The organism is Synechococcus sp. PROS-7-1 (genome assembly GCF_014279795.1).
Lineage (GTDB): Bacteria > Cyanobacteriota > Cyanobacteriia > PCC-6307 > Cyanobiaceae > Synechococcus_C.
This window is the reverse complement of sequence record NZ_CP047945.1, coordinates 2,190,347-2,300,255: the sequence shown is the minus strand read 5'-3', so window position 1 is coordinate 2,300,255 and position 109,909 is coordinate 2,190,347. Positions and strand designations below refer to the sequence as shown.

At 59.3% G+C, this 109,909-nt stretch carries 113 protein-coding genes and 1 tRNA gene (2 of these 114 cut by a window edge); 59 read left to right on the top strand and 55 right to left on the bottom strand.

Features of this window, described 5'->3' with window-relative positions:
• From SynPROS71_RS12545 to SynPROS71_RS12530, 4 genes are all read right to left on the bottom strand, one after another.
• Positions 1–332, bottom strand: the 5' portion of a protein-coding gene (locus SynPROS71_RS12545) for a transporter substrate-binding domain-containing protein (protein ID WP_186595470.1). It extends 781 nt beyond the left edge of the window; only the first 332 of its 1,113 coding nucleotides appear in the window; it begins with the start codon at positions 330–332; its stop codon lies beyond the left edge, outside the window.
• 63 nt (positions 333–395) lie between these two features.
• Positions 396–1,979, bottom strand: coding sequence for a cellulose binding domain-containing protein (locus tag SynPROS71_RS12540; protein WP_186595468.1), 1,584 nt, complete (start codon positions 1,977–1,979; stop codon positions 396–398).
• Between the two features lie 190 nt (positions 1,980–2,169).
• Entirely contained in the window at positions 2,170–2,862 is a 693-nt protein-coding gene (locus tag SynPROS71_RS12535; RefSeq protein WP_186595466.1) for a response regulator transcription factor, read from the bottom strand.
• A gap of 4 nt (positions 2,863–2,866) precedes the next feature.
• Complete coding sequence (locus SynPROS71_RS12530) at positions 2,867–4,471, bottom strand: ABC transporter ATP-binding protein (protein ID WP_186595464.1); 1,605 nt, start codon at positions 4,469–4,471, stop codon at positions 2,867–2,869.
• Between the two features lie 58 nt (positions 4,472–4,529).
• On the opposite strand from SynPROS71_RS12530, the gene SynPROS71_RS12525 reads away from it, so the two are divergent.
• Complete coding sequence (locus tag SynPROS71_RS12525; protein WP_186598086.1) at positions 4,530–6,863, top strand: bifunctional (p)ppGpp synthetase/guanosine-3',5'-bis(diphosphate) 3'-pyrophosphohydrolase; 2,334 nt, start codon at positions 4,530–4,532, stop codon at positions 6,861–6,863.
• A gap of 8 nt (positions 6,864–6,871) precedes the next feature.
• Here SynPROS71_RS12525 and SynPROS71_RS12520 read toward each other — a convergent pair whose 3' ends face one another.
• Positions 6,872–7,369, bottom strand: a complete 498-nt coding sequence (locus SynPROS71_RS12520) for a hypothetical protein (protein ID WP_186595462.1) — start codon at positions 7,367–7,369, stop codon at positions 6,872–6,874.
• The gene (locus tag SynPROS71_RS12515) at positions 7,330–7,779 is read right to left on the bottom strand and encodes a DUF2062 domain-containing protein (protein ID WP_186598085.1); all 450 of its coding nucleotides are present in this window, start codon (positions 7,777–7,779) and stop codon (positions 7,330–7,332) included. Before SynPROS71_RS12515 ends, SynPROS71_RS12520 begins: the two co-directional genes overlap by 40 nt.
• 77 nt (positions 7,780–7,856) lie before the next feature.
• Here SynPROS71_RS12515 and mnmE point away from each other — a divergent pair, with 77 nt between their 5' ends.
• Entirely contained in the window at positions 7,857–9,239 is a 1,383-nt protein-coding gene (gene mnmE, locus SynPROS71_RS12510; RefSeq protein WP_186595460.1) for a tRNA uridine-5-carboxymethylaminomethyl(34) synthesis GTPase MnmE, read from the top strand.
• 4 nt (positions 9,240–9,243) lie between these two features.
• On the opposite strand, the gene def is transcribed toward mnmE, so the two are convergent.
• Positions 9,244–9,777 carry a peptide deformylase gene (def, locus tag SynPROS71_RS12505; protein ID WP_186595459.1) on the bottom strand — a complete coding sequence of 178 codons (534 nt, stop codon included), beginning with the start codon at positions 9,775–9,777 and terminating at the stop codon, positions 9,244–9,246.
• 87 nt (positions 9,778–9,864) lie between these two features.
• Here def and SynPROS71_RS12500 point away from each other — a divergent pair, with 87 nt between their 5' ends.
• The 5 genes from SynPROS71_RS12500 to SynPROS71_RS12480 are packed head-to-tail and all read left to right on the top strand — an operon-like array spanning position 9,865 to position 15,577.
• A complete protein-coding gene (locus SynPROS71_RS12500) occupies positions 9,865–10,371 on the top strand; it encodes a TerB family tellurite resistance protein (RefSeq protein ID WP_186595457.1) in 507 nt (168 codons plus the stop codon).
• Positions 10,371–11,246: a carboxylating nicotinate-nucleotide diphosphorylase gene (gene nadC, locus SynPROS71_RS12495; protein WP_186595455.1), complete on the top strand. Its 876-nt coding sequence runs from the start codon at positions 10,371–10,373 to the stop codon at positions 11,244–11,246. Before SynPROS71_RS12500 ends, nadC begins: the two co-directional genes overlap by 1 nt.
• A 30-nt stretch (positions 11,247–11,276) precedes the next feature.
• Positions 11,277–13,070, top strand: a complete 1,794-nt coding sequence (gene argS / locus SynPROS71_RS12490) for an arginine--tRNA ligase (RefSeq protein ID WP_186595453.1) — start codon at positions 11,277–11,279, stop codon at positions 13,068–13,070.
• Positions 13,070–14,578, top strand: a complete 1,509-nt coding sequence (locus tag SynPROS71_RS12485; protein WP_186595451.1) for a hypothetical protein — start codon at positions 13,070–13,072, stop codon at positions 14,576–14,578. Before argS ends, SynPROS71_RS12485 begins: the two co-directional genes overlap by 1 nt.
• A 6-nt stretch (positions 14,579–14,584) precedes the next feature.
• On the top strand, positions 14,585–15,577 hold the full coding sequence (locus SynPROS71_RS12480; protein WP_186595436.1) for an asparaginase: 993 nt from the start codon (positions 14,585–14,587) through the stop codon (positions 15,575–15,577).
• On the opposite strand, the gene SynPROS71_RS12475 is transcribed toward SynPROS71_RS12480, so the two are convergent.
• The gene (locus SynPROS71_RS12475) at positions 15,569–17,278 is read right to left on the bottom strand and encodes a protein adenylyltransferase SelO family protein (RefSeq protein WP_186595434.1); all 1,710 of its coding nucleotides are present in this window, start codon (positions 17,276–17,278) and stop codon (positions 15,569–15,571) included. The genes SynPROS71_RS12480 and SynPROS71_RS12475 overlap by 9 nt on opposite strands.
• Positions 17,279–17,353: 75 nt before the next feature.
• Between SynPROS71_RS12475 and SynPROS71_RS12470 the strand changes: the two genes are divergently transcribed.
• The gene (locus SynPROS71_RS12470; RefSeq protein ID WP_186595432.1) at positions 17,354–18,826 is read left to right on the top strand and encodes a peptide ligase PGM1-related protein; all 1,473 of its coding nucleotides are present in this window, start codon (positions 17,354–17,356) and stop codon (positions 18,824–18,826) included.
• Positions 18,827–18,841: 15 nt separating this feature from the next.
• On the top strand, positions 18,842–19,954 hold the full coding sequence (locus SynPROS71_RS12465; protein WP_186595430.1) for a histidinol-phosphate transaminase: 1,113 nt from the start codon (positions 18,842–18,844) through the stop codon (positions 19,952–19,954).
• 7 nt (positions 19,955–19,961) lie between these two features.
• On the opposite strand, the gene SynPROS71_RS12460 is transcribed toward SynPROS71_RS12465, so the two are convergent.
• From SynPROS71_RS12460 to SynPROS71_RS12425, 8 genes are all read right to left on the bottom strand, one after another.
• On the bottom strand, positions 19,962–20,705 hold the full coding sequence (locus tag SynPROS71_RS12460; protein ID WP_186595428.1) for an MBL fold metallo-hydrolase: 744 nt from the start codon (positions 20,703–20,705) through the stop codon (positions 19,962–19,964).
• A gap of 26 nt (positions 20,706–20,731) precedes the next feature.
• The gene (locus SynPROS71_RS12455) at positions 20,732–21,340 is read right to left on the bottom strand and encodes an aminodeoxychorismate/anthranilate synthase component II (RefSeq protein WP_186595426.1); all 609 of its coding nucleotides are present in this window, start codon (positions 21,338–21,340) and stop codon (positions 20,732–20,734) included.
• A gap of 3 nt (positions 21,341–21,343) precedes the next feature.
• The gene (locus SynPROS71_RS12450) at positions 21,344–21,817 is read right to left on the bottom strand and encodes a diacylglycerol kinase family protein (protein ID WP_186595424.1); all 474 of its coding nucleotides are present in this window, start codon (positions 21,815–21,817) and stop codon (positions 21,344–21,346) included.
• Positions 21,795–22,397, bottom strand: a complete 603-nt coding sequence (gene ybeY / locus SynPROS71_RS12445) for an rRNA maturation RNase YbeY (RefSeq protein WP_186595422.1) — start codon at positions 22,395–22,397, stop codon at positions 21,795–21,797. Before ybeY ends, SynPROS71_RS12450 begins: the two co-directional genes overlap by 23 nt.
• A complete protein-coding gene (locus tag SynPROS71_RS12440) occupies positions 22,394–22,567 on the bottom strand; it encodes a DUF3285 domain-containing protein (protein WP_186583561.1) in 174 nt (57 codons plus the stop codon). The genes ybeY and SynPROS71_RS12440 overlap by 4 nt, the downstream gene beginning before the upstream one ends.
• Before the next feature lie 2 nt (positions 22,568–22,569).
• Positions 22,570–23,698 (bottom strand): peptide chain release factor 2 gene (prfB, locus tag SynPROS71_RS12435; protein WP_186595421.1). Its coding sequence is split into 2 segments (ribosomal slippage): positions 22,570–23,622 and positions 23,624–23,698, totalling 1,128 coding nucleotides; the frame shifts between segments, so codons are not numbered across the junction.
• Positions 23,699–23,731: 33 nt separating this feature from the next.
• Positions 23,732–24,763 carry an FUSC family protein gene (locus tag SynPROS71_RS12430; protein ID WP_186595420.1) on the bottom strand — a complete coding sequence of 344 codons (1,032 nt, stop codon included), beginning with the start codon at positions 24,761–24,763 and terminating at the stop codon, positions 23,732–23,734.
• Positions 24,760–25,554 carry an FUSC family protein gene (locus SynPROS71_RS12425; RefSeq protein WP_186595419.1) on the bottom strand — a complete coding sequence of 265 codons (795 nt, stop codon included), beginning with the start codon at positions 25,552–25,554 and terminating at the stop codon, positions 24,760–24,762. Before SynPROS71_RS12425 ends, SynPROS71_RS12430 begins: the two co-directional genes overlap by 4 nt.
• 52 nt (positions 25,555–25,606) lie before the next feature.
• Between SynPROS71_RS12425 and grxC the strand changes: the two genes are divergently transcribed.
• From grxC to SynPROS71_RS12410, 3 genes are read left to right on the top strand one after another with little or no spacing between them, the layout of a single operon-like run.
• Complete coding sequence (gene grxC / locus SynPROS71_RS12420; protein ID WP_186472084.1) at positions 25,607–25,861, top strand: glutaredoxin 3; 255 nt, start codon at positions 25,607–25,609, stop codon at positions 25,859–25,861.
• A 23-nt stretch (positions 25,862–25,884) separates the two neighbouring features.
• Positions 25,885–26,808 carry a glutathione synthase gene (gene gshB, locus SynPROS71_RS12415; protein ID WP_186595418.1) on the top strand — a complete coding sequence of 308 codons (924 nt, stop codon included), beginning with the start codon at positions 25,885–25,887 and terminating at the stop codon, positions 26,806–26,808.
• A 2-nt stretch (positions 26,809–26,810) separates the two neighbouring features.
• The gene (locus SynPROS71_RS12410; protein WP_255442185.1) at positions 26,811–28,865 is read left to right on the top strand and encodes a S9 family peptidase; all 2,055 of its coding nucleotides are present in this window, start codon (positions 26,811–26,813) and stop codon (positions 28,863–28,865) included.
• On the opposite strand, the gene SynPROS71_RS12405 is transcribed toward SynPROS71_RS12410, so the two are convergent.
• Positions 28,818–30,257, bottom strand: a complete 1,440-nt coding sequence (locus SynPROS71_RS12405; protein WP_186595417.1) for an isochorismate synthase MenF — start codon at positions 30,255–30,257, stop codon at positions 28,818–28,820. The two genes, SynPROS71_RS12410 and SynPROS71_RS12405, sit on opposite strands and share 48 nt — an antisense overlap.
• A gap of 70 nt (positions 30,258–30,327) precedes the next feature.
• On the opposite strand from SynPROS71_RS12405, the gene menA reads away from it, so the two are divergent.
• From menA to SynPROS71_RS12390, 3 genes are read left to right on the top strand one after another with little or no spacing between them, the layout of a single operon-like run.
• Entirely contained in the window at positions 30,328–31,308 is a 981-nt protein-coding gene (gene menA, locus SynPROS71_RS12400; RefSeq protein ID WP_186595416.1) for a 2-carboxy-1,4-naphthoquinone phytyltransferase, read from the top strand.
• A 4-nt stretch (positions 31,309–31,312) separates the two neighbouring features.
• Positions 31,313–32,323, top strand: a complete 1,011-nt coding sequence (gene menC, locus SynPROS71_RS12395) for an o-succinylbenzoate synthase (RefSeq protein WP_186595414.1) — start codon at positions 31,313–31,315, stop codon at positions 32,321–32,323.
• A complete protein-coding gene (locus tag SynPROS71_RS12390; protein WP_186595412.1) occupies positions 32,320–33,576 on the top strand; it encodes an AMP-binding protein in 1,257 nt (418 codons plus the stop codon). Before menC ends, SynPROS71_RS12390 begins: the two co-directional genes overlap by 4 nt.
• 23 nt (positions 33,577–33,599) lie before the next feature.
• Here SynPROS71_RS12390 and SynPROS71_RS12385 read toward each other — a convergent pair whose 3' ends face one another.
• Positions 33,600–34,061 carry a thioesterase family protein gene (locus SynPROS71_RS12385; protein ID WP_186595411.1) on the bottom strand — a complete coding sequence of 154 codons (462 nt, stop codon included), beginning with the start codon at positions 34,059–34,061 and terminating at the stop codon, positions 33,600–33,602.
• Positions 34,051–35,235, bottom strand: coding sequence for an NAD(P)H-quinone oxidoreductase subunit H (locus SynPROS71_RS12380; protein WP_011934201.1), 1,185 nt, complete (start codon positions 35,233–35,235; stop codon positions 34,051–34,053). Before SynPROS71_RS12380 ends, SynPROS71_RS12385 begins: the two co-directional genes overlap by 11 nt.
• Before the next feature lie 44 nt (positions 35,236–35,279).
• On the opposite strand from SynPROS71_RS12380, the gene rsmH reads away from it, so the two are divergent.
• Both rsmH and SynPROS71_RS12370 read left to right on the top strand, forming a co-directional pair.
• Positions 35,280–36,197: a 16S rRNA (cytosine(1402)-N(4))-methyltransferase RsmH gene (rsmH, locus tag SynPROS71_RS12375; protein WP_186595410.1), complete on the top strand. Its 918-nt coding sequence runs from the start codon at positions 35,280–35,282 to the stop codon at positions 36,195–36,197.
• 97 nt (positions 36,198–36,294) lie between these two features.
• The gene (locus tag SynPROS71_RS12370; protein WP_186595409.1) at positions 36,295–36,468 is read left to right on the top strand and encodes a hypothetical protein; all 174 of its coding nucleotides are present in this window, start codon (positions 36,295–36,297) and stop codon (positions 36,466–36,468) included.
• Here SynPROS71_RS12370 and SynPROS71_RS12365 read toward each other — a convergent pair.
• Both SynPROS71_RS12365 and SynPROS71_RS12360 read right to left on the bottom strand, forming a co-directional pair.
• On the bottom strand, positions 36,455–37,225 hold the full coding sequence (locus tag SynPROS71_RS12365) for a hypothetical protein (RefSeq protein WP_186595408.1): 771 nt from the start codon (positions 37,223–37,225) through the stop codon (positions 36,455–36,457). The genes SynPROS71_RS12370 and SynPROS71_RS12365 overlap by 14 nt on opposite strands.
• Before the next feature lie 88 nt (positions 37,226–37,313).
• Complete coding sequence (locus SynPROS71_RS12360; protein WP_186595407.1) at positions 37,314–38,492, bottom strand: cysteine desulfurase family protein; 1,179 nt, start codon at positions 38,490–38,492, stop codon at positions 37,314–37,316.
• A 23-nt stretch (positions 38,493–38,515) separates the two neighbouring features.
• On the opposite strand from SynPROS71_RS12360, the gene SynPROS71_RS12355 reads away from it, so the two are divergent.
• From SynPROS71_RS12355 to SynPROS71_RS12340, 4 genes are all read left to right on the top strand, one after another.
• Positions 38,516–39,031, top strand: coding sequence for a hypothetical protein (locus tag SynPROS71_RS12355; RefSeq protein ID WP_186595406.1), 516 nt, complete (start codon positions 38,516–38,518; stop codon positions 39,029–39,031).
• A gap of 33 nt (positions 39,032–39,064) precedes the next feature.
• On the top strand, positions 39,065–39,778 hold the full coding sequence (locus SynPROS71_RS12350; protein ID WP_186595405.1) for a response regulator transcription factor: 714 nt from the start codon (positions 39,065–39,067) through the stop codon (positions 39,776–39,778).
• Between the two features lie 50 nt (positions 39,779–39,828).
• Positions 39,829–40,719: an RNA pseudouridine synthase gene (locus SynPROS71_RS12345; protein WP_186595403.1), complete on the top strand. Its 891-nt coding sequence runs from the start codon at positions 39,829–39,831 to the stop codon at positions 40,717–40,719.
• Positions 40,720–40,787: 68 nt separating this feature from the next.
• A complete protein-coding gene (locus SynPROS71_RS12340; RefSeq protein ID WP_186595401.1) occupies positions 40,788–41,333 on the top strand; it encodes a hypothetical protein in 546 nt (181 codons plus the stop codon).
• Here the strand turns inward: SynPROS71_RS12340 and bchM are convergent, their stop codons facing one another.
• Positions 41,334–42,050, bottom strand: a complete 717-nt coding sequence (gene bchM / locus SynPROS71_RS12335; RefSeq protein WP_186595399.1) for a magnesium protoporphyrin IX methyltransferase — start codon at positions 42,048–42,050, stop codon at positions 41,334–41,336.
• Between the two features lie 26 nt (positions 42,051–42,076).
• Complete coding sequence (locus SynPROS71_RS12330; RefSeq protein ID WP_186598083.1) at positions 42,077–43,231, bottom strand: N-acetylglucosamine-6-phosphate deacetylase; 1,155 nt, start codon at positions 43,229–43,231, stop codon at positions 42,077–42,079.
• Between the two features lie 61 nt (positions 43,232–43,292).
• Here SynPROS71_RS12330 and purE point away from each other — a divergent pair, with 61 nt between their 5' ends.
• Both purE and SynPROS71_RS12320 read left to right on the top strand, forming a co-directional pair.
• Positions 43,293–43,868, top strand: a complete 576-nt coding sequence (gene purE / locus SynPROS71_RS12325) for a 5-(carboxyamino)imidazole ribonucleotide mutase (RefSeq protein ID WP_255442182.1) — start codon at positions 43,293–43,295, stop codon at positions 43,866–43,868.
• Complete coding sequence (locus tag SynPROS71_RS12320) at positions 43,865–44,944, top strand: AI-2E family transporter (RefSeq protein WP_186595398.1); 1,080 nt, start codon at positions 43,865–43,867, stop codon at positions 44,942–44,944. The genes purE and SynPROS71_RS12320 overlap by 4 nt, the downstream gene beginning before the upstream one ends.
• Here SynPROS71_RS12320 and cysC read toward each other — a convergent pair.
• Together cysC and SynPROS71_RS12310 are read right to left on the bottom strand one after the other, a co-directional pair.
• Complete coding sequence (gene cysC, locus SynPROS71_RS12315) at positions 44,925–45,548, bottom strand: adenylyl-sulfate kinase (protein ID WP_186595397.1); 624 nt, start codon at positions 45,546–45,548, stop codon at positions 44,925–44,927. The two genes, SynPROS71_RS12320 and cysC, sit on opposite strands and share 20 nt — an antisense overlap.
• A gap of 38 nt (positions 45,549–45,586) precedes the next feature.
• On the bottom strand, positions 45,587–45,913 hold the full coding sequence (locus tag SynPROS71_RS12310) for a translation initiation factor (RefSeq protein WP_186595396.1): 327 nt from the start codon (positions 45,911–45,913) through the stop codon (positions 45,587–45,589).
• A 38-nt stretch (positions 45,914–45,951) separates the two neighbouring features.
• Between SynPROS71_RS12310 and SynPROS71_RS12305 the strand changes: the two genes are divergently transcribed.
• Together SynPROS71_RS12305 and trpB are read left to right on the top strand one after the other, a co-directional pair.
• Positions 45,952–46,911, top strand: coding sequence for a class I SAM-dependent methyltransferase (locus SynPROS71_RS12305; RefSeq protein ID WP_186595395.1), 960 nt, complete (start codon positions 45,952–45,954; stop codon positions 46,909–46,911).
• Positions 46,912–46,949: 38 nt separating this feature from the next.
• A complete protein-coding gene (gene trpB, locus SynPROS71_RS12300) occupies positions 46,950–48,200 on the top strand; it encodes a tryptophan synthase subunit beta (protein WP_186595394.1) in 1,251 nt (416 codons plus the stop codon).
• Between the two features lie 21 nt (positions 48,201–48,221).
• Here the strand turns inward: trpB and hrcA are convergent, their stop codons facing one another.
• Complete coding sequence (gene hrcA, locus SynPROS71_RS12295; protein ID WP_186595393.1) at positions 48,222–49,214, bottom strand: heat-inducible transcriptional repressor HrcA; 993 nt, start codon at positions 49,212–49,214, stop codon at positions 48,222–48,224.
• Between the two features lie 93 nt (positions 49,215–49,307).
• Complete coding sequence (locus tag SynPROS71_RS12290) at positions 49,308–49,658, bottom strand: rhodanese-like domain-containing protein (protein ID WP_186595392.1); 351 nt, start codon at positions 49,656–49,658, stop codon at positions 49,308–49,310.
• Positions 49,659–49,695: 37 nt separating this feature from the next.
• Between SynPROS71_RS12290 and SynPROS71_RS12285 the strand changes: the two genes are divergently transcribed.
• The 10 genes from SynPROS71_RS12285 (at position 49,696) to SynPROS71_RS12240 (ending at position 57,654) form a co-directional block, all read left to right on the top strand.
• A complete protein-coding gene (locus SynPROS71_RS12285) occupies positions 49,696–51,366 on the top strand; it encodes a DUF3352 domain-containing protein (protein WP_186598081.1) in 1,671 nt (556 codons plus the stop codon).
• Positions 51,344–51,844: a histidine phosphatase family protein gene (locus tag SynPROS71_RS12280; RefSeq protein ID WP_186595391.1), complete on the top strand. Its 501-nt coding sequence runs from the start codon at positions 51,344–51,346 to the stop codon at positions 51,842–51,844. Before SynPROS71_RS12285 ends, SynPROS71_RS12280 begins: the two co-directional genes overlap by 23 nt.
• 25 nt (positions 51,845–51,869) lie before the next feature.
• On the top strand, positions 51,870–53,060 hold the full coding sequence (locus tag SynPROS71_RS12275; protein WP_186595389.1) for a citrate synthase: 1,191 nt from the start codon (positions 51,870–51,872) through the stop codon (positions 53,058–53,060).
• Positions 53,061–53,120: 60 nt separating this feature from the next.
• The gene (gene nuoH, locus SynPROS71_RS12270; protein WP_186598080.1) at positions 53,121–54,239 is read left to right on the top strand and encodes an NADH-quinone oxidoreductase subunit NuoH; all 1,119 of its coding nucleotides are present in this window, start codon (positions 53,121–53,123) and stop codon (positions 54,237–54,239) included.
• An 81-nt stretch (positions 54,240–54,320) separates the two neighbouring features.
• A complete protein-coding gene (gene ndhI / locus SynPROS71_RS12265; RefSeq protein ID WP_186595387.1) occupies positions 54,321–54,977 on the top strand; it encodes an NAD(P)H-quinone oxidoreductase subunit I in 657 nt (218 codons plus the stop codon).
• The gene (locus SynPROS71_RS12260; RefSeq protein ID WP_186595386.1) at positions 54,974–55,573 is read left to right on the top strand and encodes an NADH-quinone oxidoreductase subunit J; all 600 of its coding nucleotides are present in this window, start codon (positions 54,974–54,976) and stop codon (positions 55,571–55,573) included. Before ndhI ends, SynPROS71_RS12260 begins: the two co-directional genes overlap by 4 nt.
• A gap of 21 nt (positions 55,574–55,594) precedes the next feature.
• A complete protein-coding gene (gene nuoK, locus SynPROS71_RS12255) occupies positions 55,595–55,927 on the top strand; it encodes an NADH-quinone oxidoreductase subunit NuoK (RefSeq protein ID WP_011934175.1) in 333 nt (110 codons plus the stop codon).
• A 15-nt stretch (positions 55,928–55,942) separates the two neighbouring features.
• Positions 55,943–56,884 (top strand): NAD(+) kinase, encoded by a 942-nt coding sequence (locus SynPROS71_RS12250; protein WP_186595385.1) that lies wholly within the window; start codon positions 55,943–55,945, stop codon positions 56,882–56,884.
• Between the two features lie 8 nt (positions 56,885–56,892).
• Entirely contained in the window at positions 56,893–57,402 is a 510-nt protein-coding gene (locus SynPROS71_RS12245; RefSeq protein WP_186595384.1) for a CYTH domain-containing protein, read from the top strand.
• A gap of 66 nt (positions 57,403–57,468) precedes the next feature.
• Positions 57,469–57,654 (top strand): hypothetical protein, encoded by a 186-nt coding sequence (locus SynPROS71_RS12240; protein ID WP_186595383.1) that lies wholly within the window; start codon positions 57,469–57,471, stop codon positions 57,652–57,654.
• Here SynPROS71_RS12240 and SynPROS71_RS12235 read toward each other — a convergent pair.
• Positions 57,611–57,889: a helix-turn-helix transcriptional regulator gene (locus SynPROS71_RS12235; protein WP_186595382.1), complete on the bottom strand. Its 279-nt coding sequence runs from the start codon at positions 57,887–57,889 to the stop codon at positions 57,611–57,613. The genes SynPROS71_RS12240 and SynPROS71_RS12235 overlap by 44 nt on opposite strands.
• Before the next feature lie 88 nt (positions 57,890–57,977).
• On the opposite strand from SynPROS71_RS12235, the gene SynPROS71_RS12230 reads away from it, so the two are divergent.
• Positions 57,978–58,871: a methylenetetrahydrofolate reductase gene (locus SynPROS71_RS12230; protein ID WP_186595381.1), complete on the top strand. Its 894-nt coding sequence runs from the start codon at positions 57,978–57,980 to the stop codon at positions 58,869–58,871.
• Here SynPROS71_RS12230 and SynPROS71_RS12225 read toward each other — a convergent pair.
• The 5 genes from SynPROS71_RS12225 to SynPROS71_RS12205 form a co-directional block, all read right to left on the bottom strand.
• A complete protein-coding gene (locus SynPROS71_RS12225) occupies positions 58,852–60,030 on the bottom strand; it encodes an NDP-sugar synthase (protein ID WP_186595379.1) in 1,179 nt (392 codons plus the stop codon). The two genes, SynPROS71_RS12230 and SynPROS71_RS12225, sit on opposite strands and share 20 nt — an antisense overlap.
• 45 nt (positions 60,031–60,075) lie before the next feature.
• Positions 60,076–60,978, bottom strand: coding sequence for a segregation/condensation protein A (locus SynPROS71_RS12220; RefSeq protein WP_186595377.1), 903 nt, complete (start codon positions 60,976–60,978; stop codon positions 60,076–60,078).
• Between the two features lie 53 nt (positions 60,979–61,031).
• Positions 61,032–62,687: an NAD(P)H-quinone oxidoreductase subunit 4 gene (locus SynPROS71_RS12215; protein WP_186595375.1), complete on the bottom strand. Its 1,656-nt coding sequence runs from the start codon at positions 62,685–62,687 to the stop codon at positions 61,032–61,034.
• A gap of 103 nt (positions 62,688–62,790) precedes the next feature.
• Positions 62,791–64,803 carry an NAD(P)H-quinone oxidoreductase subunit 5 gene (locus SynPROS71_RS12210; protein ID WP_186595373.1) on the bottom strand — a complete coding sequence of 671 codons (2,013 nt, stop codon included), beginning with the start codon at positions 64,801–64,803 and terminating at the stop codon, positions 62,791–62,793.
• A gap of 34 nt (positions 64,804–64,837) precedes the next feature.
• On the bottom strand, positions 64,838–65,539 hold the full coding sequence (locus SynPROS71_RS12205; RefSeq protein ID WP_186598079.1) for an NnrU family protein: 702 nt from the start codon (positions 65,537–65,539) through the stop codon (positions 64,838–64,840).
• A 131-nt stretch (positions 65,540–65,670) separates the two neighbouring features.
• On the opposite strand from SynPROS71_RS12205, the gene SynPROS71_RS12200 reads away from it, so the two are divergent.
• A complete protein-coding gene (locus SynPROS71_RS12200) occupies positions 65,671–66,675 on the top strand; it encodes a LysR family transcriptional regulator (protein ID WP_186595372.1) in 1,005 nt (334 codons plus the stop codon).
• On the opposite strand, the gene SynPROS71_RS12195 is transcribed toward SynPROS71_RS12200, so the two are convergent.
• Together SynPROS71_RS12195 and SynPROS71_RS12190 are read right to left on the bottom strand one after the other, a co-directional pair.
• On the bottom strand, positions 66,666–67,298 hold the full coding sequence (locus tag SynPROS71_RS12195; protein ID WP_186595371.1) for a DUF3172 domain-containing protein: 633 nt from the start codon (positions 67,296–67,298) through the stop codon (positions 66,666–66,668). The genes SynPROS71_RS12200 and SynPROS71_RS12195 overlap by 10 nt on opposite strands.
• Positions 67,295–67,642 carry an NAD(P)H-quinone oxidoreductase subunit M gene (locus SynPROS71_RS12190; RefSeq protein ID WP_186595370.1) on the bottom strand — a complete coding sequence of 116 codons (348 nt, stop codon included), beginning with the start codon at positions 67,640–67,642 and terminating at the stop codon, positions 67,295–67,297. The genes SynPROS71_RS12195 and SynPROS71_RS12190 overlap by 4 nt, the downstream gene beginning before the upstream one ends.
• A 108-nt stretch (positions 67,643–67,750) precedes the next feature.
• Between SynPROS71_RS12190 and pds the strand changes: the two genes are divergently transcribed.
• The 9 genes from pds (at position 67,751) to SynPROS71_RS12145 (ending at position 78,483) form a co-directional block, all read left to right on the top strand.
• The gene (gene pds / locus SynPROS71_RS12185) at positions 67,751–69,172 is read left to right on the top strand and encodes a 15-cis-phytoene desaturase (RefSeq protein WP_186595369.1); all 1,422 of its coding nucleotides are present in this window, start codon (positions 67,751–67,753) and stop codon (positions 69,170–69,172) included.
• Between the two features lie 71 nt (positions 69,173–69,243).
• Positions 69,244–71,856, top strand: coding sequence for a Cache 3/Cache 2 fusion domain-containing protein (locus SynPROS71_RS12180; protein ID WP_186595368.1), 2,613 nt, complete (start codon positions 69,244–69,246; stop codon positions 71,854–71,856).
• A complete protein-coding gene (locus SynPROS71_RS12175) occupies positions 71,853–72,227 on the top strand; it encodes a response regulator (RefSeq protein ID WP_186595367.1) in 375 nt (124 codons plus the stop codon). Before SynPROS71_RS12180 ends, SynPROS71_RS12175 begins: the two co-directional genes overlap by 4 nt.
• Positions 72,227–73,261 carry a PleD family two-component system response regulator gene (locus SynPROS71_RS12170; protein WP_186595365.1) on the top strand — a complete coding sequence of 345 codons (1,035 nt, stop codon included), beginning with the start codon at positions 72,227–72,229 and terminating at the stop codon, positions 73,259–73,261. Before SynPROS71_RS12175 ends, SynPROS71_RS12170 begins: the two co-directional genes overlap by 1 nt.
• 2 nt (positions 73,262–73,263) lie before the next feature.
• Positions 73,264–74,205, top strand: coding sequence for a phytoene synthase (locus tag SynPROS71_RS12165; protein ID WP_186595363.1), 942 nt, complete (start codon positions 73,264–73,266; stop codon positions 74,203–74,205).
• A gap of 158 nt (positions 74,206–74,363) precedes the next feature.
• Positions 74,364–75,836 carry a TolC family protein gene (locus tag SynPROS71_RS12160; protein WP_186595362.1) on the top strand — a complete coding sequence of 491 codons (1,473 nt, stop codon included), beginning with the start codon at positions 74,364–74,366 and terminating at the stop codon, positions 75,834–75,836.
• A 76-nt stretch (positions 75,837–75,912) separates the two neighbouring features.
• Positions 75,913–76,683, top strand: a complete 771-nt coding sequence (locus SynPROS71_RS12155; protein ID WP_186595361.1) for a MinD/ParA family protein — start codon at positions 75,913–75,915, stop codon at positions 76,681–76,683.
• A 287-nt stretch (positions 76,684–76,970) separates the two neighbouring features.
• The gene (locus tag SynPROS71_RS12150) at positions 76,971–78,020 is read left to right on the top strand and encodes an aromatic ring-hydroxylating dioxygenase subunit alpha (RefSeq protein WP_186595360.1); all 1,050 of its coding nucleotides are present in this window, start codon (positions 76,971–76,973) and stop codon (positions 78,018–78,020) included.
• Between the two features lie 46 nt (positions 78,021–78,066).
• Positions 78,067–78,483 (top strand): VOC family protein, encoded by a 417-nt coding sequence (locus SynPROS71_RS12145; protein WP_186595359.1) that lies wholly within the window; start codon positions 78,067–78,069, stop codon positions 78,481–78,483.
• On the opposite strand, the gene SynPROS71_RS12140 is transcribed toward SynPROS71_RS12145, so the two are convergent.
• The 5 genes from SynPROS71_RS12140 to SynPROS71_RS12120 are packed head-to-tail and all read right to left on the bottom strand — an operon-like array spanning position 78,456 to position 83,462.
• Positions 78,456–79,649, bottom strand: a complete 1,194-nt coding sequence (locus SynPROS71_RS12140; protein ID WP_186595358.1) for an MFS transporter — start codon at positions 79,647–79,649, stop codon at positions 78,456–78,458. The genes SynPROS71_RS12145 and SynPROS71_RS12140 overlap by 28 nt on opposite strands.
• Positions 79,646–80,611 (bottom strand): alpha/beta fold hydrolase, encoded by a 966-nt coding sequence (locus SynPROS71_RS12135; RefSeq protein ID WP_186595357.1) that lies wholly within the window; start codon positions 80,609–80,611, stop codon positions 79,646–79,648. Before SynPROS71_RS12135 ends, SynPROS71_RS12140 begins: the two co-directional genes overlap by 4 nt.
• Before the next feature lie 20 nt (positions 80,612–80,631).
• Positions 80,632–81,357 carry an ATP-binding cassette domain-containing protein gene (locus tag SynPROS71_RS12130; RefSeq protein ID WP_186595356.1) on the bottom strand — a complete coding sequence of 242 codons (726 nt, stop codon included), beginning with the start codon at positions 81,355–81,357 and terminating at the stop codon, positions 80,632–80,634.
• A 6-nt stretch (positions 81,358–81,363) separates the two neighbouring features.
• Positions 81,364–82,563 (bottom strand): ABC transporter permease DevC, encoded by a 1,200-nt coding sequence (gene devC, locus SynPROS71_RS12125; RefSeq protein ID WP_186595354.1) that lies wholly within the window; start codon positions 82,561–82,563, stop codon positions 81,364–81,366.
• Positions 82,560–83,462: an HlyD family efflux transporter periplasmic adaptor subunit gene (locus tag SynPROS71_RS12120; RefSeq protein ID WP_186595353.1), complete on the bottom strand. Its 903-nt coding sequence runs from the start codon at positions 83,460–83,462 to the stop codon at positions 82,560–82,562. The genes devC and SynPROS71_RS12120 overlap by 4 nt, the downstream gene beginning before the upstream one ends.
• 78 nt (positions 83,463–83,540) lie before the next feature.
• On the opposite strand from SynPROS71_RS12120, the gene SynPROS71_RS12115 reads away from it, so the two are divergent.
• Both SynPROS71_RS12115 and SynPROS71_RS12110 read left to right on the top strand, forming a co-directional pair.
• Entirely contained in the window at positions 83,541–84,059 is a 519-nt protein-coding gene (locus SynPROS71_RS12115) for a cyclic nucleotide-binding domain-containing protein (protein ID WP_186595352.1), read from the top strand.
• Positions 84,060–84,123: 64 nt separating this feature from the next.
• Positions 84,124–84,300, top strand: coding sequence for a hypothetical protein (locus SynPROS71_RS12110; protein WP_186595351.1), 177 nt, complete (start codon positions 84,124–84,126; stop codon positions 84,298–84,300).
• Positions 84,301–84,381: 81 nt separating this feature from the next.
• On the opposite strand, the gene SynPROS71_RS12105 is transcribed toward SynPROS71_RS12110, so the two are convergent.
• Entirely contained in the window at positions 84,382–84,816 is a 435-nt protein-coding gene (locus SynPROS71_RS12105) for an RNA-binding protein (RefSeq protein ID WP_186583502.1), read from the bottom strand.
• 65 nt (positions 84,817–84,881) lie between these two features.
• Positions 84,882–86,147, bottom strand: a complete 1,266-nt coding sequence (locus SynPROS71_RS12100) for a CCA tRNA nucleotidyltransferase (RefSeq protein WP_186595350.1) — start codon at positions 86,145–86,147, stop codon at positions 84,882–84,884.
• Between SynPROS71_RS12100 and SynPROS71_RS12095 the strand changes: the two genes are divergently transcribed.
• The 3 genes from SynPROS71_RS12095 to SynPROS71_RS12085 are packed head-to-tail and all read left to right on the top strand — an operon-like array spanning position 86,146 to position 87,631.
• Entirely contained in the window at positions 86,146–86,397 is a 252-nt protein-coding gene (locus tag SynPROS71_RS12095) for a Ycf34 family protein (protein ID WP_186598078.1), read from the top strand. The genes SynPROS71_RS12100 and SynPROS71_RS12095 overlap by 2 nt on opposite strands.
• Positions 86,394–87,044 carry a tRNA (adenosine(37)-N6)-threonylcarbamoyltransferase complex dimerization subunit type 1 TsaB gene (tsaB, locus tag SynPROS71_RS12090; protein ID WP_186595349.1) on the top strand — a complete coding sequence of 217 codons (651 nt, stop codon included), beginning with the start codon at positions 86,394–86,396 and terminating at the stop codon, positions 87,042–87,044. The genes SynPROS71_RS12095 and tsaB overlap by 4 nt, the downstream gene beginning before the upstream one ends.
• Positions 87,044–87,631: a YdcF family protein gene (locus tag SynPROS71_RS12085; protein WP_186595348.1), complete on the top strand. Its 588-nt coding sequence runs from the start codon at positions 87,044–87,046 to the stop codon at positions 87,629–87,631. The genes tsaB and SynPROS71_RS12085 overlap by 1 nt, the downstream gene beginning before the upstream one ends.
• Here the strand turns inward: SynPROS71_RS12085 and SynPROS71_RS12080 are convergent.
• Genes SynPROS71_RS12080 through rpaB form a run of 5 tightly spaced genes read right to left on the bottom strand, consistent with a single transcriptional unit; the run spans position 87,622 to position 92,314 of the window.
• Entirely contained in the window at positions 87,622–88,248 is a 627-nt protein-coding gene (locus SynPROS71_RS12080) for a 1-acyl-sn-glycerol-3-phosphate acyltransferase (protein ID WP_255442524.1), read from the bottom strand. The genes SynPROS71_RS12085 and SynPROS71_RS12080 overlap by 10 nt on opposite strands.
• Before the next feature lie 41 nt (positions 88,249–88,289).
• Positions 88,290–89,186, bottom strand: coding sequence for an ACP S-malonyltransferase (fabD, locus tag SynPROS71_RS12075; RefSeq protein ID WP_186595346.1), 897 nt, complete (start codon positions 89,184–89,186; stop codon positions 88,290–88,292).
• Between the two features lie 27 nt (positions 89,187–89,213).
• The gene (locus SynPROS71_RS12070) at positions 89,214–90,257 is read right to left on the bottom strand and encodes a beta-ketoacyl-ACP synthase III (protein WP_370586827.1); all 1,044 of its coding nucleotides are present in this window, start codon (positions 90,255–90,257) and stop codon (positions 89,214–89,216) included.
• A 22-nt stretch (positions 90,258–90,279) separates the two neighbouring features.
• Entirely contained in the window at positions 90,280–91,587 is a 1,308-nt protein-coding gene (plsX, locus tag SynPROS71_RS12065) for a phosphate acyltransferase PlsX (RefSeq protein WP_186595345.1), read from the bottom strand.
• The gene (gene rpaB / locus SynPROS71_RS12060; protein ID WP_186595344.1) at positions 91,568–92,314 is read right to left on the bottom strand and encodes a response regulator transcription factor RpaB; all 747 of its coding nucleotides are present in this window, start codon (positions 92,312–92,314) and stop codon (positions 91,568–91,570) included. The genes plsX and rpaB overlap by 20 nt, the downstream gene beginning before the upstream one ends.
• A 90-nt stretch (positions 92,315–92,404) precedes the next feature.
• On the opposite strand from rpaB, the gene radA reads away from it, so the two are divergent.
• Positions 92,405–93,799 (top strand): DNA repair protein RadA, encoded by a 1,395-nt coding sequence (gene radA, locus SynPROS71_RS12055; RefSeq protein WP_186595342.1) that lies wholly within the window; start codon positions 92,405–92,407, stop codon positions 93,797–93,799.
• Between the two features lie 12 nt (positions 93,800–93,811).
• Here radA and SynPROS71_RS12050 read toward each other — a convergent pair whose 3' ends face one another.
• Positions 93,812–94,357 carry a photosystem I assembly protein Ycf3 gene (locus SynPROS71_RS12050; RefSeq protein WP_370586826.1) on the bottom strand — a complete coding sequence of 182 codons (546 nt, stop codon included), beginning with the start codon at positions 94,355–94,357 and terminating at the stop codon, positions 93,812–93,814.
• Positions 94,358–94,391: 34 nt separating this feature from the next.
• On the opposite strand from SynPROS71_RS12050, the gene SynPROS71_RS12045 reads away from it, so the two are divergent.
• The 3 genes from SynPROS71_RS12045 to SynPROS71_RS12035 are packed head-to-tail and all read left to right on the top strand — an operon-like array spanning position 94,392 to position 98,380.
• Positions 94,392–96,758, top strand: coding sequence for a cation-translocating P-type ATPase (locus SynPROS71_RS12045; protein WP_186595340.1), 2,367 nt, complete (start codon positions 94,392–94,394; stop codon positions 96,756–96,758).
• Between the two features lie 2 nt (positions 96,759–96,760).
• Positions 96,761–97,402: a dTMP kinase gene (gene tmk, locus SynPROS71_RS12040; protein WP_186595339.1), complete on the top strand. Its 642-nt coding sequence runs from the start codon at positions 96,761–96,763 to the stop codon at positions 97,400–97,402.
• 3 nt (positions 97,403–97,405) lie between these two features.
• The gene (locus SynPROS71_RS12035) at positions 97,406–98,380 is read left to right on the top strand and encodes a DNA polymerase III subunit delta' (protein ID WP_186595338.1); all 975 of its coding nucleotides are present in this window, start codon (positions 97,406–97,408) and stop codon (positions 98,378–98,380) included.
• Position 98,381: 1 nt separating this feature from the next.
• Here SynPROS71_RS12035 and SynPROS71_RS12030 read toward each other — a convergent pair whose 3' ends face one another.
• The 4 genes from SynPROS71_RS12030 to SynPROS71_RS12015 form a co-directional block, all read right to left on the bottom strand.
• On the bottom strand, positions 98,382–99,179 hold the full coding sequence (locus SynPROS71_RS12030; protein ID WP_186595337.1) for a response regulator transcription factor: 798 nt from the start codon (positions 99,177–99,179) through the stop codon (positions 98,382–98,384).
• A gap of 317 nt (positions 99,180–99,496) precedes the next feature.
• Positions 99,497–99,568: transfer RNA gene (locus tag SynPROS71_RS12025), tRNA-Asn, on the bottom strand.
• Positions 99,569–99,591: 23 nt separating this feature from the next.
• Positions 99,592–100,296: an ABC transporter ATP-binding protein gene (locus SynPROS71_RS12020; protein WP_186595336.1), complete on the bottom strand. Its 705-nt coding sequence runs from the start codon at positions 100,294–100,296 to the stop codon at positions 99,592–99,594.
• Between the two features lie 5 nt (positions 100,297–100,301).
• Positions 100,302–100,565 (bottom strand): hypothetical protein, encoded by a 264-nt coding sequence (locus SynPROS71_RS12015; RefSeq protein WP_186598076.1) that lies wholly within the window; start codon positions 100,563–100,565, stop codon positions 100,302–100,304.
• A gap of 155 nt (positions 100,566–100,720) precedes the next feature.
• Here SynPROS71_RS12015 and psbD point away from each other — a divergent pair, with 155 nt between their 5' ends.
• Complete coding sequence (gene psbD, locus SynPROS71_RS12010) at positions 100,721–101,776, top strand: photosystem II D2 protein (photosystem q(a) protein) (protein WP_006041823.1); 1,056 nt, start codon at positions 100,721–100,723, stop codon at positions 101,774–101,776.
• Between the two features lie 113 nt (positions 101,777–101,889).
• Here psbD and SynPROS71_RS12005 read toward each other — a convergent pair whose 3' ends face one another.
• From SynPROS71_RS12005 to SynPROS71_RS11995, 3 genes are all read right to left on the bottom strand, one after another.
• A complete protein-coding gene (locus SynPROS71_RS12005) occupies positions 101,890–103,362 on the bottom strand; it encodes a glycosyltransferase family 39 protein (RefSeq protein WP_255442172.1) in 1,473 nt (490 codons plus the stop codon).
• Positions 103,363–103,492: 130 nt separating this feature from the next.
• Complete coding sequence (locus SynPROS71_RS12000) at positions 103,493–103,729, bottom strand: hypothetical protein (protein WP_186595334.1); 237 nt, start codon at positions 103,727–103,729, stop codon at positions 103,493–103,495.
• A gap of 5 nt (positions 103,730–103,734) precedes the next feature.
• Positions 103,735–105,339 carry a DUF2079 domain-containing protein gene (locus tag SynPROS71_RS11995; RefSeq protein ID WP_186598075.1) on the bottom strand — a complete coding sequence of 535 codons (1,605 nt, stop codon included), beginning with the start codon at positions 105,337–105,339 and terminating at the stop codon, positions 103,735–103,737.
• 279 nt (positions 105,340–105,618) lie between these two features.
• Between SynPROS71_RS11995 and SynPROS71_RS11990 the strand changes: the two genes are divergently transcribed.
• From SynPROS71_RS11990 to cysK, 3 genes are all read left to right on the top strand, one after another.
• A complete protein-coding gene (locus tag SynPROS71_RS11990) occupies positions 105,619–107,436 on the top strand; it encodes an iron uptake porin (RefSeq protein WP_186595333.1) in 1,818 nt (605 codons plus the stop codon).
• A gap of 190 nt (positions 107,437–107,626) precedes the next feature.
• Complete coding sequence (locus SynPROS71_RS11985; RefSeq protein ID WP_186595332.1) at positions 107,627–109,495, top strand: iron uptake porin; 1,869 nt, start codon at positions 107,627–107,629, stop codon at positions 109,493–109,495.
• Positions 109,496–109,699: 204 nt separating this feature from the next.
• Positions 109,700–109,909: the beginning of a cysteine synthase A gene (gene cysK / locus SynPROS71_RS11980; protein ID WP_186595331.1), read on the top strand. It continues 759 nt past the right edge of the window; the window shows 210 of its 969 coding nt (coding positions 1–210); its start codon is at positions 109,700–109,702; its stop codon lies off the right edge, out of view.

Sequence of the window (109,909 nt, the reverse complement as noted above, 5' to 3'; positions counted from 1 at the left end):
TTTTCATTAATCAGCACGCCTGAGATCGCCAAGTCGGCCTGGTTGCTGCTGATCGCGGCGAGGAGATCTTCAAAACTGTCGGCTTTGCGGATGCGGTAGGGGATCTGCCGACTTTCCGCAATCATCCGCCACAGATCGATTTCAAAGCCTGCGGGGATCCCCTTCTCGTTCATTGCGTAGGGAGGGTTCGGGAACCAGATCACATCCACCGGATCGGTGTCCTCGACAGTGAGGTCTTGGGCCTGACTGATCTGGATGCACTCAGCTGTCAGCAGGACGCTGCAAAGTGCCCCAATCGTCAGACGGACACTCCGGCTGAGCATGGGATGCATGACGCTCTCGCACAGGGGACACCAGTCAAGTCCATAACCGTGTCCCCATGTCCGCTCCTGGGCTCAGACCACCACCAGCTCGCTGTTGAGTGCCAGCAGGATTTCAGTGGTCAGTGCACCCTCGCTCTCGCCGCTGTCAGCCGATCGCGCATTGAACCCCACACGGATGGTTTCTCCAGCATCGATGGACTGTCCCCAGTCGGCACCCGTGAGCTGGTAGCGGTACAGACCATCGGCCAGTGTCTCGGTTTCGATCGTTGTGCCCCAGCTGTCTCCGGTGAATTGATGGGCACTGATGAAGTTCAGCCCCCAGTTGTCTGTTTTTTGGTCGCCAGTGTTGGTCACCGCCAGTGAGGCCGTCAGGCCACCCCACCAGAGATCTCCGCTGATCTCCACAGCCAGCGATTCACCAGTGATTGGATCGTTGTTTGTGGACTCCGTCTCAGGGGAGGGAGATGGAGTGCTCGCAAGAGGTGGCGTCTCGTTTGGCCCAATCCCACTCGGTGCTCCCAGGGTCTCCAGCTGACTGCTGAGCGGGTCTCCCAGCGTCACGATCGACTGAAAGTAGTTGATGACTGTGTCATCACTCACCTCCAACGCAGGCCACTGCGGGTAGTCGAAGGTGTCATTCATGAAGGGCTGCTGCTGATCCCAGCCCAGCACCGTCAGGTGGTTGATGTCGTGGTTGATGGCCACGCCTTCGATGCTGAGGAATCCATGGGTGCGGCCGTGCATCCAGCCGCCGTAGTGGGGCTCCATCTTCAGGGTGTTGGTGAAGGTGTCCACCAGCGCATTGCTGCGCAGATAGCTGGCGAAGCCTTCATGGCCGAAGGTCTCCACCATCGCCATCACCGCATCGGTCTCGCCTTGGCGGGCGGTGCGTTGGATGTCAGCCAGGATCTGGGGGTTGTAGGTCTCATCCGAGATCCACCCCACCTTGGCTGCTTGCATCGCATACCAGAGGCCCACGCCTTTGGTGTCATCGCCCCAGGCCTGCGCGTTGTTGGTCAAACCCTGGGCATAAGCCCAGGCACCAACATCCTCCAGCGCAACCGACTCAAGGCCAGCAAAGGCGCGTAAGCCGTTGTAGGCCTCCATCGCTTCGGTGGTGATCGCCGTGCGGCCCCCCACCAGTTCGTTGTGCTCGGAGTTGTGGTTCGAGCCGTGGAAGCTACCCCAGGTGGTGATGTCGGTGTAGGGACCAGTCATGGTGTTGTGGCCATGGGACATCGCGGCGTGTTCAGCAGGGTGTTCAGCGGTGTGTTCAGCCGTGTGTGCGCCTCCGTCGGCCATCACCGATTCGCCCATGGACCTCTCAGCCATCAGCATGGCTTCGGTCAAGGCGCCATTCCTGCCGAGGTCGACGCTCTGACTGCCATTGAATCCCACGCGGAGTTCCCCTCCTGCGGGAATGCTCTGTCCCCATGAGGTTCCTGTGAGTGTGTAGAGGCTGAGGCCTTCCCCCAGGAGTTCTCGGTTGATTTCCACCCCCCAGGCCTCAGGGTCTAGATCATGGGCACTGATGAAACTCGTACTCCAGCTGTCCAGTGGCTGGTCCGAGGCATTGCGCACGGTGATTTCGGCTGTGAAACCACCCCACCAGAGGTCTCCATTGACGGAGATCTGGAGCGTGTTGGAGGGAGCCATGGGTTGAAGGGCAGGCAACCGTTTCAGTCCAGCGAGAAGGGATGCAGCAAATGCAACGGGCTGCAAATTCTGTGTGACCAGAAGCAACTTTGATGCGGACTGAATGCGGTCTTTTGGCTCACCTATTCAGATCTGCAAGGCCGTGATTCACCATCCTCCAAATGGGGGGTTTGCACTCCGTGCTTTTGGTTCAGGGCATCAGCCCTCGCCGCAGGGCCGATGACACCGCGCTGGCGCGGTTGTTCACCTCCAGTCGCAGCATGATCTCGCTCAGGTGATCTCTCACGGTGTTGCTCGAAATCAGCAGCTGTTGGGCGATGTCCCGATTGCTGAGACCTTCCGCTACCAGAGCGAGAATCTCGAGTTGCCGGCCTGAAAGCGTCTTGGTGCTGGTGTACGGCGCTTCATTGTCGGCTTGCAGCCTTGGATCTTCGTAGCGCGAACCCTCCTTGAGGGCAGTCAGCGCCTGAATCAGTGCACCCGACCGCTTCTCCACGCTGCGCTCATCCAACAGAGCATCAACGGCAAGCTGGCGGGCGATCTTCAGGGTGTCAGCGCTGGGGCGGTTGAGCAGCAGCAGATTGCGATGGCTGGGGAGGAGCCGTCGACAGTCGCTGAGCAGCGTCAGTCCCGAGCCATCGCTTAAGCGCTCGGACACCAGGATCCAAGGAACCGTGGTCATGGTTCCGAGGTGGCTGAGCGCGTCGGCTCTGCTCTCAACAAACACCCGTTGCCGTCGGCTGTGCATGCCGGCTAGTCGAGCCATCTGTTTCACAGCGAACAGATGGGGATACAGGCAGATCAACAGATCCTGATCGGCGATCAGTGCCCGGATCGACCGCGCTCGCTCCAGATCACTCGTCAAGGACGTGCCAGCGACCATGGCGTTAGACCGGCAGCCGCGGACAGGCATCCACCAGGGTTCGCGTGATCTCTGCCTGAGGGTTGCTCAGCAGCTGATCACCTGGACCGCTCTCCACGATGTGGCCGCGATCCAGCACGATCAGGCGGTGACAGAAGCCGCTGGCCACCGAGAGATCGTGGGTAACAAAGATCATCGCCAGTCCCAGCTCCTGCTGCAGTTGGCGTAGCAGAGCCAGCACGTCGGCTTGGATTTCCGCATCCAGCATGCTGACGCTCTCATCGCAGATCAGCACCTTGGGGTCCAGGGCCAGCGCCCTGGCAATGGCCACCCGTTGCTGTTGGCCCCCAGACAGCTGGCGAGGCAGGCGGTTCTGAAAACGTTCCGCTGGTCCCAGCCCCACCCGTTCCAGTAGCTCTCGGGCTCGTTCCCTCGCCGAGGCACGGGAGGCCAAGCCATGAATCAGCAGAGGATCGGCGATGGCATCTGCCACCGTCATCGCGGGATTGAGGCATGCCAGGGGGTCCTGAAACACCATCTGGATCGAGCGCCGCATCGTTTTGGCGTCCCGTCCGCGGGACAGCAGCAGGTTCCGTTCGAACAGCTGCACCCGTCCACCACGAATGGGTGTCAACCCCATCAGAGCGCGGCAGAGCGTGCTTTTGCCGCAACCTGATCCGCCCACCACTCCCAGGGTTTCGCCTGCTTTCAGCTGAAAGCTGACCCCATCAACCGCCTTTAACCAGTTGGGGGCCCAGGGCGGTCCCCCCAGGTTGTGCCAACAGCGCAGTTCCTGCACATCCAGCACGGTGGTGGCTGCAGGGGCTGCCGGGGTTGCGCCCCCCTCCCGGGCACGGGCCGCCGCCAGCAGTCGCTGCCCCACCCGCGAACTCGGATAGGTGAGCACCACGTCGCTGCGATTGATTTCCGCCACCTTTCCACCGTCCAGCACTGCCATGCGTTCACACCAGCGGTGGGCCATGGCCAGGTCGTGGGTGATCAGCAGCAGGGCGCTGCCGAGGTCATCACAGAGGTCGCGCAGGGCCGCCATCACCTGACCGGCCACAGCCACATCCAGGCTGGTGGTGGGTTCATCAGCGATCACCAGGGGAGGGCGCAGAACAATGGCCAAGGCGATGGCCAGGCGCTGGCGCATGCCACCGCTGAATTCGTGGGGGTAGGCCTTGAAGCGCTCAGCACCGATGCCCACCTGTTCCAGCAGCTCTTCGGCCCGTTGCCGCCTCGATAAAGCATCCATGTCCGGCCGGTGGGCCCTAAGGGTGTCCAGAAGATGCCCCCCCACAGTCATCAGGGGATTGAGTCGGGTCATCGGGTCCTGGAACACCAGGCCGACCGAGTCTCCCCGGAGTGCGCGCAGATCGGGGATCGCCAGGCGGCGCGGATCATGGCCATTAAGAGACAGGCTTCCTTCGCAGCGGCTTCCCTGGGGCAGCAGTTGTATGGCTGCACGGGCAACGGTGCTTTTGCCGCAGCCGGAAGGCCCCACCAGCGCCAGCCGCTCCCCGGCTTCTAGGCGTAGATCAAGGCCGTCGAGGGTCCAGGCGGGGCTGCCCGGGTAACGCAGGCGCAGCTGTTGGAGTTCCAGAACGGCCCCAGGTGCGGCGGTCATGGCAGAAGGAGGCGCTGGGGCTGACGGCTACATACCATGGATTGAACTGCCAGGACGGATGCTCAACGCCACCTCCGCACCGGATGTTCAGCCGATCGACCAACGATCAGCTCACCCCGCTTGCGGTTTGGTGGCGTTACGCGACCGTCAGATCCGCTCTCCAGACGATTACGGCATCGAGCTGCCGTACTGGCTGCGCGAATGCATCAACCATGTCCCCCCCGGGATTGGCCATAGCTGCCCGACCGATTCCGAAGCCTTGCTGGCTGCGGCTTTCGATTTCGCTTTCCAGCTTCACGAAGGGCAGTTCCGCGCCAGCGGTGACCCTTACATCGTGCACCCTGTGGCGGTGGCTGATCTGCTGCGCGATATCGGTGCAAGTGCCAGCGTGATTGCTGCTGGCTTCCTCCACGATGTGGTGGAAGACACCGATGTGACCCCAGAGCAACTGGAAAGTCATTTCGGACCGGAAGTGAGGGAGCTGGTGGAGGGCGTCACCAAGCTCGGAGGCCTGCATTTCACCAACCGCACTGAGGCTCAGGCTGAAAATCTGCGCAAGATGTTTCTGGCCATGGCCAGCGACATCCGCGTTGTGCTGGTGAAACTGGCTGATCGACTCCACAACATGCGCACCCTCGGGGCCTTACGTGAGGAGAAGCGGCAGCGCATCGCCCGAGAAACCCGCGAGATCTATGCCCCATTGGCCAATCGCCTCGGGATCGGCCGCTTCAAGTGGGAACTGGAGGACCTTTCGTTCAAGCTGCTCGAGCCGGAGGCCTTCCGGGAGATGCAGCAGGAGGTGGCCACCAAACGCAGCGAGCGGGAGGAGCGCCTAGGGGTGACCGTGCAGCTGCTCCGTGACCGCTTGGCGGCGGCGGGCCTTGAGAACTGCGAGGTGAATGGACGACCCAAACACCTCTACGGCATCTGGACCAAGATGCAACGGCAGCAGAAAGCCTTCCACGAGATCTACGACGTGGCGGCCCTGCGCATCCTCACCCCAAGTGTGGAAGCTTGCTATCGGGCACTGGCTGTGGTGCATGACACCTTCCGGCCGATCCCCGGCCGATTCAAGGACTACATCGGTTTGCCCAAGCCCAACGGCTACCAGTCGCTGCACACGGCAGTGATTGGCCGGCATCGGCCGATCGAGGTGCAGATCCGCACCCTGGAGATGCACCAGGTGTCGGAGTTCGGGATTGCCGCCCACTGGAAATACAAGGAAGGAGGCTCACCCGCCGCAGGGGGCGACACCGAACGCTTCAACTGGCTCAGGCAGCTGGTCGACTGGCAGCAGGAGGGTGGTTCCGATGATCACAACGATTACCTCGCTTCCATCAAGGAAGATCTCTTCGATGAGGAGGTGTTTGTGTTCACCCCCAAGGGTGATGTTCTCGGTTTGCGCAAGGGGTCAACGGCCGTGGACTTTGCTTATCGCATCCACTCCGAGGTTGGTAATCACTGTCATGGCGTGAGGATCAATGATCGTCTCTGTCCGCTCTCCACACCGCTGCAAAACGGCGACTTCGTCAACATCCTCACGAGCAAAACCGCCCATCCCAGCCTCGATTGGCTCAACTTCGTGGCCACACCAACGGCACGAAATCGTATCCGTCAGTGGTACAAGCGCAGCCATCGCGATGAAACGATTCAACGCGGCAAGGAGCTGCTCGAGCGCGAGTTGGGGCGGAGTGGTTTTGATGCTCTGCTGAACAGCGAAGCGATGACCCGCGTGTCTGAACGCTGCAACCTGCACTGCACCGATGATCTGCTGGCGGCCCTTGGATTTGGTGCCGTCACTCTCCATCAGGTGCTCAACCGACTGCGGGAGGAAATCCGTTTGCAAGCCGATGCGGAGACCCAGCCCCTCAGCAATGAGGACGTGGCCCGCAAGCTTGTGGAGCAGGCGGAATCAGCGCCGGTTCGGCAAGACCATGTCGGCGCCGTGCCGATTCTCGGAGTGGAGGGACTTGACTATCGCCTGGGCGGTTGCTGCAGCCCTCTGCCTGGTGAGGCGATTGTGGGCACGGTGGCACTCGGCAACCATGGCATCACCATTCACAGGCAAGAGTGCGCCAATGTGGAGGTGATCCCGAGCGAACGGCGCCTGCCGGTGCGTTGGAATCCAGCCAATGCTCGCAATGGACAGCGCTTCCCGGTGCAGTTGCGCATCGAGGTGATCGACCGGGTGGGCATCCTTAAAGACATCCTGATGCGCCTTTCAGATGGAGCGATCAACGTCAGCGATGCTCGTGTGAAAACGACGTATGGCAAACCAGCCCGGATCGATTTGCGCGTGGAGCTGGCTGGGGCCGATTTGTTGCAGCGCACCATGGATCAGATCCGTTCGATGGCGGATGTGCTCGATATCGCCCGCACGGGGCAGGGTTGAGTTGCTGTTCAGCTGCAGCGCTGCTGGATGGCTTTCACAAGTTTTGGAACCGCATCCCGCTGGCCTTGCAGCATGAAGGCCTCCCGTTCCAGCACGCGGTCGCCGTGGTGGTAGCTGCGTAGGAGGATGGCGCTGATTTCTCGTTCCACCACAGGATTCAACTGGGCTGACCAGCCGAGGGGCGTGAGCCTGCCGCTGGGGCAACTCTGAACCGCATGAACGGCTTCATGCAGAACGGTCTGCCGCGCGATGCCCAAAGGAATGGTGAGTGGAGAAATCCACAGTGTTTTGCTTTGGGCCTGGAACAGTCCATAGCTGCCGCGCACCGGCGGCAGAGCGATGCGCACGCTGAACCCTTTGCTCTGCAAAGCCTGAATCAGAGGATTCAGATCAGCCGGGAGTCGATCGAGTGGTTGGGGAGCCAGTGTTGAGGCGACCAGGGCCGCCGGCAGCATGGCGTCCAAGATCATGGCTTTGCACGCTGCAGCCAGCGCAGGCTCAACCACCACCCCAGTGCGGCGCAGACCGCACCGGTGATGGCCGAGCCCAGCAGCAGTCGGGTGAGAACGCTCCAGCCCACATCGCTGAAGCCCTCCTGGCGCACCGCGTCGAACCCTGGCCAGGGGCGCCCCGGACCCAGCACCAGCGATCCCACTCTGAAGTTGAACCAGTAGAGGGGCACGTAGGTGAAAGGATTGCTGATCCAGGTGCCGGCGGCGGCCAGAAGGTGATTGCCGCGCACCACGCTGGCCAGGGCGATGCCCAGAAGGGTCTGGAAGCCAAAGATCGGAAAGCAGCCGCAGAAGATCCCCGCAGCCAGTCCGCGGGCGCGCTGGCCAGGTGTGCCCTCCTGTTGCCACAGCCACTGCAGGGCATCTTGCACGCGTTGGCGTGCCTCCATCAGCATCCGGCCCATGGGAGTCGACTGCGGTCCCTGCACCGCGAAGGAGAGTGTGATCGTAGGAAGGAGCGCAGGCCCTGGTGAGCTGCTCGATGCAGGAGATCATTCGAGACGCGCAGACGATTGCCGCGGTTGCCACCGCCGTGGCCCCGGGGCAGGGCGGGATCGCCGTGATCCGTCTCTCCGGTCCCCAGGCCAAGGCCGCTGTGCAGGCCGTGACGCGCATTCCTGGCTACCAGCCCTGGGAGAGCCATCGGGTGCTTTACGGCCACGTGCTCGCCGCTGACGGCGAGGAGCGGATTGATGAGGTGCTGCTGCTGTTGATGCTGGCGCCTCGCAGTTTCACGGGGGAAGACGTGGTGGAGATCCATTGCCATGGGGGTGTGATCGCCGTGCAACGGGTGCTGGCCAGAGTGTTGGAACAGCCTGGGGTGCGTCGCGCGCTTCCGGGGGAGTTCAGCCAGCGGGCTGTGCTCAACGGTCGTCTTGATCTCACCCGTGCGGAGGCCATCAGTGATCTGGTGGCGGCGCGCAGTCAGCGTGCTGCGCAGTTGGCGATGGCCGGCGTGGATGGGGGAATTCAGAAACGGATCACCGCACTGCGTGAACGCCTGTTGGATCAGCTCAGCGAGCTGGAGGCCCGGGTGGATTTCGAGGAGGACCTACCACCGCTGGATGGAGCGGCTCTGCTCGAGGAGTTGCAAAGGGTGCGTGGTGAGTTGCAGCAGCTGGTGAAGGACGGACAGGTTGGTGTCGCTCTGCGCCAGGGGCTGCGGGTGGCCCTGGTGGGACGCCCGAATGTGGGCAAGAGCTCGTTGCTTAATCGGCTCAGCCGTCGGGAGCGGGCGATTGTGACCGATCTGCCCGGGACCACCCGTGATCTGTTGGAGAGCGAGATCGTGCTGGAGGGAGTGCCGATCACCCTTCTCGATACGGCTGGTATCCGAGCGACGAGCGATGCGGTGGAGCAGCTCGGCATCGCCCGCAGTCATGACGCCCTGGCCAGTGCGGATTTGGTGCTGCTTCTCTTTGATCTGAGTGTGGGCTGGACGCCAGACGATGAGGCCCTTCGGCAACGCATCCCCGCTGCGGTGCCCTACCTGCTGGTGGGCAACAAAGTGGATCTTGCTGGCACAGATGCGCGCGCGGGGTCCAGCGGCTCTGCTGCCGACATTCGTCTCAGTGCTTGTACGGGAGCTGGGGAGGCTGAGCTTGTGCAAGCCGTATTGGAGCGTTGTGGAGCCCTCACAGATGGCTCCCTGCTGCTCTCCCTCAACCAGCGCCAGGGCGATTTGGCGCAGCAGGCAGCCGATGCCCTGGCCCGCAGTGCGCAGGTGGCGGCCGACGGCTTGCCCTGGGACTTCTGGACGATCGATCTGCGTCAGGCGATCCACGGCCTTGGTGAGATCACCGGGGAGGAGCTCACCGAATCGGTGCTCGATCGGATCTTCTCCCGTTTCTGCATCGGTAAGTGACGGCTCAGGGGATCCGTCCATCCGACTGCAGTTCGGCTTCAAAGCCAAAGGCCGTGGGATCGCGCAACCGATCCGGGAACAGCACGCCATCGAGGTGGTCGCATTCGTGTTGCACCACACGGGCATGGAAGCCTTCCAGCTCTTCGAGGTGAGAGCCACCGTTTGGATCGCGCCAGGTCAGGCGGATCCGCTGCCAGCGCACCACCTCGCCCCGCAGCCCGGGCACACTGAGGCAGCCTTCCCAGCCGGCGGTGGTTGCGTCGCTCAGGGGTGTGATCTCTGGGTTGATCAGCACCCGCTCCGGCACTGGTGGTGCTTGGGGGTAACGGGGGTTGGCCCCCATGCCCACCACCACCACCCGCCAGGGCTCATCGATCTGCGGTGCCGCCAGCCCGGCGCCGGAACGGGCTGCTTTCGTTTCGAGGAGGTCGTCGATCAGTGTTTGCAGCTGCTGGGTTCCGAACACCTCGTCCTGGATTTCACGGGCTCGTTGGCGCAGGGCCGGGTGGCCAAGCCGGAGCACGGCGCGGATGGTCATGGCAGCGTTTGGGAACAAGGCTGACTCCATCGTCGGTCTTGTTGAGCCGCAGCTCCCTCAGAATGAAGGCCTCGATCGGAACCTCCTGTGATTGATCCACTGGCTGCTCTCAAGCCCTCGCAGTGGGCCCAGTTGAAAGTGCTGTGCTGGGTGGCGAGTGTGGATGGTGATGTGGCTTCGGAGGAGCGGGCGCTGCTCAGCAAGCTCTCGGCACGCCTGCTGCCGCTTGAGGATCCTGAGGATGCGCTGGCCGCGTTGCAGGCTGAGCAGGAGACGGAAGTGGAAGCTTGGGTGGCTCAGCTCCAAGGCAGTGACGAGCGCATGGCCATGGTGTCCTTGGCCTTTCAGATGGTCTGCAGCAGCCAGGGTGAGGAGGATGACAGTGCCATCAATCCTGCTGAGCGTGTGGCCTACCGGCGCCTTCTCGATGCTCTCGACCTGCCTGACGCCCAGGTTCAGGAGGCTGAATGGGCTGCTCGCCAGGCCCTGAAGGAGACTCCCGCTCTCATCGACCGCCTCAATCAGCTTCTGTTTGGCTGGGGCGCCTGGCCTTCCGTGGCCGCGCTGGAAGCATCCGGGACCAGTTGGCTCTGATGGTGGTTTCCTTGCCGATCACTCCCCAGCTCCAACGGCAGCTGGAGGCCTGGTTGCTCGAGGATCTCGGCCGCGGCGATCTCACAGCTCCAGCCCTTCAGGGGTGCCATGGCGCCGCTCACTGGATCGCCAAAGCTGAGGGGCGTTTCTGTGGCGGGGTGTTCCTCGAACCGTTGGTGCATGCGCTCGATCCGTTGGCTCAGGTCCGGCTGCTGGTGGCTGAAGGAGAGCGGGTCGCATCAGGGCAGCGTGTGCTGGAGGTGGAGGGTGCGGCCACGGCGCTGGTCGCTGTTGAGCGCACGGCCTTGAACCTGGCCATGCGGTTGTCGGGCATCGCCACGGCCACGGCAGTCCTGGTGGCAGAACTTGATGGAACCGGTGTTCGGCTCGCGGATACCCGTAAAACAACGCCTGGCCTGCGGCAGCTCGAGAAGTACGCCGTCCGCTGCGGAGGCGGGATCAATCACCGGCTCGGCTTGGATGATGCCGCCATGCTCAAGGAAAACCACCTGGCCTGGGCCGGTGGCGTGGAGGCGGCCATCACTGCGGTGAGGGCCTCTGCGCCTTGGCCGGCCCGGGTGATCGTTGAAGCGGAAACAGAGGCGGAGGCGATGGCCGCGGTGCAGGCAGGAGCCGATGGTGTGCTGCTCGATGAGTTCAGCCCGGAGGAGCTGGCGATGCTGGTGCCGAGGCTGCGGGATCAGGCGCGCGGCCGTGACGATGCTGCACCTGTGGTGCTGGAGGCTTCGGGGATTCATCCGGATGCCCTGGCTGCCTATGCCGCCACCGGCATTGATCTGGTCTCCACCAGTGCTCCGGTCACGCGCAGCAGCTGGCTCGATCTGAGCATGCGCTTTGCCGGCGCCGCGGGATGATCAGGGCCCGCCAAGCCCAACGCTTCTTCCATGCTGCGCATTGCCCATCGTTTGGATCTTCAGCTGCGTGCGGCCATGGACCGGGCGTTTCCGGAGCAGGCAGCGGCCGCCCGACAGGCTTCGCAACCGCTCGACCCCCAGTTGGCCCCGGCCAGCAAGCCGGAATTCGGTGACTTCCAGGCCAATGGAGCCTTGCCTCTGGCCAAACCGCTGAAGCAGGCGCCGCGCCAGATCGCCACGGCGATCGTTGAGCAACTGCAGGCTGATCCTGCTTTCACAGACCTGTGCCTCGATCCCCAGATCGCCGGGCCTGGGTTCATCAACCTCACGATTCGGCCCGAGCGTTTGGCGGCCGAGGTGTCAGCACGGCTGGGAGATGAGCGACTCGGTGTGCCTGCAGTGGAGCAGGCGGCTCCGGTGGTGGTGGATTTCTCCAGCCCCAACATCGCCAAGGAGATGCATGTGGGGCATCTGCGTTCCACGATCATCGGCGACTCCCTGGCCCGGGTGCTGGAGTTCCGCGGCCACCCTGTGCTGCGCCTCAACCATGTGGGCGACTGGGGCACCCAGTTCGGCATGCTGATTACTCATCTCAAGCAGGTGGCGCCGGACGCCCTGGACACCGCCGATGCAGTGGATCTGGGCGATCTGGTGGCCTTCTACCGCGAGGCCAAGAAACGCTTCGACGACGACGATGCCTTCCAGACCACCTCCCGGGAAGAGGTGGTGAAACTGCAGGGCGGCGATCCTGTGTCGCTCAAGGCCTGGGGACTGCTCTGCGATCAGTCGCGGCGTGAGTTCCAGAAGATCTACGACCGGCTCGACATTCGCCTCAATGAGCGAGGTGAGTCGTTCTACAACCCCTTCCTGCCGGCGGTGATTGATGGGCTGAAGGTTGCCGAGTTGCTGGTCACCGACGACGGTGCCCAGTGCGTGTTCCTTGAAGGCGTTCAGGGCAAGGACGGCAAGCCCCTGCCGGTGATCGTGCAGAAGAGCGATGGTGGCTTCAACTACGCCACCACCGACCTGGCCGCGATCCGCTACCGCTTTGGTGCCGCACCGGAAGGGGATGACGCTCGCCGGGTGATCTATGTGACCGATGCTGGACAGGCCAATCATTTCGCCGGCGTGTTCCAGGTGGCGCAGCGGGCCGGTTGGATCCCGGAAGGCGCTCGCCTCGAGCATGTGCCCTTCGGGCTGGTGCAGGGGGAGGACGGCAAGAAGCTCAAGACCCGCTCCGGTGACACGGTGCGGTTGCGGGATCTGCTCGATGAAGCGGTGGAGCGGGCCGAAGCTGACCTGCGCTCGCGTCTGAAGGAGGAGGAGCGTCGTGAGTCCGAGGAGTTCATTCACCACGTCGCCGCCACCGTCGGCCTGGCGGCAGTGAAATATGCCGACCTCAGCCAGAACCGGATCACCAACTACCAGTTCTCCTTCGACCGGATGTTGGCGTTGCAGGGCAACACGGCCCCTTATCTGCTGTATGCGGTGGTGCGCATCGCCGGCATCGCCCGCAAAGGTGGTGACCTGGAGGTGTCGACGGACCAGCTGCAGTTCAGCGAACCCCAGGAATGGGCCCTCGTGCGCGAGCTGCTCAAGTTCGATGCCGTGATTGCCGAGGTGGAGGAAGAGCTCTTGCCCAACCGCCTCTGCAGCTACCTGTTCGAGCTCAGCCAGGTGTTCAACCGCTTCTACGACCAGGTACCTGTGCTCAAGGCTGACGCGGAGGCCCTCCCCTCCCGGCTGGCGCTTTGCCGGCTGACCGCCGACACGCTCAAATCGGGCCTCGGCCTTCTGGGCATCCCCACCCTGGACCGCATGTGATGCATCGACGGCTGCAAGGTCTGCGAACCCTGCACTGGCCAATCGGCATCGCCATGGTGCTCGCGGCCGTGCTCTTTCTGTCAGAGCCAGCGATCGTTGATTTCTTTCAGAAAGGGCATTTCAACTGGGTGTCGCTTCACTCCCTGGCCATCGCCCGTCACAGCAGCCTGGCCAACGGCGGCGTTGGTTATTCCTGTGAGTGGCTGACTTCAGATGGTTCCACGCACCTCGAGTACTTCAATCGCTACCCGATCGTCTTCGCGGTTTTGAGTCGATGGCTGCTTTCGCCCTGGGCCGCTGATGGGGCGGCTTGGCTGTATGCCGCTCGGCAGTGGATGAATGTGATTTTTATCGCCACAGCTCTGGTGCTGTGGTGGTGGCTTCGGGCCCTGCGTTTCTCCCGGCCGGTGGCGATGGCCTCCCTGCTGTTCACGCTCTCAGCCCCGGTGGTGCTGCAGTACCGCAACATGTTCCACTTCGACCAGCCTGCGTTGCTGGCCTACGTGCTGCTGCTGCTCGTGGTGGTGCGCAAGGTTCTTCCTGATCAGCCTGATCTGCGCTGGTACTGGGCGGCAGTGTGCCTGGCCGCCCTGAGCGGTCGGTCTGCGGTCGTGCTGATCGCCTCCCTGGTGTTGCCGTTGCAGCGGGGTCTGGCCGGCCGGCGCAGGGGTTTGTGGCTGGGCGTGCCGATCGCCTTCGCAACCGTTGGCGTCGCAACCGCTTACAACATCGTTTGGGAAGCCCGCCTCAATGCTGTGAGCTGGACCAGCACCACGGTGGTGCAGTCAGCTCTGCGCAGACTTGGCCTTAGCGGGAATGGGTTTTCCGAGCGAGCTCTTGAGCGCACCCGCTGGTTGGGGGGGGCACTGCCCAAACTGATCGCTTACAGCACGGAGTTCATGTTGCCGCTTTTGCTGGTCGCGGCGGTGCTCGTGCTGACGCGCCTCGTCACTAGGCGCAGACGGCTCTCATCGGCTGCTGGCTCAATCCCCCCTGCCCTGCCTGAGCAGGCGCTGACCTTCCGTCGCCAGATGCTCTGGAGTACCGGGGGGACTGCTGTGCTCTGGCTGGTGGTGATGAAAAATCTGTTTGTGTTCCATGTGTACGCCGGCATGGTGCTGCTGCCGTTCCTGCTGCTGTGCATGGCGCACACCCTCGAACGCCTCATCCCAGAGCTCTCGGCAGCCCTGAAGCGCAGCGAGCGGCGCGTCACCCAGTGCACCGTTGTCTTGGCGGGATCGGTCTTGGTGATGGTGCTGCTGCTGGGTCCGTCCGCGCAGCTCAGACCCGTGGCCGCCAGACGGTTGGTGCTGGAGTCATTCTTTTCAGACCTAGCTGCATACCGCAGTGGTGCGGATGACGGTGTGCCGGTGCAGCGTGACGATCAGTGGTTCCCGCGCTCTCCCTACGCCCAATGCGCGTTGCTGGATGCCCCACTCTTCAACGGTGAGCCTCCCCCGGATGCCCCACTCAGCCGGCCTCCAGCCTTCCCATCCCGTCCTGATTGATCGGCCATGCAACATCCTCGGCTCCTCCTGCTCGGCACCGGTGGCACCATCGCCGGAACAGCGCCTGAGTCGACTCAGCTGCATCGCTATGCCGCGGGGGTGATCGATGCCGAGGGTCTGCTGGATGCCTTGCCGGAGTTGGCCTCACTGGCCGAGATCCAGGTGGAACAGATCGCCAATGTGGACAGCGCCGACCTCCGTTTCAGCCATTGGCGCTCTCTGGTGGAACGGATTCGGCAGTCCCTGGCGGATGATCCTGGCCTGGCGGGGGTGGTGATCACCCATGGCACCAACACCCTGGAGGAAACGGCCTGGCTGCTGCAACTTCTGATCGACGACCCCCGGCCTGTGGTGTTGGTGGGGGCCATGCGGCCTGCGTCCGCTCTCAGTGCCGATGGCCCCCTCAACCTCTACCAGGCTGTTCAGGTGGCCGTCAGTGCAGAGGCGCGCGGCCGCGGCGTGCTGGTGGTGATGGACGGACAGATTCACAGTGCCCGTCAGGTCAGCAAACGCGCCACCCAGGGGGTGGGGGCCTTTCACAGTTCAGGTCGAGGTCCCCTGGGCTGGGTGGATGATCTCGGTGTCCATCTGCCGGGACTGGAACGCCATGGCCCGGTGCCTTTCGCTGGACTGTCGTTGCCTCCGTGCTGGCCACAGGTGGTGATCTTGCATGGATGTGTTGAGCCTCCCCAGGCCTTGATTCCAGCGTTGCTATCCGCTGGGGTGCAGGGCCTGGTGTTCACAGGCACTGGAGCTGGGCAGCTGTCGGTTGTGGAGCGGGATGCCCTTGCGCAGTGGGATGGTCAACCGCCCCTGATGCTGCGCGCGAACCGCTGCGGTTCGGGGCCCGTGCACCGTTGCGAGGACCACGCCAAGCTTGGGTTGCTTCCTGCCGGTGATCTCAGTCCTCAGAAGGCACGAGTGCTGTTGCTGTTGGCCTTGATGGCAGGAGACGATCGCGATGCTTTGGCGGCACGGCTCAAAACACTCTCAGGATGAGCAGCTGTAGTGCGACAGCCCACCGGCGTTGAAGAGTTCCCGGGGTCGCAGCTGGTCGTAGCGGCTTGCCAGGTCAGCTGGTAGTGGGGTGTAGGGATCTTTGAACACCGACTGCAGCTCATGGATGAGGCGCATGTCTCCGAGTTCTGCTTGCTGGTAAGCCGGAGCGATCAACCATTCGCGCCAGGTGATGGCGGGATTGCTGCGCTGCATCAGCGCGGCCGCCTGGTGGAGGTCAGCTTGGGTTTCCAGGCTGCTGCGCCAGCGCTGCAGCCAGCTTTGCCATTGGCCTGTGAGTTCATCAGAACAGGGCAGGTAGAAACTGGGATCTAGCTCGGAGACGTCCCTGGGAAGCGTCGACAGGATGCGGAAGGCCTTGCAGTAGTCAGCTCGGGTTGATGCCAGCAGCTGCAACAGTTCCATCACCAGGGTTTCGTCGTAGGCGCTCAGGCCCAGCTTGCTGCTCCACATCGCCTCCATCTCCTCTTGCATCGCCCTGGAAAAACCGTCGTGCAGCGCGTCAAGCTCCTCTTGGGCCTGGGTGTCGCCATCCAGCAGCGTGCGCAGGGACGACCAGAACATCTTGAAGTTCGTTTCTGCGGCCACGGGCTGGTTGAAGAAACAGAAGTGGGTCCCGCCACCGGTCCAGGGTTGGAAGCGGGGATCGAACAGTTCGCAGAATCCAAAGGGGCCGTAATCGAGGGTGTAGCCGCCGGAAGCGCAGTTATCGCTGTTGAAGTTGCCCTGGCAGTAGCCGACGCGCATCCAGTTGGCGACAAGCGACGTGAGCCGTCCGCGAAAGAGGCGTGCCAACGCAATGACCTGCCGGTGGAAGGGCAGGCCCGGATCAATCTCCGGCCGGTAATTTCTTTCGATCAGGTGCTCCACGATCAGCTGCAGCTCCTGACGTGCTTCAGGGTGGGCCTCGCTGCGGACACGGCGCGCGAACAGTTCGATCTGCCCAACCCGCAGGAAGGAGGGGGCCACGCGGGTGCTGATCGCGGCGGCATTGCTCACCATCACGTCCGGATCGAAGGAGCGTGAGTTCTCCGAGTACCAGGGCCTGGCCACCGTCTCAGATTGGGAGGCGTAGAGCGTCAGCGAACGGGAGGTGGGCACACCGAGGGCGTGCATGAACTCCTGGGCCAGGAATTCGCGCACGCTCGAGCGCAGAACGGCGCGGCCGTCGGCACCGCGGCAGTAGGGCGTCGGTCCGCCGCCCTTGAGTTGCATCTCCCAGCGTTGGCCGTTGAACACTCCCTCAAACACGGAGATGGCCCGGCCGTCGCCGTAGCCGTTGCCGGTTCCGAACGGACACTGCTGGTTGTACTCAGTGCCGTAGATCGACAGGGCATAACCAGTGGCCCAGCCCCAGGGACGCATGGGATCGGCGGCCGCAGTGTGGTCTCCGGAAAACAGCCTGCGAAACGCATTGTCATCAACCAGCGCTTCACTCAGCCCAAGCTCATCGAACAGGGCAGCACTGTGGGCGACGTAGGCGGGATCGGGGAGCGGGGTCGGCTGCACCGGCACGTAGTGGCCCGACTGCACCTGGCGGGGGCGGTGATCGCGTCCGTCCGCCGTGGACTGAGGATCCGCCTTCAGCTGGTTCAGCAACGAGTAGTCCGCTTTCTCTGCGAACGCACTGAACGTTGCTGTGGTGGGTGCGTCTGACAATTTGGAGCTGGCTCCCATGGGCATGGCCCCGATACCGCTCCATCATGAAATGCGGAACCTGAAGGATCAGAGTGATCCGGTGTCTCTGGAGGTGTGGGGTTGACGTTGTCGTTCCAGGATCTGCAGCGCCAGTTGCAACCCGATATCGCCCAGGTGAGACCAGGGAGTGACCCCTGGGATGTGCTGGTGATGCCATCTCTGAATATGAGCCAGGAGCAGATGGCGCTTGTTGAGGGGGCGCATCATTACGAGGAACGCCAGTTGTTTGAGCTGATCCGCTTGCGGCAGCCACGGGCACGCATGGTGTTTGTCACCAGCAAGCTGCTGCCTGATCTGGTGGTGGATTCCGTCCTGGAGTTGCTGCAAGGGGTGCCGATCTCCCATGCCCGTCAACGCCTGCAGCTGTTCGATACCGATGACGCCAGTCCCCGCCCTTTGGCTGCCAAGTTGCTGGAGCGACCGCGGCTGCTGAAGCGCATCCGCGACAGCTTGCGGCCGGGGCGCAGTTACTTGAGCTGTTACAACGTCGGTGATCTCGAATGCCGCTTGTCCGAGGCCTTGCAGCTTCCCCTGATGGGGTGCGATCCGCAGCTGTCCAACTGGGGTCATAAGGCTGGTGGTCGCACCCTGTTCCGTCGCTGCGGGCTCCCCCATCCGGATGGATCAGAGTTGGTGTTTAGCTTCGACGGCTTGCTTGATGCCTGCCTGGATCTGCTGGAGCGCAAGCCGGGATTGCGCCGGGCGGTGGTGAAGCTCAATCAGGGGTTCAGTGGCGAGGGCAATGCCCGGCTCGAGCTGGAGTCGCTGCAACTTCTGGACTGTTCAGCGCAGGAGCGCCGTGACCGCCTGAGGCTGGCGCTGGACACCTTGCCCATGCCTGCGGCCGGATGGCACACCCAGCTTCAGGATCAGGGGGCGCTGGTGGAGGAATGGCTGGAGGGTGGTGAGGCGATCTCCTCACCCAGCGTGCAGGGTGTGATCCATCCCGGAGGTCGCGTGGAGGTGCTCTCCACCCATGAGCAGCATCTGGGCGGGGAGTCCGGCCAGGTGTATCTCGGTTGTCAGTTCCCGGCCGATCCGGCCTACCGGCTTGAGCTGCAGCGCTGGGGACGGGCGGTTGGCGAGGCTCTGGCTGCGCTGGGGGCGTTGGATCATTTCTCGGTGGATGGGCTGGCCAGGCGTTTCGGCGATCGTTGGGATCTTCAGGCCATTGAGGTCAATCTCCGCAAAGGTGGCACCACCCATCCCCATCAGGTGCTGCGCTTTCTCAGCAATGGCCAGATGGATGCCGCCACCGGTGCCTTCCTGTCTCCCCAGGGCAGTGAGCTGCACTACCTGGCGACGGACAACTTCGTGCATCCCCGTCTGCGTGGCCTGCTGCCCATGGATCTGATCGATGCGGTGGCTGAGGCTGGTTTGCATTACGACGCCCTCAAGGAGAGCGGAAGCGTGTTTCATCTTCTGGGTTGTCTTTCAGAACACGGCAAGCTGGGAATGACCTGCATCGGCACCACCCTGGCGGAGGCTCGGGAGGTGGATGCCCGCACGCGGGCCCGGCTGCTGGAGATGTGACGCGTTGCTGAGGCCATGACTGAATCAACTCCACCCTCCCCTCCCCCTCCCGCTCGGGCCGAGGTGGAACGCCTCAAGGGTTACAGCGCTCCCCTGGAAGGGCGTCGCGGTCAGCTGCGCCTGGATTTCAACGAAAACACCCTGGGCCCCAGTCCGAAGGTGGTGGCTGCGATTCGATCATTCCCTGAGGAACTCATCGCCGTTTATCCGGAATACGACGGACTACGCGAGGCGTTGATCGCCAATCTCGAGGCGTCGAAGGAGGGCATGCTGCATCCCCTGGTACCGGAACAGGTGGGGGTGTTCAACGGCGTGGATGCGGCGATCCATGCCGTGATTCACGCCTATGGGGCTCCAGGGGACATCCTGCTCACCACGAGTCCCACCTTCGGCTACTACGCCCCCTGCGCTGCGATGCAGGGAATGGAGCTTGAAGCGATTCCCCATGGCATGCCGGGGTTCGTGGTTCCTCTCGATGCGCTTCGCGCGGCCCTGGAGCGCAAGCCGCGGATTCTGATGCTCTGCAACCCCAACAATCCCACCGGCGCCCGCCTGGCGGCGGATCAGGTGCTGGCCCTCGCTGCGTCTGCCCCGGACACACTGGTGGTGGTGGATGAGCTCTATGAAGCGTTCACCGGAGACAGCGTGCTGCCAGTTGTCGATTTCCGGGCGCAGGCCAATGTGCTGGTGCTGCGCTCTCTCGCCAAGACAGCGGGTCTGGCCGGGCTGCGACTGGGCTTTGCCATTGGACACCCCGGAGTGGTGGACAGGGTTGGCCGCGTCACCGGTCCCTATGACGTGAACAGCCTGGCGGTGGCGGCGGCGTTTGCGGCCCTGGAGGACCAGGCCTACACCAACCAGTATGTGCAGGAAGTGTTACGCGCGCGTGATTGGATCGTGTCAGAAATGACGCGTTCGCGTGTTGTTTTTCACTGTGACGGGGGCAATTACCTGTTGGTGTGGCCAGAGCGGCCTGCTGATGCGGTGGAGCAGGCTTTGCGCTCTCAAGGAGTCCTCGTGCGCTCGATGACCGGCAAGCCCCAGCTCGAGGGTGCCTTGCGGGTGAGCATCGGCACCCTCGAGCAGATGCAGCGGTTCTGGCGGGCTTACAGCAGCATCTGCGCCTGATCCAGGCTCAGCGCATCACATCAATCACGGTGTTGTCACCCAAGGTTCCGGGCAGGGACAGCGTTGTGCCCACGCGTCGAACTTTCGTTCCACCCATGGCATCGAGGAAAGGCTGCACGCCTCCTTGGTCGCAACCCTGGGGCGCATCGCCGCTGACGTATTGCACGGGAATCACGCGCCGTGGGTTCAGCTGCCTCACCACCTCAGCTGCTTCCTTGCCGTCGTACACCTTGCCGCCGCCGCCCACGCCGATGATCAGCACATCAGGGCGGCCGAGAAGCACCTTGTCTTCCCCGCTGAGGGGAGCGGCGCTACCACCAAGATGGGCGAAGCTCAAGCCACCCTGCTGCCACCGCCAGATGGTGGCGTTGCCGAACCGTCGGCCCCCGACACGGTCATGGGGCGCCGCAAATCCCTCAAGGTTGAGCCCACCAACCCGATAGGAGCCGGGCTTCACCAGATACGTCCCTCCCCCGATCCGTGCCCCTTCATCAGGCAGCTCAGAGCTGGCGAGCGTCACGGTGGCGTTCACGCGCGGTTCGCGCAGTCCTTTGGCACAGCCAACGGCCTTGAAGGGATTGACCAGCACCGAGCGTCCCCCTCCGTTGATCAGCAGAGCACTGTGGCCGTAGCTGGTGATGGTCACCCCTGCGGCTCGGACCGCAGGGATGGAGAGTGTGCTGAGCAGGGCCGTCGCCGCCAGTGCCGAGGCCATGCGGCCGGCACTCCGTTTGTGCAGGAGATCGGTCATGGGGGCGTACCGGAGGGCTTTGGAAGCTAGCAGTGCTGCACGCGACTTTCCGCTTGCTGCAGGAAGTTGGCTAACAGGTTATGGCCGGCTTCGGTGAGCACACTTTCGGGGTGGAACTGAACCCCTTGCAGGTGGTGGTGGTCGCGGTGGCGCAGGCCCATCACGGTGCCATCCTCCAGTTCGGCGGTGACCTCAAGGCAGGCAGGCAGGCTGCTGCGTTCGGCGATCAGGCTGTGGTACCGCGTGGCCGTAAGTGGTTGCGGCAAGCCTGCGAACACCCCTTCCCCACGGTGCTGCACCGGGGATGTCTTGCCATGCATCAGTTCAGGCGCGCGGACGATGCGGCCGCCGTAGGCCTGAGCCAGGGCCTGATGCCCTAGGCACACCCCCAGGGTTGGGATCTGCGGAGACAGTTGCCTGAGCACATCGAGGCAAACGCCGGCCTGATCGGGATCACCAGGCCCAGGGGAGAGAAGGATGGCATCGGGCTTAAGTGCACTGATCTCTGCGACGGTGAGGGCATCGTTGCGCTCCACCCGCAGCTCGGCGGCCAGAGGATGCTGGGCCGCCAACTCGCCGAAATACTGCACCAGGTTGTAGGTGAAGCTGTCGTAGTTATCGATGACGAGGAGCATCGTTCAAAGACTGAGGCGAAGGGTCAGAGGAGGAAGCAGCAGCAAGAGGGCGATCAGCAGCGAGCTGATGGCCGCCACCAAGACCGCCGCCGCAGCGCAGTCCTTGGCGATCCGTGCCAGGGGGTGGAAGCGGCGGCCGATGGCCAGATCCACCACCGATTCGATGGCCGTGTTGAGCAGTTCGAGCACCAAGACAGCGGCCACGGTGAGCACCAGAACGGCCAGCTGAATGGGGGGCAGTTGAAGCCAGAGTCCCAGGCCAAAGACCACCGAACCAATGCACACATGGATGCGGAAGTTCCTCTGACTGACAAACCCGTAAACCAGTCCCTGGGTGGCATAGCGGAAACTGGCCGGCAGATCGCCAGCAATGCGCCAGGCGCCCCGTTGGGCAGCTCGATGGGCCTGGTGGGTGCTGCGCTGGCTGATCTCCTCGGACAACGGCGCTCCGTCTTCAGGGTTCAGCAGTGATTTCATCTGCTGTTTCACAGTTGATCTCACCGTGGGATTGAACATTACCGGCCATGGCAAGCAGGCGCTCCTGACAAGCAATCATTGCGTTCAACGTTGTCTCATCGGGGTGATCCCAGCCGAGGAGATGCAACAGCCCGTGACTGACGAGCCATTGCAGCTCCCTCTCCAGGCTGTGTCCCTGCTCGATCGCCTGGCGTGCTGCCGTCGGAACGGAGACAACAATGTCCCCGAGTTCCAGGGTTGTCGCCTGCTGGAGCGGCATCTCCGACTCAAGTGCGGCAAACGACAACACATCCGTTGCCTGTGGCAGGCCACGCCAACGGTCATTGAGCTCAGCGATCTCTCGATCGCCGGTCAATTGCAGGCCCAGGCTCACGTCCACACAGTCCTTCAGTTGGGGGGCTGTTGGTCGCTCCCAGCTCTGCTTCAGTGCCTCAAGCCAACAACAGAGGTCGCTTTGCCAGGGCTCCGGGCTCTGCAGCCGTCTGGTTGAGGCCAACGTTCCCAGAGTGTTGATCTGGGCGTCGTCAGCACCTGTAAAGGCCAGGTCAAGAACGACCGGATCGCGCCGTCTTGCGCTCATTGCGGAAGGGTTGGGCGTCCCAGCCAGGCCACCACAAGGATGAATCCAATGAAGCCAGCGGCAGTGAGTCCGAAGTGGAACAGGCTTTTGCTCCCTTTGCGCACCATGTTGCGCATCGCCTGTTTGACGAAACTTGGCGGTGGGGTGGTGGGTCCTTCCTGCTCGGGCATGGTCAGCTGTCCTCCTCCTGGCCGGGGCTGTCGACACCCTGGCGCAGCAAGGCCTGGATGAAGGGGTCCAGGTCGCCATCCATCACGCCCTGAACATCATTGGTTTCCTCCTGGGTCCGCAGATCCTTCACCATCTGATAGGGGTGAAACACATAATTTCTGATCTGGTTGCCCCAGGCCGCTTCCACGATGTCGCCCCGGATATCGGCGATCTCAGCAGCACGCTGCTCCTGAGCAATCACCAGCAGCTTCGCCTTGAGAAGGGCCATGGCTTTCTCTTTGTTCTGGAGTTGCGACCGCTCCTGGGTGCAACGCACCGCCAGGCCCGTGGGGATGTGCAGGATGCGAACTGCGGTTTCCACCTTGTTCACGTTCTGGCCGCCAGCACCTCCGGATCGTGAGGTTGTGACTTCCAGATCCTTGTCGGGAATGTCGATGTCGACATCTTCCTCCAGCTTGGGCATCACCTCCACGCCGGCGAAGCTGGTCTGACGCTTGTCGTTCGCGTTGAACGGCGAGATGCGCACCAGGCGATGTGTGCCCTTTTCATTGCGCAAATAGCCGTAGGCGTAACGGCCCTCGATTTCGATCGTGGCGCTCTTGATGCCCGCTTCCTCTCCTTCACTGAGTTCGTCCACCGTCACTTTCATGCCGCGGTCTTCAGCCCAGCGGGTGTACATGCGCAGAAGCATCTGGGCCCAGTCCTGGGCGTCGGTTCCTCCAGCGCCGGCATTGATGGAGAGCACGGCTCCCTCTTTGTCGTACTCACCACTGAGCAGGCGTTCCAGTTCCCAGCGATCCAGGTCACGGCGCAACTGGTTCAGGCCACCTTGGGCCTCGCCCAACAGGTCGTCGTCGGGTTCAAGGTCGTAAAGCTCAAGCGTGGCCTGCGCGTCGGCGACCGCGCCCTGCCAGGTCTCAAGCTGTTGCAGCATCGCTTTCACCTCGTCGAGGCGCCGCATCTGCTTTTGTGCGTTCTGTTGGTCGTCCCAGAAGTCAGGCTGAGCAGCCAGTTGTTCGAGGTCCTGCTGCCGTGCGTTCAGAGCAGGAACGTCAAAGACAGTCCTGGGCATGGCCCAGGCGGTCAGTGAGCTCGGAGAGGTCGCGCTTGAAGTCTGTGAGATCGAGCAAAGGTGCGCTGAGGCAAGATTTTCAGACCCTATCTCAGGGAGCTACACCCTTGCCCGAGGGCGAACAGGGCATCTGCTCGAGGGCATCGCTGAGCAGCAGCAGACGGCTGGCCAGCAAGCGCCTTTGCTGGAGCTCAGGGTCTTCGGAACGGAGATCCGTTCCAGTCGGATGGAGCAACGACGCTTCCACCGCCTGTTTCAGCTCAAGGCGAAGGCGAGACCATTCGTTGTTCTGTGCGGCGTTTTGCATGGAGAGGTCCTGTCCAATGGCTTTCAGGCGCTCGCTACCTAGGCGCTGCAACCCATGCACGGATTCGTTTAGGGCTGGAGTGAGCTCGGTTTGGCACTGAAGCAGGGTGCTGAGGTCCCTGCAGCTGCTCATTACGGTGCTGCAGTGCTGCAGGACTTCCTGGGCCCAGCGCACGCTGTCCTGCCTGCTGCGGGTGATGGATTGCTCGGCGATCAGCTGGGGGAGACTGCGACGCAACGCATTGCGGCGCTCGCGAAGATTCAGAAAAAAGAGCTCCCGCTCGGGGATGTTGTTGAGGTGGAGGAGGGCATGCGCCAGATCCCCGGTCCAGCTCCGGCATTGTTCTCGCCAACGGCTCACCGACCGTTGGCTGTACAAATGACGCGAGATGTAGACGCCGATCAAAACGCCGAGGATCGTCATCACCGTGCGCCAGAAGGCGTAATACCACCAGTTGTCGGGATGGTGGAGCAGGCTGCCGGCCACCACATGGCCGCCCACGATGAATCCACTGCTCAAGCCAGCCGCGAAGCCAAACAGGCGCACCAAGAGCAGGCCGCTGAACACCCTTGCCGGTAGCGGCAGCACCAGGGTGATCCCCGCGGTGATCACCACGGCCAGCAAGCCCATCAGTGTTCCGATGACCCGCTCTCGGCCTGCAATCACCCCCCCACCGAGATCCGCCTCGAGAACAACGAGGATGGCGAGGGCTAGAAACAGGCCTTCGGGCAGGCCGATCCTGTCCACGGCTGCCAGGGACAGCATCAGCAACACTCCGTTGCGCAGCACCAGGGCCAGTTGTGGCGTCGCCGTCATGCAACCCCACCAATGGATTCGAGCTGACGCAGCGCATCCCGGCATCCGTCCGCATCAATTGATGCCAACGGCAGCGGGACCCGCTGCCGGGCCACGCCATGGCGCACGGCCCGTTCCAGCCATTCCTGCCGCTGCTGGGATTCAGGGGTGCCGAGTATGGCGGCCTGATCACTCTTCAGCACGATGCTGCGCAGGCTGCAGTGGGATGCATAAGCACTGATCAACTCCGTAGCCCGTTGCGCCGGATCCTGATTCAGCAAATCGTGCAGCTGGCCGACTAGCTCTGATTCGCTGCGCTGCAGCCGCGTCAGCAAGGGAGTGAACCAGAACAGCCGTTCAACCGCCATTCCAAGCATCAACCCAAGCAGATGCCACCCGGTCCGATACAGCACATACAGGCCGCCCAGGTCCCGATAACCAGGGATCGCCACCAGTAGCACCGCCATCAGCACTGCGTTCATCAACGTGGCTTGATCCAGCCCCAGTCGCCGACCCAGCAGTTTCACCAGCACGTAGCCGATGCCCACGGCGAGCCAGTTGCTCACCGCTTTGATCAGCATCATCACCACGAGGCCACCGAACAGGGTGCCCACGACCCTCGCCCGTGCTGCCTTCAGCGAGGCTTCCGGGGTGGGCAGAAGGCTGCGGGCTACGCCATACACCACATAGAAAGCATCGACCCGGGTGGCTTCTGCCCCTGCAATCACGAAAAAACCCGTGGCGAGGAAGCCTGCGAACCCCACCTGAATTGCGTTGCGGATCTGCCGCGCGGATGGTGGGTGGATCGCCATCGCTCCGAAGCGGTCAGCCCTGCATAAGATTCGGGTCCATGATGAGTGCTCCATGCCGAGCGTCGAGATCTACACCTGGCGCACCTGCCCGTTTTGTATCCGCGCCAAGCAGCTGTTGGATCGCAAGGGCGTCACCTATACCGAGTACTCCGTAGACGGTGATGAGCCGGCCCGCGATGCCATGGCTGCACGGGGGAATGGCCGCCGCAGTGTTCCCCAGATCTTCATCGCGGATCAGCACATCGGGGGATGCGACGAACTCCATGCTCTTGAAAGAGCCGGGAAACTTGACGCCCTGCTCTCCTAAGCCACGGATTGACTGGTCTGGTTATGCGCCATCTGTTCGTGCTCGATCCGCTGGAGCGGATCAACCCCGCCAAGGATTCCACGGCGGCGCTGATGCAGGCGGCCTCGCGTGCCTCCTTGGAGGTCTGGGCCTGTACGCCTGCTGATCTCATCGCCCTCGGTGATGAGCCTCTGGCGATGGCGGCCCCGGTCCAGCCCGATCCTTGGGTGAGGATCGGGGAGCGCGAGCGGTTGCCGCTCAACACCTTCAAGGTGATCTGGATGCGAAAGGATCCGCCGGTGGATGAGGCCTACCTCTATGCCACCCATCTGCTGGATGTGGCGGAGCGAGCGGGTGTGTGTGTGCTGAACAGGCCGTCCTCCTTGCGCAGCTGGAATGAAAAGCTGGGCGCCCTGCGATTCAGCCGCTGGATGGCCCCGACCCTGGTTTCTGGCCGGGTTGGAGAACTGCAGGCCTTTGCCAAGGACCAAGGCGAAATCGTGCTCAAGCCTCTGGGCGGCAGGGCGGGTCTTGGGGTGATTCGGGTGTCATCGCAAGCTCCGGGGTTGGGAGCCCTGCTGGAATTGGTCACCGAGCAGGAACGGCTTCCCGTCATGGCGCAGCGTTTTCTTGCCTCGGTGTCCGAAGGCGATAAACGCATTCTTCTGGTGGATGGGGAGCCGTTGGGGGCCATCAATCGCCGCCCCGCGGCTGGGGAGTTCCGCAGCAATCTGGCCGTGGGAGGTCAGCCGGAGGTCACCGAACTCAGCGAACGGGAACGCCAGATCTGTGCGGCGCTGGCGCCTGCCCTGCGCGCCGAGGGGTTGTTCTTCGTCGGCATCGATGTGATCGGCGGAATGCTCAGTGAAATCAATGTCACCAGCCCCACCGGGATTCGAGAAGTGGAACGGCTGATGCAGCAACCCCTCGCTGATCAGGTGATCGAGCGGCTGCAACAACTGGGCTGAACGTGCACAATCCACTTAAAGGTGGATCGGCTGTGTTGAAGAAAGGATTTCTGCTCGGCACAGTTCTGTTGGTTGGAGCAATCGGGACCCTCTCTTCCCCGGTGCGTCCGGTGCTGGCAGGGTCCCCCCCGCCTCTCATCCCCCGGGAGGTGTTGTTCGGTAATCCTGAGATCGCTGGCGTCTCGCTCAGCCCGGATGGCCAGCGCATTGCCTACCTGGCGCCCTCCGGTGGTGTGCTGAATCTCTGGGTTCGAGATCTCGATGGCGACGCTCCGGCCCGCGTTCTCACCCAGAAACGGGATCGACCACAGCGCGCTGCCAGTTGGACTGCGGATGGCCGCTATCTGATCTCATCCAGGGATGCTGATGGCGATGAGAACACCGTGCTGGTTCGCATCGATCCCAGGAGTGGCGAAGCCACCGACCTCACGCCTGCCAAAGGTGTGAAGGCGATTCTGGTGGCTGGTGATCAGGACGCTCCCTCCGAGCTTGTGGTGGGTCTCAATGATCGTGACCCCCGGTTTCACGATCTGTATGTCATCGATGTGAACACCGGCCAGCGCCGCCTGCTGTATCGCTCCACCGACGACGGACGCAATGTGTCGGTGGATTGGATCGACGGGGCTTGGCAGCCGGTGTTGCGCTCTCAGGTGCTCCCAGACGGCGGCAGTGCCTGGGAACTGCGGCTGCCGGGTGAGGCCGACTGGAGGCCCTTCCTCACGTTCAGTTTTGAGGACACGATCAGTGCGTCGGGACCGAGTGCGTTCACCCGGGATGGCCAGTGGCTTTACGGGATCCTAAGCACGGACGAGGAGATTCCCCGTCTCGTGCGTTGGAGTCGGGATCACCTCAAGACCTGTGGTGACGACTGCACCCCAGAGTTGGTCTATCGCTCCTCAGCCGGTGCCCTTGGGGGTGCCTTGAGTGATCCAGAAACTGGTCTGCCCGTTGCCCTGAATGAGGTGGATCTGCGCCGCCGTCTTGTGGTGCTGGATCCTTCCATTCAGCAGGATGTCGATCAGCTGAAGCGGCTGGCAGGGACCAAGGACTTCAGCGTGGTGGATCAGGATCTGAACGATCGCCGCTGGCTTGTGGTGGTTGGCTCTGATGACCAGGGTCCGCAATATCTCCTTTGGGATCGGGACCGCCAACAGAGCCGGCGCTTGTTTTCAGTGCAGCCGCGGTTGGATGATTACGAGCTTCGTCCGATGGAGAGTCTGAATCTGCAGGCTCGGGATGGCAGGCGTTTGCCCAGCTATCTCACTCGCACGGCCCTGGGCGCTAATGACAGCCCTGGTCCTTTGGTGTTGCTTGTGCATGGAGGTCCCCAGGCCAGGGATTACTGGGGACTGAATCCGACGCATCAATTGCTGGCCAATCGTGGGTACCACGTGCTCAGCGTGAACTACCGAGGATCCACCGGTTTCGGCAAGGCTCATCTCCTCGCGGGTGAGGGCGAGTGGTACGCCCGCATGCAGGATGATTTGGTCGATGCCGTCCGCTGGGCTGTTGAGGAAGGCATCGCTGACCCTGATCGCATTGCCATCATGGGCGCCTCTTATGGCGGTTATGCGTCATTAGCAGGATTGACGCGGGACCCGGAACTCTTCGCGGCTGCGATTGCGGAGGTGGGGCCCTCCAATGTGCGCACCCTTCTGGAGTCAATTCCTCCCTACTGGGAGTCGGCCCGCGTCATCTTCGAACGCATGATTGGGGTGGGATCCGTTGATCTCGACGCCATTTCACCGATTCGCCATGTGGATCGGATTCAGCGCCCACTCCTGCTTGTTCATGGCGCCAACGACCCCAGGGTCAAGCTCAGCGAAAGCGAAACCATCGCTGAGGCGATGGTCGCTCGGCAATTGCCCGTTGATTTCGTGGTGTTCCCCGATGAAGGCCACGGCCTGTCCAACCCGCGCAATGCGCTGGCGCTGACCGCTCTGGTGGAAGCTTTTCTCAGTGAGCATCTTGGCGGTCGAGCACAGCCGTTCGGAGACGTGCTCGATCAGTCATCCATGCAATGGCGGCAACGTGCTCTCCAGCGCTCCGGATCCTGATTGCAGGTCCAACTGATCGGCCAACACGGTCAGTTTGAGTGCAACTTCCTGCAGCTCCCGCTCCGCCACCGAACCCCTGACCAGTCCGGCTCCAGCGGTGAGGTCGAGTTGAGAGCCATGGGCATGGCCGCAGCGGATGGCAACCCGTAGTTCGGCGTCGCCGGCACTGTCGATCCAGCCGATGGGAGCGGCATACCCTCCGCGCTCGAAGGGTTCAAGGCTGCGCAGCCAACCCATGGCCTGACGTCTGGGCAGCCCGGCTACTGCCGGTGTGGGGTGCAGGGCACCAGCCAGGAACAGCGGCAACTGTTCCTCGGCCGCGGCAGTGATCGGGGTATGGAGATGCATCAAGCGGCCGTGCCGGGCGAGTTGGGGGCGCCTGGGTCTGCGGGGTGTTAGCCCGAGGCTCTTCAGATGATCAGTGATCGCCTGCACCACCAATTCATGTTCCCTGCGGTCCTTTTCGGAATTCAGAAGCGACTCTCCGGTTTCAAGCCGACCGGCTGTTCCGGCCAGCGCATCGCTGCGGAGCTGTCCGTTACGCAGGCTCAGCAACCGTTCGGGAGACGCTCCAAAGAAGGAGTCTTGCGCGTCCCGCTGCCAGAGGAAGCGGCAGCTGCCGGCCTGCTGGTGCCGCAAGCGATCAAGCAGCGGCAGGGGATTGAGGGGCGCGCTGAGCTGGATTGATTGCCGAACGGCCAGCACGAGCTTGTGGAGTTCACCCTCATTCACCAGCTCCAGCCCCCGTTCAAGGGCCGACGCATAGCGCGATTCCCAATCGCCAGGGCTGATACTGCCCTGCACCGTTTCCGCCCATGGTTCTGACAGCTGGGGCTGGGCTTGAAGCCGCTCGGCCATCAACCAAAGCGTTTCGATCAGCAGGCGAACATCTTCTGTTTCGTGGGCGACCCCGTGGATCCGAAGCCAGCCCTGGCGACCTTGTCGACTCAGTTGCCATCGGGGCAGTACGGCCTGCACGGAGGGCATGCCTCCCATGGGCTGTTGTTCGCTCGGCTGCTCGAAAAACGAGAAGGCCAGCAGGATGCGCGATCGGGCCTGTGCCGGTGCGTCTGGAGAGCCTTCCACGACCCTGCCGAGGGTGGCATCGCAGAAACGCTGTGCCAGTTCGAATCGTTTCGGACCCGCGAGATCCAGATGGTGGCAGCGACCGGATGCGGCCAGGCACAGACCCGGTGCCCCGTCCCAAAGGAAGCGGAAAGGGTCTGAGGACTGCAGGCCTGGCAGGTGCCGCAGGGGGTCGAGGCCGCCGATGGGCACGGCCAGACTCATCACACAGTCCTCACCCTGGCGCTGCTCCCAGGCCTGCAGGGCCTGCTGGAGCCGATCGCCGAAGCGCATCGCCATCGAGCTGGGGAAGGACTCGGCCGACATCCGGGCGGCAGTGTTGAAAGGGTGCTGCTCAAATGTATGAGTCTTGATGAGGACTTCAGGGGTCCAGTCCATGTCAGATCGCCAGGCTGTTGCAACCCTTCACTCCCCGGAGGCGGAACGGCGGCGTCTTTGGAAGGCGGCCATCAAGTGGCCGATGTACTCCGTGGCGGTGATGCCGATGCTTCTGGCCCTGGGCTGGAGGATCGGCGCCGGTCTTCCGGTGCGTTGGGGACAGGCCATGGCATTTCTTGTGGCAGCGGTCTTGCTGCTGCTCTGGGAAAATCTCAGCAACGATCTGTTCGATGCCGACACCGGGGTGGATGTTGAGGGGAAACCCCATTCCGTGGTGGCGTTGTTGGGACGACGACGGCCGGTCCGCCGGCTGGCGCATGGCGCCCTGGTGGCGGGGCTGCTGCTGATGGCGGTGATCGCCTTGCGCAGCAGCGTTTGGGTGCTGGGCCTTGTGCTGCTGTGCTGCCTTCTGGGTTACCTCTATCAGGGGCCTCCCTTTCGTTTGGGATACCTCGGACTGGGGGAGCCCCTGTGCTGGATGGCCTTTGGTCCATTGGCTACTGCAGCAGCGCTGATGGTGCTCACCCCTGTTCAGCCTGTCGCCGCGACGGCAACGGTGCCCTGGGCCTCAGCCCTGGCACTCGGATCGGGTCCTGCGATCGCCACCACCCTGGTGCTGTTCTGCTCCCATTTCCATCAGGTGGAGACGGATGCTCGGCACGGCAAGCGCTCGCCCGTGGTGCGGATGGGAACGGCCCGCGCTGCGGCGCTCGTGCCCTGGTTCATCGCCGGCACCCTTGCTCTGGAATGGGTGCCGGTTCTCGATGGACACTGGCCGCTGACCGCTTTGCTGGGAGGCCTGGGCTTGCCTGCAGCTTCAGCGCTCATTCGACTGCTGCGCGACCACCACCGGAATGCTGAGAGGGTCGCCGGCAGCAAATTCCTGGCCCTGCGCTTCCAGGCGCTCAATGGGCTGGGGCTGAGTATCGGCCTGGCGATCGGACCCCGGTTCGAGGCCGTTGTTCACCGGTTGCTCTAAGGGCATGACCCTGCAGCTGGTGTTCCGTCCCTATGCCTTCCAGCTCACGCGGCCGCTGGTGACCTCGCGCGGGAGCTGGCAGCAGCGCCGAGGCTGGCTACTCAGGATCGTTGCCCCTGGTTCCGGTGCGTCGGGATGGGGGGAGGTGTCCCCGCTCGATCCTGGCGAGCAACGCTGCTGTGAGCGCATGCTCAACGCTTGGACCCTGCACCTGTGCCGCTCCCGTGAGGAGTTGGAGGCGCTGCTGCCGACCCTTCCCGCTGCCCTGGCCTTCGCGATCGGAGCCGCCCTGGCAGAGCTCGACGGTGTGGTGGGTGATGCCCATGGTCAGCGTTGGTGTTCCCCGCCGCAATCGGCCCAACTGCTCCCGGCGGGTCATGCCATGCCCGCAGCGCTTGAGGCCCTGCTCGCGCAGCTCGGAGAGGCTTCGGGCGAATCGTGCGGGGTGGCGCCGCTCACGTTGAAGTGGAAAGTGGCTGCTGCTGAGCCGGCTTTGGAGTGGGGGCTTTTGGGCCTGCTCCTCGAGCGTCTCCCCGACGAGGCTCGGCTGCGTCTGGATGCCAATGGCGGCTGGGACCGGGTCACTGCCGATCGCTGGGCCGATGCCGTCGAGGGCGATCCGCGTCTGGACTGGCTGGAGCAACCGCTGGCGGCCGATGATTTGGAGGGGTTGTCGCGATTAGGGGAAAGGGTCCCCGTGGCGTTGGATGAATCTCTGGCCCTGAACCCTGAGCTTCGTGAGTACTGGCCGGGTTGGCAGGTCCGGCGTCCGGCGTTGGAGGGTGATCCCAGACCCTTGCTTCAGGATCTGCAGAGAGGACGTCCAAAGCTGATGCTGAGCACGGCGTTTGAAACCGGCATCGGTGCGCGCTGGCTTGCTCTGCTGGCCCAGGTGCAACAGCAGGGCCCCACACCTGTCGCCCCCGGCCTCGCGCCTGGGTGGACCCCTTCAGGACCGTTGTTCGCCTCTGAACCTGAGCAGGTCTGGGCCCAGGCTGCGGAGGGAATGCCATGACCTCTGCTGTCGCCCTTTTGTGCGATCCCCTGAACCCTGAGGACACCATCACCCGCCTGCAGGAGGCCATGGGTCAGGGACAGTGGGTGCGGCTGCTCGTCCGTGATCCTTCGGCGGACCCGGCTTCACTGCATCCAAAGGCTGTTGGGTGGCCAGAGGCTGTTGGGTGGCCAGAAGGCCCTGGTTTGGTGTTGTCCACTGGAGGCAGCACTGGCGGACGATCCCTCTGCCTGCATTCCGTTGGCAATCTCGAGCGCTCAGCTCAGGCCACTGCCCAGTGGCTTCGCGGCATCAGCATCGACCCCACCACGGCCTTGGTCTGGAATCCGCTCCCGTTTCAGCATGTGAGTGGCTTCATGCCCTGGTGGCGGGCACGCCAGTGGGACGCTGCCCACGGCTGGCTGGCTCCCGAGCTGATGAAAGACCCGGCTCGACTGCTGGAGTGGAGTGTGCAACACCCTGCCTGGCGGCAGCGGCCGATGCTGCTGTCGCTTGTTCCTACCCAGCTGCGGCGTTTGCTGGCCCACCCCGGCGGTTGCCGTTGGTTGCAGGCCATGGATGTAATCTGGGTTGGCGGGGCAGGCTTGCCCGAGGATCTGGCTGCCGCTTCGCGCGAGATCGGTTTGAAGCTGGCTCCCTGTTACGGCGCAACCGAAACCGCTGCGATGGTCACGGCCCAACAGCCCTGGGATTTTCTCAAGGGCGGCGATGGCTGTGGTCAGCCTCTTGAGGGCGTTGATCTCAAGGTGAATGGGGATGGAGCCCTGGCTGTGCGTTGTGATCGCTTGGCCCTGGCCAGGGTCGATCCTGCCGGCGCGTTGCATCCGCTGTCCGATCCTGCGGGCTGGTGGTGGAGCGGTGATCGGGCCCGGCTTTCAGAGACTGCTGCTCAGCCACACCTGCATGTTCTGGGGCGCCGGGATGGCGCGATCCTCTCTGGAGGGGTCACGGTGTATCCATCCCAGCTTGAGGAGCGGTTGATGGCTGCGGCTCGGCATGGAGGCCTGCCGCTCGATGCTGTTTTGATGCTCGGGGAACCGCAGCTGGAGTGGGGCGAGCAGTTGGTTGCCTTGTTTCGTTGGTCGATCAGCTTTGGCTCCGAGCCTCCGTTGGAGTCTTTGATGGCTTTGGTGTCCGACTGGCCTGCCGCGGAACGTCCAAGGCGTTGGCTGCACTGTCCGGATCTGGAACCCACAGCGGCCGGCAAGTGGGAGCGTCAGCGTTGGCGCCAATGGCTGGCGTTGCAGCACTAGCAAGCTGTTGTTCTGAAGAGCCCTCAGAGCTCGCTGATCCGGCCGATCAGAGAGGCTTCCAGCCAACGTTCAATGGCATCCGGCAAGGCAGAGCGTCGTCGTGTTTCCGTGCTGATGGCCACGTGCCGGATCCAGCCATGGGCGACATCCTGTTGCTCCAGCAGAAAGCGGTGGTGCACCTCAAAGCTGCTGGGATCCAGGCGTTGTGGGGTGAGATGCAGGCTCAGTTGATCGCCGCCATGCACCGGCCTAAGAAAGTCGGCACGGCAGTGCACCACCGGTAGGGCAATCGCCGGCCATCGCTCCTGGCCGCGGCAGCCTGGAAAGACAGCATGGGCTGCGACGCCGTAACGCTCAAGGCTCTCCTCCCAGGCTTCGTGGCACCAACGCAACAGCTGATGGAAATGCATCACACCGGCAGCATCGGTGTCGCCGAAGCGCACCTTTTTTGACAACTTCAGCCAGCTGGAGGAATCAGCGATCAACGGATCCCATGATCACGTCGATCGATCCCAGGATCGCCATGATGTCGGCCACCTTGTGTCCCTTGAGGATGTGGGGAAGGATCTGAAGATTGTTGCTGTCAGCGGCCCGGATTTTGAAACGCCAGGGAGTGACGTCGTTGTTTCCCTGAATGAAAATTCCGATCTCCCCTTTGCCTGATTCCAGGCGGGTGTAAAGCTCACCGTTCGGGATCTTGAACGTGGGGGCAACTTTCTTGGCCACGTATTGGTAATCGAAGCCTGCGAATTCGCTGTCTTTGCCCTCGGCCATGCGACGGGCTTCCACGTTTTCCGTGGGTCCACCGGGGATCATGTCGCAAGCCTGACGAAGAATCTTCAGGGACTGGCGCATCTCTTCAATGCGCACCCGATAACGCGCGAAGCAGTCACCTTCTTTCTCCCAGGCCACATCCCAGTCGAAGTCGTCGTAGCACTCGTAGTGATCCACCTTGCGCAGATCCCAGGGCACACCTGAGGCGCGCAGCATCGGCCCAGACAAGCTCCAGTTGATGGCTTCCTCTTTGCCGATCACACCCAGGCCTTCGATGCGACGGCGAAAGATCGGGTTGTTGGTGATGAGTTTCTCGTATTCATCGATCTTCGGGCCAAACCAGTCGCAGAAATCACGGCATTTCTCCAGCCAGCCCCAAGGAAGATCAGCGGCGACTCCGCCGATGCGGAAATAGTTGTTGTTGATCAGCCGCTGGCCGGTGGCGGCTTCCCAGAGGTCGTAGATCATCTCCCTTTCCCGGAAGATGTAGAAGAACGGAGTCTGAGCGCCCACATCAGCGAGGAAGGGACCAAGCCAGAGCAGGTGGTTGGCGATCCGGTTCAGTTCCAGCATCAGCACCCGGATGTAGCTGGCGCGCTTGGGCACGGGGATGTCGGCCAGTTTCTCCGGGGCGTTGACCACAACGGCCTCGTAGAACATGCCTGCCGCATAGTCCATGCGGCTCACATAGGGCACGAACATCACGTTCGTGCGGTTCTCGGCAATTTTCTCCATGCCGCGGTGGAGGTAACCGATCACCGGTTCACAATCCACCACGTCTTCACCGTCGAGGGTCACCACCAGCCGCAACACCCCGTGCATGGAGGGGTGATGGGGGCCGAAGTTGACCACCATCGGCTCCGTGCGCGTTTCCAGCTGCGTCATGGGGCCGGTACAAAACAATCGTGTTGGGATCTTAGGAAGGACCCATGCCCGATCAGCTCCCTGCGACCGATTCGACGTTTCGGCATGTGCCGGTCTTGGCCGATGTTTTGTTGAATGCGTTGGACCAGGAGCCCAGTGATCACTGGCAGTCTGGCCTGGTTGTGGATGCCACGCTCGGCGGTGGGGGGCACAGCAGTCTGTTGCTGGACCGTTATCCCGACTTGCGCATGATCGGGCTCGACCAGGACGCCACCGCGAGAGCGGCGGCCGCCGTGCGTCTGCGCCCTTGGGAGGAGCGGGTCAGCATCGTGGCCACCAATTTCGCCGATTACAGCCCCCCTCAGTCGGCATCACTGGTTCTGGCGGATCTTGGTGTCAGCAGTCCCCAGCTTGATGTGGCAGCGCGGGGGTTCAGCTTTCGCCTCGATGGTCCCCTCGACATGCGCATGAATCCGGAGGGTGGGGGTGAGACGGCAGCGGAGCTGATCGAACGGTTAGAGGAGTCCGACCTGGCCGATCTGATCTATGCCTACGGCGAGGAACGTCTATCCCGCCGGATTGCCCGCCGGATCAAGGCGGATTTGGCAGCGCAGGGGGCCTACGCAGGCACCGCCGCCCTCGCTTACGCGATCGCCGGTTGCTATCCACCCAAGGCCCGACGTGGGCGCATTCATCCTGCGACCCGCACGTTTCAGGCCCTGCGCATCGCCGTTAATGACGAACTGGGCGTGTTGGAGAAGCTCCTGAGCTCCGCCCCTGATTGGCTGCAGCCGGGAGGTCTGCTGGCGATCATCAGCTTTCACTCCCTTGAGGACCGGCGTGTGAAAACGGCATTTCTCCAGGATGAGCGGCTGGAACGGATCACGCGTCGCCCGCTGGTGGCCTCTGAAGAGGAACAGGAGCAGAACCCGCGTAGCCGAAGTGCCAAGCTGCGAATCGCTAGGAAGCGTTCAGAGTCTTGATGACAGGCTCATCCCTTCCTGCGTGCTTATGTTGGCTCGATGGCGTTTGCGGTCTGCGGGCGGAGAGCGACAGCCTGGGAGCTGTTACTGCCGATCCGTGGCTGGATTGATCACGCCGGCGGCAGTGATGCCCAGGTGCGGGTTCTCCATCAAACCGTTCGCAGCCTGGAACCATCCATTGATCGAAGGTTCGGTGGCTAGTTTGCTGGTGAGCCTGGTAGCCCAGGAGCTGCTGGTTCTTCTCGGAATTGCTGCGCTTAATTTCCGCTGAGAAGACCGGTCTGATCTTCTTTGCCAAACAATTGACGGTAAGCTGCAGTCGAAATGCAAGTCAATATGGGAAAGACGACAAATAATCCGCCGTATTGAAAGAGTCCTGCGATTGCATACAAGACGGCTTCTACAATGAAGAACCAGGCAACCATCCACCAGGAAGGATCAACCACTTTGCGCCCCCGAGCTATTGCCTCAAAGGGCGTTTTCTTTTCAAAGAGTGCAATAAAGGGTAGGAACTTTTGATTTATAATCAAGTAAACATAAATAATAACAAAAACTGCTGCAGGGGCTACTGCTAAAACTCCGTTAATCTGGGCTAGTCCAAGGCCTGCGACTGAAGTGATAATGGCTATGATTAGAATTACAGCTGTTAATGAGATGCCTTTGATGAATAAGCGGCGTGTCGCGTTGCCATCCCAGCGCGTAAAAGTTCGAAAGGTTGGTTTTTGTCCTTCAAGGCTGATCCAAGCTCCGCGTATAATCCCTATTGCTCCCCACAGCATAGTAATTACATAACCAATGAGGCCAATTATTAGGCCAAGGGTTGCTCCTGCTGGGTGAATCTCGGAAAGCCCTTCAAATGATGCTAAGCGTAGGCCGCTAATGGTTGCCAAAAATGCAAAGCATAAGGCGATCACTACTACAAGAGCCTGATAAAGAAGGAAGGTCCACGGAGCCTTCGCAAATGCATTCCAGCCATCTTCAACAGCCTTCAGAACGTGGAGGCGACCGTTTTCAGGTGCTGCTGTCATGGACTGACTAATTAATTCCCCAAAAGGTAGCCGTTTTGACGGATTTTTCCAGGTTTTGTGAATGGCGGCAATCGCTTGGTTCTGTGGCTCAGCTTCCTTGAAGCTGGTTGATGCATGTAGAGATCACGTCCACAGCGCGATCGATCTCCGCCGTTGTTGTCGTTCGCCCCAGGCTCAGGCGTAAGGAGGCTTCCGCTTCGCGGCGGCTTCGGCCGATGGCCTGCAGTACATGGGAGGGTTCTCCCCTGCTGCATGCGGAGCCGCTGCTGCAGGCCAATGAGCGCTTCAGGCAGCGATGCAAACGGGCGCCCGAGACATCGGCAATCGTGATGTTGAGGTTGTGAGCCAGCCGCGGCTCATGGGCTCCATTCATCTCCAATTGGGGATGGCGTGACTTCAGGCCCTGCCAAAGTCGCTCCCTCAGGAGGGTGAGCTGCTGCTGCCAAGTTTCCAGGTTGGCGTGTGCCAGGTCTGCCGCCGCAGCGAAGCCCACAATCAGGGGCACGGGCAAGGTCCCCGGCCGCAGTTCCTGCTCTTGGCCTCCTCCCCATAACAGTGGCTGGATGGAGACTCCGCGACGTTTCACCAGTGCGCCGATTCCTTTGGGGCCATTCAGCTTGTGGGCGCTGAGGCTGATGAGATCGCAGCCCAGCTCGTCCCGATTCAGGCGGAGGTGACCGAAAGCCTGGGCCGCATCCGTGTGCACGGTGATGCCCCTGCTCCTGCAGAGCTCCGCCAGTTCGTGCATTGGCTGAATCACGCCGATCTCGTTGTTGGCCGTCATCACGCTCACCAGCTGCGTGTCGTCGCGAAGCACGTTGTTCAGGATGTCCGCATCGATCAGGCCGTTCTCCTGAGGACGCAGCGCGGTCAGCGCAAAGCCTTCCCGTTGCAGTTGGTGCATGGGATCCAGCACCGCATGGTGTTCCGTGGCCACGGTGATGACGTGGCCGCAACGCCCTTCAGCCTTGGCGCGGGCGCGGGCATGGCCCAGCAGGGCGAGGTTGTTGGCTTCCGTTGCCCCGCTGGTGAAGATCAGGTCGTTGGCCTCAACCCCTAGATGGGAGGCCAACCTGTCGCGTGCTGAAGCCACGGCTGCCGCTGCGGTGAGTCCCAGGCGGTGTTGCCGGCTTGAGGCATTGCCCCATTCCTGCTGCCACCAGGGCTCCATCGCCTGCACAACCTGGGGATGGCAAGGGGTCGTGGCTTGATGGTCGAGCTGAATTAAGTCGCCTGGGATCAGATCGGCGCTGGTTGTTGGCAGCATGGTGTGACGTTGTGATCGATGCGATGCGTGCCTTGTGCTTGATCTCCAGTCTGGGCCTGATGGCAGCCTCTGCAGTTCAACCTGTGATGGCGGAGGGGATCACTCGCGACGAAATCCTCGAACAAATGAAATCCATGCGTCCCCCTGATCTGGTCGTGCTCGAGAAGCGGGATGTGGGCGGTGAGTACACCTTGGGGATTTTTGCGATCAAGCGCGACCCGGCCAATCCTGAGCTGCGCAAGTTCAAGTTGTGGCAGGAATATCCCGACAATCTTTTGATTCCCAGCGAGTCGGTGGATTGCAGTGCTGAGGAGCCGGTGCGGGTCACCCGGGATAAGGAAGCGCTCTACATCCGCAAACTCAACCCAGGTGGCCCGGTGCGCGCCACTGCTAGGGAAGACCATCTGGTGTGGTGGGCGGCTTGCCATCCCGAACTGGCTGGTAAGGATCCTGACTCGTTAACGGACAAGGCGAGAGAACTCGGATATTCCACCCTGCTGATCGAATCTCAAGAAGTGCTGCGGTTACCAGGGGGCTGACCCACTTAGATTCCGCCCAGATTCGATCAGGTCATGACTGCCTCAGTGCCCGAGCAGCCACCCGTTCGTCTGTTGCTGGTCGACGACGAACCCGGCCTGCGTTCCGCCGTTCAGGCCTACCTCGAGGATGAAGGTTTCGAGGTGACCACGGCTGTGGATGGTGAGGAGGGTTTCGGCAAAGCTCAGCAGATGCTGCCCGACGTGGTGATCACCGATGTGATGATGCCTCGCCTCGATGGTTATGGGCTGCTCACGCGCCTGCGGGCCGACGAACGGCTGGGGGGCACACCGGTGATTTTCCTGACGGCCAAGGGAATGACCGCTGATCGCACGCAGGGGTATCTCGCAGGAGTTGACGATTACATTCCGAAGCCCTTTGACCCCGATGAATTGGTTGCGCGGGTTCGCAACGTGGCCCAGCGTCAACAGCGCCTGCTTCAGGAAGCCGCTCGCTTTGCAGATGCGGACATGGGGCAGATCGCGAAGCAAATCACTGAAATCCGTTCGCTGCTGGCCCAAGCGGAGGCCCTTCCCGTTCAGGACTCCGTGCAGCACAGCTTCACACCACGCGAGAGCAGTGTTCTTCAGTTGGTCGCCGAAGGGTTGATGAACAAGGAAATCGCCCGGCAGCTAGAAACCTCGATCCGCAATGTTGAGAAATACGTGAGTCGTCTGTTCATCAAGACCGGGACTTCGAGTCGCACAGAGTTGGTGCGCTACGCCCTGCAGCATCGCTTGGTGGAGTGAAGGGCTGGCGGCCAGCCGCATTGAATCAGGGCTGGATCTATACGGATCGAATGAAAGGGTCCGAGTCGGGCCAGATGTTGAGTGCAGTAATGGCCAGCCGGTATGCCCACTCGCCTCGGGACGTTTGGGACAGCCGGATCCGTACCGGTGAATTGCTCCTGAATGGACAGTCTCTTCAGAACGATGTGCCTGTGGGTTTCAGGGATGTCGTGCAGTGGCGACGACCTCCGTGGCTTGAGCCTGCGATCCCGGATCAGTGGTCCGTCGTTTACGACGATGGTGACGTACTGGTTATTAACAAGCCGTCGGGTTTACCGGTGATGCCTGGCGGTGGATTTCTGCAGCACACCCTCTCTTCCTTGTTGGTGGAGACCAGTCGATCGGCCGGCGCCAGCCAGGCTCCCAAGCCGGTGCATCGTCTTGGACGGTTCACGTCAGGGCTTCAGGTGTGCGCGCGTCGACCGCAAACACGGGCCAGGCTTTCACGAGAGTTCCGACCAGAAGGCGGTTGCCGGAAGACCTATCTGGCCTGGACCCAGCCTGTGGCGGGGTTGCGAGCGGATCACCCGTTGGTGGTGACCACCGATGTGGTGGAGCGTTGCCATCCGCTCCTGGGATGGGTCTGGGGGCCTGATCCTCGCGACGCAGAGACTCCGCGCAGGCGCCTTCCTGCCCGCAGTGAGCTTTGCCTTCTGAAGCGCTGCGATCAAGGCGATCTTGTGGAGGTGGCCATCAGCACCGGTCGCCCGCATCAAATCCGCATTCACCTGGCGCAATTGGGGGCACCCTTGCTCGGGGATCCGCTGTATCTGCCGCAGCAGCGGATCAACACTGCTGCGGTGCCTGGGGATGGCGGCTATCTGTTGCATGCCCACACGCTGGTGTTTGAGAACGGCCTGCATCTCAGTTGTGAGGCCGGGTCTCGGTTTACCCCGGGTTAACCGCTGCTTGCCAGAATTCAAGAGTTGTAAGGCTATTGGTCGTGCGTCGCTCACTGTCTCTTGTTGCTTTGAGTTCACTCCTGTTGGCCGCCGGCTGCTCAACGGGTGAAAAAGAGGCTTCGAAGCCTGAGACCAAAACCTTGGAAGTGGCCTTTTGTGGAATCGAAAACGGAACCTTCATTGATTCAAATAACGACGGTCAATTTGACGTTGGCGATACCGTGTCATATAAACTCGTTGTTGCTAAAGCTTCAGATAAAGACGGTTGCGACAAGATTGATGGCTCGTTTTTTGGTATCGAGCAGGTTGTTGAGCGGCGGGATGTTGATGGTGAAGATGTTTTTCTGACAAGCGCTCAGGGAACCTTTGTTTTCAAAGACGGCAATCTGCAGGTTCGCTCGATGGGACATCTCCAGGCTGATGCTGCCCAGATGCAGGCGATGGCAAAATCCGGGGCAATGGATTTGGCAATCAGCGACATCATTCCTGTGAAGCACCAAGCCACTGTTGTTGGACAGGGAGGCATCTATAACGGTTTCATCGGAACGGCAATGTTCGTCCCCGGTAATCCCCCTGTCGCTGAATTCAAGCTTTTCAATCAGTTTGGCTCCTGATCAATCTTTCTTGCGAAATTCGATCAGCCTTGAGAAATAAAACGGTGCTTTGTTCAAGCTGCGTCGGACAGGTTCGTAGCCACAGGCCATCGCAGCCTTGACAATGCCTTCCTCCTTCAGGGTGTAAGCACGGGTTGTCTTGCTGGGGCCTGGGAACAACTGGCCGATGCTCTTCAGGAGCGCCAACAGTGGGGTGTAAGGGGCGAAGCTCACGATCAGCCGTTGCTCGCTGAGGCTGCAGAGGTGTTTCACCATCTCTTCAGCGGCAGCCTGGGGGTAATGGATGAAGACATCCAGGCAGCACACCGTGTGGAAGGAGCCGCTCAGGCTTTCCAGGTCACTGGCGAAGAAGTGGAGTTTGGTCATGTCGAGGCCGGCCTCGCGGGCCCGGCGTTCTGCTTCCTGGGCCATCGCTTCGGAGATGTCGCTGGCGCTGATCGAGCCTGCGCCCATCGCCGCCAAGGGCAGGCTGAGACTCCCCACACCGCAGCCGGCATCACAGAAACTCACCTCGCTGAGCTCGCCGCTGTTGTTGATCCAGGCCAGGACTTCATCCACGGTTTTCTGATGGCCGATGCGGATGTTGCGCTGCACCTTGTTCACGTCGTCGGATTCGCTGTAGATGCGATTCCAGCGATCGAAGCCAGTGGTTTCGAAATACCCCTTCACCTCCTGCTTCTCGGCCAGCTTGTCCTTCAGCTGCTGTTCAGGGGTCATTGGCTTGGTGGTGCGTCGGCGGGATCTTAAGCAGCTTCACGCCAGGCAAGGGATGCTCCCTCGTCGCTCAGGTCCCAGCGCAGCAGATGGTCAATGGGTTGTCCCACCAGCCCCTCAACGCTGTGATCCATACCGATGACCCGTCTCGGTGCCATCGTCGCGGCCCAGATCGCCCCATCTGCATCGCCGCTCCAGAGGGCGAGCCGGCAACAGCCTTCGAGCAGGGGCAGGGTTACTCCCGCGAGGGTTCCGTCCTCCAGCCGGCAAGTTCCGTCTTGCACGTGCAGGACGCGTTCGTCCCAGCGGTGCTCCCCATCCGCCAACCCATAGGGCGCTAGCGCATCACTCACCAGCACGATCTGATCGCCGGCCATGCGTTGCAGCAACACCGCCATGGTGGGGTGCACGTGTACGCCATCGGCGATCAGGCCAAGGGCAATGCCGCCGCGACGGCAGGCCTCTCCTACGGGGCCAGGCGCCCGGTGATGCAGGCCAGGCATAGCGTTGAACGCATGGGTCAGCATGCCGACCCCCTGATCGAAAGCTGTCGCGGCCTGCTCACCGGTGGCTGTGCTGTGGCCCAGGGCCACGGTGATGCCGAGGCTGGTCAGCTGACTGATCACGTGCTCCGCCCCGGGTTGTTCCGGGGCGAGCGTCACCAGGCTGATCTCGGTTTCAAATCCTGCGATCCGCCTCTCCAGCGCAGCAAGGCTGGGTGGGGCAACGTGCGTGATCGGGTGAGCGCCCCGGCGCTCTGTTGCCAGGAACGGACCTTCCAGGTGCGCCCCCAGTAAGCGGCAGCGGCCCTTTTGGTGCAGGCTTCTGGCCTGGCGAAGCACGGAGAGTGCACGGCGCAGGGGTTCGACGCCACAGGTGACCATGGTCGGGGCGATGGCCTCGACACCATCACGCCACAACTGGTCGAGAAGCTGCAGCAGCCGGGGAAGATCGTCGTCACAGAGTTCAGGGAAGGCAAGACCGAGCCCACCGTTGATCTGCAGGTCAATTCCCCGTGGACTGAGCCAGTCTCCGTTCCAGCTTTCTCCTGCCATCGCAGCCATCGCCGGCATGGGACCGATCTCGGTGATCACACCTTGATCACTCAAGATCAGCCAGTGCAGACCCTGGCTTGGTGTTGCGCCAGGGCATTGAGGCAGTCGCACGTGGGTGATCCGGCGCATGCGGGCGGTCTGGTGCGGGACGATGGAAGTCTCGCCCTCTCTGCGCGTTTTGCCTGTTGCCATGACGCCTTCCGATCCAGTCCAGTCATCGATGTCACCGCGGGTGGCCGTGATCATGGGCAGTGATTCCGACCTTCCTACCCTTCAACCAGCGATTGAGGTTCTGGAGAGGCTCAACGTTGCTGTGGAGGTGCGCGTGTTGTCGGCCCATCGCACACCGCTTGAGATGGTGGACTTTGCCCGTGAGGCCCATAACCGCGGTTTGCAGGTGATCGTGGCCGGTGCCGGCGGCGCGGCTCACCTGCCGGGAATGGTGGCGTCTCTCACCACCCTGCCGGTGATCGGCGTGCCGGTGCGCAGCACCATGCTCTCCGGTGTGGACTCTCTGCATTCGATTGTGCAGATGCCGGGTGGCATTCCCGTGGCCACGGTTGCCATCGGGGGCGGGCTGAATGCGGGATTGCTGGCGGCGCAGATCCTGTCGCTCCAAGACCACGCCCTGTTGGAGCGTCTCGGGGCCTATCGACGTCAGCTTCACGATGCGGTGACCGCGAAGGATCAACGTCTGGTCGAGCTCGGGTCTGCGGCCTATCTGGATGCCATGGCCACAATGCGTGCAAAAGACAATGCCCCATGAATGGTCCTGCCTGGATGCGCTGGAGCCTTGCGTTGCCTCTGCTCACTCTCAACCTTTTTGTGCTGAGGCAGCTCACGGTTCCTCTGGCTCCGTTTCCCGGCCTTTTTCTCACGGCGGCACTAATCGCTTTCCTCCTCGATATTCCCTGCGTCTGGCTCACCGGCCGCGGCCTGCCGAGGTGGTTGGCGATCGTGCTGGTGACTCTGCTCACCATCAGCGTGCTGGTGTTCGCGGGGATCACCCTGGTGCCTCTGCTGATCGACCAGCTTGGACAGCTCATCAACGCCCTTCCAAGCTTGCTCAACAAGGCCGAGGGCTGGATCACAAGCCTTCAATCCTTGGCTGATGCGAAGGGATTGCCGAGTGAATTCGGAGATCTGAGCAGTGATCTCCTCACCCGAGCCGGTCGGGTGGCCAGCCAGATCAGCCAGAGGCTGCTCGGCATCCTTGGGGCAACCCTGGGAACCACCATCAACACCGTGATTGTGTTGGTGCTGGCGGTGTTCTTCCTGCTTGGCGGGCGTTCGATTGCGGCTGGCCTGGCCCGATGGCTTCCCGCGGACTGGCGTGCGCTGGTGATCAGCACACTCTCACGCACATTCCGGGGATACTTTGCCGGTCAGGTCTTACTGGCTCTGATCCTGGCGGTGGGGCAGATCGTGGTCTTCACTGTTCTCCAGATTCCTTACGGCGTTCTGTTCGCCGTTTTGATCGGATTCACTACCTTGATCCCCTACGCGAGCGCCCTGACGATCATTGCGGTCAGCGGACTTCTGGCCTTTCAGGATCCCAAGACTGGTCTGGAGATCCTGGTGGCGGCGATCCTGGTCGGTCAGCTGGTGGATCAGGTGATCCAACCACGGTTGATGGGCAGCATCGTGGGACTCCAACCGGCCTGGTTGCTGATTGCTCTACCCCTCGGTGCCAAAGCAGGAGAGCTTTATGGCTTTGGAGAGCTGCTGGGTTTGCTTCTCGCCGTTCCGGTGGCCAGTTGCTTCAAAACGCTGGTGGATGCCTGGGCAGAGCGTCAGGGCATCCCTGCCAGCAGTGAGTTGATCAAATCTGAGCAGGGATGATCCCCCGACTCACCAGTGCGGCCACCACCTCGTTGACACAGGTTTCGAGCCCGCCAGCTCCCGTGTCCACAGAGAGTTCCGGATGCTCCGGGGCCTCATAGGGGCTCGAAATCCCTGTGAACTCTTTGATTTCGCCCGCCCTGGCTTTGGCGTAGAGGCCCTTGGTGTCGCGTTCTTCGCAGACACTTAGGTCTGCTGAGCAGAAGATTTCAAGAAAGTCACCCTCTCCCACCAGGGCACGGGCCTTGTCGCGATCAGCACGAAACGGGGACACGAACGCCGTGAGCACGATCACACCGGAGTCAAGGAAGAGCTTGGCCACTTCGCCGATGCGGCGAATGTTCTCCTCCCTGTCAGCGTCCGAGAAGCCAAGATCGCGGCAAAGACCATGGCGAACGTTGTCGCCATCCAACACATAGGTGGCCAGGCCGCGTTCAAACAGGGCTTGATTCACGGCATTGGCCAGGGTGCTTTTGCCTGCTCCACTGAGGCCTGTGAACCAGAGGATGGCGCTGCGATGGCCGCGCTGCTCAGCCCTGGCATCGCGGTTCACCGAGGCCTGATGCCACACGATGTTGGTGGCCTTCGGAGACGCTGAGCTCATGGCAGAGGTGAGGGGAACAATCGAGGGCGCATTGTCGCTCAACCGCCGGCCCGCTTCGGTCGGTATCCCTCCTTCGATAAGAGCTCCAAGGCCAGATCCACCTGGTCACCCTGCAGTTCGATCAATTCTTCTTTCACCGTGCCGCCACTGCCGATCCTGGTTTTCAGCTTTTTGAGCAGTGATTTAAAGCCGGCAGGGTCGAGATCCAGTCCGCTGATCACGGTGACGGTCTTGCCTCCCTTGCCCCCCCGGGTGGGCTGCACTCGCACCCTTTGTTCTGCCTTGGGTGTCGGGTCTGACGACGCTGTTATCGGTCGCTGCAGACTGTCGATGTTGCTGAATTCCTGCCAGCCTCCCTTCGGCATCGTTCTCCCTAATCCCACACCATCCTGCCGTCTCTGAGATGAATGATTCAGCATCCACCCCGCAATGGGCTGATTCGAGTCAGGGTGTTGGGCTCTGGATCGAGCGGCTGATCAACATTGGCTGGCTGCGACGACCGTTGTTCTTTCAGGCCCGCCAGCTGATCATCCGCACAGCTGAACGCAACGGCATCCCCTGGAGGGAGCGGCGAAAGAGGCTGCGTGATCAAGCGAGCCCGCTTCTCCCGGCCGTGAGCTCGCCTGGCGTGGTTCCGCCCGACTACTACTGCGTTCGCTTCCATGCCTACGAGCAGGGCAATCTCTGCTGGCAGGCCGCAACGGAGGCTGAGCAAGCCACCGATGCCATGGCTCTACGCATCTGGCCGGAGGAGACCCTGACCCCCCTGATCGCCCAGACCCGTCTGCGGGATGCGATTCATCAGGTGGTGGAGCCATTGCTGACCACTCCGGTGCAGCAGGCCTTGGATCTGGGCTGTTCTGTGGGCGTGAGCACCCAGCACCTCAGCCGCTGGCTGCATCGGCGTGCCGAACGTCGACAGGATTCACCAGTTCGCACGCGCGGTCTGGATCTTTCCCCTGAGATGCTCGCTGTCGCCAGCGTGCGAGATCAAGAGGGGGTGGTCGATGGTTGGGTGCATGCCGCTGCGGAAAACACAGGCCTGGAGGCGTCGTCGTTCGACCTGATCAGCCTGCAATTTGTGTGCCATGAGCTGCCTCAGAGCGCCACGCATGCCGTGCTCGCGGAAGCGTTCAGGTTGCTTCGGCCTGGTGGTGCCCTGGTGATGGTGGATCAAGACCCCGCGTCGTCGGTTCTGCAGCGTTTGCCTGCTGCGATCGCCACGTTGTTAAAAAGCACGGAGCCTTACATCGAGCAGTACTTCAGCCTTGATATGGCAGCAGCCCTGCAATCCGCAGGCTTCAGAGATCTGCGGATCAAGACCTGCGATCCACGGCATCGCGTGATCGCCTGCTTACGCTGAGTCAACGCTCAAGGGTCGCGCGCGCGGTCCGTTGCTTCGTGACCAGCACCCTGCCTTCGAACCCCTCTGCCTCTGATCTCGCCGTTAGCTCGCGTCCGGCGGCAGCCGGACGTTTTGGGCGTTACGGCGGTCAGTACGTACCTGAAACACTGATGCCGGCTCTGGCCGAGCTGGAAGTTGCGGCTGCTGAGGCCTGGAAAGATCCCGCGTTTACCGCGGAACTCAATCGGCTCTTAAAGAACTACGTCGGTCGGGCCACACCGCTCTACGAAGCGGAACGGCTCACAGAGCATTACCGCCGTGCCGACGGTGGCCCCCGCATCTGGCTGAAGCGGGAAGATCTCAATCACACCGGCGCTCACAAGATCAACAATGCGTTAGGGCAGGCCCTTCTGGCTCTGCGCATGGGCAAGAAGCGGGTGATCGCTGAAACCGGTGCCGGCCAGCACGGTGTGGCCACGGCCACTGTTTGTGCCCGCTTCGGTTTGGAGTGTGTGGTGTACATGGGCGCTGAAGACATGCGCCGTCAGGCCTTGAATGTGTTCCGGATGCGCCTGCTGGGTGCCACCGTTCGTCCCGTGACTGCAGGGACGGCCACTCTCAAAGACGCCACCAGTGAAGCGATCCGTGACTGGGTCACCAATGTGGAGACCACGCACTACATCCTCGGGTCCGTGGCGGGTCCCCACCCCTATCCAATGTTGGTGCGTGACTTTCATGCGGTCATCGGCCAGGAAACCCGTCAGCAGTGCCGGGAGGCGTTCGGACGCTTGCCTGATGTTCTGATGGCCTGCGTCGGCGGCGGATCGAATGCGATGGGTCTGTTCCACCCCTTCGTTGAATGCACCGATGTGCGTTTGATTGGTGTGGAAGCCGCTGGTGACGGCGTGGCGACAGGACGCCATGCCGCCACCATCACCGAAGGACGGGTGGGCGTGCTGCACGGGGCGATGAGTCTCCTTTTGCAAGACCAGGACGGTCAGGTGCAGGAAGCCCACTCCATCAGTGCCGGGCTGGACTACCCAGGTGTCGGCCCTGAACACAGCTACCTGCGTGAAATCGGGCGAGCTGAATACGGTGCCGTTACTGATGCCGAGGCACTGGATGCCTTGCAGCTTGTGAGTCGTCTGGAAGGGATCATTCCTGCACTGGAAACGGCCCATGCCTTCGCCTGGCTCGAGACCCTGTGTCCCACACTCCCGGCGGGAACCGAGGTGGTTCTCAATTGCTCAGGTCGCGGCGACAAGGACGTCAACACAGTGGCGGAACGCCTCGGAGACGCCCTCTGATTCAGCTCTGAGATTGCCCACTCAGCTCAGAAGATTGTTGAGGTGTTTCGCGACAGATTGAACGGCTGCACGTGCTGTGGCGTAAGCCATGCGCATCGGGCCCACTAGAGCCACTTGTCCGACACCGCCTTGCCCGCTGCGATAGCTCGATTGGATCACGGAACAGTCGCTCAGGGCCGAGTGGGGATGTTCCCCGCCGATCCAAACCCAGTCATCACGACAGGGATCGCTGGGGATGAAGGCGGTTGGGTTGCAATCCATCAGATCCAGGAGAGGGCGCACCTTGGCGCTGTCGCTGAACTCCGGCTGCGCTACCAACCTGGAAACGCCATGAACGTGGGCGCTCTGCTCGCTTGGGCTGATGAAGGGATCCTTGTGCTCGAGTGCTTCCCTCAGCGCTTGCCCGCAGGTTTGCAGCTGCTGGGGTAGGCACTCCCAGCCAAGCTGTCCGGATTGACGCAGTTGGTCATCGGTCCAACGTTCGAGGGCTGCTACCTGATCGGCACAGCCATAGGGCAACCGCAGATTGAGGTGATGGGTGTGGCTGGAATCAGCCACCAGCATCACTAAAAGCCTTTCATCTGTGCGAACCAAGCGGATCGCGTGCAGTCGCTGCTCTGTCGGTTGCGGCAGGGTGATCAGGCTCATCAGCCCTGTGAAGTCAGTGAGACGCCGTGCTAGCTGCTGCAGTAGATCGTCGAGTGCAGCCCAGCGCAAGCTCAGTTGGGTGAGCTCCTGCTCGAGATGATGCACGGCGGCTCCAGGCTTCGGCAGCAAGCAGTCCACGTAGTGGCGATATCCCATTGGGCTGGGAATCCGCCCGGCGGATGGATGGGGCTGAACCAGCAGTCCTTTTTGCTCAAGAGCTCCCATCGCTGAACGCACCGTGGCGGAGCTTGCCTGGAGCCCAAAACGCTGAACAAGGGTTTTGCTTCCCACCGGCTCAATCGTGTCCACGTAGTGATGGACCGTGGCCTGCAGCACTTCCTGTTGGCGTCGGGGCAGGAGCTCCACAGCAACGAATGAGATGGTTTGATCGTACGGACGATTTGATGGATTCGAGCACGGCCGTCATGAAGCTGACTGCTGTTCGGGCAGAGATTGCGCTCAATAGCGGGGCACGGAGGAATCCACAGCAAGGCTCCAGGCATCAATGCCACCCTCCAGATTCCAGACCTCTTGCGAGGGATGGCGCTCCAGCAGCCAACATCCGAAGTTCCAGCTGCGCACCCCTGCATGGCAAAGCACAACCACGGTCCGAGACGCCGGCAGCCGCTGGTCGATCGCATCGATCCACTGCTCCGCTTCGCTTAACGGCAAATGCTCCACTGGGTAAGGAAATGCAGCGATCGTCAGCTCTCTGTGCTCACGAACGTCGACCAGGGTCAACGCAGGCTCCCTCTCCAGCCAGGCCGCCAGCTCGGCGGCTTTCAGGGGTTGAGGCATGCGTTGGTTCATCGAATCAGTCTGGCTCTGGGCTGGCCATGCATCCTGGATGCATGAAGATGACGCTGATGTCCTTCACCGCTTGTCCATGAAGGGGCGTTCGTTCCTGCTCGCTCTGGTCGCATCGGCCATGGTGCTCCTCACCCTGGCCCTTGGCGTGTGGTGGGCGATGGCCAAACAGAGTCCGCTGCGGATCGTTGATCGCCCGCTGGAGCTCAGTCGGGCAGCACGGTTCATGCCCCGCGATGCAGAACTCACTTTGAATTGGCTGGTGGATCCATCGCGCATCCCGGCCTATGCCCGAGCTGTCGCTCCGGTGCGTCAGAGGCAGGCCGTGAATGAAAGCACCCGTCAGCTCCGTGATGGCGCGTTCGCCCTGGCAGGGCTGAATTTCAACGACGAACTGGCCGATTGGATTGGCCCGCAGGTCAGTTTTGCTGTGCTGAATGACAGCAGCTCTCAAGCTGGCGATCAGGGCGGTCTGGGGTGGGTTCTGGCCCTATCCAGTCAGGATCACGACGGAGCTAGACGTTTTCTGCAGCGTTTTTGGCAAACTCGCAGCCTGGCAGGGACTGACTTGCAGATCACCCGGTACCGGGGCATGGGCTTGATCAGTGGTCGGGGTGCCCTGTTGGGTCGTGATCCCCAGCCGATTGCTACGGCACTGATCGACGATGACCTGCTGCTTTTGGCGTCAGGTCGCGGGGTGTTGGAGCAGGCCCTGGATGTATCGCAGCTCGAAAGTTTGCACCTTCAAGGTGACGCAGATCTGGCCAACGATTTGAAATCACTCGGTTCGGGTGTGGCATTTCTCACGGCAAGTCCGGCCGCAATGAAGCGCTGGCTGGGTGTTCCGGCTGCGATCGCAGACCGTAGTGATCTCTCCGGTTTGGTGGCTGGCATGGTCACCCATGGGATGGATCTTGACCTGAAGGCTTTGGTTCACTTCCGCGATGAGGTGATTCCTGAGGCGGATGGACGATCTGATGCTGAGGCACTTCTTGCTGGTGCAGGCGGGGATGCTCAGGCGCTAGCTCTGCTGTCAGCGCCCCAGGCATTGATCAATCCCGACAGCCGCAATCCCTTGGCGCAGTGGATTGCTCCAGTTCTGCAACGGACCTTGGACTCCGCCTCTGCGCAAGGAGCAGCGGCCGTTGTTGCTCTCGACTCCGGCCCATTGCTTCTCCAACAGGGTGAGGCGGGTTGGCTTCTCGGGACCATCGCGGATTCACCACCATCGGAGGCCGTGAGCAGCAAGCTTGAGCAGGACGGCCTTGTGGGATCCACCCTGGATGCCGATGGGCAATCGCTTGAGGTTTGGACCAGGCTTGTGCGTCAACGACGCCATGGAGAGGAGTCGCTGACGGCGGATCTTGCCGTGGCTTTGGAACACGATGCTCGCTTGAACTGGTGGGGACAGACCCTTGAGGGACTGCGTCAGCGCCGAAGTGGCGGCGATCCGAGCGGTCTCAAGCAGCAACTTCAGGAGCTGCGCAGTCAGGCCAAGGCCCCAAGTACGCAACAGCTCGCGCTTGCCGCCAATCCGAGTCGAGATGGTCTCGCCCAGTGGCGTCCATGGATTCTTCTCCAGGGCCTTGGAGGACGTTCACTGAGTCCTGCTGTGCAGAGCCTCACTCTGGTTGCAGCGCCAGATCAGACGTCGAGTCAGAGTGGGGAGGCGAGCAGCCTGCGCCTGCATGCCCGACTCCGTTTCGGTTGATCTCTTCTTGTTCCGTCATGGCATCGCTATTGAACGGGAGCATGGGCAGGACCATCCGGATCGCCCCCTGACGACGCTCGGGGTGGAGCGCACGCTCGCAGTGGCTAATCGCCTTCAGGCTCTTGGTTATCAAGCCGACCAGATGCTCTGTAGTCCTTACAGGCGGGCCGTGGAGACCGCCGATCTGGCCGTTCAGGCGGGTCTGGCTTCGGCGAAGAGGATCGAGGCCACCCTCGCGCCTGGGGGTGATCCCAGACCTCTGGTGAGATCACTTCGTGGTCGATGTCTCCTGGTCGGCCATGAGCCCGATCTGAGCGTGGTCGCCGCTGCACTCATCGGCGCCGCACCCGGGGGGCTGCGATTGCGGAAGGCAGGCTTCTGCCATCTCTCCTGGGATGCCCTTCATAACGATCCCTTCGGACATGCTGAGCTCCAGGCTTTGCTCAAACCGCGACTTCTCCTCCCAAGCTCCGATTAAGTTGCCATGGAGCTGAAGGCAGTCGGTGAGTCGAACCGAGGGGGGCGAAATCCGTCATGAGCGCACCGGTCTGGTGTTCCGTCCTGGGTTGGAAGGGGTTCCGGCGACGCAGTCGTCAATCTGTGATATCGACGGGCAAAAGGGGCTGCTTTCCTATCGCGGCTATCCCGTTGACGATCTCGCTTCTCACTGCAGTTTCTTGGAAACTACGTATTTGCTGATCTGGGGTGAACTGCCCAGTCGTCAGCAGTTGAGGGATTTCGAGCAAGAGGTGCAGATGCACCGAAGGGTGAGCTTCCGCGTGCGCGACATGATGAAGTGTTTTCCATCGGATGGGCATCCGATGGATGCTCTGCAGTCGAGTGCGGCTTCGCTTGGCTTGTTTTATTCCAGGCGTGCCATCGATGACCCCCAATACATCTATGACGCCGTGGTGCGGTTGATCGCCAAGATCCCCACGATGGTCGCCGCCTTTCAGCTGATCCGCAAAGGACAGGATCCGATCCAACCTCGCGATGATCTGGCCTATTCGGCCAACTTCCTCTACATGCTCATGGAGCGTGAACCTGACCCTCTGGCTTCAAGGATCTTTGACCGTTGTCTGATCCTGCATGCGGAACACAGCCTGAACGCCAGTACGTTCAGTGCGAGGGTTACGGCCAGCACACTGACCGATCCCTATGCAGTCGTCGCATCAGCCGTGGGAACCCTGGCAGGACCTCTGCATGGAGGGGCCAATGAAGATGTGCTGGCCATGCTGGATGAGATCGGTACAGCAGACCGTGCAGCTGATTACCTCGATGCAGCCATGGCGAGTAAACGCAAGGTCATGGGTTTCGGGCATCGGGAGTATCGGGTGAAGGACCCCCGTGCCGTGATTCTTCAGGAGCTGGCAGAGGAGCTGTTTGCCCGCTTCGGCCACGACGAAATGTATGACGTGGCCAGGGCTCTTGAAGCAGCTGCTGAACGTCGTCTTGGACCGAAAGGGATTTTCCCCAATGTGGACTTCTACTCCGGTTTGGTTTACCGCAAGCTCGGAATTCCCAGGGATCTGTTCACGCCTGTGTTTGCCATCGCCAGGGTGGCGGGATGGCTAGCCCACTGGCGGGAACAGCTTGGCGCCAACCGCATTTTCCGGCCCTCTCAGATCTACACGGGCCATTCGATGCGTCAGTGGAGCTCGCTTGAAGACCGACTCCCCTCCGCAAGCACCTAAGTTGCACACATCAATCCTCAGTTCATGGTGACTTTCTTTGCCACCAATGCACCGGCTCTAGTGAGTCCTGGTCTGGATCTCGAACAGAGCTTCAGTCAGACCCTTGAGGGCTTCGGACTCTCCGATCAAGCGGCCCGATTGATCTGGCTGCCGCTACCCATGCTGCTGGTGCTTGTGGCAGCAGTGGTTGGTGTGCTGGTCACGGTTTGGTTGGAACGCAAGATCTCTGCTGCTGTTCAGCAGCGCATCGGCCCGGAATATGCGGGAGCCCTCGGCGTTCTTCAGCCCCTGGCTGATGGCCTCAAGCTTTTGGTGAAAGAAGACATCATCCCAGCCAGGGCCGATGGGCTTCTCTTCACGCTTGGCCCCGTGCTGGTTGTGGTGCCGGTGATCCTGTCCTGGTTGATCGTTCCTTTTGGACAGAATCTGCTGATCAGCAATGTGGGCGTTGGCATCTTCTTGTGGATCTCCCTCAGCAGCGTTCAGCCCATCGGTCTGCTGATGAGTGGCTACGCATCCAATAACAAGTACTCCCTCTTGGGTGGACTCAGGGCTGCAGCCCAGTCGATCAGCTACGAAATCCCGCTCGCCCTTGCGGTGCTTGCGGTGGTGATGATGAGCAACTCACTGAGCACCGTTGACATCGTCAGTCAGCAGACGGGGGCTGGAATTCTGAGCTGGAACATCTGGCGCCAACCAGTGGGTTTCCTGATCTTCTGGATCTGTGCCCTGGCTGAGTGTGAACGTCTTCCCTTTGACCTCCCTGAGGCTGAAGAGGAGCTTGTCGCTGGATACCAGACTGAATACGCAGGAATGAAATTCGCCCTGTTTTACCTGGGCAGTTACATCAACCTGGTGCTGTCAGCGCTCCTGGTTTCCGTTCTGTATCTCGGTGGCTGGGGATTTCCGGTTCCTGTGGAATGGCTTGCCGGTTGGCTAGGGCAGTCTGTGGATGCACCGCTCGTTCAGGTGATCACGGGTGCGACAGGCATTGTGATGACTGTGCTGAAGGCCTATCTGCTGGTGTTCATCGCCATCCTGTTGCGCTGGACCACGCCGCGGGTGCGCATCGACCAGCTTTTGGATCTGGGTTGGAAATTTCTGCTTCCCCTGGCCTTGGTGAACCTGCTGGTCACCGCGGCTCTCAAGCTCGCGTTCCCCATCGCTTTCGGTGGGTGAACACGACACTTTGATCCAGGCGACGTCATCATGACGCTCTGGTTCCTCTTCGACAGACCGCTCCTTACCTGACCTCAGCCAATGTTCGGTTTTCTTAAACAGGTTGGTGACTACACCCGCGAAGCCGTTGATGCAGCGCGCAACCTCACGCAAGGCCTGGCTGTCACTTTCGACCACATGAAGCGCCGTCCCGTGACGGTGCAGTACCCCTACGAGAAGCTCATTCCTTCAGAGCGCTACCGCGGACGGATTCACTACGAGTTCGACAAGTGCATCGCCTGTGAGGTCTGTGTTCGGGTCTGTCCCATCAACCTGCCAGTAGTGGATTGGGTGATGAACAAGGAGACCAAGAAGAAGGAATTGCGGAACTACTCCATTGATTTCGGGGTTTGCATCTTTTGTGGCAACTGCGTGGAGTACTGCCCCACCAACTGCCTGTCGATGACCGAGGAGTACGAACTGGCTGCTTTCGATCGCCATAGCCTCAACTTCGACAACGTGGCCCTGGGCCGTTTACCCACCAGCGTGACCACTGATCCGGCCGTACAACCCCTTAGGGAGCTGGCGTATCTTCCGGCAGGTGAAGTCCACCCCCATGGGGTCGATCCGGACCGTCCCCGGGCTGGTCAGAGGCCGGACCAGGTTCTGGCCTCCCTCAAGACGAGCGCTGGTGACGCAGCGGGCAATGAGGGAGAATCGGCCACATCAACCACCAACGGCAAGGAGAGCGCTGAATGACGATCGCAGCGTCGACGCAGCTGATCAGCTTTCTTGTTCTCAGCGCAGTCATCATCCTGGGAGCCCTTGGTGTTGTGCTCCTCAGCAACATTGTTTATTCGGCCTTCCTGCTAGGTGGCGTTTTTCTTGCTGTCGCCGGCCTCTACCTGCTGCTGAATGCGAGCTTCGTCGCTGCCGCCCAGGTGTTGGTGTACGTCGGGGCTGTCAATGTTCTGATCCTGTTTGCGATCATGCTGGTCAACAAGCGCGAAGACCTGGCACCGATTCCTGGGATTGCGGTAAGACGTCTTCTCTCTGGTGGTGTCTGTGCAGGCTTGTTTGTTCTTCTCACCCGAGTGGTTCTCACCACCCCTTGGGCTGAAGGGCCAGAGCCGATCGGTGAGGGAGCGACGATTCGCATCGGTGAGCATCTGTTCACCGATTACCTGCTTCCCTTCGAGCTGGCGTCTGTGCTGCTTCTGATGGCCATGATCGGGGCCATCGTGCTGGCGCGGCGTGATGTACAAGCAGTTGATCCTGGGACTGGTGAAGCTGTTGACCAAGGCCTGATCGAAAAGGCACGCACTCCTTTGCTGGTGGATCAGCCACCCGCCTGATTTCCTCTTCCTTTCTTCCCCATGGCTTCTGAGCTGCTTTCCGGTTCTGTTCCTCTCGAGGCGTATCTCCTTGTTGCTGCAGTGCTGTTCTGCACAGGAGTTTGGGGCCTGATCAACAGTCGTAATGCTGTGCGCGTGCTCATGAGTATCGAGTTGATGCTCAATGCGGTGAACATCAACCTCATGGCGTTCTCCTCTTACGTGGATGGACAGCTGATTCGAGGACAGGTGTTTTCGGTTTTTGTGATCACCGTGGCTGCGGCCGAGGCAGCAGTCGGTTTGGCGATTCTTTTGTCGCTCTATCGCAATCGCGTCACAGTGGACATGGAACGTTTCAACCTTCTGCGCTGGTAGGGCAGCGCCCCCACCATGCAGCTGCAAAGGGTTTGGCTGATCTACAGAGCTGATAGTCCACTTGCTCTGAAGGAAGCAAAAGCGTGTGCATCCCAGTTGGAGTCACTGGGTGTATCCGTAGCGATCGCCATGAGTGGGCTCATGGCCGACCCCTTTCCGGGCCTCCTCGCCTCAGAGCCTGAGCTTCCCGACCTCGCTGTTGTGCTCGGTGGCGATGGCACTGTTCTTGGAGCCGCGAGACACCTGGCTGTGCTGGATGTTCCCATCCTCTGCTTCAACGTGGGTGGTCATCTGGGATTCCTGACCCATGAGCCCGGTCTGCTCCACAACGACACGCTCTGGACGCGGATTTTGGAGGATCATTTCGCCATGGAGCGGCGGATGATGCTTCAGGCCGTGGTCCATCGGGCCGATGCCTTGACTTGCCCGGTCTCTGGAATGCTCCCGGACGATTCGTCCGTGGAGGAAAGGCACTGGGCTCTCAACGACATCTATCTGCGCCCCTATCGCGAGGATCTCGCCCCAACCTGCACGTTGGAACTGGAGATCGATGGAGAGGTGGTGGATCAGGTGAGGGGTGATGGATTGATCCTGGCCACACCCACTGGGTCCACCGGATATGCCATGGCTGCTGGTGGACCCATCCTTCACCCTGGCATTGACGCCATCATTGTTAGTGCAATTTGTCCGATGAGTCTGTCGAGTCGGCCGATTGTGCTGCCCCCGCGGTCGCGTCTTGTGATCTGGCCTCTCGGAGATTCTCACCGCCAGGTGAAGCTCTGGAAGGATGGCGCCGCCGGCGAAGTGATGGCACCGGGTGAATGCTGCGTGATACAGCGGGCTCCCCATCACGCCCTGATGGTGCAGCTGGAGCAGAATCCTTCGTACTACCGAACCCTGTCTCGCAAACTGCATTGGGCGGGCAGTTTGGTCGACAGCATGCCATCGCCGAACTGAAACAACCGATGCCGCTCGAAATCGAACGACGTTTCCTGGTGACAGGATCCGGCTGGCGTGCCTTGGCTGGTGCCCCTCAGCCGCTGAAGCAGGGCTATCTGGCGGCGTCCAAGGATGGTGTCACCGTGCGGATGCGCTTGCGTACCGATGGCGAGGCTTGGCTAACGCTCAAGGCACCCGCGTCCGGAATTGCACGCCATGAGTTCGAATACTCCCTGCCAACCACCGATGCGGAGGCGCTCTGGGACCTCGCACCCCATCGCTTGATCAAGACCCGCTACTCCCTCGCTCTCTCAGGTGGTGAATGGGTTGTGGACTGCTTTGAGGGTGATAACGCGCCTCTTGTTCTTGCTGAGGTGGAGTTGGAAACTGCCGATGCACCCATGGAGCTTCCTCCTTGGTGCGGCCAGGAAGTCACAAGTGATGGTCGCTGGAGCAATGCGGCTCTGGCTGCCGCTCCAATTTCGTCATGGCCTGAAGAGGTCAGGTGTCGCTACGGCATCGGCACTCTTCAATGAGTTCAAACACCCTTGAAGGATTCTTTGGTTTTCCTTTAGATTTCTCCCAGGAAACGTGAGTGTGCCGTGCACGGCCTCTATGACCATGAGGGGATTCTGCGATTCATCGGTCTCGATCGCGAGGCCTGCGTCGCCTATGCCGACCTCTTCGACCTCTCCTTGACGCACTGTTCGATGCTCGATTTACCCGTGCCTTTGCCGCTGGCGGTCAGGGCGCGTCGTCGGATGCTTCCGGAAGCGAACAGCAATTGAATCCATCACGACAGATCTTGCCGTGATCCATCGCCCAGTTGAGGAGGGCAACGCGGTTTTTTGATCCGGTTTTTGTGAACACATTGCTCACGTGATTATCAACGGTGCGTTTGCTGATGGTCAGTCGCTCGGCAATTTCTTGGTTCGTCAGTCCCTCTGCGACGAGTTCGATGATTTCAAGCTCCCTTGCGGAGAGGGAAACATTCATTGCGTCTGCTCCCTCGCCACTGGTCATGCTGACCGATGTGTTCAACCTAGCCCCCATCCTAGGCATCGCTGCAGAACGTGATCTTGCATAGTGGCCCTCAGAAGCGTTCGTTCGTTTGAGTTCCGCGCTGCAGCGCAGCCTTGAGGCTGGGTCCATCACGATCACTGCTGAGGTCATGCCGCCGAGAGGAGGGGATCCTGCCCACACCATCGCGATGGCAGAGTGCCTCCGCGGCCGTGTTCACGCCATCAATGTCACGGATGGCAGCCGGGCGGTGATGCGCATGTGCGGCCTGGCGGTGTGTCGTCTTCTGATCGATGTGGGCTTGGAGCCCGTTCTGCAGATGGCTGGACGCGACCGCAACCGCATCGCAATCCAAGGTGACTTGCTGGGAGCCCATGCCCTGGGGATCCGCAATGTGCTCTGCCTCACGGGAGATCCCGTGCGTGCGGGCGATCAATCGTCAGTTCGCTCGGTCCACGAACTGGAATCCGTTCGTCTTCTGCAGCAGGTGAGCGCGTTCAATCGTGGTGAAGATCCCGTCAAGGAAAAGCTTGCTGACGGTCCGATCAATCTGTTCGCCGGGGCTGCCGCTGACCCCCATTGCGCCAGCTGGTCAGGTCTGTCGCGTCGACTCGCGCGCAAGCGTGAGGCAGGTGCCCGATTCGTGCAGACGCAGATGGTGATGGATCCTCGTGCTCTTGAGAGGTTTTGCAGGGATCTTGCTGATCCCCTTGAGCTGCCAGTCCTCGCTGGGGTGTTTTTGCTCAAGTCAGCCCGTAATGCCCGGTTCATCAATCGCATGGTGCCGGGTGCCTGCATTCCAGACCATCTGATTACACGTTTGGATCAGGCGGATGATCCGATGGCTGAAGGCATTGCCATCGCTGCTGAGCAGGTACGCCAGTTCACAGGAATCGCCCAGGGGGTTCACTTAATGGCCGTGAAAGCGGAACAGCGCATCCCCGAGGTGCTGGAGCGTGCTGGTGTCAGCTTGCCGGTGCTGTGAGATCGGTGCCGAGCAGTTCAGCCATGGCTTTCTGTTGTGGAGAGGGCTCCACAAGGTCTTGGCGACGGGCATCCGTGATCAGCCAATCGAGCGCTGCTTCCTGAAGATCGAAATGGTCACCGTTGCGGCCGACGCAATAACGACCGAACACGAGTTTCTCCACCAGCTGCACACCGGCACCGATCCTCGAGTAATCAAAAATGATGGAGTTGTCGATCGTGGCCCCTTCGCAGATGTGGCAGCTGGGACCAATCATTGACGGCCCGATGAGGGTGGCTCCGTCTTCGATCCGGGTCATCCCGCCTACATAAACCGGGCCCTGCACATTGATCCGATCCCAGTTGGCCGCGACGTTGAGGCCGGCAAAGACTCCCGGACGCACCTGCTTGCCCGGGATACCGACTTGACGCACCTCGCCCTGCAGCACGCTGCGGATGGCCTGCCAGTAATCAGGAACTTTCCCAATATCCACCCATTCAAAATCCATGGGCAGGGCATAAAAGGGTGCCCCAATTTCAACCAGCTTCGGGAAGAGGTCGGAACCTATATCAAACGATTGACCGGATGGGATGTGGTCGAAGATCTCGGGTTCGAACAAATAGATTCCCGTATTGATTGTGTCGCTAAGGGCTTCCTCAATCTTCGGTTTTTCCTGGAAAGCTTTGATCTGACCTTCGTCATCACTGACAACGACGCCGTAGCTGCTCACCTGGTCTTTCGGGACTCTTTTGGTGATCAAGCTGGCCATCGCTCCTTTCTCACGGTGGCGGCGCACGGCCTCGGTGAGATCAAGGTCGATCAGGGCATCTCCGCAAAGCACCACAAAGGTGTCGTCGAAAAATTCCTGAAAATCCTGAATTTTTTTAAGTCCGCCAGCTGAGCCAAGGGCATCACCAATCAGCTCTCCATCTTCGATTCTCCCCTCAAAGCTGTAAGCAATTTCAACACCGAAGCGTTGCCCGTCTCGGAAGTAGTTTTCGATTTCTTCAGCGAGGTGAGACACATTCACCATCACTTCTTTAAAGCCATGCTCCTTGAGAAGTTCGAGCAGGAATTCCATCACCGGCTTTTGCAGGATCGGAATCATGGGTTTGGGGATCACGTGGGTGATCGGCTGAACCCTTGTTCCTCTGCCCGCGGCCAGGATCATCGCCTTCATCGGCGTTACACGGCTTTTATTAGAAAAGCCACCATAAGTGGGGGCTCAGGCAGCTATCGCTGCTTTGGCCGGCATGACATCTGGCACGTCAAGACTGGTCAAGGGCAGTTGTGCCATGGCCCCCGGCGCCAGAAGCCGTCTGAGCTGAATCGGTCCATGCAAAACCCCGAACTGCTCCAGCTCGACTTGGCCCTGTGAAGAGAGGAAAAGCAGGGCCCAGAACACACCGACTCGATCTTTGTCGAGATCCGGCGCGGCGGCGGTGCCCCATCGCTCCACAAGGGTTTCGAAGTTGACCCACTGCAGTGCTGGCTCCCAGTTGTTAAGGAACAGTCCAAGCGCCGCGGTGGTTTCTGGAAGCTTCTCGCGATGGGCTAGGGCGGCCACTTGAGCAATCGCTTCTCGATTGGAGAATCGTTTCTGTCGTTGTCGTCGGCGTATCTCCAGCTCATCCGACTCCAGCTGTTCAGCAATCGACTCCAGCTGTTCAATCAGCTCTCCGAGCGTGACGGGTCGCCGCAAGGGTGGCGGCGCTACGGGGCGGCGCAGAAGATGTCTTTCAGGGCGTCTGGGGAGGTCAAAGCTCGGATCCAGCCAACCCTGATCACCGAAATCAGCATCGAAAGCCTCCTCAAGCACCGGTTCCGGTGGGAAAGTCTGGGCTTCCAGCACTTCAGCTTTGAGGCTCACCAGCACTGATGCGGCCAGAAAGGCTTCGCTGCTGTCGGCCAGATCACGTTCATAGCTGCCTCCTCGATTGGCGATCTCCGCCGCCACGCGTCTGGGAACCTCGATCCTTTGCTTGAGCTGGTCAAGGAATCCATCAACCACCGCGATCACATCCACATCCCAGGGGTCTAGATCGCCGCGTTGAGCAGCATCCTGAAGCAGACGGATGGCAAGCCTGGCGCCGGAATCAGCATTTGGATTCAGCGCAGCGTCAGGCACTAGCAACAACCAACTTCTGGAAAAGTACCGATCCTGGAAGGGATGAGCCAGTCCTAAGGAAGTTTGGGGGCCTGCAATAAGGCAGGAGCGATGGATGGATTTCTGATCAGCGGCGCTGTGGGTCGGCTGATGGCCTCCATGGCCGCCACATCACGATCGACGAGTGCTTCGATTGCCGTGCGGTAACTGTCCGTCATCAGGCGTGGGTAAAGACCGATGCCGATAATCGGCACAAGCAAGCAGCCGATGATGTAAACCTCTCGGGGCTCAGCATCCACCAGGTTGGTGTTGGAGGCCAGTTGCACGTTTTCCTTACCGAAGAAGATCTCACGCAACATCGACAACAAGTAGATCGGCGTCAGGATCACGCCAATGGCCGCCAGACCGTCGATCACGATCCGGAACGTGAGGGTATAAGCCTCGTCGGTGGCGAATCCTGTAAAGACCATCAGTTCGCTCACAAACCCACTCATCCCAGGAAGAGCCAGAGAGGCGAGGGAGCACACGGTCCAAAGCGCAAACATGATGCGCATTTTCTGGCCAACACCGCCCATCTCATCAAGCTGCAGAGTGTGGGTGCGGTCATAGGTGGCGCCCACAAGAAAGAACAGGCTGGCACCGATCAGTCCGTGGCTGATCATTTGAAGCATGGCTCCGCTGGTACCAAGCGCGCTGAAGCTGCCGATGCCGATCAACACAAATCCCATATGACTGATCGAGCTGTAAGCAATCTTGCGTTTGAGATTGCGTTGGGCGAAGGATGTGAGCGCTGCGTAAATGATGTTGACCACGCCGAGAACCACCAGCAGAGGTGCAAACTGTGCGTGAGCTTCCGGAAGCATTTCGGCGTTGAAACGCATCAACGCATACCCCCCCATTTTTAGAAGGATTCCAGCCAGAAGCATGTGAACCGGAGCTGTGGCTTCACCATGGGCATCCGGAAGCCAGGTGTGCAGAGGCACAATCGGCAGCTTGACGCCGAAAGCGATGAGCAGTCCCGCGTAACAGAGAAGCTGAAAACTTGTGCTGAATCCCTTTTGAGCCAGCACGGAATATTCAAAGCTGGGAGCCCCCCCGCCCATGAAGCCCATCGCGAGGGCGGCCAAAAGGATGAATAGAGAACTTCCTGCGGTGTAAAGGATGAACTTGGTGGCCGCGTATTGCCGCTTCTTCCCACCCCAGATCGCCAGCAGCAGATACACCGGAAGTAGCTCAAGTTCCCACGCCAAAAAGAACAGCAGCATGTCCTGAACCGCGAAGACAGCGATCTGCCCTCCGTCCATGGCCAGGATCAGAAAAAAGAACAGCTTGGGTTTGAAGGTCACCGGCCATGCGGCCAGCACAGCCAGGGTTGTGATGAAGCTGGTCAGAAGAATGAGGGGCATGGACAAGCCATCGGCCCCTACGGCCCAGGTCAGACCAAGATTCGGAAGCCAGCTCACTCGTTCTGAAAGCTGAAGGCCACTGAAGCCGGGGTCGTAGCCGTTGAGATAAGCGGCGACTGTGATCAGAAACGTTGTTAGGGCGATTCCGAGCGCGAACCAACGCACTTGCCGTCCATCACCCTGATCTGGGATGAAGGGGACCATGAACGCACCAACGATCGGAAACAGAATCGAAAGGCTCAGCCAGGGAAATTGGGCGGAGATGATGCCCGCGGAAATATCAGCTGCCGGGTCAAACGGAGCACTGACGGCAAAGTCCAGCAAGAGTCAGCACATTCACCACTGTTCGGAGTGTAGAAATGCTGAGTGAACTGGCACCCCGTCGATAGGCGTTGACACACACAACGCCGAAATCGCGAGGTGGGGATCAGGCGATCGGGCCTCCCAACACACCGAACAAGACCACGAGGGCGATCACACCTCCAAACACAATCAAGGCATAGAACTGAGCCCGGCCCGTTTCGAAGTACTTGAGGCCCTCGCCACTGCCCAGAGTTAAGAGGCCAGTGAGGTTCACGACACCGTCTACGACTTTGGCGTCCACCTCCAGCACTTCCCGGGCAATTTTCCGGCTGCCGCGCACAAAAAGTTTCTCGTTGATGGCATCGAGATACCACTTGTTGGCGAGGAAGGCATTCACGCTTGGGAAGCGAGCCGCCACAAGCTGTCCAAGATCGATCCGGTGCAGGGCATAGGCCAAAACAGCCACCGTGATTCCCGCTGCCGAGATGGCGACGGAGGCGCCGGCAAGGGGAAGGAACTCACCCCAGCTGAAATGTTCGGCCATCTCAACGGCTTCCTCCGGGTTGAGCAAGGCGGCAAACCGACTGTTCCAAGGAGTGCCCAGCAAGCCAATCAGGATGGAAGGGACGGCCAGCACGATGAGCGGTGTTGTCATCGACCAGGGCGACTCATGCAGGCTTCCTGCATGGTGGGGGTGCTCCGTATCCATGGATTTGCCTGCGGCTTCCATCAGGCGAGCCTGCAGGGCTTCATCGTCACCGCGGAACTGTCCTTCAAATGTGAGGAAGTAAAGGCGGAACATGTAAAAGGCTGTCATGCCTGCGGTCAGGAAGCCCACGACCCAAAGCAGGGGAAAGGTCTGAAACGCCTGACCGAGGATTTCGTCTTTGCTCCAGAAACCAGCCAAGGGAGGAATTCCGCTGATGGCGACGCAGCCGATCAGAAAGGTGATGGCTGTGATGGGCATTTTCTTGCGTAGGCCTCCCATCAGGCGCATGTCCTGTGCAAGCACTGGCTCGTGCCCCACCACATCCTCCATGGCGTGAATCACTGATCCTGATCCCAGGAACAGCATGGCCTTGAAAAACGCGTGGGTAACGAGGTGAAACATTCCGGCAACCGGAGCACCGCAACCCATGGCCAGCATCATGTAACCCAGCTGGGAGACAGTGCTGTAGGCCAGGCCTTTTTTCAGATCCATCTGGGTGAGTGCGATCGAGGCACCCAGGAAACAGGTCAGTGTTCCGATCACAGCGATGAACACTCCGACACTCGGGAATTGGCTGTAGAGCGGTTCGAGGCGGGCAACCAAGAACACACCGGCAGCCACCATCGTGGCGGCATGAATCAATGCCGAGATAGGAGTGGGGCCTTCCATGGCGTCAGGCAGCCACACGTGCAGAGGGAACTGGGCTGACTTCGCCATCGGGCCCATGAACACGAACAGGCACAGGGCCAGCGCGGCCCAGCCAGGAACAACACCACTGCTAACGGCCGCCGATAATCCATCGGCGATTTCTTGGAAGCCGAAGCTACCCGTCGCCCAGAACAAGCCAAGGATGCCAAGGAGAAGGCCGAAGTCGCCCACACGGTTCACCACAAAAGCTTTCTGCGCAGCGTGGGCTGCTCCATCACGGTCGTACCAGAAACCAACCAGCAGGTAGGACGACATGCCCACCAGCTCCCAGAACACGTAGATCTCAAGCAGGTTGGGGCTCACCACCAGGCCCAGCATTGAGCTGCTGAAGATCGCCAGGTAGGTGAAAAAGCGCACATAGCTTTTGTCGTGCGCCATGTAGCCATGGGAGTAGATCATCACCAGCAGAGCCACGGTGGTGACCAGAGCCAGCATCACAGCGGCAAGAGGATCGACCACGTAGCCCATTGGCAGGCTGAAATCACCGGCACTGGCCCAGACAAACAGGTGTTCGACGGGCGGAGCCCCCCCCAACTGCTCGAAGAGAACGGCGTAGCTGATCACTGCCGCGGCACCAACGCAGCTGATCAACAGCAGTGCAACCGGTTTGCGCAGTCGATTGATGGTGCGGTTGAAGCTGATGAGGCCGAGACCGGTGATCAAAGCCCCGATCAAGGGCAGCACCGGAATCATCCAGGCGGAGTCGGCAGCCGAGGGCATCCGGAGAAGACGTGTTGTGCTGAGTGTAAGCAGCTCAGTTCAGCAGCTCTCCGAGACGGGAATGCAGGAAGGCCATCCCTCCGGCTGGGATGTAGCGATGCGCCCACCAGAACACTCCCACGGCGATGGTGATCCCCAGCTGAGCTGGCCTGAAGAGTTCTTCCCAGATCAGTTGTTGCCGACCATCGAGAACCGCCGCGAATGGAACGACCGAGGTTTCAGAGCACAGTGTTTCGAACGCATCCCCGAACCGAGCCCTCTGGCGACGGTCGCCGTGCCAGACGGCAAAAAGATGATGTCCGATCAGACCGGCACAGGTCACCAACATGAAGCTGCTGCCGATCCAGAGGGCGTGGCTGAGGCACCAAAGAATTTGTCCAACAGCTTGGGGGTGCCGACTGATGCGGATGATTCCTGTGGCGTAGAGACGCACCTGCGGTTTCAGGACGGCGGGAATTTCCAGCAGGTTGTAAGTGGCTGGGTAGAGAAATAGAAAACTGATGGCCGTCACGATCCAAACGCCGGGGACCATTCCAGGAACACCCTGGAGATTCCATAGACGGATGCCGTCGTAGCGGTGGGCGAGAAAGTAGCCAATCACCACAACCGCGGATGGAATACTCAGGGCAGCAAAGATCAATCGCCAGGCCCGAGCACCGATCCTGGCCTCCGCTCGACTGCGCAAGGCCGCACCGCCGCTGTGAATGATGGCGAAAACCAGCAGCAGCAGAACCATCACAAGGCTGCTGTGGTGGAGGTCGCCGGATACTTCAGCCAACGAGATGCTGCGAGAGCTTTGATTCTGGAGGCTGGGGGGAGGGATCCACTTACAGTTTTCAAGCCCCTGCTGCCTCAAGGCAGCTCTCCATGGCCGATCTGCCCTTCACTCTGGATCAGCTACGCATTCTGCGGGCCATCGTCAGCGAGGGAAGCTTCAAGAAGGCTGCTGACAGCCTCTATGTCACCCAGCCGGCTGTGAGCCTCCAGATCCAGAATCTTGAGAAACAGCTCGAGGTGTCGCTGTTCGACCGAGGTGGACGCAAGGCTCAGCTCACCGAAGCTGGCCATCTTCTCCTCAGTTACTGCGATCGGATCCTCAGCCAGTGCCACGAGGCCTGCCGCGCGTTGGACGATCTCCATGACCTCAAAGGTGGCTCTCTGCTCGTGGGCGCTAGCCAGACCACCGGCACCTATCTGATGCCGCGGATGATTGGACTGTTCCGTCAAAAATTTCCTGACGTGTCGGTGCAGCTACACGTGCACAGCACCCGGCGGACGGGATGGAGCGTGGCTAATGGTCAAATCGATTTGGCGATTATCGGCGGGGAGCTCCCCGCGGAACTCAACGAGCTCCTGCAGGTCGTGCCTTACGCCAGCGATGAACTGGCTCTTGTTTTGCCTGTCAAGCATCCCCTGTCGCGCCTGGTGGAGCTCAGCAAAGATGATCTCTACCGACTTGGCTTCGTCAGCCTGGATGCCCAGTCCACAACGCGAAAGATGGTGGATCAGCTTCTGGCTCGTTCAGGTCTCGATGTGCAGCGTCTGCGCATCGAGATGGAGCTGAATTCCTTCGAGGCCATTAAGAATGCTGTTCAGGCCGGCCTTGGAGCAGCTTTTCTGCCTGTGGTGTCGATTGAGCGGGAGCTCACCGCGAACACCCTTCATCGCCCTGCGGTTGTGGATCTGCAGGTGCGCCGACAGCTAAAGCTCATCACCAACCCGTCCCGATATTGCTCCCGAGCTGCAGAGGCTTTTCGACGGGATGTTTTACCCGTGTTTGCCAGTGCCGATAGCCCCTTGCGCCAAACCAGAGGAGGTGCGGCGCCTGTGGAGGCAGGAGACGCCCCCCTGCCAAGCAACGATCAGAATTGATCAGCTTCAGGGGTGATGCCCACGGTGTCGTCGGCCACGCCACGGGTCAGAAACTTGTTCTGGCTGATGTCGGTTTGGTAGACGCAGCGCACAACAGGTTTGTCTCGAACGGACCCGATGTAGGCGAAGGTGTTCATCCTCTGCTTGCATTCACGTTCTTGAGACGAGGTGATGGCACCTTCCTTTCTCAGCACAGCCCAGTTTTCCCGACGGATCACGCAGCCAGGCTGAAGCGTGGGTTGGGTGACGAAGCTGCTGGAAGGGTTGAGTGTGGTGTACATCTCGATATCCATCACAAAGGCGCTAGCGCCCCATTGACGGCAAAACTCAGGATCCGGCACGGCCATGTCGAGCTGTTGAGAACTGGCGATATTGCCTTGGTCTCCCTGGGTGGTGCTGGTCACAGCACTGCCGATGCCGATTCCGATGACGAGCACACCAGCCAGGATCGCGGCCGTTGCGCTGTTAAGGCGTAGCCCTCCATTGGCCGGTGGCTCCGGAGGAGGGCCTCCATAGCCTCGGCCACTTCGTCGCTCATCCAGTCGGGCGTCTGGATTCCGACGCCGATCATCGGGGCGACGGGCGTTTCCCGCACGGGGACGGTCGTAGGGGGATCGGCTCACAGCAGTTCAGGGGTCCTTGGCAGGCCCATGGAGTAGTTCATCACCCTGCAGTCAGGGTTGTAAGTGAGGCTTCCAGCTTGAAGAAGCTCGCGGATGCTTCCTTCGAGTTCGGTGCCGATGCGCCGAAGGTTGTAGTCGTTGAGGGGTTGGCCTGCATAGCTTTGAACCAGGTCGCGGAAGCGCGTCTGGATTGTGGTCACCGTGCTCTCAGTCCAGAGGAATTCGTTGTCAGGGTCAAGATCCAGCGTGAGCTGATCTGGATCGGGGACCAGATCACCGTTTTCAACCCGAGCCGTGAAGAGGCGGATGTGGCGCGTGGTGCTCTTGAGCAGGGTCTCGGCCATGGGGGCAACGTTGCGGCTTCAGCACCGCGTGAACGAATTGGGTTCGACTTTAGGAAGCGGAGCAGGAGGCTCTCCTTTTAAGGTTGGTTTCAACTTCTGATCTCAAGCATGCGCGTCGCTATTGCGGGAGCCGGCCTGGCAGGTTTGTCCTGTGCCAAATACCTCGCTGATGCAGGTCACACCCCTGTTGTGGTGGAAGCCCGCGACGTGCTGGGCGGCAAGGTGGCAGCTTGGAAAGACGAAGATGGTGATTGGTACGAAACCGGCCTGCACATATTTTTCGGTGCCTACCCCAACATGCTCCAGCTGTTCAAGGAGCTCGATATCGAGGACAGGCTCCAATGGAAAAGTCACTCGATGATCTTTAACCAGCCTGAAGAGCCTGGTACTTACAGCCGTTTTGATTTCCCAGACCTGCCGGCTCCGATTAACGGTGTTGCAGCGATTCTTGGTAACAACGACATGCTCACCTGGCCGGAGAAGATCAGTTTTGGGCTGGGTTTGGTCCCTGCGATGCTGAGGGGACAGGGCTATGTGGAGGAGTGTGATCAGTACTCTTGGACGGAATGGCTGAAAATCCATAACATCCCTGAGCGTGTGAATGATGAAGTCTTCATTGCCATGAGCAAGGCTTTGAACTTCATCGACCCCGATGAGATTTCATCCACAGTGGTTCTCACCGCTTTGAACCGTTTCCTGCAGGAAAAAAACGGTTCGCAGATGGCCTTCTTGGATGGTGCTCCACCGGAGCGCCTTTGTGAGCCGATGGTCGATCACATTCGATCCTTAGGCGGGGAAGTTCACCTTGATTGTCCACTGCGGGAAATCAAATTAAATGCCGATGGATCCGTGGCTGCTTTTCACATTGGCGGTGTAAAAGGCAAGGAGAGTTTTGATCTCACAGCTGATGCCTATGTAAGCGCCATGCCAGTGGACCCTTTCAAGTTGCTGCTACCCGAGCCTTGGAAGAAAATGGATATTTTTCAAAAGCTGGAGGGCCTGCGAGGTGTACCAGTGATCAATCTTCATCTCTGGTTCGACCGTAAACTCACCGACATCGACCACCTCCTGTTCAGCCGTTCGCCTCTTCTGAGCGTGTATGCCGACATGAGCATTACGTGCAAGGAGTACGAAGATCCTGATCGTTCCATGCTCGAGTTGGTTTTCGCTCCGGCTAAGGATTGGATCGGTCGTAGTGATGAAGACATTATTGAGGCCACGATGGGCGAGCTTCACAAGCTCTTCCCGATGCATTTTGGCGGGGATAATCCTGCTCAACTGCGTAAATATAAAGTGGTTAAGACACCTCTTTCGGTTTACAAGACCACGCCTGGCTGTCAGAAGCTGCGACCGGATCAAACCACACCGATCAAGAATTTCTTTCTTGCTGGTGACTACACCATGCAGCGTTACCTGGCGTCGATGGAAGGCGCGGTGCTGAGCGGAAAACTCTGCGCTGGTGCTGTTGACGGACAGAGTGATCAATTGGGAGGAGCTTCTGGAAAGAAACAAAATGCTCTAGTGGCATAGCCCAGATGATGAGCTCATTACGTCGACGATTAATCGGAACATCGGAATCCCGATCCGAGCGTGTTCAGCGTTTGTCTCGAACCTGGATACTTGTTGTCGCTACTTTAATTGCTGGATCTGTTGCTTATACTTATGTGCGTTTACGCGAGCGCACTCAGGAATACTTCTTGGAGAGAACTGATCAACTTATCCGTTCAACTGCTGCTCAGCTTGACTTGGTCGATTCTTTTTATCGAAGTTTAACTGAAGCAGATCTTAGTTTTATCTTCGCAACGTTAAGCGATGGCAAGGCATATTCATTCCAGTCTGACGAACAATCTCGGGAGCTTATTCTTAACACCCTGAAGCAATTGGATGTCCGCCCTTCGCAGAAGTTGAATCGCATCTTTGAAATGCTTGAAGATGGCTTAGGTGCTCAAGCCACGATATTCACTGTTAGAGACGGTGAATTCGTTCGAGCGAAAACAACTGTGCGTAACCAGAGTGGAGAATTAGCCAAGGGAACAGTTCTTAATTTGGACGGGAGAGTTAAGCCTCTCTTGCTTCAGGGTAAAGAATCTTATGGAATTGAATATCTTTTTGGTCGGCCTTATATCACCCACTACAAACCTATTGAGAATCAGCAACAAGCTGTCGTCGGAGCTATTGGTGTTGGATATCCCCTTGACGAACTTCGTGATGTTGGTCAAGTCATCCAGACATCAGCTGTTGGTTCCTTGGGTTTTTTGACTCTCGTTGATGATAAAGGAGATATTGTTTATCTCACGCTCGGCAAACCACGCGAAGAAATCCAGAAGATAATTGATCAGTCGCGACAATCCAATAATGCTCTGGAACGTATAGCTGGATATGACATTCAGCAATACCCGTTTGAGCGCTGGGGATTTCAAATTTATGTAGGCTCAAAAGTCTCCGAAATCAATGATTTGGCAGCTCGCATCGTTTTTGTAGCGATGGCACCAATTATCCTAATTCTGCTGTCTGTGATTTTGGTTACTGTTTTCTTTGAAAGGCGGCTTAAATCCACTTTGCTAGAAGGAGAGAAACTTCGCCTTGAAGCAGAGCATCAAAGTTTAAGAGCCCATCGAGCTAAGAAAACGGCGTTCCTTGCAAGTAAAGCGAAAAGTGAATTTTTGGCGAATATGAGTCATGAATTACGCACGCCAATGAATGCCATTATCGGCTATAGCGAAATGCTTATTGAAGAGTCGGAAGAATTAGAGCCAAGTGATTTCGTTTCTGATTTGGAGAAGATATTGTCTTCAGGTCGTCATTTGCTGGGCTTAATTAATGGCGTTCTAGATCTTTCAAAAATTGAGGCAGGTAAAATGACGGTTTATAATGAGAAATATTCAGTGAATAGAATTTTAGATGATGTTTGCGCGACAGCAGAGCCTCTTGCCCTCAAAAATAATAATGAGTTTATTTGCGAAAGGCCCAGCAAGTCTGATGATATTGCATTCTTGGATATCACAAAGGTTCGCCAGTCTTTGATTAATCTTATTGGCAATGCCTGCAAGTTTACGGAGAACGGCACTGTACGACTATCGTGCAGATTCATTAATTCAGAGGCTGGAGTTCCACAAATCTCATTCTCAGTCATCGATACTGGAATTGGCATGACAGAACAACAACAGTCCAAGCTCTTTAGCGACTTCAGTCAGGCGGATGCAAGTACGACTCGTCAATACGGAGGAACCGGTCTTGGCTTGTCATTAAGTCGTAAACTCAGCCGCTTAATGGGCGGAGACATTAGTGTTCAAAGTTCGCTTGGGGATGGAAGCACGTTCACGATGATCGTGCCTCGTTATGCGTCCTCTGCTGTGATTGAAGAAAACGAAGATACTCATTCCCTTCACGACGAAGAAAAGGCTAAAAGTTCTGAGGTGGACTCAACAACTTCATCATTAGTGAGTCGCGGAAAAATTGTTGTGGCTGACGATGATCAAGATTCGATGGATTTGATCAAGCGCTTTCTGACGAAAAACAATTTTGAGGTCATTGGTGTTCCCAATAGCGAAATTGGTTTTGAATCGATAGCTGGCATTATGCCGGATGCCGTGATTGTGGATATTAATACTTCAAATTCAGATGAATGGAACGTTTTGGCAATGGTTAAAAGTGATCAGAGGTTATCCTCTCTGCCGGTTGTTGTTGTCAGTCGAGATGACACACAAAAATTGTCAGCGATGCTTGGTGCAGCTGGTTGTTTACAGAAACCGATTGACTGGGGGCGTTTAGAGTCGATTTTGAATCGACTTAGCATTAGCCACAAAGTGGATCAACTAGATGTTGCCCTGTTGCAAAATTGCTCTGAACTTAGCTCGATGATTCAACAAAGGCTTGAGGCGCTAGAAGACATTCAATGTCACTTAACGGTGATGCAGGATCCAGGTTTAATGGAGACATTCGTTTTAAATAATTGCCCGCATCTCATGATTGTGGACATGACCTATCGCGTAGAGTCAACAATTTCCATGATTGAGAACATTCGCCAACACTATAATGCTAGAAAATTACCGCTTGTCGCCATGTCGTCAGAAAGTTTGACGCCTGACATTTTGATGCGTTTGGATTCCGTCGGCACACGTTGGCTTCCATTATCTAATGATAGTGTTCATGTGCTTATCTCTGTAATTGAAGAACTCATTACGCTCTCTACCGAGGCACCTTCAAAGTCATGACAGTGATTCTCCTTGTCGAGGACAACGAGTTGAATCGAGATATGCTTTCTCGTCGACTAACACGTAAAGGTTTTACGGTAGAGATTGCGTGCGATGGCGCGGCGGCAATTGAAAGGGCCAATGAGCTTCGTCCTGATTTGATTTTGATGGACATAGGCCTGCCAGTCATGGACGGCTTCGATGCGACTCGAAAATTAAAAGATGATCCTCAGACCCAATCCATTCCAGTGATTGCATTGACCGCCCATGCGATGATGCAGGACCGCGAAGCTTGCCTGGGTGCTGGATGTGATGATTTTGATACAAAGCCGATCGAGTTGCCCCGTTTGCTTGAGAAAATCAACTCACTGTTGTCCAAGGGTGCTTCATAATGTCTGAACAGTTTTTTTCCGAAGAGACAAATCTCAAGCTATTGCGTCATGATCTTTATAATCCAATCAATCAAATTGTTGGTTACAGCGAGCTACTGACTGAAGAATTAGAAGCAGGAGAAGAACTTGCGGCTGAAGACCTCTCCAGGATCCGAGATTCTGCCCTTGTCTTGCTTGAGATGATCCGCAGCCGATTAACACCTCAAGAGTTACAGGCCGAGAAACATGTATTGAAAAACAATAAAAAATCAGGATCTGTTGTTCAGCTTAAAACTAGTCTTTCAAAGACACCTCACCAACGACAATCAGATCGACTAGGAGGTCGCAAAGGTCGTGTTTTGGTTGTCGATGACAACGCTAGCAATAGGGATATGCTCGTTGCAGCATTGACACGGGATCATCATGTTGTGTCGACTGCTGAGGATGGTGAAGTTGCGATCAATATCGTACAAGAGAAACCCTTTGATTTGATTCTCTTGGATGTGCAGATGCCTCGCTGTAATGGGGAAGAAGTTCTGGAATTTTTGCAGGGTAATGATCAGTTGTCGATGATTCCAGTCATTATGATATCTGGTCTTGATGACATCGATGTTGTTATTCGTTGTATCGACGTTGGTGCAGATGATTATTTGCCTAAACCATGCAATCTCACATTGCTTCGTGCTCGTGTTGACTCATCTTTAGAAAAGAAATTTCGTTATGACGATGATTTGTCGCTCTACGACAATCTCAAGGAAGCCCAGTCACGCGTTCGCTCTCAGATTGATCAGGCACAGTCGGTGATTAGCCAATTGTCGGCTACGGCCAGTAACGATGCCAGCGTGATGCGTCTGCTCAGCCATGTCTCCGAGATTGCATCTGTGTTGGTCGAAAACGACACGGCATTGCATGTGACAATCCAGAAGCTAGAGGTTAAGATCAGCCGTCAATCTGTTGTTTCGCAGGTCAAAGCCATTACTAGCGATCCTGCTTTCCAGTCATTATCGGAACGTGCTCGGTTGATGCGGCAACGACGTCAGCAGCTTGGTGCCTGACGATGGCTACGGTATCCTCCTACTCTTCGGTTGTGCCTGATGCCACTCCTCTTTCGTTAAGGGAGGCCTTTGAACGGTGTCGAGCAGAGACTGAAGAGTGGGCGAAAACTTTTTATCTTGGTACTTTGCTGATGCCGTTAGAGAAACGGCAAGCAATATGGGCTATTTATGTCTGGTGCAGGCGCACAGATGAAATCATGGACAGTCCTGAGGCTCTGTCCAAGCCAAAAGAGCAATTATTGGCTGAATTGGATTCCTGGGAAGAGCACACCCGTGAAATGTTCAAAGGCTGCGTCAATACTTGGTTGGACAAAGTCATGGTTGACACGATCCATCGTTTTTCCCAGCCACTTCAGCCTTATCTTGACATGATTGAGGGTATGCGCATGGATCTCACTAGTTTGCGCTATCAGTCTTTTTCAGATCTGCAATTGTACTGTTATCGGGTTGCCGGCACTGTTGGTTTAATGTCTGAAAAAGTGATGGGGATTGATGATTGCTACACGTCAGCACCGTGGAGTGAAGAGACTGAAACATCTGGAGCAGCAGTTGCTTTAGGAATTGCCAACCAACTCACGAATATTCTTCGTGATGTTGGTGAAGATCGACAACGAGGTCGGATTTATTTGCCTCTAGATGAGATTAATGGTTTTGGATATTCTGAGTCTGAACTTCTCGATGGTGTCATTAATGATCAATGGCGAAACCTGATGGCTTTTCAGATACAACGTGCTCGTGATTGGTTCAAGCGTTCCGAGTCGGGTGTGCGTTTTCTGGCACCTGACGCGCGCTGGCCAGTATGGACATCTCTGCGACTGTACCGGGGGATTCTATCGAGAATCGAAAATAACGATTATGATGTCTTTAATTATCGTGCTTTTGTGCCGCGATATCGCAAACTCATTGATTTGCCCTTTTCCTTTATTCTTTCGCAAGCAAAATGAGACTCTTTTGTGTGAAACTGATATCTTCGTTCGCAGCAGTCAACGCTGCATTGCTTCTGCTGGAGGGTTTTAGTTGCGGCAGAGTTCGTGCTGAACAAGAGCTCCCAACTGCTTCCTCAATCGAGGCGATTACTGGGTCTTGGCCAGTGAGTCGTCGGTTGCCACAGCCCGTTTCGCCGTCGATTCCAGAGGATGCCCTTCAAAACCTCGATATGCAGACAGCCGTTCGTTTAGCAGAAGAGAGGAACCCAGTCATTCTTGAAAATCTGCAATCATTCAAGGCGGCTCAAGATTCACTTGGTTCCGACTTTGCAACGTGGTGGCCTGTGTTGAGCTTTAATCTTAATTTTGGTAATTACAACCAAAATTCCTACTATAACTATGCGGGTGCAAACAGTGGTATTGATACTTCAATCTATTCTGAATATGGGGCCTCTGCAAGCGAGCTCCCCTCTTATATCTTTGCGCGTTCTTACACAAGTAGTTACCTTCAAGGTGTGCAAACTCTTGATTTGAATTGGAAGATCTATGATCCTGTGCGTCAGCCCCAGATCTGGAAAGGTAAGTACCTTGTTAAAGAGGCGGGAAGTGATTACATTATTTCACGCCGTGATTATGCACTTCAGACGCAACAGGCTTACGTGCGCTTGCAGAAGTTTCTTGCGTCTATTCTTACCAGCGAACAGCTTGTTGAGAATGATATGCTGTTGCTCGATCTTGCAAAGTCTAGGAAAAAGCTAGGCGTTTCGTCTGAACTTGATGTTGCTAAGCAGTTGACTGTTCTAAGAACTGATCAGGTCAATCTTGTTAATTCCAAAAGTAGTTCGATGGTTGCACAAGCCGAGCTGGCTGCCTTATTGAATGATCCGAGGGCCAACAAAATTAAGCCCAGCGAAGCGCTCAGTCCTCTGGGCTCTTGGCAGGTTTCTCTTGATGAAACGATCGAGTCGGCCCTGGACTACCGTCAGGTCATTGTTAAAAATCTTTCGATTGCTCAGCAAAATGAATTGCAGGCGCAGATTGATTTGGCAATTTATAAGCCAACAATTGAACTTGTCAATTCTCTGTATTGGACTAAAAACTTAGGTTTTCCAAGCTCAGGTTCTCCTTGGATCATCGAAACAGGTCGAAGTGATTTTTGGAATTCTGAATCCGTGATTCAAGTCACTTTGACGGGGTTTGATGGTGGACGTGCACGCATGGACGCCGAAGCATCACGCAAGCGTGCAAAATCTGCCCAGGCTGCAGCCCAGCAATCTATTAATTCCGTGATTGAAGAGGTTCGGGAGTACTTCTCTCAGTCTGTTGAGGGCAGAGAAGCTGTCATCGTGGCTTCGCAGAGGGTTCAAGCTGCATCGACCGCATTAAAGCTTCAGTCGCTTCGATTCAACGCAGGTTACGGAACGATTACTGATGTCGTGCAGTCTCAGCAAGATCTGACCCAGGCCGTTGAGTCCTATATAAGTCAGCTTTCCGATTACAACCTTGCTCTGGTCAATCTTTCGCGTGCTAGCGGACTGACCTTTGCAGCCGATCCAGGTTTGGTTCAAAAGGTTGGTGATCCCTTGTCTGAGTTGGGATTGACCTCAATCCTGCGAAGGGCGAAAAACTCCTTCAACTCAGACGGATGAAGGTTGCGTGAATTTTTCGGTGTTGCCAGTTAACCTGTCTCCTAAGTAACGCGGCCTTCTCTTCCCCGGAGTCACCATGACGCAGATCATTGCTGTTCACTCTTTTAGAGGAGGCACGGGAAAATCCAATCTCACTGCGAATCTGGCGACAAGTCTGGGGCTTCAAGGTCAGCGCGTCGCTATTTTCGATACCGATTTGGCCTCGCCAGGTGTGCATGTTCTTTTTGGTTATACCCATGAAGACGGTGATCTTTGCCTTAATGATTTCCTTCAGGAAGATGCAGCGATCAAGGATTGTGTTCATGAAGTAACCCCGGCTCCCGTCAAGGCAGCGAAAGGACATGTGTTCCTTGCCCCGGCCTCAATGGATAGTGATCGGATCGCAAGATTACTACGAGAAGGATATCAGGTTGAAAAGTTGAATGATGCGATTTTTGCTTTAGCAGACTCTCTTAAGCTCGATTATGTCATTGTCGATACCCACCCTGGTATCAACGAAGAGACCTTGCTTTCAGCTGCCATTGCTGATTGTTTGGTCATGGTCATGCGCCCAGATAGTCAGGATTATCTCGGAACTGCTGTTGCCATTGAGGTGGCGCAACGGTTGGATGTGGCAAATATCCAGCTTGTGATGAATAAGCTTCCCAGTCAATTCAGTAGAGATGAAGTTCGCCTGCGTATGCAGGAAAGTTATGAGGTGAGTATTGGATCAATTCTTCCTCTGAGTGAAGATTTGCTCACCCTGGCCAGTGGTGGACTTGCTGTTCTTGAATTTCCTAATCACACCTGGTCCACTGCAGTCAGAGATCTTTGCAAGTCCCTCATGGAAGCGTCTGTTTCTGCATGACTGAAGGGGCTTCCCTTGACTTGGAGGCGCTGCCCAGCGGGCCTCTCACCATGGCACTCATGGTTCAGCTTGATCATCCCCCTCTCCGCCGTCTGCTCAAAAAGGGTTTGCGGCGTGGACTTTCCACTGCCGAACTTCGTCAATGTCTTGACTCCGATTGGGGTCTGGCTTTAGAGAGCGAGTCTGCTATTAGCCTTCTCAGGGCTTTGCAGGATCGGCGCTGGTTCATGTCCTCCCCGGATTCCGACGTCTGGAAAACCCATCTCGGTTCTTAAGCCATCACCACCATGCAGCTGACTCGCTCCTGGTACGCCGTTGAGCATTCATCCGCGGTTCCCGCGGGATCTGTGCGCCGTCTTGACTTCCACGGTCAGGCGTTTGCTATCTGGAGAGCTCCTGATGGCCAGCTTTCTGTCCTGTTTGACCGCTGCCCGCACAAGGGAGCGAGCCTCAGTGCAGGACTCGTGGGTGAACAGGGCTTGGCATGCCCTTATCACGGCTGGTGTTATCAGGCGGATGGCCACTGCAGCAAGATCCCAGCCCAAGACAGCTCGCAGTCCATCCCTCGGCGGGCACAAGCGTCCTCACTCCACTGTCATGAGTCGGTTGGCTTTATCTGGATCTGGTGGGATCCTGACGCACGGTCCTCTTCCGAAGAGTTGCCCCCTTTACCGAAGGTTGGTCCTGTCCCGGAGGATGGAGATCGCTCCTGGCGTTCTCTCGAAGGCTCTGTTGAGTGGCAGGCCCACTGGATGAGGGTCCTTGAGGCTTTCATGGACCTCACCCATGCGCCGTTTGTGCACAGTGGCAGCTTCGGGGCGATGGCACCGGACCAGCTGATGCCCGTTGAGCAGTGGGCGAAGGACGATAGTGTTTACGAGAGGGTTCTGGCCCCTCGTGACCGTCACTATCGCGCTGATCAGGGCCGAGGATTGCGCGCTTGGTTCAACCAAGGTGATGAGCAAGGATCCTCAATCTCCTCTGATGACGGCGGGGAACAACACATCCAGCTCTGGCTGGCGAATGTGTCTCTGGTTCGCGTGGTCTTCGGTGATTTCCAGATCTCACTCCTCACGGCCCACGTTCCAGTTGATGGGACCACAACCCGCAATCTCTGGCGTCACTTCCGTTCTTTTTTGCGCAGTCCTCTGGCTGACAGCAATGCGCGCGGTCGTGTCGACCGTTTCATGGCTGAAGATCAACGGACGGTTGAGACCCTCAGGCCTCTGATTCCTGATCTCGATGGACATGGCGATCTCCTGGTCGCCAGCGATGTCTCAACCCTTGCCCTTCGCCGCATGTTGAGAGAAAAGCGCGATGCCGGACTCTTTCGGTAATCGACCTTCCGCTGTTGTTGACCTCCCATTGTTCACTGCCTAAGCCATGGCCTCTTCTCTTCCGATCGAAGCCCTTGATCACGTCGCTCTCACCGTCAGTGATCCCCAACGATCCATGCGCTGGTATGAGGACGTGCTGGGCTTCAAGCCTGCTGCAATGGAAGGTCTGCAGCAAGGACCGCCTTTTCTACTGCGGGTTGCTGAAGGCAACTATTTGAATCTCTTTCCCGCGGACAGTGCTCAGCTCAAGCCTGTGCCTGACCACAGCACTGTGGCGATGCGCCATGTGGCATTTCGCATCACCTATGCCTGCCTCGACGACGTTCAGACGAGGCTCGAATCGCAAGGCCTCTCGATCACAGCTTTTGATTACGGCCCCCGCTGCCGAGCTCTTTTTCTGTCAGATCCCGATGGTCACCAGATTGAGTTGATCGGTTATGCCGAGGGTGTTTTTACAGCCTGAGGATCAGCCGGCAGTCTTGGCATGGAGGCCAACAGACCGACCGCAACGAACACCAGAACAGCTTGAGTCTGGAACGTGGCTCCGTAGCCTGCTGATTCATACATTTGTCCTGCAAGCAAGGGCCCGATCAGGGACGTCAGACTCACCACCGACTGGGTCATGCCTCCGAGGACTCCCTGTTGATTTTCGTTGACGCATAGGGACATTGCCGAGCGCAGGCCAGGGGTGCTGAGTCCCACGCCCCCCGCAAACAAGAGTTGGGTGGCATAAAGATCACGTCCTTCGCTGATGACGGATACTCCCAGCATTGCCACGGCAACAAGGCTGAGCCCGATGATCGAGAGCTTGTCGGGACGAATGGCTTTCAGTAGGCGAGGTAACAATGCACCCTGTACAACGACGGCAACCACTCCGACATACACGAGCACCAGGGAGGTGGGTTGCGGCCCCCAGTTGAACCGTTCTTTGGCTGCCAGTACGAAGATTCCCGAAAAGGCACTGAAGCCCAGATAGAAGAGAAAATAGATGCTGATGAGCTTTTTTAGGCGATGGTCCCCTCGGGTGAATAAAGGATTCGTCGCTTTTTCTTGGGAGGTGATGGGTTGTTTGGGCTTCGACGCTTTTGGGAGATAAAGGCGAATCAAGACAACATTCAGCAGGCAAAAAGCTGATGCCACAAAAAAGGGAAAGCGTGGATCAATGGCCCCGAGTGCCCCACCGATGCCAGGGCCGATGATGAAGCCAAGTCCCAGAGCTGCACCGATGGCTCCGAATCCAACGGTGCGCTGATTGCGATCCTCGACGGTGTCAGCAACCAGCGCCTGGGAGATTGCAAAGACACCGGAGGATGCGCCATTCAAGCCAGAGAACAACAGAAGGATCAGAAGCGAGGTGGAGAGTGCCTGACCGATCAAAGCGACCGCACTGATGGCCACGGTGACCGTCAGAACACTGCGCCGCCCCCATCGGTCGGACAAACGTCCGATCACCGGTGCGCCGATGAATTGCAGGCCTGAGTAGGTCGCCGTGACACTGGTCACAGCGATGGCGTTGAAGGAGCCGGTGAGCTGATGCACGAAGAACGGCACGACAGGCAGCAGCAGGCCGAAGCTGGCGGCATCCACTGCCACCACGAGGCAGAGGACGAGAAGGATTTTTTTGTTCAAGAGTTAAGCTCCTCGGCAGGACTGCCATTGGGGTTGAGCATTCGCTGCAGGACGGGATTGACCTGTTCAGGTCCCTCATCGTGCGGGCAGTGGCCCAGAGATGGAATGATCGCGAGTTCGCGTACGGATGCGTAACGCGTCCACTGTTGAGCCTGGCTGAGTGGCTCCCAGGGATCGGCTTCTCCCCAGATCATCTTCACCGGTGTTTGGATTCTCTGAAGAACATCAGGTGCGAGATGGTCATTGAAGAGGTTAATGAAACCGCGAAAGGATTCAGTCGCTCCTGGACTGCGTGCTGCTCGGTGAAGAACCTCCACCAGAGTGTCGTCCACCGAAGCTCCAGTGGGGTAAGCCAACTGAAGAACTCTTCTGATCACCCCGGGTCGTGCCAGGCTCAGAAAAAGGGAGCGTGTCAGCCAGCGTTGCCGTACGAGTTGTTTCAGCAGGGGGCGACTGAAGGCTCTGAAAGGTGGTTGTTCCGAAACGCGTTTGTCGTCGATCGCACGCTGAGCACAGTCGATCAGCACAACCATTGCTGCAGGTTGGTCGCGTTCCTCAAGGATTTCGGCGGCGCGAAGTGCGACGACTCCACCAATCGAATTGCCAATCAGATCAACACCAGTGAGCCCTTGGTGCGCAATGAAATCCACCACCTGATTGGCCCAGAGGTCGATGCTGTAGCGCACACCCTCAGGAATGGGTTGTTCCCCTTCAAGGATTGAAGGTGGCTTGTCGCTCGATCCAAAGCCCAGCAAGTCGAGAGCGACAACCTGGTGTTCCCCAGTCAGGGCCTTCACGTTGTGTCGCCAGTGTTCTTTGCAGGCCCCGAAACCGTGAATGAGGAGCGCTGTCCTCTCACCATCACGATGGTCTGTCGCAATCCAGCTGATCCTGTGGTTCTTCCAGGTTCCTTCCTTGATCCAGTGATCAGGGAAGACGGCTGCAGTGGCACTGGCGGGCACGGTTGGGACCTTAATGCGGCTCAGTGAGTCTGCACGACATTGCCGCTGGATTCAGTCCACGCTTTGACGCGGCCATCTTCAATGGCCCAGATGCGGTCAGCGTCATTGAGCAGTCTGAGATCGTGTGTCACCAGGAGTACAGCACTGCCACGATCGCGGCAGAGGTTACCGAGAAGTTCCACTACATCCTGGCCAGACCGGCTGTCGAGGGATGCTGTCGGCTCGTCCGCAAGCACCAATTCGGGTTCGGGGGCAAGAGCCCTAGCAATCGCCACCCGCTGTCGCTGACCTCCTGACAGTTCTTCGGGGAAATGATGCAGCCGGTGGCTCAGTCCCACAGCCTCCAGTAAGGCTACGGCCTTGTCACGGCGCTTCTGCGGTTGCGGTTCCGTGAGCTGAAGCAGGATTTGTACGTTCTGCAGCACGGTCAGTGAAGACACCAGGTTGTGGCTTTGGAAGATGAAGCCGATCCTCCGCCGTGTCTGCATCAATACCGTTTCATCAGCACCGTTCAGTTCCTGGCCAAGAACTTGAATTGATCCTTCTTCTACCGATCTAAGGGCTCCAATCAGGGTCAGGAGCGTGCTCTTTCCGCTGCCTGAGGGGCCGACCAACAGGGTGATTTCACCACGGCGCACATCGAATGTCAGATCGTGCAGGATTTGGGTCCGCAACTCCCCTTTGCCATAGCTGTGACAAAGGTTCTCCGTTCGGATCACTGGTGTGTTCGGAGAGGGGTTCTGCATAAAAATTCAGAAAACAGACGCCGGATCGGCATCGCTCAATTTGCGGATTGCGATGGCGGATGCAATGGCGCAGACGCTGATGGTGAGTGCGCCAACCAGCAGAGATTTGTCAAAAGTCATTTGTAATTGGATGCCGGATACTGCTGTCAGCGCTGCGTAGAGAATGGCACTGAGAATCGTCGCGGGGATGAATGCGGAAGCTCCGAGGAGGACTGCTTCCTGGATGACTACGATCAAAATAAATTGATCGGAAAATCCCATGGCTTTGAGCGTGGCGTACTCCTTGAGGTGATCGCTGACATCGGTATAGAGCACTTGGTAAACAACCACACCTCCCACGAGAAGTCCCATGATTGTTCCGAAACCGAAAATGACGCCAAAAGACGAAACATTATTCCAATAGTCCCGCTCTTGGCTGATTAGCTCTGGTTTGGTGAGGACCTGTAGCTCATTTCCATAAAGCGATTTTAAGTCTCTCTGGATTCTGGGTATTTCGGATTGATTGTTGACTCGAACTAGCCCTAAGGAAATTTCGCCAAGGTTGATTTGTCTTGACGCAAGCTGTAAGGCTGTCGCCTCACTACCAATCAAATTGCTGTCTGCAACAAAGGTTGAACCCAGTTGGAATAGCCCCTTGATGCGGAAGGTCTTCTCGAAGTTGGACAAAATCATGTCGAGTGGACCATCGGCCTTAAAGGTTTTGCCTACAGGGCCTGTTTTGATGGCAATGCCGAGTGTGTCGAAGAGAACAAATCCCGGCGTTTTGAGCTGATCGCTTTGTGCGTTGATCTCGGGAACATTCAAGACCGTGAGATCAGGGTCGTAGCCGATCATCCGCAGCGACGTTGGTTTGACCCCGCCAAGCTGTTGAGCGTTGATGTTGGCAATGTAAAGAGGAATGGTTTCCTTGATGCCGCGTAGGCCTAGGGCTTGAAACAGCTGGGATTGTGGGAACTGTTGGTAACTGCCGCTGTTGACGGTGGCAGGGCTAATCAGTACCAGGTCGGTGTCGAGCGCGTTGTAAAACGTGGTGGCGCTTTTTAGCAAACCGGACTGAAAGCCGAGCTGCATGTACATCAGCAATGCAGCGAAACCGATCCCGGTGACGGCAACCAGGTAACGGACCGGCTGGCGTTTTAGCTGCAGCCAAGCCAAAGGCAGATCGTGCCAGTTCAGCCGCGATTTCCATCCCCCACCGCGTGTCATGGCTCGAAGCGCGCTGTCACATTGAGGCCGCTGAGACGATCCAATTGGAGGTCAGGGCTCGGCTCGAGATCGAGTTTCACGAGAACCACCCGTGCATTGACATCGTTGTTGGCCGCGACCGCAAACAAATCACGTTCTGAGACCTTGCCGATAATGGACTTGAGTGTGCCCTGAACTTTTCCGGGAAAACCGCCTGTCTCAGCGGTGATCGAGGCTTTCTGTCCGATCCGTAAACGCTCAACGTCTGTCTGGAAGACCTGGACCCAGGCTTGCATTGACCCTGTGCGGCCCACGACTGCAAGCCCTTCCTCGCTCTCCTTCATCCCTGGCCAGCTGTAAATCCTGATTAGGCGACCATCCAGTGGTGAGCGAACCTCCGCGGCTTTCAACTGGCTTTGGGCTTGAACAAGGGATGCGCGAGCTCCCTCAACGTCAGCTTGCTTTTCCAAAATGCTTGCGGTTGTTTTTGCAAGCTCCTCTTCCGAGATTGCACCTCCCTGAAACAGCTCCTTGCCTCGGCTCTGGCTGATCTTGAGGAACGGCAGCAAAGCTCCAGTGGATTGAAGCTTGGACTGGGCTTGGACGACAGCGGCCTGCAGCTCCTGAAAGCTGCTGAGCCTGACGAGCGCTTGACCCTTGCGAATGGGGTCTCCCTCTCCCGCAAACCATTGCTGAACCACTTCGTTGCCCCCTGCTGTTCCGGCGGGGATTGAGAGCGGCACCAGGCCTCCCTCGGGCATCAGGCGTCCGAGGGCCGTGACCTGCTGAGGACGACTCACCACGGGTTTGGGCGTGGGCTTGGGTTTGAAAGCCGTCCAGCCAAGCGCGCCAACGGCAACAACCCCAAGCGTGATCAACGTGCCGCGGATGACGCCGCGTCGTGCGGGCTGCTCTGTCATCGTTGAAACACGGATTTCCAATGGCGCTGCACCCTAATGCATGCCTGGATAAGGTGGTCGAAATTTCCTTGAGTTCCCATGCGCAGGTTTGCGGTTGAACAGGGCGATTACATCTACAAGGCTGATCAAGACAGCTCAGCCATCTATCTAGTGAAATCCGGATCCGTGGAGATGACCACGCTCTATCCGGAGACCGGGGAGGGCGTGGACGAGACCCATGGGCCTGGGCACGTCTTTGGGGAGGTTGAGATCATTGATAGTCGACCTCGCATTGCCAATGCGCGTGCTGCAAGGTCATGCCAGATCGTTGAGATTCCGAAAGAAGAGCTCATGGAGATCCTTTATGAGAAGCCCGAGAAGAGTCTGATCCTTGGAAAGTCGACTTTTGAACATCTTCGATCTCTTTACGATGACGCCTCGATTGATTCTGACCTCGAGCGTCTAAGAGAGGAAATGCATGTGAGCATTCGTGATGCGGTCGTCGCCCACGAATCCAGGGTCCTCAAGAGCCACAATGGAATGGCTGCGATCGCTGTGCCAATTATTTTGTTGGTTGTTCTCGCTGTTGGCTCCTATTGGTTCTTCCACAGGGCTTAATCCCAGGCCAGCCAGGCGCAGCACAGCACAGTTTGACTTTCTTTCCCTTTGACCCCTCTCTCCCATGTCACAAAAACCAGCGGATAGCGAAATGGATCAGGCGATGGATTCCTTCAGGGCTGAAATGAAGGATGCCATCGATGAAGGCGTGGACGACCATGAGTCCAACATGACAAAAATGGGTTTTTTGTTTCTCGGTATTTTTGGAGGCGTGATCGCAATTGCTGCCCTCATTCCTTGAGGCACTGTCCCTTTCTTTTGTGGTAAGTCATTAAAAAAGGCCCTCTTCCGGGCCTTTTGAACTACTGAGAAGATGAAATCTTCAAACGGCTGTTTTTTGATTCCCGAGTAAATCCTTGAGTTTGGCGAGTTCTCCTGCCCAGCGAGGATCAGGGCCGTCCTCAGCTTTTGCATCGCTGTGGACCACTTTATTGACAGCCTTGCGGGCTGAGCCAGGAGCATGACCTCCCCCGTTCTGACCGGGGCGACGACCACCACCACTGTTGTTGTCGCGTCGTTCAGAGCGTTCGACACGAAGGGCGTTGCCGTTGAACTCCTTTCCGTTGAACTGTTCGATCACAGCATCGGCGACTTTCTCATCATCGATGTTGGCGAAGCCAAAACCACGACAAGCTCCGGTCTCCCTGTCGAAAACAGCTTTGAAGCGGACGCCTTCCCCCACGCTGGTGAGCTGAGCTTCAAGCTCTTTGCTTTCAAAATTCTGCGGCAAATTGCCGATGTAAAGACGCACGCTCATGAAACGGGAGAGAAAAACGGAAAACTGCGTGTCAGGGCCGATCGTTGTCGTCGCTGCAATGGCAGTTAATCACAGCGCCTGCTCGACTCGCTTGTCGATGGAGGCCGGTGGAGCCATCGGCGGGCCTCGTCGAGGGCCTGCTCACGCGTTGAAATCCGACCATAGGCGTGAGCCGTTGTGAGGTGCAGGATCAAGGCTCCAAGCCTTGGACCTGGCTCGAGAGAGAGCTCCTGTTGCAGGGTGTCGCCGTCCAATGGGGAGCAGGGATGAAACAGCGGGTCTTTCGGGTCTCGCCACCGCTGCATCCATTCGTCTCTGCATTGCTTCGGCCAGCAAAGAACCAGGGCTGGAAGATCAGCCTCGAGGTCCTGATGCAGGCGAAGCCTCTCGGTTTCGTTCAAGTTGCCACTGCCGCCAACACCGATGCGTTCCTGCCAGTAACGCAGCCTGGAACATCGTTGGATCTGTCGGCGGCTGAAGCGAAGCGACTTCAGTCCTGGATCGCTCAGCAGTCCTGTTAACCGAGCCAGTGGTAGGGCCAGCGTTTGCTCCTCCAGCGTCATTGATAAGTCCGCGATCAGCGCTCGGCCCAGGGTGGAGTGCGAATGCTCCACGTCTGGTGGACTCCATGGGTTGAGAAGTGCCAACGACTGCAGGAGTGCAATCGCCTCGTCGGCAGCGGGAGCAGCCACGAGTCGCAGTAATTCGGCCTGAATTCGTTCCGGGGCCGAATGCCTCAGCAATGGGCTGTTGGCTTGCACCATGGCCAGGGTGTCTGAATCAATGCGCATGTCCAGTTCGGCCATCAAGCGCAGTGCGCGCAGCAAGCGCAAGGGGTCATCGCGGAGATTGCTCTCTCGGATTGCACAGATCAGCCCGTTCTGAAGATCTTGGATGCCCCCCGTGGGGTCGATCAGTTGCTGGGGATCCGACAGACTCAGTGCAATGGCGTTGAGTTTGAAGTCGCGTCGGAAGAGATCCTCGATTAGGTCATCTCCCTCGAACCTGGCGAAATCGATCGTCCAGCCCTTCAGTACCAGCCGAGCCATGTCTCGCTGTTCGTCCAGCACCACACACACGCCACCGTGATCCTTGGCGAGGCGTTGGACGGTGCCCAGCACCGCACCAGGGATTACCAGATCGAGGTCAGGGCAGGGGGGCAATCGGTTCAACAAACCGTCGCGAACCGCTCCGCCAACCAGAACCGCTCCTTCAGGTAGCTGAGAGGGTTTGAGAGGCCATCGATCCGGCTCGAGTCGGTGCCAGAGCAGGCCAGGCAGTCGCTCTGGATCCATCGTCAGAATGGTGTCCGCACTGGAACCGTTGGGCATGTGCATCTGTGTGGACTGCCGCTGGGTCGATCGTTGTCAGGCCTATCACGCGGTTGAGCGTCAGCATGGTGCCGTGCATCTCTGCGAGGCCCCGCAGATGAAGCCTGTTGAACCGAGGATTCACATCAGTGTGCATGACCTTCCCCATGGGCAGGTCGGCGTTGAATGGGATGTGCGTGCCTGCGGAAGCTTCACCCTCGATCAAGGACGATGGGCGAGGTTGCGCCCTGGTGAAGAGGTGCCTCAATGAGCGACTGGGTCCTAGCACTGCACAGCTCATCGGAAACCCTGGGTCTGGCCATGGTCTCTGCGCGGGCACCCCTCAGCTCGGCGAATGTTCTCTGCCATCCCATGGGGCGTGCGCTGACGAATGCGCTTCCCTCCGTGCTGGAGGAGGTCTTGCCGGTGTCTGAATGGCCTGGAATTCGTCGCCTGGCTGTGGCCACAGGCCCTGGGGGATTCACAGGCACCCGGTTGACGGTCGTGCTGGCTCGCACGCTGGCTCAACAGCTCCAATGTCCTCTCGATGGCTTGAGCAGCTTTCTATTAATGGCCCCGCGTCTGCAGCTTGAGCTTCCTGCTGCGCAGCGAGGTGAACCTTTCTCCATTGTTCAGGTTCTGCCTCGGCGGGGTCGGGTCGCCGGGCGTTATCAGGTGCGTGACGGCTGGAACCAAGACAACGCGACTTGCGCGGAGACGGATCTCAGGGAACTGAAGGTTCCGGTGCTGCTTGATGACGCTGAGCAGCCGGCCCCTGCGCTGACCATGGCCGTCGATGTGGGGTGTGATGTGCTTCAACTGCTGCGCCTCTGTCAGGATCGCCATGCAAGCCATGCATCGGGTCCCTGGGACGCCGTGCTGCCGATTTACCCCACCTCCCCGGTGGGAGCCGTGTGATGGGCCTTGGCATCCGCTCCCTCCTGTTGGTTTCAGCGTTGGTGGGCGGAGCCGCTCTCGCGACGCCACTTCGGCCTTTCACCAAGGCAGCGCTGACCCGGCAAAATCCGCAGAGAATTCTTGTGCTGGGTGGTGATGCAGATCGAGAACGCATCGGTTTACGGTTGGCTCGCCAACTGGAGTTGCCGCTGGTGGTCAGCGGCGGAACCAATCCTGAGTACGCCCAATGGTTGATGGAGCATGAGGGACTGGGGAAGAACGAGGTTCGACTTGATTACCGGGCGCAAGACACGCTCGGCAATTTCACCTCACTCGTCGATGAGCTGGAGGGTGAGGGGGTTGAGCATGTGTTGTTGGTGACCAGTGAGGATCATTTGCCTCGCGCCATGATTGTTGGGGGGATCGTGGCCGGCAGCCGTGGAATCCGCTTGACGGGCGTGCCGGTGAGCTGTGCCGAGCGATGCCGAACGGAAAGCATGGGAAAACGGTGGGGTGATGGCCTCCGCGCCCTGGCCTGGGTGATCAGTGGGCGTGATCTGAAGCCCTGGGCACTTCGGCAATGGCCCGAACTCTTCTCTCAGCCCTGATCGAGCAGGGCATTGATCCTGCGTTGGAGTTCGATGGTGGCGGCCTCCAGGTCGGGTTTGCGGCGGCTTGTGGGGGCAGGGATCGGCTCACCGATGCGCAGCTGGACGGGCACCAACCTGGGCCAGCTTCGCCCCGTGCCCAGGGCCCGATGACTGTTGAGGATGGCCACGGGCAGAAGCGGTGCTCCTGAACGAGCGGACAGCAGGGCCGCTCCGGGCATGGGGTGATTGACACGGCCGTCTGGCTGGCGCGTTCCATCCAGGAACACGCCAATCGCCCATCCTTCCTGAAGGCGGGCTGTGGCGGTGCGGATTGCTTCTCGGTCACTGGCGCCACGTTTCACGGGGTAGGCCCCGCAGGCCCGGATCAGAGGGCCCAGCAGGGGAATACGGAAGAGTTCCGCCTTCGCCATGAAGGCCACAGGACGCCCCAGGGCATGCCCCAACAGGGGTGGATCGAGATGGGAACCATGGTTGGCCACCACCACAAGAGGACCCTGCATGGGGACTTGCTCATTCCCGCGGGTACTTCCTCGGAACAGCAGCCGGAATAGCGGAAAGACCAGCACTCCGCTCACAAGCCGGTAGGTGAGACTCGGTCGTGGCGTCAAGATCAGGGGTCCTGACGGTTGATTCTGGGAGTCAGGAGTGTTCACGCTTAGAGACCGAGATCGCCAGCTCCAGCAAGCTGGGACAGCGTGACCCCGGGCATGGCGCGTTTGGCAAGCCCACTGAGAACAGCCCCTGGGCCGACTTCCACCAGGGTCTCCACTCCGGCTTCGGTCATCGCGAGCATGGTTTCACGCCAGCGAACACCTGTGATCATTTGCCGTTGCAGGCGGCGCTTGAGCTCAGCCGCATCCATGCAGGGGGTGGGGTCCGTGTTGCTCAGGACTGGGAAGCGGGCATCCTCAAACGCGAGATCATTGAGGTGTTGCGAGAAGGCATCCGCCGCGTCCTGCATGAAGGGCGAATGAAAGGCTCCAGATACAGCCAGGGGGATCAATCGTTTGCAGGTGAGGGCCTCTCCAACCGCCGCCACGGCGTCTGCTGTGCCTGACAACACCACCTGGGCCGCACTGTTGTCGTTGGCGATCACCACGCCTTCTGTTGCGTTCACAAGGTCGTCGAGCTCGCTGCGCTCGAAACCGATGACGGCGGCCATCGCTCCTCCGCCAGCTGCAGCCATCAGTTCAGACCGGCGCTGCATCAGTTCAAGACCGGTCGCAGCATCGAAGACATCAGCGGCATAGAGGGCAACCAGTTCACCGAGGCTGTGACCTGCGACCAGGGCAGGCTCGCGACCCTGACGGCGCAGCTCATCCACAATCAGTGATTCGACCACGAACAGCGCAGGCTGGGTATTGCGCGTGTCGTTCAAATCCACAGGATCACCAGCATCCCCTGGTTCACCGCGACAAATCGCCAGTAAATCGCGGCCCAGCAGCCTGGATGCCATCGCAAAGCGCTCTTCGGCACCAGGAAGGCTGAGGACCGGATCAGCCATTCCGACTTTCTGAGACCCCTGACCAGGAAACACCCAGGCGATCGACATTCTTGACGGCGCAATCGTTGCTGGAGCCTACGCGGGCCCCTGCCAGCGAAGTAGGGCTGCTCCCCAACTCAGCCCGGCACCAAACCCGCTACTGGCCAAAAGATCGCCGGAGCAAACCCGTCCATCGCGCACAGCCTCGTCGAGCATCAATGGGATGGTGGCTGCCGAGGTGTTTCCGTATTCCGCCAGGTTGCTCAGAACCTTGGCGCTGGGAACCGACAGTCGATCCGCGACTGCATCGAGGATGCGTTGGTTGGCTTGATGGAGCAGGAGCCAGTCCAGTTGATCGGGTGAAACGTCGCAGCGCTTCAAGAGTGACTGGAGGACAGCGGGAACCTCTCGGACCGCGAACTTATACACCTCCTGGCCGTTCATCACGATCGGCTGAAACCCACCTGCACGGTGCTCGGCCCCATCGACGAGGGGAGAGGCGGCGCCAATGGCTGGCAAATTGAGAACGGCGCCGCGCGACCCGTCGCTCTGAAGCAGAAAACCGAGGAGTCCATCCTGATCCGTGGCTTCCAGAACGACGGCTCCGGCGCCATCGCCAAACAACACACAACTGCGGCGGTCGTCCCAGTCAACGAAGCGGCTGAGCTGGTCCGCACCGATCACCAGGGCACGGCGCATCGCGCCCGTTCGCAGGTACTGCGCTGCCGTGACCAGTGCAAACAGAAAACCGCTGCATGCAGCCGTGAGGTCGAAGGCAACAGCATTGGTCGCGCCGAGGTCGGCCTGCACTCTTGGGGCTGAACCGAACAGATCATCGGGTGTGGAGGTGGCCAGGAGAATGAGGTCAAGATCCTGGGGAGATCGACCGGCCATGGTCAGGGCGTTTCGACCTGCCTCCGAAGCAAGATCGACCAGGGTCTGACCTGCACCGCTGACTCTGCGACGACCGATGCCCGTGCGTGTGCGGATCCATTCATCATTGGTATCAACCCTCTGGCTGAGCTGATCGTTGCTGATCACCTGTGCTGCCTGTGCGCTGCCGCTGCCGATCAGGGCCACGCCAAGAACCTGCGGTGATTGTCCAGCCAAGAGAAGATCCAAGCGGGTGGCGTCAGTCAACCACAGTCCGGCAGGGGGAAGCTCAGGCTTGCACCGTCGTTTGCTGGCTGAGCGCAGCGAGATCCTCCATCACGCCATGGCTGGCGGCTGAATGGGCCAGGCGCAGGGCACTGACAACGGACAGGGCCTTGCTGCTGCCATGGCCAATCACACAGATGCCATTCACCCCAAGAAGAAGAGCACCACCATGCTCGGCGTGATCCAGTCGTTTCTTGATGCGTTTGAGATTGCTGCGCAGAAAGGCTGAGCCAACCTTGCCGCGACGGCCCCTCGGGAGTTCGGCCTTGAGCACTCCCAACAGCACGCTTCCGACGGATTCAAGGAACTTGAGAAGGACATTGCCTGTGAAGCCGTCGCACACCACGACATCGAACGCTCCGGAGAGCACGTCCCGGCCCTCGCAATTGCCGGCGAAGTGCAAGCGAGACTCCTCTTTCAGGAGCGTGTAGGTGCTGAGTGCCAGGTCATTGCCTTTGCACTCTTCCTCGCCGATGTTGAGCAGTCCGATTCTGGGCTGAGCAACCTGCAGAACATCGCGGCTGTAGATGTTGCCCAGAAGCGCGAACTGATGGAGGTAAGTGGGCTTGCAGTCCATGTTGGCGCCCACATCAAGCACTAGGACTGGCTGTCCGGGGTCTTTGGTTGGGAAGAGGGCGCCGATGGCTGGCCGGTCAATTCCCGTGAGGCGTCCCAGCCGAAAAATGGCCGATGCCATCACAGCGCCTGAATTTCCAGCGGAATACACCGCCTTGGCCTCACCGCGTTTCACGAGGTCCATGGCCACATTGATGCTGGCGTCGCGTTTGCGACGCACAACCGTGGCTTCTTCATGCATTTCGACTGACGGCCCACTCCTGATCAGTTCGAGATGACCGGCATCCATCGCAGCATTCAATGCTTCGGTGAGGCCTGAGGCCGCCGCAGCCTTGAGGATTCGATCCGTCTCACCGACGAATCGAATGCGTACGGCCAGCCGTTCGATGGCTTGCAGGCAGCCTTCCAGGATTGGCGCGGGAGCATGGTCACCGCCCATGCCATCCACAGCGACCCAGATCCTCTCCTGGTCGTTGATCTCGATGTCTTCACCGGGCAGGCCGCCTTGCAGGCGGCGGAGGGGATCCATCACCGGTTGCAGCATGGATCCGGCCATGGAGGTCACGGATCCGGCCATGGAGCCTGCGGCATTGGCCGAGGTCGTCGCCGTGCCAACAAGGCTGGTCACAGCAGCATTGCGCCGATACCAGATCACCAGACGGCGCACCGCCTTGGAGCGGCGGGGCTTGTTCCGCGGTGTGGAGGCTGGGTTCAGCTCAGGGTCCTTCGGAGGCAACGGAATCGACGATGCGCTGGAACAGGTAACCGGTTCCTCGAGCTGTGAGGATCAGCTCGGGATTGGCCGGGTCGTCTTCCAGTTTGGAACGAAGACGGGAAATGTGAACATCCACCACGCGTGTATCAACGTGTCGTTCCGGGGTGTAGCCCCAAACCTCCTTCAGGATCTCACCACGGCTAAATGGTTCGCCTGAGCGGCTCACCAGCAGTTCAAGCAAGCTGAATTCCATCCCCGTCAGGCGGATGCGTTCATCGGCTCGGAACACCTGGCGTTTGTTGGTGTCAATTCGCAGGTCCGACACCTTGATCAATCCGGAGTTGGGAATGCCGGCGGCGTGTTCTTTTTCCACCCTGCGCAGCACGCAGCGGATTCGGGCCTCCAGCTCTTTGGGACTGAAGGGCTTGATCACGTAATCGTCCGCGCCCAGCTCAAGTCCAGTGATGCGGTCGGCCACGTCGCCCAAGGCGGTGAGCATCACGATCGGCACATCCGATTCCTTGCGCAGCTCTTGGCAGACCCCGTAGCCATCCAATTTCGGCATCATCACGTCGAGCACGACCAGATCCGGCTCGCATTCCTGGAAGCAGGCCAACGCTTCAGTGCCGTCGCAGGCGGTGACGACGTTGTAGCCGATCATCGACAGCCTGGTTTCCAGAATCCTGCGGATACTGGCCTCGTCGTCCACTACGAGAATGGTTTCCTTGGTAGGGGCTGAGGCCGTCATGTCGCCGGCAATGCTTCAAGTTATGGGTCACAAATAGGCGAGCGGCATGCCTTTTTGTTCACGCAACGCCAACTTTCTTCATTATTCGACGTGCCTCGTCCGTCCACTCTTTACGTCTGTCAGAGCTGCGGAGCGCAGACTCGGCAGTTCTTCGGTCGCTGCAACAGCTGCGGCAGCTGGAATTCTCTCGTCGAGCAGTCCGCCCCGAAGCAGGATTCACGCCGCCGCCGTGCTGGAGCCGATCAAGGCGCCGGGCCTCAGGCGCGTCGTTCAACGTCGATGGCTGCCCTTGGCGACCAGCCACTGCAGCGTCTCCCAAGCGGGTATGGGGAACTGGATCGCGTCCTCGGTGGTGGGCTGGTTCCCGGTTCGCTCGTTCTGGTGGGGGGTGACCCTGGGATCGGTAAGAGCACCCTCTTGCTGCAGAGCGCATCGGCCATCGCCAGCCATCGTTCCGTGCTTTACGTCAGTGCGGAGGAGTCGGCCCAGCAGGTGAAATTGCGTTGGCAGCGCCTCACCGCAGACCCCAGCGATCTTCAGCTTCTGGCCGAAACCGATCTGGATCTGGTGCTCGAGGAACTTGAGGCTCTGCAGCCCGATGTGGCCATCATCGACAGCATCCAGGCGCTCCACGACGGCGATCTTTCTAGTGCTCCTGGCTCAGTAGCCCAGGTGAGGGAGTGTGCGGCCGCACTTCAGCGCGTGGCCAAGCGACAGAACACCGCCTTGCTGCTGGTGGGACATGTGACCAAAGAAGGCGTGCTCGCCGGCCCGAAGGTGCTGGAACATCTGGTGGATGCTGTGCTCACCTTCGAGGGCGATCGCTTCGCCAGCCATCGTTTGCTGCGGGCTGTGAAGAACCGCTTCGGCGCCACCCATGAACTGGGTGTGTTTGAGATGCGGGGGCAGGGCCTTGCCGAAGTGGTGAATCCCAGCGAGCTTTTTCTCAGCGGGGAACGGGCGAGTGGAGTGGCCACGATCGTGGCTTGCGAGGGGACCCGTCCGCTGGTGGTGGATTTGCAGGCTCTTGTGAGCACTACCAGTTATTCCAGCCCGCGCCGCACGGCGACAGGCATCGCTGTGAACCGATTGCACCAGATTCTCGCGGTGCTGGAAAAACACATGGGCTTGCCCCTGTCGAGGTTCGACTGTTATCTGGCTGTGGCCGGTGGTTTGGATGTGGAGGAGCCCGCTGCTGATCTGGGTGTGGCCGCGGCTGTGGTGGCCAGCTACCGGGATCTGACCCTCCCTGCCGGAACCGTCTTGCTTGGGGAGTTGGGCCTGGGTGGTCAGCTTCGGCCGGTGGGACAGCTGGAACTGCGCTTGCAGGAAGCCGTGCGCCTCGGCTTTACCCGCGCAGTGGTCCCTCGGGGAAGCGGGCTGGGCCCTTTAGCCGCACGCCTTGATCTTGCTCTGCTTGAAGCAGGATCGATCACTGAAGCTCTCGTTCTCGGTTTGGGAGTGAATCCCGGCGATGACGATTGAGCGGGGTCGCGATCAGAAGTAAACGTCCACATTGCTGCGGCCACTTGACTTCAGCCAGTTTTCGATGTCGAGGTAGCCGCCGGGATTCAGTCGCACGGCTTGCGTCCAAACGTCGGCGGCTTGATCAAACCAGCCATCGGCATCGTCTCGGCGCCCCTCTTCCTCTGCGGTGCGTCCACGTTTCTCGTAAATCAGCCCCATGTTTTTCAAGCACGACGGCTGCTTGGGGTTTTCATCCAGGGCTTTCTGATAGGTCGCCAGAGCTCGGTCTTCTTCACCGTTGCTCATGTAGATGATGGCCATGTTCTTGAGGGTTTCGCCCCGGTCGATGGGGTTCTCCTCGAGCTTCAGGCTTTCCTCGTAATTTTCCAGTGCTTCTGCATAGTCGCCGTCATTTTGAGCAGAGAGCCCATCTCGGTAATACACATAGGCCTCCTTCGCTCTGGCGTTGATCGGCAACAGTTTCACGATCAGGTCAGCCATCACCGTGAAGCTCTTGTCGATGAAGTTGTCGTTGCGGTTGCTGCGGGGCACGTAGAGCTGGACGGATGGATCCATCCTGAACCCAACGGGTGATGCCTAGCGTGAGTTGATGGAATCCGTCGCCGTGTCCACATCGTCGTCAGTCGCGAGTACCTCCACGTCCAGCGCCCAGGTTGTGCTGCTGGATGTGGAGGGAATGAAGTGCGGTGGGTGCGTGCGCGCCGTTGAACGCACACTGCAGGATCAGCCTGGAGTCCAGGAAGCCAGCGTCAACCTGGTGACCCGCAGTGCTTGGCTGCGCTTCGAACCCACGGGTCTGGATGCTCAGCAGTCCCTTGAGGGGGCTCTCGAGGCCTTGCGCAGCAGGGGGTTTTCTGCCCAGCCCCGCCAGAGTGGGGTCTTGGGTGGAGATGCTGAGCCCGACCGGGCCTGGGGGTGGTGGAACCAGTGGCGTCAGCTGATGGTGGCCCTGGTGCTGTTGCTGCTCTCGGTCCTTGGCCATCTGGCTGAGGCAGGGACGCTCTCCTTGCCGTGGATCGGGACGTTGCCGTTCCATGCGGGACTGGCCACAGTCGCTCTGCTTGGACCGGGGCGATCCATCCTGCGAGGTGGTTGGGCCGCGGCTGTGAGTGGTGTTCCCAGCATGGACACGTTGGTGAGCCTGGGCGTTGGCAGCGCCTATCTCGCCAGTGTGGTGGCCTTGGTCTGGCCTGCGGTGGGCTGGCCCTGTTTCTTCAACGAACCGGTGATGCTTTTGGGCTTTGTGCTCCTCGGCCGTTTTCTCGAGGAACGGGCCCGTCGGCGTACCGGTCGAGCTCTCAAGGAACTGGCAGCACTCCAACCGTCATCGGCACGGCTTGTGATGGCCGACGGGATCGTGCGGGACGTGCCGGTGGAGCTGCTGCGGCCCGGTGAGCGCATTGAACTGCTCGCCGGAGATCGCATCCCGGTGGACGGTGTGATCGAGGAGGGCTTTTCTGCGGTGGATTCGTCCAGCCTCACGGGTGAACCGTTGCCTGTAGACGCCGGGCCAGGAACGGAGCTCAGTTCCGGTTGTCTCAATCTCGAGGCCACCCTTGTGATGGAGGTGCGCCGGGTGGGTCATGAAACAGCCCTTGCCCGCATCATCTCCTTGGTGGAACAGGCTCAGGCGCGGCGAGCGCCGATCCAAGGGCTCGCCGATCGGGTGGCTGGACGCTTCTGTTACGGCGTGGTGTCGCTGGCGCTGCTCACCTTCTTGTTCTGGTGGTTGATTGGTAGCAGCCTTTGGCCGCAGGTTCTGGAGGTTCCTGTCGTGCTGATGGATCATGGCCAAGGGCATGGAGTTCATCACTCCCTCGGAGCAGCCGCCCAGACGCCGTTCGCCCTTGGACTGCAGCTGGCGATTGCCGTTCTGGTGGTGGCTTGCCCCTGTGCTCTTGGTTTGGCGACCCCCACGGTGATCACCGTGTCGTCGGGTTTGGCAGCTCGCCAGGGTTGGCTGTTTCGGGGTGGTGATGTGATCGAGCGTTCCGCTGCGATCGAGCGCGTGATTTTCGACAAAACCGGCACCCTCACGCTGGGGAGGCCATTGGTGGACGCGGTGCTCTTGAGTGATGACCCGTCGCGCACGATTCAGCTGGCGGCCAGCCTTGAGCAGACCAGTCGTCATCCCTTGGCCCATGCCCTGCTGCAGGAGGCACAGCGCCTCAACCTCCCTCTGCTTCCGGTTCAGGAGAGTCGAACTGTGCCGGGAGCAGGGATGGAGGGATCATTGCTCGACTCTCCAGACCAGCTGCGCGTTGGATCCCTGGAATGGTTGCGGGGCCACGGGGTCGAATGGCCCGATCACCAGCGGCACGCCGTTGAAACGGCTCAGGCCAGGGGACAGTCCTTGGTGGCTGTAAGTCTGGGGGAGCGGCCGATCGGCCTGGTAGCCATCGACGATCGTCTGCGTCCCGATGCGGTGATTGCGTTGCAGCGCCTGCGATCCCAGGGACTATCACTCGGCATGCTCAGCGGTGACCGCCGACAGGCCGTGGAACGGGTGGGCCAGACGCTGGGGATCCAAGCCGATGAGATGGCCTGGCAGCTGCTTCCCGATCAGAAGCTTGAACGGCTGGAGCGTTGGCGCCAGTCTCAGCCAGTGGCGATGGTGGGTGATGGCATCAATGATGCGCCAGCTCTGGCAGCCGCTGATTTGGGGATTGCCGTGGGGACCGGTACCCAGATCGCTCAGGACACAGCTGATTTGGTGTTGATGGGTGATCGCCTGGAGGCATTGCCCGAGGCCCTCGGATTGGCGCGGCGCACGATGCGCAAGATCCGTCAGAACCTCTTCTGGGCGTTCGGCTACAACCTCATCGCACTGCCCGTTGCGGCAGGGGTTCTGCTACCAGGCTTCGGCATTCTTCTCTCCCCTCCCCTTGCTGCATTGTTGATGGCCCTGAGTTCGGTCTCCGTCGTGGTCAATGCCCTCAGCCTGCGGCTCCCCTGACCATGAGGGGGCGTTTCTTGGTGCTGGAGGGGATCGATGGCTGCGGCAAGACCACGCAGCTGCGCCAGCTTGCCGATTGGCTTCCGGGTAGTGGCCTGATGCCTGCTGGGGCAACGTTGCATCTCACCCGTGAACCTGGCGGGACTCCCCTCGGTCGTGCTTTGCGTGAACTGCTGCTTCACCCGCCTGATGAAGTGGCTCCATGCCCGGAGGCCGAGCTTCTGATGTATGCCGCCGACCGGGCTCAGCACGTGCAACGCCGAATTCTTCCAGCCCTTGAGCGCGGCGACTGGGTGCTCAGTGACCGCTTCAGTGGGTCAACCCTGGCTTATCAAGGCGATGGGCGTGGTTTGGACAGAGAATTGATTCTTGATTTGGAGCGGATTGCCACCGCTGGCCTCGTGCCGGATGTCACGCTCTGGCTCGATTTGCCTCTTGAAGCGAGCATTGCCCGACGGGGCGATCGGGCTGAGGACAGGATTGAGGCTGAGGGGCAGGCCTTTCTGAGCAGGGTGGCCAATGGATTCCGGGTGCTGGCCGCGGAACGGGACTGGGTTGTGATCCCTGCCGATTTGAGCCCAGGTGAGGTTCATAAAGCCATCCGTCTTGCTCTGGAAGGGAACACTGCCCTCAGGAGGCCGTGACCGATGGCCAGCGCGTTGTTTGCTGATCTTCATGGCCAGCCCCTTGCCACCCAGTTGCTGCAATCCGCCTTAGAGCTTCAGCGCCTTGCACCGGCGTATTTGTTCAGCGGCCCTGACGGTGTGGGTCGCAGGCTTGCTGCCTTGCGCTTCATGGAAGGTGTGCTTGGTGGCGGCAGCCAAGACCCCAGGGAGCGCCGACGTCTTGAAGAGCGCAACCATCCAGATCTGCTTTGGGTGGAGCCCACCTACAGCCATCAGGGGCGTCTCATCTCCAGGTCTGAAGCTGAAGCCGCTGGCGTGAACAGGCGCACACCGCCTCAAGTTCGTTTGGAGCAAATTCGTGATCTCGGTCGTTTTCTGGCTCGACAGCCCTTGGAGTCGGCGCGAGGGCTGGTGGTCCTTGAGCAACCGGAGGCGATGGCGGAGGGGGCGGCCAATGCCTTGCTCAAGACCCTTGAAGAGCCGGGCCACGGATTGTTGATCCTGCTATCGGCTGCCCCTGATCGCTTGCTGACCACCATCCGCTCTCGATGCCAGCAGATTCGTTTCACTCGGTTGCCAGAAGGTGCGATGCATGCCGTGCTGGCCCAGCTGCCTGATGGATCCGGTCACCAAGCTCTGGAGATTGCTGCAGCTGAGCCTGAGCTTGTGGCTCTGGCGTCAGGCTCTCCTGGAGCACTGCTCGAACACGTGCGTGTTTGGGGCACGATTCCGGAGGACTTAAGGGAGCGCCTGAAGCGTCGCCCGCAAACCCCCCTGGCTGCGCTCGCTCTTGCGAGGGATCTCTGCGAACAGCTGGAGGGAGAGCAGCAGCTCTGGTTGATCAGTTGGTGGCAAACCGTTCTCTGGAGACAGGAACTCAGCAGGGCGTCTGTGGAACGCCTGAATCGCCTGCGTCAGCAGCTGTTGTCGTTTGTGCAGCCTCGTTTGGCCTGGGAAGTGACTCTTCTTAATTTGATCAGCGTTCCGACCCCTTGATTCAGGCGCTTGCGCGGTTGTTCTGATCGTTCTGCTCACGATCCTGCCGAGCCTGGGCAAGAACATCTTCGAGACCCTCTAATTGGGCGCCGGTGGGAAGTTCCAGGCAGTAACCAGCTCCGTAGACCGTTTTGATGAAACGGGGTTTGCGGGGATCAGGTTCGAGCTTGGTGCGCAGGTGACGCACATGAACACGGATGGTTTCAATGTCATCGTCGGGCTCGTACCCCCACACTTCTTTGAGGATCAAAGAGGGTGCAACCGTTTGGCCGTGACGCTGGAGCAGGCAGTGCAGTAGCTCGAATTCGAGGTGGGTGAGGCGGACAGGCTTGTCGAACCAGATGGCTTCGAAGCGCTCAGGAACCAAGGTGAGCGGGCCGTAGCTGAGAATTTCGTGGTGGTTGCCGGATGTGCCCACAGGAGCCCGGTCGCTCCGACGTAATAGGGCCTTGATACGCACCTGAAGCTCTTCGAGATCGAAGGGCTTCGTGAGGTAATCATCAGCGCCGGAGTTGAAGCCGCTCACTTTGTCCTTGGTCCCGCCAAGTGCCGTGAGCATCAAGATCGGTATCCCCGAAGTGCGGTCATCGCGCCGGAGCCGCTGGCAGAGGGTCAGCCCATCGACTTTCGGGAGCATCAAGTCGAGAAGAATCAGGTCTGGGCTGTATTGAAGGGCGAGAGCCTGGCCTTTAATGCCGTCTTCAGCGCTTTGAACGTCAAAGCCGCTGTGCTCGAGATGGCCGCTGACCAGCTCGCGCATGTCCCGGTCGTCTTCGATCAGCAGGATGCAGGGCTTCATCGACTCGCAGGCGGTTGGATCAGGGAAGACGTGGTGATGCCGCGTCGTGGCTTGACAGATTCTCTCAAGGTTCCCTTGAACTTGCAGTGATTCATTGCGGGAGCTCTGAAAGGGCTGATCAGCTTGGATCCACTGCGGCGGAACGGGTTGGGCGAAAAGCTGGCGCTGATCGTGATGCTTGCCTCTTCAGGAAGTCTTCGGTTTCGGGTGGGTTCTGGTAACGAAATTCCATCGCTAGGAGGAATTGATCCATTGCCGGACTGTTATCCCAAAAAAACACACCACAAGCGTCTCGCTGTGGTGTGTGGTGATGAAAGCTCCCCGGGCGGGATTCGAACCTGCGACCAATCGATTAACAGTCGACCGCTCTACCGCTGAGCTACCGAGGAATGTGACCAAGAGAACTTACCCTTCAGGCCCTCCGTCCCGCAAGAGGCTCGAGCTTTCGTCGCAAGCTTGTGCCGCTGCCCCAGGCTCCGATGCGCCCGTTTTCCATGCGGGCAGCGCCATCGGCGTGATCCAGCTCTGCGAGGCGATGGGTGACCCAGAGTGCGGTCAGAGGGCTTTTGGAGCGGTGGCAGAGCTGTTGAACTGTTGCCAGGATCGAGACCTGGCTCGCCGTGTCGAGAAGGGCGGTGGGTTCGTCGAGCAACAGCAGATTGGCTTCGCTGGCGAGAGACCCTGCAATGGCGAGGCGCTGCTTTTGCCCACCGCTCAGGGTGTGAATCGGACGGCCAGCCATACCGGCCAGGCCGACCTGCTCGAGCAAGTCCTGAATCCTCTTGGACTTCTCGGGCCTCGAGAGATGGGACGGCAGATTGAGCAGAAGCTCGCTGCCGCAGCTCGGGAGCAGCAGTTGATGGTCGGGGTTCTGGAAGACCAAAGCAGGCCGCAGAGCACAGTGCACTTGGCCGCTCTGCGGCTTGAGCAGGCCGCAGATCATCCGGAACAGGGTGCTCTTGCCGCTCCCGTTGCTGCCCACCAGCATCCAGAGTCCGGGGGATCGGATCTGGATGCTGCATTGATCGAGTGCCCTGGTTCCGCAGGGCCAACAGAAGCTGACCCGATCAAAGCGAAGCGCTGCTTGCTCAGAGTCGGCCTGTTCCACCGGTCGCATTCTGGTCAGGCTTCAAAGGAGAAGCCCGGGCGCTTCGTGCCTCCGCTGGCGGCTGTTTTCTCGTAAATCTGTACAGCCAGTAGATCGCTCGTCAGAACGCTGAGGCGCTTGCCCTCCACCTTTTCGCAGCTGAGCTCGAGCAGACGTGGCTGTCCTTGTTCAAGGGCCGAGCGCACTTGTTGGTAAAGCGCTTCTGCCGAATCGTGCTCCTTTCTCTGCACGGATACCGGCATCGGGCTCATGCGCAGAGCCAGCTCAATCACGTACACAGACCAATCCCGTAGACGGAACCATCTTCGCCAATCAGCGCGTTCCCCGGGTTGTTGGGCATTTGTACTCATGTCGGGCCTGTTGTTCGGCTTTCTTGCCCACAAACCGTCGATGACCACTAGGCTCGTCACGTAAAGCTTCATGAAGCTCTCTCATGACGATCGCTGTAGGACGCGCGCCACAGCGGGGATGGTTTGACGTCCTCGATGACTGGCTCAAGCGCGACCGCTTCGTATTTGTCGGCTGGTCCGGCATTCTTCTCTTCCCAACGGCCTATCTGGCCATCGGTGGCTGGCTCACTGGCACCACCTTTGTCACCTCCTGGTACACCCACGGCATCGCCTCGTCGTACCTGGAAGGTTGCAACTTCCTCACCGCTGCTGTGTCCACCCCCGCTGATGCGATGGGTCACAGCCTGCTTCTTCTCTGGGGCCCTGAGGCCCAGGGCGACTTCGTTCGCTGGTGTCAGCTCGGCGGCCTCTGGGCCTTCGTGGCACTCCACGGCGCCTTCGCTCTGATCGGCTTCATGCTTCGTCAGTTCGAGATTGCTCGTCTGGTGGGCATCCGCCCTTACAACGCCATCGCCTTCTCCGGTCCGATTGCGGTGTTCGTCAGCGTCTTCCTGATGTACCCCCTCGGCCAGAGCAGCTGGTTCTTCGCGCCCTCCTTCGGTGTGGCTGCGATCTTCCGCTTCCTCCTCTTCCTCCAGGGCTTCCACAACTGGACCCTGAATCCCTTCCACATGATGGGCGTGGCCGGCATCCTCGGCGGCGCACTGCTGTGTGCCATTCACGGCGCAACAGTGGAAAACACCCTGTTTGAGGACGGCGAGCAGGCCAACACCTTCAAGGCGTTCGAGCCCACTCAGGAAGAAGAGACCTATTCCATGGTCACCGCCAACCGCTTCTGGAGCCAGATCTTCGGAATTGCGTTCTCCAACAAGCGCTGGCTGCACTTCTTCATGCTGTTCGTGCCTGTGATGGGCCTGTGGACCAGCTCCATCGGCATCATCGGCCTGGCCCTCAACCTGCGCGCCTACGACTTCGTGTCGCAGGAGATCCGCGCTGCAGAAGATCCCGAATTCGAGACCTTCTACACCAAGAACATCCTTCTCAATGAAGGTCTGCGTGCCTGGATGGCACCGGCTGACCAGCCGCACGAAAACTTCGTCTTCCCTGAAGAGGTTCTGCCTCGCGGCAACGCTCTCTGATCAACGTTCCGATCGGAAGCTCTTGAATAGCGCCTGCTTCGGCAGGCGCTTTTTGATGGAGAGCTTCCTAGCGAAATCACACGTTGACGTATCTATTCAGTTACGTATCGGTTTCAGTTCTGTGTGGATGCCGATGTTGCAGGACAAAGCCACAATTGCCAATCACCGTCGAGTGACATCGTCTGTTGTTTGCAGGATGCGGGCGTTTTGCGGGTGATCAGCCAGTGGCGTTCGCTAGGGCGTTCCGATTGGTGCCGGCGAAGGGCTCGATCGGAGTACCAGCCCAGTGAAGGCCGGGTTGGTCCCTGCAAATACACCGGATCCTCGTCTGGAACTGTGCGGATGACGGCAGCGAGGGGCCTTGGATCCCAGGTTTCGTTCAATTCCCAAAGCCAGAGACGGCTATACCAAAGGCTGAGTAGAGCCAGACTCCAGCCGATCAGCAGAAACATCAGACCACGTAATCGCCTGATCTTGTTGAGTGAGCGCAGCCAGAGGCCTCCCATCAGTAACCCGACGCCCGCCCAAAGGAACGGTGCGGGGGGGAAGGCGTCGGTGACTCCGAGCATGGTCATTGAGCCAGCTAGCAGTAAACCCGCGCCAAGCCCTGTCCAGATGAGTGGCACCCAACGGGGCTTGCCACTCGCCAACAGTTGACTCAGTCCCTCACCGCAGAGCAGGGCGATGGCCGGCCAGAGCAGATGGCTGTACCAGGGCAGCTGGGTGCGCAGCGGAAGCACAAGCGCAGCGCTACCCAGGAGCAGTCCCAGCTCCCAGAGTCCGGCGCGTTCATGGCGGTGATGCCACGCCCAGCGGAATCCAGCTGGCAGAAGCAACAACCACGGCCATCCGCCCTCCAGCACCTCCGTGATGGGAACGAGCCAGCTCCCCTGATTGCCTTCCACCACAGTGGTCACCCGGCTCAGGCCCTGACCACCCCACATCAGAAGGGCATCCAGTCCACGCCACCAGCCATGCCAGAGATGCCAGGCGAGGCCAGGCGAAGCCCCAAGCAGCAGCAATCCGAAGCGTCGGCTGATTGGGATGCTGGGTGCTCGAGGTTGCGGGTCTCGGCTCAGGTGTTGCTGGCTCACCCTTTCCAGCACTCCGATTGCGACGATGATCGCAGCGAACCCGATCAGGGCTGGAGGCTTGAGCAGCAGCACGCCGGTGCACCCCAGCCCCGCCAGCACTGCGTAGCGGCCATGCCGCCGGCTGCCCAGCCATCCCAGCCACAGCATCAGGCTGCAACTCACGAGGCTTCCGTCAAGCATTGCTAGACGACCATGGCGTGCCATCGGCAGCAGGGTCATCAGCACCAATCCAGCAGTCAGCGCTGATCGCTCTCCTTGCTCATCGCGGCTGAGTTCCCTGCGCAGCAACACCAGCAAGGGCACGGCCAGGGTGGATACCAGGGCCGGCACTGCGCGCACAGCCCATTCTCCTTCCCCCCAGCTCTGGATGCTTGTGCCGATCAGCCAGTGCAGTGCAGGCGGCTTGTTGAGATAGGGCTCGCCAGCATCCTTCACGGCCAGCAGCCAGCGCAGTCCGGTTTGCTGGGATGTGGCGCGAGCCACAGTGGCCACGATTCCCTCATCCCAGTCCCTTAACGGAACATTGCCGAGCCAGGGAAGCCAGACCGCGAGTGTTGTGATCCAGAGAGTCAGGGGCGCTAGTAGACCCCGAGTCCGTCCGCTTCCGTTAAGGTTCAAGTGTTCAGACCGCAGTGGTGTGGGGGTGTTCGTTGATCTTCGGATCCAGAACTCCTTCGGATGCATCACCGGCGATCATCAATCCATCCAGGAGGAGGTGTCCATGAGTTCCAGTTCTTTCACCCAGGGTCTGCTGATCGCGGAGAACGCCGGCTGACGGCTTCATCTTCTGACTGATCAATCGGTTCCGCGCCAGAGCGGACCCGGCGAGAGCCCCCGTTCGGATTCCGAGCGGGGGCATCGTTTTTAAGAGCGTTTGGTGCGCCGCGAGGGGGATGGTGGAAGAGGGCGTTCCAGCAGTGTGCCGAGTTCGCTGTCAAGGATGGGATGGCGCGGTCCCTGCCGCTGCAAGACGACAACGCCATCCCGGATGGCTTGCGGGGTGTAGGTCTGATGGTTTGCTTCAATCCAGGCCAGGCTTTTCTTCAGTTGGCGCCAGTCCCTTCGGAACGCCATCCCGTAGCGCTCCAGGAGTGAGAGATCCACGGCAATCCACTCCACGCTCTGCTCCTGGCGGTTCTGATCCAGATACTCGGTGGCGTAGGGAAAGCGCACGATTGCCCGACGTTGGGCCAGCAGGGGTACCAGGGGCGTGTTCGCTGCCACAGAGGCTGTTGCTGGGATCACTTTCAGGGCCTCCCGCGCCTCTAGCCCATGGGCCCATTGCTTCGTCGGTGGGGCGTAAATCCAAGGGTCGATGCTGTCAGGCATCACCAAGGACAGGCTGCGGTGGGGATTGCTGGTCAGGGTGAGCAGGAGCGATAGGGCCAGGGCTGTTCCCCAAGCCAGTCGCATGCGTGGTCCTGGTGATGGATCAGCACGGCGCTCCCACCAGAACAAGGCTCCCAAGGCAAAACCGGGCACCACCAACCAGGTGTAGCGAATGGTGATCGCCAGGGGGTCATTGGTTCCCTGGGCTAAAAACAGCCCCAACAGGCTGGGACCTGCGAGCAGCCAGGTATCGAGACTGATCAGGGGGACAAAAAGAAAGGGCAGGCTGTGGCCCAGCAGGTATCGCAGGGTTTTCCCTGGTGGATCGATCAGTTGCTGAGCAACCAAGGCCGGTTGGCTCAGGACACGCCTGAGCACCCCGAGGCTGCTGCTCCCCTTGTTCGGATCAGCGCCGAGGTACTGGCCAAAGTTCTCCACCATGAAGCGCTTGCTGTTGTCGTCGGAGAACAACGGCATCAACACGTTGGTGCAAACAACAACCCAGCCACCACCCCAGGCGATCAGCATCAACGCCAAGCGCCAGCGCTCCCGGGATCGCACAAGAAGCCATACCCCAATGGCAACGAGTATCACTCCTGTGTCCTCGCGGATCAGGGGCATAAGCAGGGCTCCTGTCAAGATCAGGGCACGTCGGTTCTCCAGCAAGCCGAGCATCAACACGAACACGGCCAGAGGCAGCTGGCAGAGATCGGAGAAATTGCCGAGGGTGGGTCCGATCAGCGCATTGCCTGCGAAGTAGGCAACTACAAGCCAGTTCGCCGTTCTTGCTGGGAGGCGTGGGGTCGCCAGTCGGTGCAGCACCAAGCCAGCAGCCGTGATCAGGCCCACCTGCACAACAGGAAGGGCAGTGGAGCCGAAGACGACAAGCAGTGGCGCCCAGAGCAGCAGGGTGGGTGTGAAGTGTTGGCCGAGCCGTTCGTAACCCACGAATGGGAGCTGACCGGCATGAACAACGTTGGTGGAGAGTTGCGAGGAGAGGGAACTCTCAAACCAATGGCCATGCAGGCTGTTCCATGCCACCTGTTGGAAAATTCCCTGGTCGTATCCGGCGAGCAGGACCCAGGATTTCCACAGCTGCAATCCGAGCGTCACAACGGCAAACAGGCTGGCCGCCAGCACGAGGGCATTGGAACGGCTGCGGCCTTCGCATCGCTGATGGTTTGTCACACGCGACGAACGAGAGGTCCAGCTCAACCAATCAGTTCATTCTGCACGGTGTGCATTCCCACCCCCGCCCAGGTTTTTTGTATCAAGGAGTGCCATTTGCGCTTCAAAAAGAATCGGTTGATACAGGTCGGACGAATGTCCGGCACACGGCTGCTGGTTAAGGGTTGGTAATGCAACAAATTCCGTTCATCGCTTCGGCGTGTTCCCTCAATTTTTGGTGTGAGGAATCTCATGAAACTTTTCCAGCAACTGCTGGTGGCACCTGCAGCCCTGGGCCTTCTGGCTCCCATGGCCGCCAACGCCACTGAGCTGAACATCAACGGTGTGTCCGACTACGCCGAGTCCGGCGAGCAGGTCACCAGCATCACTCAGTTCTCCGATGTGTATCCCACCGACTGGGCATACCAGGCACTGAGCAACCTGATCGAGCGCTACGGCTGCGTCGCTGGTTATCCCAACGGCACTTACCGCGGCAACCGGGCGATGACCCGCTTTGAAGCGGCTGCCCTGCTGAATGCCTGTCTCGACCGCGTCACCGAAGTGACCGACGAGCTCAAGCGCCTGATGAAGGAGTTCGAGAAGGAACTCGCGATTCTCAAGGGCCGTGTTGACGGTCTGGAAGCCCGCGTGGGCGAGCTGGAATCCACCCAGTTCTCCACCACCACCAAGCTGAAGGGCAAAAGCACCTTCGTGATTGGTGCCAACTCCTTCGGCGGTGATGCCAAGCAACTCAACATTTCTCAAGGTGATGAGTTGATTGGAGGAGTCCCTGCTGGTCTTCTGGGTCGGCTTGTTGATCAGCGCTTTGAAAATGTAGACGATCGAAAAAAAGCTAAGGAAGCCTTGAAAAAGGGCGGCAAGATTAAGTTGGCTAATGGCAATGAAATTGAAGTAACCAAGGCTGATTTGGCTGATAAAGCTGCTGCCAATCTTGGTGCAGCCGTTTTCAACTACGACCTTCAGCTGGAACTCCTGACCAGTTTCACCGGTAAGGATCTCCTCAAGACCCGTCTGCGCACCGGTAACTTCCAGAACAGCGCTTTCGGCTTTAATGCGCCGACTGGAATCGGAAGCCCCTTTGGTGGTCAATTCAAAACTCCCTCAGGCATGGAAGCTGCCTTTGAGGAAGGAGTTGCCGGTAACGCCATCATTGTTGACCGACTCTTTTATCAATTCCCCCTCGGCAGTAATTTCACTGTCACTGCCGGTGGTCAAGTCCGTCAGGACGACATGCTGGCTGTGTGGCCGAGTGCTTATCCAGCTGACACCGTCCTCGACTTCTTCACCTATGCCGGTGCTCCGGGTACTTACAACCTGAACCTCGGTTCCGGTGCTGGTATCTGGTGGGAGAACGATGGCTTCAGCGTGAGTGCCAACTACGTGTCGAGCAACGGCAACGAGTCAGACCCAAGGATCGCTGGTATCGCCACTGATGGAGCCTCGGGAACTGGAACCGTTCAAATCGCTTACGCCAAGGACAACTGGGGCCTTGCAGCTGCCTACAACTACAGCTCCGAGAACTTCGGAAACATGTATCAGGGCACTGCGACACCGCTTGCGACTGAAGTCGGCGGTCTCGGTAACACCAACTCCGTGGGTGTCAGTGCTTACTGGTCTCCTGAAGACCCAGGTTGGATTCCTTCAATTTCCGTCGGTTGGGGTCTGAACTCAACCAGCGGTACTAACGACTCCACCCTGTTTGGCTATGACTTCGACTCAGCCACCACTCAGTCCTGGTCTGTGGGTCTTCAGTGGGCCGATGTGTTCCTGAAGGGCAACATGGCTGGTATGGCTGTCGGTCAGCAGGGCTTTGTAACAGCCCTGGATCTCTCGAACGACGGCGACCGGTTCAGAAGTGCTTCGGATGTCGAAGAGACTCTGGTTCGTGACGGTCAGTACGCCTGGGAATGGTGGTACATGTTCCAGGTCACCGACAACATCACGGTCACCCCTGCGATCTTCTATCTCAGCCGTCCTTTCGGAACGACAACCCAGGGTGAAACCTTCAATCAGTTCGGCGGTCTTGTGAAGACCACTTTCCAGTTCTGATTTCAGCAGCGAAGGCTGGATTTGGATCCGTCTGATCCAGCCTTGCGTGTCTCATCCCTCTCCACTTTTTGAGTGGAGAGGGTTTTGTGGACAGCTTGTACAGCGGCCTCCTGTGCAAGCTGTGTCCTCACCATTAAGTTCTGGCTGGACAGAAATGTCCTATCCCTCAATTTTTGGTGTGAGGAATCCAATGAAACTTTTCCAGCAACTGCTGGTGGCACCTGCAGCCCTGGGCCTTCTGGCTCCCATGGCCGCCAACGCCACTGAGCTGAACATCAACGGTGTGTCCGACTACGCCGAGTCCGGCGAGCAGGTCACCAGCATCACTCAGTTCTCCGATGTGTATCCCACCGACTGGGCATACCAGGCACTGAGCAACCTGATCGAGCGCTACGGCTGCGTCGCTGGTTATCCCAACGGCACTTACCGCGGCAACCGGGCAATGACCCGCTTTGAAGCGGCTGCCCTGCTGAATGCCTGTCTCGACCGCGTCACCGAAGTGACCGACGAGCTCAAGCGCCTGATGAAGGAGTTCGAGAAGGAACTCGCCATCCTCAAGGGCCGTGTTGACGGTCTGGAAGCCCGCGTGGGCGAGCTGGAAGCGACCCAGTTCACCACCACCACCAAGCTGAAGGGTCAAACCACCTTCGTGACTGGTGCTGTGACCGCCGGCGGTGACGACGGTTCCAAGTACATCTACGACACCAACGCCACCTACTTCGACGACTCTGCTGACGCTGTCAAGCAGATCGGCAAGGTGCAGCGCAAGAACCGCAACACCAAGTTCAACAAGAACGGCACCAACGGTGGAGCCAACGCCTACAACCGCAACTACGGCGCCTTCACTTTCAACTATGACCAGCGCCTGAAGCTGAACACCAGCTTCACCGGTAAGGACCTGCTGGTTGCCCGTCTGCGTACTGGTAACTTCAGCAAGAGCGGTAACGGCAACGCCTTCGGTGGTTCCGGTGTGAACCTGACCGCTCTCGACATCGCCACCGACTCCGGTGTGCAGGACGAGAAGGCCAACATCGTCACCCTCGACCGTCTGTTCTACAAGTTCCCGGTTGGCAAAGAGTTCACCGTGATCGCCGGTGCACTGGCTCGTAACACCGAGTCCATCGCTCTCTGGCCTTCTGTTTACAACAAGGGTGCCTCCAAGATCCTCGACTGGACTGCTCTGATGGGCACCAGCGGTGTTTACAACAAGGAGACCGGACAGCTGATCGGTGCCTACTGGAAGCAGAAGGTCGACAAGGGCCAGAACGCTTTCAGCGTGTCTGTCAACTACGTTGCTGACGACGGCAACGGCAACTCCACCGATCCCACCACTGGTGGTTTCCTGACCGACAACTCCGAGGCCAGCTTCCTGGCTCAGATCGGTTATGCCGGTCCTCAGTGGGGTCTGGCGTTCGGTTACCGCTACGGCCAGTGCGACAGCGGCAACGGCTATCGCCGTGGCACCGAGTTCGCCAAGCAGGACAAGTGGAACAACAACTGCTTCTATCAGCCCACTAAGACTGTCAACGTTGACGGCACCAAGTACGCCGTCCCCAACGGTGATCCCAAGAAGCGTGGTGGTGCTTCCACCAACAGCTACGCGCTGAACGCCTACTGGCAGCCCGAGAACCCTGGTTTCATCCCTTCCATCTCTGTGGGCTGGGGCATCAACCAGAACACCACCAGCAACAAGGTTGGCGGCACTCCCGTCAACAGCCAGAGCTGGATGGTTGGCCTGAAGTGGGACGACGTGTTCCTGAAGGGCAACGACCTCGGCTTCGCTGTGGGTCAGCCCACCTTCGCCACCGGCCTCGAGTCCTGCGACGGCAAGCGCAGCGACAAGCGTGAAGTTTGTGGTTCCACCCCCTTCGACGGCAACTACGTCTTCGAACTGTTCTACAACTTCCAGGTCACCGACAACATCAAGGTCACCCCTGCGATCTTCTACCTGTCCCGCCCCATGGGTCAGTACACCAACAACCTGGTGGAGAACGGTCAGGGCTACGACGGTCAGTTCAACGTGTTCGGCGGTCTGATCCAGACCACCTTCAAGTTCTGATCTGACATCAGCACGATCTCTTGGGTCCGTTTGTACGGGCCCTCGAGATTCTTTTCCTCACATCATTCACTTTTCACACACTTTGATTCCCCCTCAATTCGAGGGGGTTTTTTATTGACTGTTGACTAGACCATCAATCAACGCTCTGTCCAAGAAGCGCTGATGATTGGATGGGTTGAAAGGAGCGCGAGCCCAGGGTTTGCTATGGCGATTGCCCCAGACATCACAGCCCTCGTGGGACGCACTCCCATGGTGCGGCTTAATCGCTTGCCCAAGGCCTGGGGATGCTCTGCTGAAATCGTGGCCAAGTTGGAAAGCTTCAACCCAACGGCGTCGGTGAAGGATCGGATTGCCGGGGCCATGGTGGAGGCTGCTGAAAGCGCTGGCACCATTGCACCTGAGCGAACTGTTTTG

What these genes read in the sequence shown, in the direction of transcription:
- SynPROS71_RS12205 (WP_186598079.1), bottom strand. Translation starts at nt 65,539, where the DNA reads ATGGTTCTGCTGCTGCTGGTTTTCGCCATCATTCACAGCGGCGGTGCG.
- SynPROS71_RS12345 (WP_186595403.1), top strand. Translation starts at nt 39,829, where the DNA reads ATGAAAGGGTCCGAGTCGGGCCAGATGTTGAGTGCAGTAATGGCCAGC.
- SynPROS71_RS12305 (WP_186595395.1), top strand. Translation starts at nt 45,952, where the DNA reads ATGAATGATTCAGCATCCACCCCGCAATGGGCTGATTCGAGTCAGGGT.
- SynPROS71_RS12045 (WP_186595340.1), top strand. Translation starts at nt 94,392, where the DNA reads ATGGAATCCGTCGCCGTGTCCACATCGTCGTCAGTCGCGAGTACCTCC.
- menC (WP_186595414.1), top strand. Translation starts at nt 31,313, where the DNA reads ATGACCCTGCAGCTGGTGTTCCGTCCCTATGCCTTCCAGCTCACGCGG.
- SynPROS71_RS12425 (WP_186595419.1), bottom strand. Translation starts at nt 25,554, where the DNA reads ATGGCGATCCACCCACCATCCGCGCGGCAGATCCGCAACGCAATTCAG.
- SynPROS71_RS12450 (WP_186595424.1), bottom strand. Translation starts at nt 21,817, where the DNA reads ATGAAATCACTGCTGAACCCTGAAGACGGAGCGCCGTTGTCCGAGGAG.
- SynPROS71_RS12115 (WP_186595352.1), top strand. Translation starts at nt 83,541, where the DNA reads ATGCGCAGGTTTGCGGTTGAACAGGGCGATTACATCTACAAGGCTGAT.
- SynPROS71_RS12085 (WP_186595348.1), top strand. Translation starts at nt 87,044, where the DNA reads ATGGGCCTTGGCATCCGCTCCCTCCTGTTGGTTTCAGCGTTGGTGGGC.
- cysC (WP_186595397.1), bottom strand. Translation starts at nt 45,548, where the DNA reads ATGAGCTCAGCGTCTCCGAAGGCCACCAACATCGTGTGGCATCAGGCC.
- SynPROS71_RS12465 (WP_186595430.1), top strand. Translation starts at nt 18,842, where the DNA reads ATGACTGAATCAACTCCACCCTCCCCTCCCCCTCCCGCTCGGGCCGAG.
- menA (WP_186595416.1), top strand. Translation starts at nt 30,328, where the DNA reads ATGTCAGATCGCCAGGCTGTTGCAACCCTTCACTCCCCGGAGGCGGAA.
- SynPROS71_RS12440 (WP_186583561.1), bottom strand. Translation starts at nt 22,567, where the DNA reads ATGCCCGAGCAGGAAGGACCCACCACCCCACCGCCAAGTTTCGTCAAA.
- SynPROS71_RS12285 (WP_186598081.1), top strand. Translation starts at nt 49,696, where the DNA reads ATGCATGAAGATGACGCTGATGTCCTTCACCGCTTGTCCATGAAGGGG.
- SynPROS71_RS12145 (WP_186595359.1), top strand. Translation starts at nt 78,067, where the DNA reads ATGGCCTCTTCTCTTCCGATCGAAGCCCTTGATCACGTCGCTCTCACC.
- argS (WP_186595453.1), top strand. Translation starts at nt 11,277, where the DNA reads ATGCTGCGCATTGCCCATCGTTTGGATCTTCAGCTGCGTGCGGCCATG.
- SynPROS71_RS12030 (WP_186595337.1), bottom strand. Translation starts at nt 99,179, where the DNA reads ATGAAGCCCTGCATCCTGCTGATCGAAGACGACCGGGACATGCGCGAG.
- rsmH (WP_186595410.1), top strand. Translation starts at nt 35,280, where the DNA reads ATGCCCGATCAGCTCCCTGCGACCGATTCGACGTTTCGGCATGTGCCG.
- SynPROS71_RS12225 (WP_186595379.1), bottom strand. Translation starts at nt 60,030, where the DNA reads ATGAAGGCGATGATCCTGGCCGCGGGCAGAGGAACAAGGGTTCAGCCG.
- SynPROS71_RS12365 (WP_186595408.1), bottom strand. Translation starts at nt 37,225, where the DNA reads ATGACAGCAGCACCTGAAAACGGTCGCCTCCACGTTCTGAAGGCTGTT.
- SynPROS71_RS12310 (WP_186595396.1), bottom strand. Translation starts at nt 45,913, where the DNA reads ATGCCGAAGGGAGGCTGGCAGGAATTCAGCAACATCGACAGTCTGCAG.
- SynPROS71_RS12360 (WP_186595407.1), bottom strand. Translation starts at nt 38,492, where the DNA reads ATGCTGCCAACAACCAGCGCCGATCTGATCCCAGGCGACTTAATTCAG.
- SynPROS71_RS12260 (WP_186595386.1), top strand. Translation starts at nt 54,974, where the DNA reads ATGACGATCGCAGCGTCGACGCAGCTGATCAGCTTTCTTGTTCTCAGC.
- SynPROS71_RS12475 (WP_186595434.1), bottom strand. Translation starts at nt 17,278, where the DNA reads ATGCCCATGGGAGCCAGCTCCAAATTGTCAGACGCACCCACCACAGCA.
- ndhI (WP_186595387.1), top strand. Translation starts at nt 54,321, where the DNA reads ATGTTCGGTTTTCTTAAACAGGTTGGTGACTACACCCGCGAAGCCGTT.
- SynPROS71_RS12050 (WP_370586826.1), bottom strand. Translation starts at nt 94,357, where the DNA reads ATGGATCCATCCGTCCAGCTCTACGTGCCCCGCAGCAACCGCAACGAC.
- SynPROS71_RS12525 (WP_186598086.1), top strand. Translation starts at nt 4,530, where the DNA reads ATGCTCAACGCCACCTCCGCACCGGATGTTCAGCCGATCGACCAACGA.
- bchM (WP_186595399.1), bottom strand. Translation starts at nt 42,050, where the DNA reads ATGACCCCTGAACAGCAGCTGAAGGACAAGCTGGCCGAGAAGCAGGAG.
- SynPROS71_RS12035 (WP_186595338.1), top strand. Translation starts at nt 97,406, where the DNA reads ATGGCCAGCGCGTTGTTTGCTGATCTTCATGGCCAGCCCCTTGCCACC.
- SynPROS71_RS12095 (WP_186598078.1), top strand. Translation starts at nt 86,146, where the DNA reads ATGTGCATCTGTGTGGACTGCCGCTGGGTCGATCGTTGTCAGGCCTAT.
- SynPROS71_RS12290 (WP_186595392.1), bottom strand. Translation starts at nt 49,658, where the DNA reads ATGAACCAACGCATGCCTCAACCCCTGAAAGCCGCCGAGCTGGCGGCC.
- SynPROS71_RS12105 (WP_186583502.1), bottom strand. Translation starts at nt 84,816, where the DNA reads ATGAGCGTGCGTCTTTACATCGGCAATTTGCCGCAGAATTTTGAAAGC.
- SynPROS71_RS12235 (WP_186595382.1), bottom strand. Translation starts at nt 57,889, where the DNA reads ATGACCAGTGGCGAGGGAGCAGACGCAATGAATGTTTCCCTCTCCGCA.
- SynPROS71_RS12455 (WP_186595426.1), bottom strand. Translation starts at nt 21,340, where the DNA reads ATGCTCCTCGTCATCGATAACTACGACAGCTTCACCTACAACCTGGTG.
- SynPROS71_RS12170 (WP_186595365.1), top strand. Translation starts at nt 72,227, where the DNA reads ATGTCTGAACAGTTTTTTTCCGAAGAGACAAATCTCAAGCTATTGCGT.
- SynPROS71_RS12130 (WP_186595356.1), bottom strand. Translation starts at nt 81,357, where the DNA reads ATGCAGAACCCCTCTCCGAACACACCAGTGATCCGAACGGAGAACCTT.
- def (WP_186595459.1), bottom strand. Translation starts at nt 9,777, where the DNA reads ATGACCATCCGCGCCGTGCTCCGGCTTGGCCACCCGGCCCTGCGCCAA.
- SynPROS71_RS12535 (WP_186595466.1), bottom strand. Translation starts at nt 2,862, where the DNA reads ATGGTCGCTGGCACGTCCTTGACGAGTGATCTGGAGCGAGCGCGGTCG.
- rpaB (WP_186595344.1), bottom strand. Translation starts at nt 92,314, where the DNA reads ATGACGGCCTCAGCCCCTACCAAGGAAACCATTCTCGTAGTGGACGAC.
- SynPROS71_RS12120 (WP_186595353.1), bottom strand. Translation starts at nt 83,462, where the DNA reads ATGACAGAGCAGCCCGCACGACGCGGCGTCATCCGCGGCACGTTGATC.
- SynPROS71_RS12380 (WP_011934201.1), bottom strand. Translation starts at nt 35,235, where the DNA reads ATGACGCAGCTGGAAACGCGCACGGAGCCGATGGTGGTCAACTTCGGC.
- SynPROS71_RS12280 (WP_186595391.1), top strand. Translation starts at nt 51,344, where the DNA reads ATGCCCGACTCCGTTTCGGTTGATCTCTTCTTGTTCCGTCATGGCATC.
- SynPROS71_RS12155 (WP_186595361.1), top strand. Translation starts at nt 75,913, where the DNA reads ATGACGCAGATCATTGCTGTTCACTCTTTTAGAGGAGGCACGGGAAAA.
- SynPROS71_RS12165 (WP_186595363.1), top strand. Translation starts at nt 73,264, where the DNA reads ATGGCTACGGTATCCTCCTACTCTTCGGTTGTGCCTGATGCCACTCCT.
- SynPROS71_RS11985 (WP_186595332.1), top strand. Translation starts at nt 107,627, where the DNA reads ATGAAACTTTTCCAGCAACTGCTGGTGGCACCTGCAGCCCTGGGCCTT.
- SynPROS71_RS12460 (WP_186595428.1), bottom strand. Translation starts at nt 20,705, where the DNA reads ATGACCGATCTCCTGCACAAACGGAGTGCCGGCCGCATGGCCTCGGCA.
- SynPROS71_RS12405 (WP_186595417.1), bottom strand. Translation starts at nt 30,257, where the DNA reads ATGTCGGCCGAGTCCTTCCCCAGCTCGATGGCGATGCGCTTCGGCGAT.
- nuoK (WP_011934175.1), top strand. Translation starts at nt 55,595, where the DNA reads ATGGCTTCTGAGCTGCTTTCCGGTTCTGTTCCTCTCGAGGCGTATCTC.
- nadC (WP_186595455.1), top strand. Translation starts at nt 10,371, where the DNA reads ATGGTGGTTTCCTTGCCGATCACTCCCCAGCTCCAACGGCAGCTGGAG.
- devC (WP_186595354.1), bottom strand. Translation starts at nt 82,563, where the DNA reads ATGACACGCGGTGGGGGATGGAAATCGCGGCTGAACTGGCACGATCTG.
- SynPROS71_RS12485 (WP_186595451.1), top strand. Translation starts at nt 13,070, where the DNA reads ATGCATCGACGGCTGCAAGGTCTGCGAACCCTGCACTGGCCAATCGGC.
- SynPROS71_RS12320 (WP_186595398.1), top strand. Translation starts at nt 43,865, where the DNA reads ATGAATGGTCCTGCCTGGATGCGCTGGAGCCTTGCGTTGCCTCTGCTC.
- SynPROS71_RS12515 (WP_186598085.1), bottom strand. Translation starts at nt 7,779, where the DNA reads ATGGGCCGGATGCTGATGGAGGCACGCCAACGCGTGCAAGATGCCCTG.
- SynPROS71_RS12245 (WP_186595384.1), top strand. Translation starts at nt 56,893, where the DNA reads ATGCCGCTCGAAATCGAACGACGTTTCCTGGTGACAGGATCCGGCTGG.
- purE (WP_255442182.1), top strand. Translation starts at nt 43,293, where the DNA reads ATGACGCCTTCCGATCCAGTCCAGTCATCGATGTCACCGCGGGTGGCC.
- SynPROS71_RS12150 (WP_186595360.1), top strand. Translation starts at nt 76,971, where the DNA reads ATGCAGCTGACTCGCTCCTGGTACGCCGTTGAGCATTCATCCGCGGTT.
- SynPROS71_RS12190 (WP_186595370.1), bottom strand. Translation starts at nt 67,642, where the DNA reads ATGGCCGAGACCCTGCTCAAGAGCACCACGCGCCACATCCGCCTCTTC.
- SynPROS71_RS12020 (WP_186595336.1), bottom strand. Translation starts at nt 100,296, where the DNA reads ATGCGACCGGTGGAACAGGCCGACTCTGAGCAAGCAGCGCTTCGCTTT.
- SynPROS71_RS11990 (WP_186595333.1), top strand. Translation starts at nt 105,619, where the DNA reads ATGAAACTTTTCCAGCAACTGCTGGTGGCACCTGCAGCCCTGGGCCTT.
- SynPROS71_RS12175 (WP_186595367.1), top strand. Translation starts at nt 71,853, where the DNA reads ATGACAGTGATTCTCCTTGTCGAGGACAACGAGTTGAATCGAGATATG.
- SynPROS71_RS12540 (WP_186595468.1), bottom strand. Translation starts at nt 1,979, where the DNA reads ATGGCTCCCTCCAACACGCTCCAGATCTCCGTCAATGGAGACCTCTGG.
- fabD (WP_186595346.1), bottom strand. Translation starts at nt 89,186, where the DNA reads ATGTCGATCGCCTGGGTGTTTCCTGGTCAGGGGTCTCAGAAAGTCGGA.
- SynPROS71_RS12480 (WP_186595436.1), top strand. Translation starts at nt 14,585, where the DNA reads ATGCAACATCCTCGGCTCCTCCTGCTCGGCACCGGTGGCACCATCGCC.
- SynPROS71_RS12000 (WP_186595334.1), bottom strand. Translation starts at nt 103,729, where the DNA reads ATGCCCCCGCTCGGAATCCGAACGGGGGCTCTCGCCGGGTCCGCTCTG.
- gshB (WP_186595418.1), top strand. Translation starts at nt 25,885, where the DNA reads ATGCGCCATCTGTTCGTGCTCGATCCGCTGGAGCGGATCAACCCCGCC.
- SynPROS71_RS12250 (WP_186595385.1), top strand. Translation starts at nt 55,943, where the DNA reads ATGCAGCTGCAAAGGGTTTGGCTGATCTACAGAGCTGATAGTCCACTT.
- SynPROS71_RS12200 (WP_186595372.1), top strand. Translation starts at nt 65,671, where the DNA reads ATGGCCGATCTGCCCTTCACTCTGGATCAGCTACGCATTCTGCGGGCC.
- grxC (WP_186472084.1), top strand. Translation starts at nt 25,607, where the DNA reads ATGCCGAGCGTCGAGATCTACACCTGGCGCACCTGCCCGTTTTGTATC.
- pds (WP_186595369.1), top strand. Translation starts at nt 67,751, where the DNA reads ATGCGCGTCGCTATTGCGGGAGCCGGCCTGGCAGGTTTGTCCTGTGCC.
- ybeY (WP_186595422.1), bottom strand. Translation starts at nt 22,397, where the DNA reads ATGAGCGCAAGACGGCGCGATCCGGTCGTTCTTGACCTGGCCTTTACA.
- SynPROS71_RS12355 (WP_186595406.1), top strand. Translation starts at nt 38,516, where the DNA reads ATGCGTGCCTTGTGCTTGATCTCCAGTCTGGGCCTGATGGCAGCCTCT.
- mnmE (WP_186595460.1), top strand. Translation starts at nt 7,857, where the DNA reads ATGCAGGAGATCATTCGAGACGCGCAGACGATTGCCGCGGTTGCCACC.
- SynPROS71_RS12350 (WP_186595405.1), top strand. Translation starts at nt 39,065, where the DNA reads ATGACTGCCTCAGTGCCCGAGCAGCCACCCGTTCGTCTGTTGCTGGTC.
- psbD (WP_006041823.1), top strand. Translation starts at nt 100,721, where the DNA reads ATGACGATCGCTGTAGGACGCGCGCCACAGCGGGGATGGTTTGACGTC.
- SynPROS71_RS12530 (WP_186595464.1), bottom strand. Translation starts at nt 4,471, where the DNA reads ATGACCGCCGCACCTGGGGCCGTTCTGGAACTCCAACAGCTGCGCCTG.
- SynPROS71_RS12430 (WP_186595420.1), bottom strand. Translation starts at nt 24,763, where the DNA reads ATGACGGCGACGCCACAACTGGCCCTGGTGCTGCGCAACGGAGTGTTG.
- tsaB (WP_186595349.1), top strand. Translation starts at nt 86,394, where the DNA reads ATGAGCGACTGGGTCCTAGCACTGCACAGCTCATCGGAAACCCTGGGT.
- SynPROS71_RS12100 (WP_186595350.1), bottom strand. Translation starts at nt 86,147, where the DNA reads ATGCCCAACGGTTCCAGTGCGGACACCATTCTGACGATGGATCCAGAG.
- SynPROS71_RS12390 (WP_186595412.1), top strand. Translation starts at nt 32,320, where the DNA reads ATGACCTCTGCTGTCGCCCTTTTGTGCGATCCCCTGAACCCTGAGGAC.
- tmk (WP_186595339.1), top strand. Translation starts at nt 96,761, where the DNA reads ATGAGGGGGCGTTTCTTGGTGCTGGAGGGGATCGATGGCTGCGGCAAG.
- SynPROS71_RS12210 (WP_186595373.1), bottom strand. Translation starts at nt 64,803, where the DNA reads ATGCCCTCGGCTGCCGACTCCGCCTGGATGATTCCGGTGCTGCCCTTG.
- SynPROS71_RS12330 (WP_186598083.1), bottom strand. Translation starts at nt 43,231, where the DNA reads ATGCGCCGGATCACCCACGTGCGACTGCCTCAATGCCCTGGCGCAACA.
- SynPROS71_RS12110 (WP_186595351.1), top strand. Translation starts at nt 84,124, where the DNA reads ATGTCACAAAAACCAGCGGATAGCGAAATGGATCAGGCGATGGATTCC.